Source organism: Bradyrhizobium sp. 1(2017), from assembly GCF_011602485.2.
In the GTDB taxonomy this organism is placed as follows: domain Bacteria; phylum Pseudomonadota; class Alphaproteobacteria; order Rhizobiales; family Xanthobacteraceae; genus Bradyrhizobium.
In genome coordinates, this window is the sequence record NZ_CP050022.2 from 7,314,816 (window position 1) to 7,428,150 (window position 113,335).

General features: G+C 64.8%; 101 protein-coding genes, 1 tRNA gene and 1 pseudogene (2 of these 103 only partly in view). 48 read left to right on the plus strand and 55 right to left on the minus strand.

Annotated features, from left to right (window positions below):
- Positions 1–1,407, minus strand: the 5' portion of a protein-coding gene (locus HAP40_RS34695; protein ID WP_166812820.1) for a type I restriction-modification system subunit M. Its footprint begins 1,263 nt before the window's first position; the window shows 1,407 of its 2,670 coding nt (coding positions 1–1,407); the start codon lies at positions 1,405–1,407; its stop codon lies beyond the left edge, outside the window.
- A gap of 641 nt (positions 1,408–2,048) precedes the next feature.
- Positions 2,049–2,125: transfer RNA gene (locus HAP40_RS34700), tRNA-Met, on the minus strand.
- A gap of 317 nt (positions 2,126–2,442) precedes the next feature.
- Between HAP40_RS34700 and HAP40_RS37440 the strand changes: the two are divergent.
- Positions 2,443–2,589, plus strand: a pseudogene (locus tag HAP40_RS37440) (coniferyl aldehyde dehydrogenase); the annotation flags it as partial.
- A 97-nt stretch (positions 2,590–2,686) separates the two neighbouring features.
- On the plus strand, positions 2,687–4,285 hold the full coding sequence (locus HAP40_RS34710; protein ID WP_166812818.1) for a GMC family oxidoreductase: 1,599 nt from the start codon (positions 2,687–2,689) through the stop codon (positions 4,283–4,285).
- Positions 4,286–4,492: 207 nt separating this feature from the next.
- On the opposite strand, the gene HAP40_RS34715 is transcribed toward HAP40_RS34710, so the two are convergent.
- A complete protein-coding gene (locus tag HAP40_RS34715; protein ID WP_166812816.1) occupies positions 4,493–5,254 on the minus strand; it encodes an SDR family oxidoreductase in 762 nt (253 codons plus the stop codon).
- 118 nt (positions 5,255–5,372) lie between these two features.
- Here HAP40_RS34715 and HAP40_RS34720 point away from each other — a divergent pair, with 118 nt between their 5' ends.
- Both HAP40_RS34720 and HAP40_RS34725 read left to right on the plus strand, forming a co-directional pair.
- Positions 5,373–5,885: a CvpA family protein gene (locus tag HAP40_RS34720; RefSeq protein WP_166812814.1), complete on the plus strand. Its 513-nt coding sequence runs from the start codon at positions 5,373–5,375 to the stop codon at positions 5,883–5,885.
- Between the two features lie 127 nt (positions 5,886–6,012).
- Positions 6,013–6,795 carry an SDR family oxidoreductase gene (locus HAP40_RS34725; protein ID WP_145630768.1) on the plus strand — a complete coding sequence of 261 codons (783 nt, stop codon included), beginning with the start codon at positions 6,013–6,015 and terminating at the stop codon, positions 6,793–6,795.
- Positions 6,796–6,909: 114 nt separating this feature from the next.
- Here HAP40_RS34725 and HAP40_RS34730 read toward each other — a convergent pair whose 3' ends face one another.
- Positions 6,910–7,386 (minus strand): DUF3775 domain-containing protein, encoded by a 477-nt coding sequence (locus HAP40_RS34730; RefSeq protein ID WP_166812812.1) that lies wholly within the window; start codon positions 7,384–7,386, stop codon positions 6,910–6,912.
- 126 nt (positions 7,387–7,512) lie between these two features.
- On the opposite strand from HAP40_RS34730, the gene HAP40_RS34735 reads away from it, so the two are divergent.
- From HAP40_RS34735 to HAP40_RS34770, 8 genes are all read left to right on the plus strand, one after another.
- A complete protein-coding gene (locus HAP40_RS34735; protein ID WP_166812810.1) occupies positions 7,513–8,361 on the plus strand; it encodes an MBL fold metallo-hydrolase in 849 nt (282 codons plus the stop codon).
- Positions 8,362–8,572: 211 nt separating this feature from the next.
- Complete coding sequence (locus HAP40_RS34740) at positions 8,573–9,415, plus strand: fumarylacetoacetate hydrolase family protein (protein WP_166812808.1); 843 nt, start codon at positions 8,573–8,575, stop codon at positions 9,413–9,415.
- 152 nt (positions 9,416–9,567) lie between these two features.
- The gene (locus tag HAP40_RS34745; protein WP_166812806.1) at positions 9,568–10,179 is read left to right on the plus strand and encodes a glutathione S-transferase family protein; all 612 of its coding nucleotides are present in this window, start codon (positions 9,568–9,570) and stop codon (positions 10,177–10,179) included.
- A gap of 15 nt (positions 10,180–10,194) precedes the next feature.
- The gene (locus HAP40_RS34750; RefSeq protein WP_166812804.1) at positions 10,195–11,064 is read left to right on the plus strand and encodes an MBL fold metallo-hydrolase; all 870 of its coding nucleotides are present in this window, start codon (positions 10,195–10,197) and stop codon (positions 11,062–11,064) included.
- 121 nt (positions 11,065–11,185) lie between these two features.
- Positions 11,186–12,334, plus strand: a complete 1,149-nt coding sequence (locus HAP40_RS34755) for an alpha/beta hydrolase (protein ID WP_166812802.1) — start codon at positions 11,186–11,188, stop codon at positions 12,332–12,334.
- Positions 12,335–12,399: 65 nt separating this feature from the next.
- Positions 12,400–13,371: an iron exporter MbfA gene (gene mbfA, locus HAP40_RS34760; RefSeq protein WP_166819233.1), complete on the plus strand. Its 972-nt coding sequence runs from the start codon at positions 12,400–12,402 to the stop codon at positions 13,369–13,371.
- 150 nt (positions 13,372–13,521) lie between these two features.
- Positions 13,522–14,994, plus strand: a complete 1,473-nt coding sequence (locus HAP40_RS34765) for an amidase (protein ID WP_166812800.1) — start codon at positions 13,522–13,524, stop codon at positions 14,992–14,994.
- A 165-nt stretch (positions 14,995–15,159) separates the two neighbouring features.
- Entirely contained in the window at positions 15,160–15,513 is a 354-nt protein-coding gene (locus HAP40_RS34770; RefSeq protein WP_166812799.1) for a nuclear transport factor 2 family protein, read from the plus strand.
- A 179-nt stretch (positions 15,514–15,692) separates the two neighbouring features.
- Here the strand turns inward: HAP40_RS34770 and HAP40_RS34775 are convergent, their stop codons facing one another.
- Complete coding sequence (locus HAP40_RS34775; protein ID WP_166812797.1) at positions 15,693–16,781, minus strand: Zn-dependent alcohol dehydrogenase; 1,089 nt, start codon at positions 16,779–16,781, stop codon at positions 15,693–15,695.
- Between the two features lie 44 nt (positions 16,782–16,825).
- Positions 16,826–18,610: an acyl-CoA dehydrogenase family protein gene (locus tag HAP40_RS34780; RefSeq protein ID WP_166812795.1), complete on the minus strand. Its 1,785-nt coding sequence runs from the start codon at positions 18,608–18,610 to the stop codon at positions 16,826–16,828.
- Between the two features lie 235 nt (positions 18,611–18,845).
- On the opposite strand from HAP40_RS34780, the gene HAP40_RS34785 reads away from it, so the two are divergent.
- Both HAP40_RS34785 and HAP40_RS34790 read left to right on the plus strand, forming a co-directional pair.
- Positions 18,846–19,547 (plus strand): SDR family oxidoreductase, encoded by a 702-nt coding sequence (locus tag HAP40_RS34785; protein WP_166812793.1) that lies wholly within the window; start codon positions 18,846–18,848, stop codon positions 19,545–19,547.
- A gap of 126 nt (positions 19,548–19,673) precedes the next feature.
- On the plus strand, positions 19,674–20,504 hold the full coding sequence (locus HAP40_RS34790) for an enoyl-CoA hydratase (RefSeq protein ID WP_166812791.1): 831 nt from the start codon (positions 19,674–19,676) through the stop codon (positions 20,502–20,504).
- Between the two features lie 52 nt (positions 20,505–20,556).
- On the opposite strand, the gene HAP40_RS34795 is transcribed toward HAP40_RS34790, so the two are convergent.
- Together HAP40_RS34795 and HAP40_RS34800 are read right to left on the minus strand one after the other, a co-directional pair.
- On the minus strand, positions 20,557–21,180 hold the full coding sequence (locus tag HAP40_RS34795) for a GNAT family N-acetyltransferase (protein WP_166812789.1): 624 nt from the start codon (positions 21,178–21,180) through the stop codon (positions 20,557–20,559).
- Positions 21,181–21,247: 67 nt separating this feature from the next.
- Complete coding sequence (locus tag HAP40_RS34800; protein WP_166812787.1) at positions 21,248–21,451, minus strand: DUF1127 domain-containing protein; 204 nt, start codon at positions 21,449–21,451, stop codon at positions 21,248–21,250.
- A 110-nt stretch (positions 21,452–21,561) separates the two neighbouring features.
- Between HAP40_RS34800 and HAP40_RS34805 the strand changes: the two genes are divergently transcribed.
- Positions 21,562–22,461, plus strand: a complete 900-nt coding sequence (locus HAP40_RS34805) for a transcriptional regulator GcvA (RefSeq protein WP_166812785.1) — start codon at positions 21,562–21,564, stop codon at positions 22,459–22,461.
- A gap of 144 nt (positions 22,462–22,605) precedes the next feature.
- Positions 22,606–23,937 (plus strand): MFS transporter, encoded by a 1,332-nt coding sequence (locus HAP40_RS34810; protein WP_166812783.1) that lies wholly within the window; start codon positions 22,606–22,608, stop codon positions 23,935–23,937.
- A gap of 135 nt (positions 23,938–24,072) precedes the next feature.
- On the opposite strand, the gene HAP40_RS34815 is transcribed toward HAP40_RS34810, so the two are convergent.
- From HAP40_RS34815 to HAP40_RS34825, 3 genes are read right to left on the minus strand one after another with little or no spacing between them, the layout of a single operon-like run.
- Positions 24,073–24,486, minus strand: a complete 414-nt coding sequence (locus HAP40_RS34815) for a Rieske (2Fe-2S) protein (protein WP_166812781.1) — start codon at positions 24,484–24,486, stop codon at positions 24,073–24,075.
- Positions 24,486–25,595 (minus strand): amidohydrolase family protein, encoded by a 1,110-nt coding sequence (locus HAP40_RS34820; RefSeq protein ID WP_166812779.1) that lies wholly within the window; start codon positions 25,593–25,595, stop codon positions 24,486–24,488. Before HAP40_RS34820 ends, HAP40_RS34815 begins: the two co-directional genes overlap by 1 nt.
- A 25-nt stretch (positions 25,596–25,620) precedes the next feature.
- Entirely contained in the window at positions 25,621–26,679 is a 1,059-nt protein-coding gene (locus HAP40_RS34825; RefSeq protein WP_166812777.1) for an amidohydrolase family protein, read from the minus strand.
- A 146-nt stretch (positions 26,680–26,825) separates the two neighbouring features.
- Between HAP40_RS34825 and HAP40_RS34830 the strand changes: the two genes are divergently transcribed.
- Complete coding sequence (locus tag HAP40_RS34830) at positions 26,826–27,308, plus strand: CinA family protein (protein ID WP_166812775.1); 483 nt, start codon at positions 26,826–26,828, stop codon at positions 27,306–27,308.
- An 85-nt stretch (positions 27,309–27,393) separates the two neighbouring features.
- Here HAP40_RS34830 and HAP40_RS34835 read toward each other — a convergent pair whose 3' ends face one another.
- The 13 genes from HAP40_RS34835 to HAP40_RS34895 all read right to left on the minus strand — a co-directional run bounded on the left by HAP40_RS34835 (position 27,394) and on the right by HAP40_RS34895 (position 41,396).
- Positions 27,394–27,669: a DUF1488 family protein gene (locus tag HAP40_RS34835; RefSeq protein WP_166812773.1), complete on the minus strand. Its 276-nt coding sequence runs from the start codon at positions 27,667–27,669 to the stop codon at positions 27,394–27,396.
- 128 nt (positions 27,670–27,797) lie between these two features.
- The gene (locus HAP40_RS34840; RefSeq protein WP_166812771.1) at positions 27,798–28,409 is read right to left on the minus strand and encodes a tetratricopeptide repeat protein; all 612 of its coding nucleotides are present in this window, start codon (positions 28,407–28,409) and stop codon (positions 27,798–27,800) included.
- A gap of 123 nt (positions 28,410–28,532) precedes the next feature.
- Positions 28,533–30,002 (minus strand): AMP nucleosidase, encoded by a 1,470-nt coding sequence (locus HAP40_RS34845; RefSeq protein WP_166812769.1) that lies wholly within the window; start codon positions 30,000–30,002, stop codon positions 28,533–28,535.
- Positions 30,003–30,163: 161 nt separating this feature from the next.
- Entirely contained in the window at positions 30,164–31,498 is a 1,335-nt protein-coding gene (locus tag HAP40_RS34850; protein WP_166812767.1) for an HlyD family type I secretion periplasmic adaptor subunit, read from the minus strand.
- Positions 31,495–33,243 (minus strand): type I secretion system permease/ATPase, encoded by a 1,749-nt coding sequence (locus HAP40_RS34855; RefSeq protein WP_166812765.1) that lies wholly within the window; start codon positions 33,241–33,243, stop codon positions 31,495–31,497. The genes HAP40_RS34850 and HAP40_RS34855 overlap by 4 nt, the downstream gene beginning before the upstream one ends.
- Positions 33,244–33,522: 279 nt before the next feature.
- A complete protein-coding gene (locus HAP40_RS34860; protein ID WP_008541453.1) occupies positions 33,523–33,792 on the minus strand; it encodes a GlsB/YeaQ/YmgE family stress response membrane protein in 270 nt (89 codons plus the stop codon).
- A 249-nt stretch (positions 33,793–34,041) separates the two neighbouring features.
- Positions 34,042–35,019 carry an ABC transporter ATP-binding protein gene (locus HAP40_RS34865; RefSeq protein ID WP_166812763.1) on the minus strand — a complete coding sequence of 326 codons (978 nt, stop codon included), beginning with the start codon at positions 35,017–35,019 and terminating at the stop codon, positions 34,042–34,044.
- The gene (locus tag HAP40_RS34870) at positions 35,016–36,431 is read right to left on the minus strand and encodes an amidase (RefSeq protein ID WP_166812761.1); all 1,416 of its coding nucleotides are present in this window, start codon (positions 36,429–36,431) and stop codon (positions 35,016–35,018) included. Before HAP40_RS34870 ends, HAP40_RS34865 begins: the two co-directional genes overlap by 4 nt.
- Entirely contained in the window at positions 36,428–36,625 is a 198-nt protein-coding gene (locus tag HAP40_RS34875) for a hypothetical protein (protein ID WP_166812759.1), read from the minus strand. Before HAP40_RS34875 ends, HAP40_RS34870 begins: the two co-directional genes overlap by 4 nt.
- Entirely contained in the window at positions 36,622–37,683 is a 1,062-nt protein-coding gene (locus HAP40_RS34880; RefSeq protein WP_166812757.1) for an ABC transporter ATP-binding protein, read from the minus strand. The genes HAP40_RS34875 and HAP40_RS34880 overlap by 4 nt, the downstream gene beginning before the upstream one ends.
- A 4-nt stretch (positions 37,684–37,687) precedes the next feature.
- Positions 37,688–38,590: an ABC transporter permease gene (locus HAP40_RS34885; RefSeq protein WP_166812755.1), complete on the minus strand. Its 903-nt coding sequence runs from the start codon at positions 38,588–38,590 to the stop codon at positions 37,688–37,690.
- Between the two features lie 2 nt (positions 38,591–38,592).
- Positions 38,593–39,546: an ABC transporter permease gene (locus HAP40_RS34890; RefSeq protein ID WP_166812753.1), complete on the minus strand. Its 954-nt coding sequence runs from the start codon at positions 39,544–39,546 to the stop codon at positions 38,593–38,595.
- Between the two features lie 191 nt (positions 39,547–39,737).
- Positions 39,738–41,396 carry an ABC transporter substrate-binding protein gene (locus HAP40_RS34895; RefSeq protein WP_166812751.1) on the minus strand — a complete coding sequence of 553 codons (1,659 nt, stop codon included), beginning with the start codon at positions 41,394–41,396 and terminating at the stop codon, positions 39,738–39,740.
- Positions 41,397–41,607: 211 nt separating this feature from the next.
- On the opposite strand from HAP40_RS34895, the gene HAP40_RS34900 reads away from it, so the two are divergent.
- Positions 41,608–43,203 carry an ABC transporter substrate-binding protein gene (locus HAP40_RS34900; protein WP_166812749.1) on the plus strand — a complete coding sequence of 532 codons (1,596 nt, stop codon included), beginning with the start codon at positions 41,608–41,610 and terminating at the stop codon, positions 43,201–43,203.
- Between the two features lie 341 nt (positions 43,204–43,544).
- Here HAP40_RS34900 and HAP40_RS34905 read toward each other — a convergent pair whose 3' ends face one another.
- Both HAP40_RS34905 and HAP40_RS34910 read right to left on the minus strand, forming a co-directional pair.
- A complete protein-coding gene (locus tag HAP40_RS34905; protein WP_166812747.1) occupies positions 43,545–45,776 on the minus strand; it encodes a CHASE2 domain-containing protein in 2,232 nt (743 codons plus the stop codon).
- 150 nt (positions 45,777–45,926) lie between these two features.
- A complete protein-coding gene (locus HAP40_RS34910) occupies positions 45,927–50,156 on the minus strand; it encodes a VCBS domain-containing protein (protein ID WP_246741220.1) in 4,230 nt (1,409 codons plus the stop codon).
- A gap of 743 nt (positions 50,157–50,899) precedes the next feature.
- Here HAP40_RS34910 and HAP40_RS34915 point away from each other — a divergent pair.
- On the plus strand, positions 50,900–51,628 hold the full coding sequence (locus HAP40_RS34915) for a transglutaminase-like cysteine peptidase (protein WP_166812743.1): 729 nt from the start codon (positions 50,900–50,902) through the stop codon (positions 51,626–51,628).
- A gap of 129 nt (positions 51,629–51,757) precedes the next feature.
- Positions 51,758–52,873: a lysozyme inhibitor LprI family protein gene (locus HAP40_RS34920; protein WP_166812741.1), complete on the plus strand. Its 1,116-nt coding sequence runs from the start codon at positions 51,758–51,760 to the stop codon at positions 52,871–52,873.
- A gap of 228 nt (positions 52,874–53,101) precedes the next feature.
- Here HAP40_RS34920 and HAP40_RS34925 read toward each other — a convergent pair whose 3' ends face one another.
- The 6 genes from HAP40_RS34925 to HAP40_RS34950 form a co-directional block, all read right to left on the minus strand.
- The gene (locus HAP40_RS34925; RefSeq protein ID WP_166812739.1) at positions 53,102–54,301 is read right to left on the minus strand and encodes an ABC transporter substrate-binding protein; all 1,200 of its coding nucleotides are present in this window, start codon (positions 54,299–54,301) and stop codon (positions 53,102–53,104) included.
- 95 nt (positions 54,302–54,396) lie between these two features.
- Positions 54,397–56,235 carry an AMP-dependent synthetase/ligase gene (locus HAP40_RS34930; RefSeq protein ID WP_166812737.1) on the minus strand — a complete coding sequence of 613 codons (1,839 nt, stop codon included), beginning with the start codon at positions 56,233–56,235 and terminating at the stop codon, positions 54,397–54,399.
- 94 nt (positions 56,236–56,329) lie between these two features.
- Positions 56,330–57,118: an ABC transporter ATP-binding protein gene (locus HAP40_RS34935; protein ID WP_166812735.1), complete on the minus strand. Its 789-nt coding sequence runs from the start codon at positions 57,116–57,118 to the stop codon at positions 56,330–56,332.
- A 4-nt stretch (positions 57,119–57,122) separates the two neighbouring features.
- Positions 57,123–57,881: an ABC transporter ATP-binding protein gene (locus HAP40_RS34940; RefSeq protein ID WP_124159372.1), complete on the minus strand. Its 759-nt coding sequence runs from the start codon at positions 57,879–57,881 to the stop codon at positions 57,123–57,125.
- Positions 57,878–59,029 (minus strand): branched-chain amino acid ABC transporter permease, encoded by a 1,152-nt coding sequence (locus HAP40_RS34945; protein ID WP_166812733.1) that lies wholly within the window; start codon positions 59,027–59,029, stop codon positions 57,878–57,880. Before HAP40_RS34945 ends, HAP40_RS34940 begins: the two co-directional genes overlap by 4 nt.
- Positions 59,030–59,034: 5 nt before the next feature.
- Positions 59,035–59,910, minus strand: a complete 876-nt coding sequence (locus HAP40_RS34950) for a branched-chain amino acid ABC transporter permease (protein WP_166812731.1) — start codon at positions 59,908–59,910, stop codon at positions 59,035–59,037.
- A 263-nt stretch (positions 59,911–60,173) separates the two neighbouring features.
- On the opposite strand from HAP40_RS34950, the gene HAP40_RS34955 reads away from it, so the two are divergent.
- From HAP40_RS34955 to HAP40_RS34975, 5 genes are all read left to right on the plus strand, one after another.
- Positions 60,174–60,923: an ABC transporter ATP-binding protein gene (locus tag HAP40_RS34955; RefSeq protein ID WP_166819232.1), complete on the plus strand. Its 750-nt coding sequence runs from the start codon at positions 60,174–60,176 to the stop codon at positions 60,921–60,923.
- Positions 60,920–62,446: a permease gene (locus HAP40_RS34960; RefSeq protein WP_166812729.1), complete on the plus strand. Its 1,527-nt coding sequence runs from the start codon at positions 60,920–60,922 to the stop codon at positions 62,444–62,446. Before HAP40_RS34955 ends, HAP40_RS34960 begins: the two co-directional genes overlap by 4 nt.
- Before the next feature lie 98 nt (positions 62,447–62,544).
- A complete protein-coding gene (locus tag HAP40_RS34965) occupies positions 62,545–63,357 on the plus strand; it encodes an MBL fold metallo-hydrolase (RefSeq protein WP_166812727.1) in 813 nt (270 codons plus the stop codon).
- 66 nt (positions 63,358–63,423) lie between these two features.
- Positions 63,424–63,945, plus strand: coding sequence for a hypothetical protein (locus HAP40_RS34970; protein WP_166812725.1), 522 nt, complete (start codon positions 63,424–63,426; stop codon positions 63,943–63,945).
- Positions 63,946–64,058: 113 nt separating this feature from the next.
- Positions 64,059–65,243, plus strand: a complete 1,185-nt coding sequence (locus HAP40_RS34975) for an amidohydrolase family protein (protein ID WP_246741219.1) — start codon at positions 64,059–64,061, stop codon at positions 65,241–65,243.
- Here the strand turns inward: HAP40_RS34975 and HAP40_RS34980 are convergent.
- Positions 65,194–65,649 carry a cupin domain-containing protein gene (locus tag HAP40_RS34980; protein WP_166812723.1) on the minus strand — a complete coding sequence of 152 codons (456 nt, stop codon included), beginning with the start codon at positions 65,647–65,649 and terminating at the stop codon, positions 65,194–65,196. The two genes, HAP40_RS34975 and HAP40_RS34980, sit on opposite strands and share 50 nt — an antisense overlap.
- 239 nt (positions 65,650–65,888) lie before the next feature.
- Between HAP40_RS34980 and HAP40_RS34985 the strand changes: the two genes are divergently transcribed.
- A complete protein-coding gene (locus HAP40_RS34985) occupies positions 65,889–66,443 on the plus strand; it encodes a hypothetical protein (RefSeq protein WP_166812721.1) in 555 nt (184 codons plus the stop codon).
- A 160-nt stretch (positions 66,444–66,603) separates the two neighbouring features.
- On the opposite strand, the gene HAP40_RS34990 is transcribed toward HAP40_RS34985, so the two are convergent.
- On the minus strand, positions 66,604–67,860 hold the full coding sequence (locus tag HAP40_RS34990) for an aminopeptidase (protein WP_166812719.1): 1,257 nt from the start codon (positions 67,858–67,860) through the stop codon (positions 66,604–66,606).
- A 113-nt stretch (positions 67,861–67,973) separates the two neighbouring features.
- Positions 67,974–69,335 (minus strand): 3-carboxy-cis,cis-muconate cycloisomerase, encoded by a 1,362-nt coding sequence (pcaB, locus tag HAP40_RS34995; RefSeq protein WP_166812717.1) that lies wholly within the window; start codon positions 69,333–69,335, stop codon positions 67,974–67,976.
- Positions 69,336–69,738: 403 nt separating this feature from the next.
- Here pcaB and HAP40_RS35000 point away from each other — a divergent pair, with 403 nt between their 5' ends.
- A complete protein-coding gene (locus HAP40_RS35000; RefSeq protein ID WP_166812715.1) occupies positions 69,739–71,298 on the plus strand; it encodes a winged helix-turn-helix domain-containing protein in 1,560 nt (519 codons plus the stop codon).
- Between the two features lie 32 nt (positions 71,299–71,330).
- On the opposite strand, the gene HAP40_RS35005 is transcribed toward HAP40_RS35000, so the two are convergent.
- Positions 71,331–71,753 (minus strand): GFA family protein, encoded by a 423-nt coding sequence (locus HAP40_RS35005; protein WP_166812713.1) that lies wholly within the window; start codon positions 71,751–71,753, stop codon positions 71,331–71,333.
- Between the two features lie 87 nt (positions 71,754–71,840).
- On the minus strand, positions 71,841–72,629 hold the full coding sequence (gene mddA, locus HAP40_RS35010) for a methanethiol S-methyltransferase (protein WP_166812711.1): 789 nt from the start codon (positions 72,627–72,629) through the stop codon (positions 71,841–71,843).
- A gap of 133 nt (positions 72,630–72,762) precedes the next feature.
- Between mddA and HAP40_RS35015 the strand changes: the two genes are divergently transcribed.
- The gene (locus HAP40_RS35015; RefSeq protein ID WP_166812709.1) at positions 72,763–74,325 is read left to right on the plus strand and encodes a winged helix-turn-helix domain-containing tetratricopeptide repeat protein; all 1,563 of its coding nucleotides are present in this window, start codon (positions 72,763–72,765) and stop codon (positions 74,323–74,325) included.
- 74 nt (positions 74,326–74,399) lie between these two features.
- Here HAP40_RS35015 and HAP40_RS35020 read toward each other — a convergent pair whose 3' ends face one another.
- The 3 genes from HAP40_RS35020 to HAP40_RS35030 form a co-directional block, all read right to left on the minus strand.
- Positions 74,400–75,644 carry an acyl-CoA dehydrogenase family protein gene (locus HAP40_RS35020; protein ID WP_166812707.1) on the minus strand — a complete coding sequence of 415 codons (1,245 nt, stop codon included), beginning with the start codon at positions 75,642–75,644 and terminating at the stop codon, positions 74,400–74,402.
- Positions 75,645–75,739: 95 nt separating this feature from the next.
- Positions 75,740–76,672, minus strand: a complete 933-nt coding sequence (locus tag HAP40_RS35025; RefSeq protein ID WP_166812705.1) for a helix-turn-helix domain-containing protein — start codon at positions 76,670–76,672, stop codon at positions 75,740–75,742.
- Positions 76,673–76,987: 315 nt separating this feature from the next.
- Positions 76,988–77,611: a TetR/AcrR family transcriptional regulator gene (locus HAP40_RS35030; protein WP_166812703.1), complete on the minus strand. Its 624-nt coding sequence runs from the start codon at positions 77,609–77,611 to the stop codon at positions 76,988–76,990.
- Positions 77,612–77,827: 216 nt separating this feature from the next.
- On the opposite strand from HAP40_RS35030, the gene HAP40_RS35035 reads away from it, so the two are divergent.
- The 4 genes from HAP40_RS35035 to HAP40_RS35050 all read left to right on the plus strand — a co-directional run bounded on the left by HAP40_RS35035 (position 77,828) and on the right by HAP40_RS35050 (position 83,071).
- Entirely contained in the window at positions 77,828–79,378 is a 1,551-nt protein-coding gene (locus tag HAP40_RS35035; protein WP_166812701.1) for an ABC transporter substrate-binding protein, read from the plus strand.
- 263 nt (positions 79,379–79,641) lie between these two features.
- Positions 79,642–80,613, plus strand: coding sequence for an ABC transporter permease (locus HAP40_RS35040; RefSeq protein WP_166812699.1), 972 nt, complete (start codon positions 79,642–79,644; stop codon positions 80,611–80,613).
- Positions 80,610–81,449 carry an ABC transporter permease gene (locus HAP40_RS35045; RefSeq protein WP_166812697.1) on the plus strand — a complete coding sequence of 280 codons (840 nt, stop codon included), beginning with the start codon at positions 80,610–80,612 and terminating at the stop codon, positions 81,447–81,449. Before HAP40_RS35040 ends, HAP40_RS35045 begins: the two co-directional genes overlap by 4 nt.
- A gap of 2 nt (positions 81,450–81,451) precedes the next feature.
- Entirely contained in the window at positions 81,452–83,071 is a 1,620-nt protein-coding gene (locus HAP40_RS35050) for an ABC transporter ATP-binding protein (RefSeq protein ID WP_166812695.1), read from the plus strand.
- Between the two features lie 19 nt (positions 83,072–83,090).
- Here HAP40_RS35050 and HAP40_RS37445 read toward each other — a convergent pair whose 3' ends face one another.
- Positions 83,091–83,369 carry a hypothetical protein gene (locus HAP40_RS37445; protein ID WP_246741218.1) on the minus strand — a complete coding sequence of 93 codons (279 nt, stop codon included), beginning with the start codon at positions 83,367–83,369 and terminating at the stop codon, positions 83,091–83,093.
- Positions 83,370–83,736: 367 nt separating this feature from the next.
- Between HAP40_RS37445 and HAP40_RS35055 the strand changes: the two genes are divergently transcribed.
- The 3 genes from HAP40_RS35055 to HAP40_RS35065 all read left to right on the plus strand — a co-directional run bounded on the left by HAP40_RS35055 (position 83,737) and on the right by HAP40_RS35065 (position 85,232).
- Positions 83,737–83,919 (plus strand): hypothetical protein, encoded by a 183-nt coding sequence (locus HAP40_RS35055; RefSeq protein WP_166810871.1) that lies wholly within the window; start codon positions 83,737–83,739, stop codon positions 83,917–83,919.
- Positions 83,916–84,125: a hypothetical protein gene (locus tag HAP40_RS35060; RefSeq protein ID WP_166812693.1), complete on the plus strand. Its 210-nt coding sequence runs from the start codon at positions 83,916–83,918 to the stop codon at positions 84,123–84,125. The genes HAP40_RS35055 and HAP40_RS35060 overlap by 4 nt, the downstream gene beginning before the upstream one ends.
- A 165-nt stretch (positions 84,126–84,290) precedes the next feature.
- A complete protein-coding gene (locus HAP40_RS35065) occupies positions 84,291–85,232 on the plus strand; it encodes an AEC family transporter (RefSeq protein ID WP_166812691.1) in 942 nt (313 codons plus the stop codon).
- 11 nt (positions 85,233–85,243) lie between these two features.
- Here HAP40_RS35065 and HAP40_RS35070 read toward each other — a convergent pair whose 3' ends face one another.
- Together HAP40_RS35070 and HAP40_RS35075 are read right to left on the minus strand one after the other, a co-directional pair.
- Positions 85,244–85,528, minus strand: coding sequence for a hypothetical protein (locus HAP40_RS35070; protein WP_166812689.1), 285 nt, complete (start codon positions 85,526–85,528; stop codon positions 85,244–85,246).
- Positions 85,529–85,654: 126 nt separating this feature from the next.
- Entirely contained in the window at positions 85,655–85,996 is a 342-nt protein-coding gene (locus tag HAP40_RS35075; RefSeq protein WP_166812687.1) for a hypothetical protein, read from the minus strand.
- A gap of 122 nt (positions 85,997–86,118) precedes the next feature.
- Between HAP40_RS35075 and HAP40_RS35080 the strand changes: the two genes are divergently transcribed.
- The 6 genes from HAP40_RS35080 to HAP40_RS35105 all read left to right on the plus strand — a co-directional run bounded on the left by HAP40_RS35080 (position 86,119) and on the right by HAP40_RS35105 (position 96,270).
- Positions 86,119–86,439 (plus strand): hypothetical protein, encoded by a 321-nt coding sequence (locus tag HAP40_RS35080; protein ID WP_166812685.1) that lies wholly within the window; start codon positions 86,119–86,121, stop codon positions 86,437–86,439.
- Positions 86,440–86,664: 225 nt separating this feature from the next.
- Complete coding sequence (locus HAP40_RS35085; protein ID WP_166812683.1) at positions 86,665–87,390, plus strand: outer membrane protein; 726 nt, start codon at positions 86,665–86,667, stop codon at positions 87,388–87,390.
- Positions 87,391–87,555: 165 nt separating this feature from the next.
- Entirely contained in the window at positions 87,556–89,697 is a 2,142-nt protein-coding gene (locus tag HAP40_RS35090) for a methyl-accepting chemotaxis protein (protein WP_166812681.1), read from the plus strand.
- A 215-nt stretch (positions 89,698–89,912) separates the two neighbouring features.
- Positions 89,913–90,974 (plus strand): MBL fold metallo-hydrolase, encoded by a 1,062-nt coding sequence (locus tag HAP40_RS35095; protein ID WP_166812679.1) that lies wholly within the window; start codon positions 89,913–89,915, stop codon positions 90,972–90,974.
- Between the two features lie 304 nt (positions 90,975–91,278).
- Complete coding sequence (hemA, locus tag HAP40_RS35100; protein WP_166812677.1) at positions 91,279–92,508, plus strand: 5-aminolevulinate synthase; 1,230 nt, start codon at positions 91,279–91,281, stop codon at positions 92,506–92,508.
- Positions 92,509–92,760: 252 nt separating this feature from the next.
- Complete coding sequence (locus HAP40_RS35105) at positions 92,761–96,270, plus strand: PAS domain-containing hybrid sensor histidine kinase/response regulator (RefSeq protein WP_166812675.1); 3,510 nt, start codon at positions 92,761–92,763, stop codon at positions 96,268–96,270.
- 11 nt (positions 96,271–96,281) lie between these two features.
- On the opposite strand, the gene HAP40_RS35110 is transcribed toward HAP40_RS35105, so the two are convergent.
- From HAP40_RS35110 to HAP40_RS35125, 4 genes are all read right to left on the minus strand, one after another.
- Entirely contained in the window at positions 96,282–97,106 is an 825-nt protein-coding gene (locus HAP40_RS35110) for an SDR family NAD(P)-dependent oxidoreductase (RefSeq protein WP_166812673.1), read from the minus strand.
- Positions 97,107–97,124: 18 nt separating this feature from the next.
- Entirely contained in the window at positions 97,125–97,688 is a 564-nt protein-coding gene (locus tag HAP40_RS35115) for a cytochrome P460 family protein (protein ID WP_208024852.1), read from the minus strand.
- A gap of 73 nt (positions 97,689–97,761) precedes the next feature.
- Entirely contained in the window at positions 97,762–98,790 is a 1,029-nt protein-coding gene (locus HAP40_RS35120; RefSeq protein ID WP_166812671.1) for an alpha/beta fold hydrolase, read from the minus strand.
- Positions 98,791–98,824: 34 nt separating this feature from the next.
- On the minus strand, positions 98,825–99,244 hold the full coding sequence (locus tag HAP40_RS35125; protein WP_166812669.1) for an organic hydroperoxide resistance protein: 420 nt from the start codon (positions 99,242–99,244) through the stop codon (positions 98,825–98,827).
- Between the two features lie 198 nt (positions 99,245–99,442).
- Here HAP40_RS35125 and HAP40_RS35130 point away from each other — a divergent pair, with 198 nt between their 5' ends.
- Positions 99,443–102,283, plus strand: coding sequence for an ATP-binding protein (locus HAP40_RS35130; RefSeq protein WP_166812667.1), 2,841 nt, complete (start codon positions 99,443–99,445; stop codon positions 102,281–102,283).
- A gap of 6 nt (positions 102,284–102,289) precedes the next feature.
- Here the strand turns inward: HAP40_RS35130 and HAP40_RS35135 are convergent, their stop codons facing one another.
- Entirely contained in the window at positions 102,290–102,961 is a 672-nt protein-coding gene (locus HAP40_RS35135) for a response regulator (protein ID WP_166812665.1), read from the minus strand.
- A gap of 333 nt (positions 102,962–103,294) precedes the next feature.
- On the opposite strand from HAP40_RS35135, the gene HAP40_RS35140 reads away from it, so the two are divergent.
- Positions 103,295–104,920 carry an MFS transporter gene (locus tag HAP40_RS35140; protein ID WP_208024851.1) on the plus strand — a complete coding sequence of 542 codons (1,626 nt, stop codon included), beginning with the start codon at positions 103,295–103,297 and terminating at the stop codon, positions 104,918–104,920.
- A 66-nt stretch (positions 104,921–104,986) separates the two neighbouring features.
- Here the strand turns inward: HAP40_RS35140 and HAP40_RS35145 are convergent, their stop codons facing one another.
- The 3 genes from HAP40_RS35145 to HAP40_RS35155 all read right to left on the minus strand — a co-directional run bounded on the left by HAP40_RS35145 (position 104,987) and on the right by HAP40_RS35155 (position 106,417).
- Positions 104,987–105,460 (minus strand): secondary thiamine-phosphate synthase enzyme YjbQ, encoded by a 474-nt coding sequence (locus tag HAP40_RS35145; RefSeq protein WP_166819230.1) that lies wholly within the window; start codon positions 105,458–105,460, stop codon positions 104,987–104,989.
- 151 nt (positions 105,461–105,611) lie between these two features.
- The gene (locus HAP40_RS35150) at positions 105,612–106,133 is read right to left on the minus strand and encodes a hypothetical protein (RefSeq protein ID WP_166812661.1); all 522 of its coding nucleotides are present in this window, start codon (positions 106,131–106,133) and stop codon (positions 105,612–105,614) included.
- Positions 106,134–106,174: 41 nt separating this feature from the next.
- On the minus strand, positions 106,175–106,417 hold the full coding sequence (locus HAP40_RS35155; protein WP_166812659.1) for a hypothetical protein: 243 nt from the start codon (positions 106,415–106,417) through the stop codon (positions 106,175–106,177).
- Between the two features lie 75 nt (positions 106,418–106,492).
- Here HAP40_RS35155 and HAP40_RS35160 point away from each other — a divergent pair, with 75 nt between their 5' ends.
- From HAP40_RS35160 to HAP40_RS35180, 5 genes are all read left to right on the plus strand, one after another.
- Positions 106,493–106,867 (plus strand): AtpZ/AtpI family protein, encoded by a 375-nt coding sequence (locus tag HAP40_RS35160; protein ID WP_166812657.1) that lies wholly within the window; start codon positions 106,493–106,495, stop codon positions 106,865–106,867.
- A gap of 113 nt (positions 106,868–106,980) precedes the next feature.
- Entirely contained in the window at positions 106,981–107,730 is a 750-nt protein-coding gene (locus HAP40_RS35165; RefSeq protein ID WP_166812655.1) for a F0F1 ATP synthase subunit A, read from the plus strand.
- Positions 107,731–107,783: 53 nt separating this feature from the next.
- On the plus strand, positions 107,784–108,014 hold the full coding sequence (locus HAP40_RS35170) for a F0F1 ATP synthase subunit C (RefSeq protein ID WP_007599451.1): 231 nt from the start codon (positions 107,784–107,786) through the stop codon (positions 108,012–108,014).
- Between the two features lie 65 nt (positions 108,015–108,079).
- On the plus strand, positions 108,080–108,646 hold the full coding sequence (locus HAP40_RS35175; protein ID WP_166812653.1) for a F0F1 ATP synthase subunit B: 567 nt from the start codon (positions 108,080–108,082) through the stop codon (positions 108,644–108,646).
- 5 nt (positions 108,647–108,651) lie between these two features.
- The gene (locus HAP40_RS35180) at positions 108,652–109,137 is read left to right on the plus strand and encodes an ATP F0F1 synthase subunit B (RefSeq protein WP_166812651.1); all 486 of its coding nucleotides are present in this window, start codon (positions 108,652–108,654) and stop codon (positions 109,135–109,137) included.
- 184 nt (positions 109,138–109,321) lie between these two features.
- On the opposite strand, the gene HAP40_RS35185 is transcribed toward HAP40_RS35180, so the two are convergent.
- The 4 genes from HAP40_RS35185 to thrC all read right to left on the minus strand — a co-directional run.
- Positions 109,322–109,972: a hypothetical protein gene (locus HAP40_RS35185; protein WP_166819229.1), complete on the minus strand. Its 651-nt coding sequence runs from the start codon at positions 109,970–109,972 to the stop codon at positions 109,322–109,324.
- A gap of 168 nt (positions 109,973–110,140) precedes the next feature.
- Entirely contained in the window at positions 110,141–110,728 is a 588-nt protein-coding gene (locus HAP40_RS35190) for a GNAT family N-acetyltransferase (RefSeq protein WP_166812649.1), read from the minus strand.
- Positions 110,729–110,765: 37 nt separating this feature from the next.
- The gene (locus HAP40_RS35195) at positions 110,766–112,055 is read right to left on the minus strand and encodes a M16 family metallopeptidase (protein WP_166812647.1); all 1,290 of its coding nucleotides are present in this window, start codon (positions 112,053–112,055) and stop codon (positions 110,766–110,768) included.
- Positions 112,052–113,335: the 3' portion of a threonine synthase gene (thrC, locus tag HAP40_RS35200; RefSeq protein WP_166812645.1), read on the minus strand. The gene runs 135 nt beyond the window's last position; the window shows 1,284 of its 1,419 coding nt (coding positions 136–1,419); its start codon lies off the right edge, out of view — the gene reads right to left on this strand; the stop codon is at positions 112,052–112,054. The genes HAP40_RS35195 and thrC overlap by 4 nt, the downstream gene beginning before the upstream one ends.

The window sequence follows — 113,335 nt, forward strand, 5'->3', positions numbered from 1 at the left end:
GTGAACATCGACGATCTCCTTCTTGTCCACGAGGCGGCTGTATTTTAATAGCTCAAGCTTGTTCGTGAAGACGTAGTCAATCTTCTCGATATCCTCGGGGCGAAGTTTATTCTGGTTCTTTCCTTCTGCGAATTCGCGGTCTGCATTGATGAAGAGCACCTTGCCGCGCAACGCATCTGGCTTACTTTTACTCATCACGAAAATGCAGGCGGGGATACCGGTGCCGTAAAAGAGGCCCGGCGGCAGGCTGATAATCGACTCGATGACATCGTCGTTGACGAAATTTTCGCGAATGAGCTTTTCCTTGCCGCCGCGGAAAAGAACGCCGTGGGGCATGATCGTGGCCATATGACCATTCGACTTAAGGCTGGCCAGCATATGCTGAACAAACATTAGATCGGCCTTCTTCCCCGTCTCCGGGCACCATTCGCGAAAGCGCGAGGTGAACTTCATCCCGGCGCGGCTGTAGTTCTGCGAAAACGGCGGATTGGCAAGGACCCGGTCAAATTTCCGAATTTGCCCATGATCCAAAATCTGCGGGTCCTCCAGTGTATCCCCGTTCTCGATCGTGAACCGGGTGATGTTGTGGAGGATCATGTTCATGATGCAGATCGACCAGACGGTGCCGTTCGAGTCCTGGCCGTAAAGGGCGAGGTCATTCGAGTTCTCGCCTTGCTCCTCGACATATTGGTGGCTCTGAATCAAGAAGCCGCCGGAGCCGACGGTGGGATCGTAGATTTCATTGCCGGCATGTGGCTTAACCAACTGCACAAGCAGGCGCACAACCTCGGCAGGCGTATAGAATTCGCCGCCTTTCTTCCCGGCGCTGTCCGCGAAGAATTTGATGAGATATTCGTAAGCAGCGCCAAGAAGATCTGGGAATTCAAAGTTGTCGTTGACCAGCACGAACTGTGGCTGGTTGAAGTGGTCGAGCAGGTCTTTCCACTTCTGGTCGGCGATTTTTGTCTTTCCCTTGACGGCGTTGAAGTCGATGTTGTTCTTCAAAACGCCATTGAGTGCGTCGTTCTCGTCTTCGACCGCGGCAATGGCTTTGTTGAGCATGTTGCCGATATCCTGCTTTAGGTCTTTCAGGGCAGGGACCTCATCGCCGTTTTCGTCCTCCCAGGACTCATGCCAGCGTGCGCGCACGGGGACGAAGAACGTCTCGCCGTAGGATGTTTTATCTTCGAGAAGCTCTTTAATGAGAGCTGGATCGCTTATGTGCGCGAAATCCTTCTTGCGAAGCTGCTCGCGCTTGCGGTCAAACTCGTCGGACAAACGCTTGATGAACAGCAGACCGAAGATGAATTCCTTGAACTCCGATGCATCCATCTTGCCGCGCAGAATGTCGGCGGCTTTGAACAGGAAGCTTTCAAGCTGCGAGAGTGTGATCTTTTCGCGGTTCATGTAATCTCGATGCGAGTAGCGTGAATCGGGGCGGCTTAGCTGCTCATACTACAATGGCAAACCAACCTTCGAGCAGATATTGCAAAATTCGCCGATTGGAGACCGTCCCTAGCTACTTCCTTTGTCTTCTGCGACACACCGGCAAGCTTCCTCGCAGAGTTTGCCAATTCGCTCCAGATCGGTCCCAGACACGCGTTTCGTCACCAGACACGCGTTTCGTCAAAAGGCACAGGCACGCGCGACTGGGCCGCAAGTCGTGCCGATTTGCACGATTGGTTCAGCGAGAGGGATCCAAACCGCCGCGCGACATAGCCGTTGATCTTCCGGAAAATGTCGTACTGGACCAATTTTACGGGTTCAAAGATTCCGAGAAAATTCGGTTCTCCAGACCTATCCGGCACTAGGTCGAATGGGCGAGCGGACGTCTCCGCTGGCAAAATTGCAGGAAAACGGCCGCATTTCTGGCTTCTCTTCAGATTGAAGTACGAGATCATTTCAGGGGATTGGCGGAGCGAGCAGGATTCGAACCGGCGGTACGACATCGGGATCACCGTGGCGACTCGGTGGCGATTCCAGCCAAATAAAAGGCCGCCCCGAAGAGCGGCCTTTTTGATTTTCAGCTGTCCTTACAGGACCTTACTTGGTTGCGGGGATAGGATTTGAACCTATGACCTTCAGGTTATGAGCCTGACGAGCTACCGGGCTGCTCCACCCCGCGTTAAACCGTTGCGCGCCTTCGTCGATATCCCCGGGGACGGTAAAGTAAGGCCGCGCTGTTCGCGAGGCTTGCTTCGGTCGTCCCAAAGGCTTTCCTTGGAAGGCAACCCCGGGGCAAAGCCCGTCGGGTGCGGGGCGTATGTATCAAGGCGGGCTGCCTTTGGAAAGGGCTGCCGGAACGTTTTTTTCGACTTCATGACAGGCGGCGGGGCGGATTTCGGGCCGTTTGACACGCACTTGCCAGAAGTTCCGCAAAGAGCCAGCTTGGCCGCAGCAAAACCAGGGCCCGACGCCCATTTTCAGGGGAGGAACGCCATGGGCGTCGATCACGGCGAATGGGGCTTCAAGACGTTCAGCAAGCTGAAGCCGGTGGTCTATCGCTCCAAGTTCAACCGCCTCACCGATCTCTATCCGCCCTATGGCGGCAAGATCGCGCGGCTGGAATGGCTGATGCGGTTCATGTCGCAGGGAGCGGTCGTTCGGGGGCGCGAAGCGAACCCGGAACCTCGAGATCCGGTTCGCGCTATGCGCGCCCTGGAATGACAATCAGGGGGAAGCAACATTGACCGACACATTCGATTTCGTAGTCGTCGGCGCGGGCTCGGGCGGCTGCACGGTTGCGGGACGGCTTTCCGAGGATGCGGGGACATCCGTCGCGCTGCTCGACGCCGGCGGCGCATGCGACAATTGGGTCGTGACCACGCCGGGCGCGCTGGTGCTGATGGTCGCCGGCAACGTCAACAACTGGGCCTTCAACACCGTGCCGCAGAAGGGGCTGAACGGCCGCATCGGCTATCAGCCGCGCGGCAAGGGTCTCGGCGGCTCCTCGGCGATCAACGCGATGGTCTATATCCGCGGCCACCGCGCCGATTACGACCATTGGGCCTCGCTCGGCAACCTCGGCTGGTCCTTTGCCGACGTGCTGCCCTATTTCAAGCGCGCCGAGAATAATGCCGATTTCGACGGCGCGTATCATGGCAAGGGCGGCCCGCTCGCGGTGAACAAGCTTCGCTCCGGCAATCCGGTTCAACAGATTTTCCTGCAGGCGGCGCAGGAAGGACAATTCCGCATCCGCGAGGATTTCAACGCCGAGGATCATGAGGGTCTCGGCATCTACCAGGTGACGCAGAAGAACGGCGAGCGCTTGAGCGCGGCGCGCGCCTATGTGCATCCGCACATCGGCAAGCGAGCAAATTTGCGCGTCGAGACGCAGGCGCATGCGACGCGCCTCCTGTTCGAGGGCCGGCGCGCGGTGGGCGTGGAGTATCGGCAGGGCAATGAGGTGAAACAGCTGCGCGCCCGGCGCGAGGTGATCCTGGCAGCCGGTGCATTCCAGTCGCCGCAGCTTCTGATGCTGTCGGGCATCGGCGATGCCGAAGCGCTCCGCAGGCACGGCATTGCAAGCGTGCATCATCTGCCGGGCGTCGGACAGAATCTGCAGGACCATCCCGACTTCATTTTCGGCTACATGTCCGACAGCCCCTATTTCGCCGGCATCTCGATCAAGGGCATGCCACGGCTGATCCGCGCCATCTTGCAATATCGGCGCGAGCGCCGCGGCCCCCTCACCTCCAATTTTGCCGAATGCGGCGGCTTCCTGAAGACGCGGCCCGATCTCGACATTCCCGACATCCAGCTGCATTTCGGCATGGCGATGGTCGACGACCACGGCCGCAAGCGCCACGGCGGAACCGGCTTTTCCTGCCACGTCTGCCTGCTCCGTCCGAAGAGCCGCGGCAGCGTCGCGCTCGCGAACAACGATGCTATGCTGGCGCCGCTGATCGATCCCAATTTCTTCGGCGAGGACGACGATCTCGAGGCCATGGTCGCCGGCTTCAAGACCACGAGGCGGCTGATGGAGACGCCTTCGCTGCGAGCGCTGCAGAAGAAGGACATGTTCACCGCCAACGTGCGCAGCGATGACGACATCCGCGCCGTGCTGCGCGAACGCGTCGACACCGTCTATCATCCCGTCGGCACCTGCAAGATGGGCACGGATGCGTTGGCCGTGGTCGATCCCGCGCTGAAGGTGCACGGCGTCGAGGCCTTGCGTGTCGTCGACGCCTCGATCATGCCGACCTTGATCGGCGGCAACACCAATGCGCCGACCATCATGATCGGGGAGAAGGCAGCGGACATGATCAGGGGGGAGATGCGGTAGTGTAAAGCTGCCGCGTCATTCTCCATTGTCGTCCCGGCGAAGGCCGGGACCCATACTCCCAAGAGAACGTTGCGGGGCGAGCCGGTCACCACGAGCCGTCGTCAAGCCGCTTCCTGCGGTGATGGGTCCCGGCCCCCCGTGCGCAATTGCGCACTAGGCCGGGACGACGCCGAGGGAAGATCGCTCTCAAACAACGACGAGCGGTGGCTAGTTCAGCAAGAACCCACCATCGACGGTGATGACGCTCCCCGTCATGTACCGCGACGCGTTCGAGGCCAGCAGCAGGATCGCACCGTCGAGATCGGATTCGGCGCCGACGCGGCGCTGGGGGATGCGCTTGGCCAGGCGCTCGCCTGCGGGCGTCGACCAGAAGGCGTGGTTCATCTCGGTGTCGATATAGCCGGGCGCGAGCGCGTTGATGCGGATGTTCTGGCCCGCAAGCTCCAGGGCCATCGCTTTCGTCGCCTGGAGGATGCCGGCCTTGGAGATCGCGTAAGGCGACACCGCCTTCAGCACGCCGGTGCCGAGCACGGAGGCGATGTTGACGATGTTGCCCGGCTGCTTGCGCGCGATCATGCGCCGGGCCACTTCCGTCGCGAGGAAATAGGCGCCCTTGAGGTTGGCACCGATCACGGCGTCCCAATCGGCCTCAGTCTGCTCGGTCGCGAGCTTCTCGATGGCGATGCCGGCATTGTTGATCAGCACGGTGACGGGCCCGAGCGCGGCTTCCGTGGCATCGACGGCCTTCGCGATCGAGGCGGTGTCGGTGACGTCGAGCGCGACGGCGGCAGCGCGGCCGCCCTTGCCGCGGATTTCCTCTTCCAGGCTCTTCAGCTTGTCGGTCTGGCGCGCGGCGAGCGCGACGGCTGCACCATGGGCCGCCAGCACCCGGGCAAATTGCCGCCCCAGCCCCTGGCTTGCGCCGGTGACGAGGATGGTTTCTTTACTGACGTCGAATAGGTCTGACATGACGCATTCCTTGCGCGATTTCCCTGAGCTTTGGAGTCATCAATACAGACGATTTTAGCGATCCGAAACCGGAATGACCGGTTCGGCGTTCATTCGTTCCGTCGCGGCAGGGCTCCCAATGAACAGCTTCGATCTCGCGGTCTATTCGGCACTGGCCATCGCGGTCGGCCTCGGCTTCAGGACCGGCCTGCTCCGCAGCGCCATGACCATCCTCGCCTATCTCCTTGCCGCGCCGATGGCGGTGGCACTGATGCCGCTGATCGTGCCGCAGATCGCGGCCAACCCGAATCCGCCGCTGCTGCAGAACTGGATCTGGTTCTTCGCCATCTTCGTGGTGGTCGGCATGCTGCTCGGACATATCGGCCGCGTCGCGCTGAACGACACCATCGGCGAGGCCGGCATCGGCGACCGGCTCGGCGGCGCCGCGCTCGGCGCGGTCAGGGTCGGCCTCGTCGCCACCACGCTGGTGCTGGTGTTCGACCAGATCGTGCCGGCCAACCGCCAGCCGCCGTTCCTCGCCGGCTCGCATCTGCGGCCGCTGTTCTCGACGGTGGGACAGATGGGGTTCAAATCGCTGCCGCCGGATGCCGCGGCCGCGATCGACCGCCTCAAGCAGGAGCGGCGCATCTGATCCGGCGCATTTGCATCGCCGCGCGGACGCGCATGCATTTTGACGCGGGCCCATCCCTTATCAGCGGCATCGATGTTGGCTACAGTAGCCGCATCCAAAACCTGCCTGACATTACGGGAGTGAAACAGTGGATCTTGGGATCAAAGGTCGCCGCGCCATCGTCTGCGCATCCAGCAAGGGCCTCGGGCGCGCCTGCGCCATTTCGCTGGCGGAGGCCGGCGTTCACGTCACGCTGACCGCGCGCGGCGCCGAAGCCCTGAAGAAAACGGCCGACGAGATCCGCAAAGCCTATCCCGATGTGACGGTGACCGAGATCGTCGGCGACATCACCACGCCGGCGGGCCGCGAGGCGGTGCTGAAGGCCTGCCCCGATCCCGACATCCTGATCAACAATGCCGGTGGCCCGCCGCCCGGGGATTTCCGCAACTGGACCCGCGACGACTGGATCAAGGCGATCGACGCCAACATGCTCACCCCGATCGAGCTGATCAAGTCGACGGTGGACGGCATGATGGCGCGCAAGTTCGGCCGCATCGTCAACATCACCTCGGCCGCGGTGAAGGCGCCGATCGACATCCTGGGCCTCTCCAACGGGGCGCGCGCCGGCCTCACCGGCTTCATCGCCGGCCTGTCGCGCAAGACGGTGATCAACAACGTCACCATCAACGGCCTGTTGCCCGGCCCGTTCGAGACCGATCGCCTGACCGGCACCGCGAAGGCCGAGGCCGACAAGCGCGGCGTCACGCCGGAGCAGATCCTGACTGAACGCGCCAAGCTCAACCCCGCCGGGCGCTTCGGCCAGCCCGATGAATTCGGCTATGCCTGCGCCTTCCTGTGCGGCGCCAAGGCCGGCTTCATCACGGGACAGAACATTCTGCTGGATGGCGGCGCGTTCCCCGGCACGCTGTAAGGCTGCTGGCCCGCATGTGCTGGAGGTGCCGTCATGGCCGGGCTTGTCCCGGCCACCCACGCATTGCGCACGTAGGATAAACGTGGATGCCCGGGACAAGCCCGGGCATGACGATCACCGCCGCTTGGTCGGCTCGTCTTCGTCCTGTTGACTGGGGCCGGACGAATCGGCCGTCGTGCGCTCGTCCGTCCAATCGATGCCGAATTCTTCGAGCCCGCCCGCGAGCAGATCGCCCAGCATGGGCTCGCCGAGCAGATAGTGCACGGTCTCGCGGCGCGGGCTGCCATATTCGCTCCTCGCCTCCACGGCACGGGCACGCAGGTCGTTCCAATCGTCGATCGTGCCGTCGCCGCGACCGAGCCATGTCAGTGTGACGAGATCGAGCTGCTCGTCCTCGTTCAACGCGATCATGAAGCTGCCGAGCTCGTGGACGACCGGATCGGAGCCGTCGTCCTCGAGGACGTCGAGCGCATCGTCATCGCTCGGGTTCGAGCCGGAATCCGGATCGGAGGCCGCTTCCTTGACGTCGAATTCGCGCGCCTTCTCGATGATGAAGGCGACCTTCTCTGCGGAAATCGCAAGCTCTGGCATGGCTTCCCCTTCGGCTACTTTCCGGTTCCCCGCGATAACGCCACATCAGCTCAGATGATCCATTGCGCTTGATGGCGGAAAATGCGCATGTTCCAACACAAGAGCAAGAACACGGGGAGACGCCGGATGCAGTGGAAGGTCGGCAAGGTCAAGATCACGAAATTCGTCGAAATGGAGACGGTCGGCTCGACCCGCTTCATCCTGCCGGCAGCGACAAATGACGCGATCCAGAAGCTGCCTTGGCTGATCCCGCATTTCGCCACAGAAGAAGGCCGGCTGAAGATGTCGATCCACTCACTGGTGGTGGAGACGCCTTCGCGCCGGATCGTGGTGGACACCGGCCTCGGCAACGACAAGCAGGGCCGAGGCGTCCCGACCTGGAACAATCGCAACACCCCGTTTCTGGAGACCATGATTGCAGCGGGTTGTCCGCCCGACAGCATCGACACCGTGTTGTGCACGCATCTTCACGTCGACCATGTCGGCTGGAATACGCGGCTGGTCGACGGCCAATGGGTGCCGACCTTCCCAAAGGCGCGCTACCTCTTCGGCAAGACCGAATATGAGCACTGGCGCGATTACACCGCCGAGCCGGACAAGGTCGTGGTGTTCAACGATTCCGTGAAGCCCGTCGTCGATGCCGGCCAGGCCGAGCTGATCCCGAGCGACCACCGGCTCGGCGAGGAAATCAGAATGATCGCGACCCCCGGCCACAGCCCGGGACATATGAGCGTCCTGATCTCGTCCGATGGCGAGCAGGCGCTTCTGACAGGCGACGTCGCGCATCATCCTTGTCAGATGGCGCATCTCGACTGGTGCTCGACCGTCGATACCGACCCCGCGCAATCGGTGGCAAGCCGGCGCGAGGTGTTCTCGCGTTTCGCCGACACGCCGACGCTGGTGATCGGCGGACACTATTCGGCCGGGCACATCAAGCGGGAGGGGGACGCGTTCAAGTTTGTGGCGCTGCAATGACGCTGTCGCAGGGTGGGTTAGCCCACCGCCGGCAGTTTTTACAGAAGCAGTAGAGGTGGGTTACGCCCGGACTGCGCTTCGCGCGGCCGCGTGCTAACCCACCCTACGAGGGAAGGGCTGCAATGCGCCGGTCCTTAGGCGGTTGAATTTCCTGCCGCCCTGTTCCATGAAGCTAGTCAACCGATCGGTCCATCCCAAGGGAGAAACGAGAATGAAGCTTGTTCGTTACGGCGAGAAGGGTGCGGAAAAGCCCGGCCTGATCGACAAATCCGGCCAGTTGCGCGACCTGTCGGCGCATGTGAAGGATCTCACCGGCGAAGCCTATTCGCCTGAGAGCCTCAAGAAGCTGGCAGGCCTTGACCCTGCCTCGCTGCCCACCGTGTCGGGCAAGCCGCGCTTCGGTGCGCCGGTCACCGGCATCTCGAAATTCGTCGCTATCGGCCTCAATTACAGTGACCACGCCAAGGAAACCGGCGCTGCGATCCCGACCGAGCCGATCATCTTCATGAAGGCGAACACCTCGCTGTCCGGCCCGAACGACGCGGTCGAGAAGCCGCGCGGCTCGACCAAGCTCGACTGGGAGGTCGAGATTGCCGCGATCATCGGCACCCGCGCCAAATATGTCTCGGAAGCCGATGCGCTGAACTACGTGGCCGGCTATTGCGTCTGCAACGACGTCTCCGAGCGCCACTTCCAGACCGAGCGCCTGGGCCAGTGGACCAAGGGCAAATCGCACGACACGTTCGGCCCGGTCGGGCCATGGCTCGCCACCAAGGACGAGATCAAGGACGTGCAGGATCTGTCGATGTGGCTCGACGTCAACGGCCAGCGCCGCCAGACCGGCTCGACCAAGACCATGATCTTCTCGATGGCCAAATGCGTCTCCTACGTCTCGCAGTTCATGACGCTGCTGCCGGGCGACATCATCACGACCGGCACCCCGCCGGGCGTCGGCCTCGGCATGAAGCCGCCGACCTTCCTCAATGTCGGCGACGTCGTCACGCTCGGCATCGAAGGCCTCGGCGAGCAGCGCCAGGAGATCATCGCGGCGTAGCGCGCGCGCAAGTCACACTCCGACGTCATGCCCGGGCTTGACCCGGGCATCCACGTCTTACGGTGCGGATTGCGGAACGACGTGGATGGCCGGGTCAAGCTCGGCCATGACGGATGAGAGAGCTGTCGTTAAGTCATCGTAGGATACCTTCAATGAAACTCACCTTTTCCCCCGCCTCGCCCTTTGCCCGCAAGGTGCGCATCGCCGCGATCGAGCTTGGGCTGATCGACAGGATCGAGCTGACCCCCGCGACCGTCGCGCCGGGCACGGCCAACGAGGACTATTCGCGCATCACGCCGCTGAAGAAGCTGCCGGTGCTGATCACCAATGACGGCGACGTCATTTTGGACTCCTACGTCATCGTCGAATATCTCAACGAGATGGCCGGCGGCAGCTTGATCCCGGGTTACGGCCCGCGGCGCTGGAAGGCCAAGACCAACCACTCGCTGATCAACGGCATGCTCGATTCCATGCTGCTTTGCCGCTACGAGAAGATGGTGCGCCCGCAAGGCCTGCAATGGCAGGCCTGGTCGGACGACCATTGGAACAGGGCCTGGACCGGCATGGCGCGCTTCGAGAACATTCCGGAGGTGCTGAACGGCCCGTTCGACATCTCCCAGATCGGTCTCGTCTGCGTGCTCGGCTATGCCGACTTCCGCTTCGCCGATTGCGGCTGGCGCAAGGCCTATCCGAAGCTCGACGCTTTCCACCAGAAGATGCTGGAGCGGCCCTCGGTGAAGATCTCGGTGCCGCCCGCCGCATAATTCACGGGAGTTCTCATGAGCCTCAAATATTCGGTCGGCGATCTCACCATCCACCGCATCATCGAGCAGGAAACCCCGTTCTTTCCGGCGCTGGAGTTCATCCCCGGCCTCACGGCAGAAGTGCTGGCCGAGAACCGGGCGTGGATGCGGCAGGCCAAGGCGCTGGACGATCAGGACGTGCTGCTGCTGTGCTTCCAGTCCTATGTGGTGAAGACGCCGCATCACACCATCCTGATCGACAGCTGCATCGGCAACGACAAGCCGCGGCCGCAGCGGCCGAAATGGCACATGAAGACCGACGACACCTATATGAGCGGGCTCGAGGCTGCCGGTGTCTCGGTGGACGACATCGACTTCGTGATGTGCACGCATCTGCATGTCGATCACGTCGGCTGGAACACGCGGCTGGAAAACGGCCGCTGGGTGCCGACCTTCCCCAAGGCCCGCTACGTCTTCGCCAAGCAGGAATTCGATTATTGGTCCGAGCAGAACGCGAAGGCGGAGGTGCCGCCCTTCGCCGACAGCGTGCTGCCGGTGGTCGAGGCGGGGCGCCATGAGCTCGTCGGCAATGATCATCAGATCGGCGATCACGTCCGCATCCTGCCGACGCCCGGCCACACGCCGGGCCATTCTGCGTTCACGTTCGGTCGCGGCAAGGACGACGCCGTGTTCTCCGGCGATCTCATCCACTCGCCGTTGCAGGCGCTCTACCCCGAGCTGTCGATGAAGTTCGACGTCGATCAGGCGACGGCGGCGACAACGCGCCGTAGCTTCCTGGAGCGCTATTGCGACACGGACACGCTGTGCTGCACCGCTCATTTCCCCTCGCCGTCGGTGGGCAAGATCAAGCGCAAGGGCAGCGGCTTCGTCTGCGCGGCGGTGTAACGAAGCTGCGTAGGGTGGGTTAGCGAAGCGTAACCCACCGCGTCGGCCTCTGCGGATGCCAAAGAGGTGGGTTACGCCTTCGGCGAACCCACCCTCCGATTCGACCCGGGTGGAGAAAGCAATGACGACGCTCCCTGAAATCCCCCTGCCCGCCGGCATTCGCTCGCGTTACGTCGAAGGCATCAACGGTCTGCGGATGCATGTGCTGGAGGCCGGCTTCGAAACCAAGGGCCGGCCCTGCATCCTCTTGCTGCACGGCTTTCCCGAGCTCGCCTTCTCCTGGCGCAAGGTGATGCCGGCGCTCAGTGCGGTGGGCTATCACGTCATCGCACCGGACCAGCGCGGCTATGGCCGCACGACGGGATGGACCGCGGACTACGACGGCGATCTCACGCCGTTTTCGCTCCTCAACCTCGTGCGCGATGCGCTCGCGCTGGTGTCGGCGTTCGGCTACAGGCAGGTCGATCTCGCCGGCCATGATTTCGGCAGCCCCGTCGCGGCCTGGTGCGCGCTGATTCGGCCCGACGTGTTCCGTTCGGTGACGCTGATGAGCGCCCCTTTCGGCGGCGCACCGGCTTTGCCGTTCAACACGGTCGATGCGCCGGGCAGGCCTGGGGCGGAAGACCCCGTGCACCGCGAGCTCGCCACGCTGCCGCGTCCGCGCAAGCATTATCAATGGTACTATTCGACACGTCAGGCCAATGCCGACATGCAGCACGCGCCGCAGGGCCTGCATGATTTCCTGCGCGCCTATTATCATCACAAGAGCGCGGACTGGACGGACAACAGGCCTTATCCGCTGACGTCCTGGTCGGCGAGTGAGCTGGCAAAGCTGCCGACTTACTACGTGATGGATCTGGATGAGACCATGGCCGAGACGGTGGCCAAGGAGATGCCCTCGCCCGCCGCGATCGCCGCCAATCAATGGCTGCCGGACAGCGACCTCGCCTATTACGCCGCCGAATACGGCCGCACCGGATTCCAGGGCGGACTGCAATGGTATCGCTACGGCACGACGGGCATGCTCAACAACGAGATGCAGCTGTTTGCGGGGCGAAGCATCGACGTGCCCTCCTGCTTCATCTCAGGCAAGCAGGATTGGGGCACCTATCAGCGCCCCGGCGTGTTCGAAGCGATGCAGGGACGCGGCTGCACGAAGATGCTCGGCTGCCATCTCGTCGACGGCGCCGGTCATTGGGTGCAGCAGGAACAGCCGGCCGAGGTGAGCCGGTTGCTGCTGGAGTTTCTCGCCAAGGCCCCTACCGGCTGATTTGACCGGGGAACATGGCGCCTTATATAGTTTAGAATAATTCTAAACTGATGATAAGGGCCGTCGTGAAGAACTTTGCCGATCTGACCGAGCGCGAGGTGCTTGCGGTCGCGATCTCCTCCGAGGAGGAGGACAGCCGCATCTACATGGCCTTCGCCGAGGATCTGCGGGAGCGTTATCCGGACACGGCCAAGATCTTCGAGGAGATGGCCGAGGAGGAACGCGGCCACCGTCACCGCCTGCTCCAGCTCTATGAGCAGCGTTTTGGTGCGCATCTGCCGCCGATTCGCCGCGAGGACGTCAAAGGCTTCCTGCGCCGGCGCCCGATCTGGCTGACCAAGAACCTGCCGCTCGACACGATCCGGAAGAAAGTCGAGACCATGGAGCTCGAGGCCGAGCGCTTCTATGCGCGGGCCGCCGAGCAGGCCGAGGATGTCGGTGTGCGCCGCCTGCTCGGCGACCTCGCCGAGGAAGAAAAGCATCACGAGACCCGCGCGATCGCGCTCACCGACGAGATCCTCAAGCCTGATGTGCGCGCCGAGGAAGACCGCACGCGACGGCGGATGTTCGTGCTGCAATATGTGCAGCCGGGCCTCGCCGGCCTGATGGACGGATCGGTCTCGACGCTGGCGCCGCTGTTCGCCGCCGCCTTCGCCACGCACCAGAACTGGCAGACCTTCCTCGTGGGCCTTGCCGCCTCGATCGGCGCCGGCATCAGCATGGGCTTTGCGGAAGCGCTGTCCGACGACGGCTCGCTGACCGGACGTGGCTCACCTTGGCTGCGCGGCCTCACCTGCGGCGCGATGACGACGCTCGGCGGGCTCGGCCACACCGCGCCTTATCTGGTGCCCGACAGCTGGGCCAATGCGTTCTGGATCGCGACCGCGATCGCCTGCGTCGTCGTGTTCTTCGAATTGTGGGCGATCGCCTTCATTCGCTCGCGCTACATGGACACGCCGTTCCTGCAGGCCGTGTTCCAGATCGTGCTCGGCGGCGCCATCGTGCTGGCGGTGGGAATCGTGATCGGAGCGGCGTAGCAACCTCACATTCGTTGTCACGCCCCGGACGTTGTTGCTCGACCTTCCCGATGAACCACCAGCGAGGCACATCAATCGCGATCAAACGGCCGTTGCGAGATTCCGGCAAACTGCGCATCATCCTCCGACAACAAGAACAGGGGACGTGCCGTGGCCGAGTCGCAATGGAGTTTCAAGAGCGCCGTCGAGCTGTCGGCCGCGTTGAGCACAAGGCAGGTCTCCGCGGTCGAGCTCACCCAGCATGCGATCGACCGCATCGAACGGCACGACGGCAAGATCAACGCGGTCTGCGTGCGCGATTTCGATCGCGCGCTCGGTGCAGCGCGCGAGGCCGACGCCGCATTGGCGCGCGGCGAGCGCAAGCCGCTGCTCGGCCTGCCCGTGACGATCAAGGAATCCTTCAATGTCGCCGGCCTGCCGACGACCTGGGGATTGGTCCCGCAAAAGGACTTCAAGCCTGTCGAAGACGCGCTGCCGGTGGCGCGCATCAAGCAGGCCGGTGGCGTGATTCTCGGCAAGACCAACGTCCCGCTCGGCCTCGGCGACTGGCAAAGCTACAACGACATCTACGGCACCACGAACAACCCCTATGATCTCGGCCGCACACCGGGGGGATCGTCCGGAGGATCCTCGGCAGCCCTTGCGGCAGGCTATTGCGCGCTCGCCACCGGCTCGGACATCGGCGGCTCCCTGCGCGTGCCGGCATTTCATTGCGGCATCTTCGCTCACAAGCCGACCATCAATCTTTGCGCGGCGCGGGGCGAGACGCCGCCGCCGTTTCCGGCCATTCCGCGCGAGGGTGACCTTGCGGTCATCGGTCCGATGGCACGCACGGCAGCGGATCTGTCCCTGCTGCTCGACGTCATGGCTGGACCCGATCCGCTCGAGGGCGGCGTCGCCTACAAGCTCGATCTGCCTGTCGCGCGACATCAGTCGCTACGGGATTTTCGTGTCCTGGTGATCGACAGCCATCCGCTGCTGCCGACCGACCGGGACGTGCGCGCCGCGATCGACAAGCTCGCAACCGATCTCTCGAAGGCGGGCGTCGCGGTCGCGCGCGAGAGCACGTTGCTCCCGGACTTCGCGGAGACGTCGCGGCTCTATATGCGCATGCTGCTGGGCTTCCTGAGCGCGTTCTTCCTGCCCGACGAGCTGGCGGATTGCCAGGCTCGCGCGAGCCAGTTGTCGCCGGACGACCGGAGCCTCGGCGCGGAGCGACTGCGCGGCACGATAGCGAGCCACCGCGCCTGGGTGCTCGACGCCGGCACACGCGCCGGCCTGCGCGCACAATGGCGCGCGCTGTTCAAGAGCTTCGACGCGGTGATCTGTCCGATCATGCCGACGCCGGCCTATCCGCATGATCATTTGCCGGAGCAGCGGCTGCGAACGATCGGCATCGACGGCAAGGACTACCCCTATTCCGACCAGCTCGCCTGGCCGGGCGTCGCGACGCTTCCCGGCCTGCCGGCAACGGCTGTTCCGCTCGGCCTGTCGAAGGACGGCCTGCCGGTCGGCGTGCAGATCGTCGGGCCATTTCTCGAGGACAGGACGCCGCTCAGGCTCGCCGAGCTGATCGAGCGCGAGTTCGGCGGGTTCCTGCCGCCGCCTCTGTTCAATGACTAGTCCTGCCCATCATTGCGGGAAGCCCTTGCGACGAAGCAATCCGGACTGCATCGGCGGAGACATCTCTGGATTGCTTCGCTACGCTCGCAATGACGGAGTTCAACAACATCGAGTTCCGGACTCGCGCTGCGCGCGCTCCGGAATGACAGAGAGGGAGGGAACACCATGAGCCATGACCTCGAACAGCTCACCGCGCTCAACCACGATTATGTCGCTTCCGTGCAGACCTGCGACGTCAAGCGCTTCGACCAGATCCTGGCGCCGGAGTTCTACTGCTCCAACCCCGACAAGACGCTGGTCGACCGCGCCGCCTTCCTGGCGCAGACGGCGCGGCCGATCGCGATCCGCAATTTGCACGCGCACGACGTCATCATCCGCATCATGGGCGACTTCGCCATCATCCACGCGGCGACGAGCTATACAACGGCAGACGGTCAGCAGGCCACGGGGCGCTATACCGATTGCTGGGCGAAGAAGAACGGCAAGTGGCTGGCCGTGTCGGCGCATGTGTCGCGGTGAGCGAGGTGACGCAGGAGGATGAGGCGTTGAGGCGGGCACATCGTCCGCACATTCTCCGCTGTCATGCCCCGGCTTGACCGGGGCTCCAGTACTCTGCGGCAGTCATTTGGGTCACATAACTTCCGCCGCGGAGTACTGGATCGCCCGGTCAAGCCGGGCGATGACACCGTCAGTGCGGCTCAACTATCGAACACAATCACGCTGCGCAGCGTCTTGCCGGCCTTCATGTTGGCAAAGCCCTCGTTGATCTCGCTCAGCTTCAGCTTGGCCGAGATCCAGTCCTCCAGGTGCAGCCGGCCGCGCAGGTAGAAGTCGACGAGGCGCGGCATGTCCACGCGGAAATGGTTGGAGCCCATCGAGGAGCCCTGGATCTTGCGCTCGCGCAGGAAGTCGAAGCCGTGCAGTTCGATCTTCTGACCGAACGGGATCATGCCCACGATGGTGGCCGTGCCGCCCGACGCGAGCATGCCGAAGGCCTGCTCCGCCGTCTCCTTGCGGCCGAGCACCTCGAAGGAGTGATGCACGCCGCCATTGGTGAGGTCGCGCACCTGCTTGACGACGTCACCTTCGGTGGGATTGATGATGTCGGTCGCCCCCAGCTTGGTCGCCAGCTGGAGCTTGGCCGGATTGGTGTCGATGGCGATGATGCGGCCGGCGCCGGCGATCTGTGCCCCGTTGATCGCGGCCATGCCGACGCCCCCGCAGCCGATCACCGCCACGGTCTCGCCGGCCGTCACCTTCGCCGTGTTCACCACCGCGCCGTAGCCGGTAATGACACCGCAACCGATCAGCGCGGCGAGATCGAGCGGCATTTCTTTCCGGATCTTCACGATGGCGTTCTCGTGCACCAGCATCTGCTCGGCGAAGGACGAGAGGTTGAGGAACTGATGCAGCTTCTCCGGCTTCGACCATTGCATCCGGTTCGAGGCGCCCGGCAGCATTTTGACGGTCGTGTCCGTGCAGAGCACGGTGCGTCCGGTGGTGCAGTTGTCGCAGGTGCCGCAGAAGACCGAGAGGCAGGTGACGACGTGATCGCCCGGCTTCACGTAAGTGACGTCGGAGCCGACCTGCTCGACAACGCCAGCCGATTCGTGACCGAGCACCGCAGGCAGCGGATGCGGATAGAGACCTTCCATGAAATGCAGATCGGAGTGGCAGAGGCCGGCGACCGCGGTGCGGATCAGGACCTCGCGCGGGCCCGGCTTCGGCAGGCTGACATCCTCGATGATGAGCGGCTGATTGACTTCATAGAGGACGGCGGCCTTCATCGAGCACTCCCTGGCGTGTTTTTTGTTTGATCGTGGAGTGCAGCCTACGCTGCCAGAACCAGTTCGCCAACCTCGCTCATGCTGGCTGAGCTATCGCCGAGCAACAGCGCGGCGATCTTCGCCTCCACGGCATTTTCCGTCAGCCGGAACGGGTCGCCCGGCAGGACGCGATGGTCGATGACGAGACGCGACAGCAGCAGCCGGCGCGCATCGCCGCGCATCTCGTGGATGCGGTGGCCTTCCCAGGCGAGCGCCACCGCGCTCGCGACGTGATAAAGCAGGCTGGTGGCGCGCCGCGCCTCCGCCTCGTTGTCGGCCTTGGACGCGACCGCGCGCGCGAAGCCGACGGCACGCTCGACGAGGCCGCGCAGATTGTCGCGCCAGGCCTGCGGCACGGAGGCGCTGTCGTCGAGCCGGGCATGCAGATCGGCCGCGAGCGCGGACTCGGCGCCGTGACGGCCGACCGCGCGCCTGAGCGCGTCGATCGCCACGATGTTGCCGGTGCCTTCCCAGACCGAGCCGAGATGGGCATCGCGCAGCAGACGGGCGGTGGCAAACTCCTCGATATAGCCGATGCCGCCGCGCATCTCGAGCGCATCGCCGCAGACCTTTCGCGCATCGCGCGTGGCGCGGAATTTCAGCGTCGGGGTGAGGATACGCAACAGCGCCGCCGCATCCTGGCTGCCGGCTTCGGCGCGGTCGAGCGCATCGGCGGTGAGAAAGCTCATCGACAGCGCCTGCTCGACCGGCAGCATGATCTTCAGCATCTGCCGCCGCCCAAGGGGCAGATCGATGATGCGCTGGCCGAACACCACACGGTTCTTCGCCACCGTCATCGCGTCGTGATAGGCCCGGCGCATCAGCGCGGTGGACTTGACGCCGTTGGAGAGTCGCGACGAGTTCACCATCTCGGCCATCTGCACGAAGCCACGGTCGAGCTTGCCGACCGCATAGGCGATCGCGCCTTCGAGCTTGATCTCGCCCGACGCCATCGAGCGCGTGCCGAGCTTGTCCTTGAGACGCACGATCCGGTAATGGTTCTGAGCACCATCGTCGAGGAAGCGCGGCATCAGGAACAGGCCGACGCCGCGCGTGCCGGGGCCGGCACCTTCAGGGCGCGCAAGCAGCATCACGACCTTGGCATCGGCATTCGAGCAGAACCATTTCTCGCCATAGAGGCGCCAATGGTCGCCCTCCTGGACCGCGCGCGTGGTCAGCGTGCCGACGTCGGAGCCGCCTTCCTTCTCGGTCATGAACTGGCCGCCCTGGGTCAGCTTGCTCATGTCGGTCTGGGTGAGGCCATCGAGATATCTGGCCTTCAGCGCCTCGCTGCCGAAATTCGCCAGCAGCTTGGCGCAACCGTCGGTGACGTTGATCGGGCAGCCCATGCCGAATTCGGTCTGGTTGAACAGGAAGGTGAAGGCGTGCTTGGCCACCACGGGATATTTGTCCGGCCAGCCCATGATGCCCTTGCGGATCGAGAGCGCGTGGATGCCGAACTCGCCGAATGCGGCCTTCTCCAGCTCACGATAGGCCGGATGGTATTCGATCGACTGCACGTCGCGGCCGAACTTGTCGCGCTGGTGCAGAATGGGCGTGTGTCGGTCGGCCAGCCGCGCGCATTCGTCGAGCACGCCGCCCGCGAGTTCGCCGAGGCGGTCGAGATGCGGCTCGATGTGACGGAACAGCGTGTCCGGCAGATGGATGCGCAACAGGTCCGTCAGCGCCGGATCGGCGCGGTAGAAATTCATGCCCGAGGTGTCGGGCGCCAGCAGGCCGGACGGCTCGGCCGCGATGTTTTCTGGCTGCGCTGGGACCGGCTTGTGCATGGTCGTCCTCTTCGTTTCCGCGCGGCGGCAATATCCTGGCGCTTGTTTTCGCGCTTGCCGGTTCGGGTGATGTCGATCATGCTCCAGCAGCGAATGCGGATAAAGCCGCAAATCGTCAGGGCCGCATGATCGCCGCGAGGGACCAATTCGCCCTGCGGAATTGTGACCGTCCCTGCTGGTTGTCCGCGCGGACCATGCATAGATCAACGGCTTCCCGTCTCCGAGAGATCACGCCATGGAACTCCCAAGATACAAGATCGCGCTCATCGTCGGCGCCGGCGAAGGATTGAGCGCATCGCTGGCGCGGCTGTTGGCCGCCCAGAACATTCGCGTCGCCCTTGCCGCGCGAAAGATCGAGAAGCTCGGCGCACTCTGCACCGCGACCGGCGCCAAAGCCTATGCCTGCAACGCAACGGAGCCCGAGGAGGTCGAGCGGCTGTTCGGCCTCGTCGAGCGCGAGATCGGCACGCCCGACCTCGTCGTCTACAATGCCAGCGGCCGTACGCGCGGGCCGATCGTCGATCTCGTCCCGGCCGATGTGGCGCAGGCGATCGCGGTCAGCGCCTATGGCGGCTTCCTGGTGGCGCAGCAGGCGGCCAAGCGCATGCTGCCGAACAAGCACGGCGCGATCCTGTTCACCGGCGCCTCCGCCAGCGTCAAGGGCTACGCACAATCGGCCTCGTTTGCGATGGGCAAGTTCGCGCTGCGGGGTCTGGCGCAGAGCATGGCGCGCGAATTGTCGCCGCAGGGCATCCATGTCGCGCATTTCGTCATCGACGGCGGCATTCGCAGTGCCGCCCGGACCGAACCTGCGGACAAGCCGGATTCGATGCTCGATCCCGATGCGATCGCACAAAGCTATTGGAACGTGTTGCAGCAGCCGCGCAGCGCCTGGAGCTGGGAGCTGGAGCTGCGGCCCTGGGTGGAGAATTTCTGAGGCGACAACATAACAACAACCGTCATTGCGAGGAGCGAAGCGACGAAGCAATCCAGACTCTATCCGCGGAGACAGACTGGATTGCTTCGCTTCGCTCGCAATGACGACAGCAAAACGGGGAGCGACATGACCACCGAAACCACCGTCGACACCGGCACAAGCGAACTCCTCTGCGTGATCCGCGACCGCGTCGCGATCATCACGCTGAACCGGCCGGAGGCGCGCAATTCGCTCTCGGATGCGCTGACGCCGGCGCTGCGCACGATGATCCGGAGCTGCGGCGAGAACCCTGATGTCGGCGTGCTATTGCTCACCGGCGCGGGCGAAGCCTTCTGCGCCGGCGGCAACGTCAAGGGCATGGGCGCGCATCGCGACAAGGCGAAGCTCGAAATGCCGCTGGCAGATCGCATTGCCGATCTCCAGGAGCGGCAGCGACTGCTGACCGGCGCGCTGGTGTCGGTGCGCAAGCCGACCATCGCCGCCCTGCCCGGCCCTGCGGTCGGCGCCGGCCTCGCCATCGCCATGGCCTGCGACATCCGCATCGCCGCACAATCGGCCTTCGTCGCCACCGGCTATGCCCGCATCGCGCTCAGCGGCGATTACGGCATTGCCTGGCTGCTCACCCGGCTCGTCGGCACCGCGCGGGCGCGCGAATTGATGTTCACCGGCGACCGCATCGATGCCACGCGGGCTGAGGCGATCGGCCTCGTCAACCGGGTGGTGGCGGACGACAGGCTGCAAACTGAAGCCTTTGCGCTGGCCAAATCGCTCGCCGAAGGCCCGCGCCTCGCGCTGCGCTACATGAAGGACAATCTCGACGAGGCCGTGCTGTTCGACTTCGAGACGGCGCGCGACCACGAGGCCGAACGGCTGATCCGCCTCACCACCACCGCCGATCACAAGGAGGCGGTGCAGGCCTTCATCGAGAAGCGCAAGGCGGTGTTCACGGGGAAGTAGGGCTGCAAAAAAATGCCCGGCGCTGGCTAGGCCAGGCCGGGCTGCAGTGATGTCAGGCCGAGGCTGAGGGGCTATCGGCCTGACGGGAAAGGGCGGCGAGACGCCAGCTCGCACAGGGAATGTCCTTTGGTGCGACCGTGATCTCCTTGTCGAAGCGCACCAGCTTCCAATCGTCGGGATGATTGACGAAAGCAAAGCCGGATTTGCGCGCAAGCGAGATCATGGTCTCGTTGGAGCGCAGCGTGTCGCCGAAGATGTGCTCGGCGCCGAGCGCGGCGGCGCGACATTCCAGGTTCTTCATGAGCGCGGTGGCGATGCCGTGGCCGTTCCAGCGGTCGTCGACCGACAGGCCAAACTCGACCGTCGCGGTCTCGGCATGGAGCGCATAGCGCATCTCGGCGACGATGGTCTCGAAGCCGTCGACCATCATGGTCGCAACGACAGTGAAGCGCTCGCGCTCACCGACCTCGAGGAAATCGCGCAGCAGTCCCTTTGGCAGCTCGCTGATCGCGCCGAAGAAGCGGTTGTAGCGGGAGCGGGTCGAGAGCGAGCGGAAATAGTGCTGGAGCTCGTCGGTGTCGCGCGGCGCGACGAAGCGGACGGTGACGGGCTCACCCTGCCGGGTGCTCAGCTTGTCCGAATATTGCGCGAGGTCTTCGAGGCGAAGCGTGCTCATGACACATGCCTTGGAAAAAGGGACCGCCGGCGCCCCCACAATCAGGCGGCGCCGGCCTGGCGGCCAATCAGGCCCGCCAGAAGGGTTTTTCGGCCTCATACGCGATGTCGGACCAGGACAGGCCGACATCCTGGAGATCCCGGGCGGTCCAGTTGGCAAGCTCGCGCCTGTTGCGGTAGCGCTCATGCCAGACATGGAGGGTGTCGCCGATCTGGTGGAGGAGACCGGGCGCATGATGATTTGTCATCGAATTCTGGGTCAAAATGGACATCTTCAGCTCCTTGAGCTAACTTGACCGCTAATATCTGCTTCCTGTTGCGGCGCGACAAACGACAATTTGTACCTTTTCGCATGAAATAACGTCATGTATCCTGCTGCCAGATGACTGCCAGATTGCCCTCATTGAACGGATTGCGGGCGTTCGAGGCCGCCGCGCGCCATCTCAGCTTCACGCTGGCGGCGAGCGAATTGAACGTGACCCAGACGGCGATCAGCCATCAGATCCGACGGCTGGAGGAGGAGCTCGGCATCCGCCTGTTCGTCCGGCAGAACCGCGCCCTGGCTCTGACCCCGCAAGCGCGTGACTATCTCCCCGGCGTCCGCGCCGCCTTCAACGACCTGCGCCTTGCCACCGACCGGCTGCTGCGCAAAGACGACGACAGGGTGCTGACGGTCTCGACGCTGGCCTCGCTCGCTGCAAAATGGCTGTTGCCGCGGCTGACCGATTTCCAGGAGCAGCATCCCGGCATCGATGTCCGCATCACCACCTCGACCAGCCTGGTGGACTTCCAGCGCGACGACGTCGACGCCGCGATCCGCTACGGCCGCGGCCAATGGCCGGGCCTGCGCGCCGACTGGCTGATGGCGGACGAGCTGTTTCCGGTGTGCAGCCCATCGCTGCTGGGCGGGGACAAGCCGCTGTGCCGGCCGGAGGATCTGAGAAACCATCCGCTGCTGCACACCTCCAACGCCAACAGCGACGATTGGCGGCTATGGCTGACGGCAGCCGGCCTGCCCTCGGACATCGCCAGGCAGCCGGGCATCACCTTCGACATGATCTTCATGACCATCCAGGCCGCGATCGACGGTATCGGGGTGGCCATGGGGCGGACGTCGTACGTCCAGGACGACATCGCCAAGGGCCGGCTGGTGGTGCCCTTCAAGATCGCGCTGCCGGCGGATGCCGGCTTCTACCTGGTCTCGCCAGAGGGCCGCCGCGAGTCGCCAAAATTGGTCGCATTCCGGGACTGGATGCTCGCTGCAACGCAAAATAAAACCTGAAGAATCATCAGCTTCCCCGGCAAAATCGATTGACTCGCCTCGCCCCGCGCGGGAAGGGGTATGGCAGATTGTCGCAGCATCAATCTGTCGCCTTGCCGGGAGCACGATTTCCGGCCGGCCGCGCCTTTCCAAGGGGAGAACGCCATGGCTGGATCAGCCGCATCGACCAATCCACCCGCGATCAAGTCGCGCATCGGCGCGATCCTTCGCGCGACGTCGGGCAATTTCCTCGAGCAGTTCGACTTCTTCCTGTTCGGCTTCTATGCCGCCGCGATCGGCAAGGCGTTCTTCCCCTCCACCAACGAGACGGCCTCGCTGCTCAACACATTCGGCGTGTTCTGGCTCGGCGCCTTGATGCGACCGGTGGGCGCAATCGTGCTCGGCGCCTATATCGACCGCATCGGCCGCCGCCAAGGCCTGATCGTCACGCTCGGCATCATGGCGTTCGGCACCGTCGTCATCGCGTTCTGCCCGAGCTACGCGACGATCGGCATCGCCGCGCCGATCATCGTGCTGCTCGGCCGGCTGCTGCAGGGCTTCTCGGCGGGCGTCGAGCTCGGCGGCGTGTCGGTGTACCTCGCGGAAATCGCAACGCCCGGCAATCGCGGCTTCTACACCTCGTTTCAATCGTCGAGCCAGCAGGTCGCGATCTTCGTCGCCTCGATCCTCGGCTTCATCCTCTCCGAGGTGATGCCGGCCGACACGGTGGCCGCCTGGGGCTGGCGCATTCCCTTCTTCGTAGGCTGCCTGATCATTCCCCTGATCTTCATCCTGCGGCGGACGCTGGAAGAGACGCCGGCCTTCCTCGCCATGCGGAAGCATCCGACGACGCGCGAGGTGTTCGCCTCCGCACTGAACAATTGGCGCATCGTCGTGCTCGGCATGATGATCGCGATCCTGACCACGACGACGTTCTATTTCGTCACCGTCTACACACCGACCTTCGGCAAGACCGTGCTGAAGCTGTCGACGCAGGACGCGCTGCTGGTGACGCTGCTGGTGGCGGTGAGCAACTTCATCTGGAATCCGGTCGGCGGCGCGCTGTCCGACCGGATCGGCCGCAAGCCGGTGCTGCTCACCATCGCCGGCCTCTCGCTCGTCACCGCCTATCCGGCATTGCATTGGCTGGTGGCGGCGCCGAGCTTCGGCAAGCTGCTCGCGGTCGAGATGATGTTCTCGTTCTATTTCGGCATGTACAGCGGCACCATGTTGGGTGCGCTGGTCGAGATCGTGCCGGCGCATGTGCGCACCACCTGCTTCTCGCTCGCCTTCGCGCTCGCCGCCGCACTGTTCGGCACCTTCACGCCATTCGCCTCGACCTGGCTGATCGAGCGCACCGGCGACAAGGCCTCGCCCGGCTTCTGGCTGATGTTCGCCGCCCTGCTCGGCATCATCGCGGCCTCGACGGTGTATCGCGGTGGCGGCAAGGCGGCGCCGGTTTATGATGCGGTGCCGGAGCCGGTCGCGGGGCATTAGGACGGTTCCGGGGCGCCTCGCAGAGGCGAGCTATGATGCGCAAGTGCGCATCAGAGAATCCATGTCTCCCGGCACTCCTGTCGCACGATGGATTCCGGGTTCAGCCCTACGGGCTGCCCCGGAATGACGGTGGGGCTAAAGCTCCACCACCACGTAGTCGCTCTCGACCTTCACCGGGATCGTCTCGGCGACATACGGTCCCTTCACCACGCTGGCGCCGGGCTCGACATGGGCCGGATAGGCCTTCACGCGGAAGCGGCGGGGGTCGCAATAGGACTGGCCGGTGCGGATGTCGAACTCCCAGCCGTGCCAGGGGCAGCGGATGATCTCGCCGATCTTGGTGTATTCGATCTCGCCCGGATCCTTGGATTGCGCGAGCCCGATCAGCGGCCCCTCGCACAGCGCCGCGCCCTGATGCGGGCAGCGGTTCATCAGGCCGAAATATTTACCCTTGATGTTGAAGACCGCGATCGGCCTCCCGTCAATCTCCAGGAATTTTCGCGTGCCCGGCGGAAGCTCGTCGACCGCGGCAATCACATGACGCGCCATCAAGCCAGCCCGTAAAGCTTCTTCGCATTGCCGAGGTAGAACGCCTCGCGATTGGACTCGCTGACGCCCGCCGGCAGCACGCGCGACGGCTCGTCGTAATCCCAATGCGGATAATCGGTCGCGAACAAGAGCCGGTCCCAGCCGATCCAGTTGATGACGTCGAACAGATCCTCGCGCCGCTCCGGGTCTTCCATCGGCTGCGTCGTCCACCACACCTGCTCGCGGATATATTCGGACGGCGGCCGCTTCACATGCGGCACCTCGCTGCGCAGGCGCTGCCAGGCCTTGTCCAGCCGCCATGCCAGCGACGGCGCCCAGCCGAAGCCGGCCTCGATCATCACCATCTTCAGTTTCGGGAAGCGCTCGAACACGCCTTCCAGCACGAGGCTCGCCAGCGCCGATTGCTGGCACTGCGAGTGACCCACCATCTCCTCGATGTAATAGGACGGCCAGCCCGAGGGCGTGATCGGATTGCCGCCGAAGCCGAAAGCGTGCACCCCGACGGGGAGGCCGGCCTCTTCCGCAGCCTGGTAGATCGGCCAGTAACGACGCTGGCCGAGTGGCTCGACATTGCGGCTGAGCAGCAGCACCTGGACGAAGTTCTTGTCGCCGGCGCGCTCGCGGATCTCGGCGGCGGCCGACAGCCCGTCCTCATTGCCGACGACGATGGACGCCTTCAGCCGCTTGTCCTTGCTGGTCCATTTGTCGATCTGCCAATCGTTGATCGCCGAGCACAAGGCGGCCGAGAGCTCGTGATTGCGGATGCCCTGCCCGGTGTTGAGCGGATTGAGCACCCCTAACTGCACGTTGTTGGGATCGAGCAGCTGCTTCTGCATGAAGGACAGCGAGGAGCCCTGCGGGCCGCCTTCCGGCGGATAGGCATCGCGGCGCGAGGCGTTGGGTTGGGCCTTCGGATAGGGAGGGCCTTCCATCATGCCCTGATAGGCATGGACGCCGTAGATTTCGAGATGATGCTGCCAGCGTTTGGCGAGGTAGGGATAGAGCTCGGTGCGGGTGGCGCGGGCCGGATGGATGTCGCAATCCGCGATCGCGGTTTTCGCAGTCAGTGGGGAAGCGGCTTCTTGGCTCTCGCGGAACTGGATATTCATCGCCTTGCCTCCTTTGGCAGCGGGCTCATGTCAGGCGGGGATAGGTTGCATGCGGATTGTCGATCATGATCTTGCGCACGAGATCGGGGGACAGACCTTCGGGCAGCGCGTCCTGGCCGTCGAACTGCCAGTGCGGATAGTCCGTGGAGAATAGGACTAATTCGTCGGACTGCATATGATCAAACAGGCGATTTAATGTCGACTCATCCGGCGGCGCATCAAAAGGCTGTAACGAGAAGCGGATGTTGCTGCGCACAATGTCTAGCGGCGCGCGATCAACCCAGGGCGTCTCCATCCGCACCCCGCGCCAGAACTTGTGCAGGCGCCAGAGATAAGGAGATATCCAGGAGACGCCGGATTCCAGCATCACCATTTTCAGCCGCGGAAACTTGGCGAACACACCCTCGACGATCAGGCTGGTGAGCTGGGTCTGGAACGCCTGTGCCTGACCGACATAATCCTCGATGTGATAGGAACCCCATCCCACTGCGGTGGGCGGATTGTGATAGGCGGAACCGGCGTGGACGCCGACCGGAAGTTCCAGGCGTTCCGCTGCCGCGTAGATCGGCCACAGCGCGCGCTTGCCGAGCGGCGTGTCGCCCATGACCAGCATCAGCACCTGCACGAAGCGCTTGTCCGGAGCGCAACGCTCGATCTCGGCGACGGCCTTCTCGACGCTCTGCGTGGGGATCACGATCGAGCCGCGCAGGCGGGGATCGCGGTCGAGCCATTCCTTGGCGAGCCAATCGTTCAAGGCGCGGCAGAAGGCCGCCTGCATGTCCTCGGAGAATACCATCTGCACGCCATAGAGCGGATTGCAGATGGCGAACTTCAGCTGAAAAGGAGCGAGCACATGGCGCTGCATGTCCTCGAGGCTTTCGCCGGGCTTGCCGTTTTCCGGGCGCCAATCGGGACGCGACACGATCGGCGATCTCTCGGGATAGGATTGCGAGATGAGATCGACCATGCCGCGCGTCGTCACCTGATCGCGCCAGTAATCGTTCAGATACGGTAACAGGCTGGTCAGATGCGGCACGGCGGGATGCACATCGCAATCCACCCCGCCAGCGATCAGGGACGCCATGACGTCTCCTTCACGTTTCCTCGTCTCATTTTGTTTGTCTTGCCCACCATTCAAGCAGGCCTGCCCGTCGCCCGCAACTCGGCCAAGCCTTCTGTCATATGCTAGGAAGGCTGGGCTCGGTTGCGACGGAATGAGAGGTCAAGGGGATGAAAGAGCTCATCGGCATTGCAGAACAGGTCGCGGCCCGCCTGATCGCGCGCAAACAGACCATTGCGGTGGCGGAATCCTCCACCGGCGGGCTGATCTCCGCCAGCCTGCTCGCCGTGCCCGGCGCGTCCGCCTATTTCCTTGGCGGCGCGGTCGTTTACACCCGCGATGCCAGACGCGCGCTGATGGATATTTCGGATGAAGGAATGAAGGGCTTTCGCTCCTCCTCGGAGCCCTATGCGCAGCTGCTTGCGGAACGGATGCGATCACGCTTCGGATGCGACTGGGGCCTGTCCGAGACCGGCGCAGCCGGCCCCACCGGCAACCGCTACGGCGACGCCGCAGGCCATAGCTGCATGGCTGTCGCAGGGCCGGCAGCAGAGGTGGTGACGCTGGAGACGGCGAGCGGCGACCGGTTCGGCAACATGCAGGTCTTTGCGGCGACGGCGCTGAAATTGCTGTTGAGGAAGCTGGAGGGGTGACACAGCTGCGCTGGCGTAAGATCGGCGACGGTGTGTCATCCCCGACGTCGTCCTGGCGAAGGCCAGGACGACGCATGTGGGACAGCTACCGTCCCAAATGCCGCATGAAGATCCGCACCACATAGCCCGGGAATCGCGGCGCTTCGTCGTAGAGGTCGGATGCGATCCGCTCAATGGTCTCGCGCAGCGACAGGAACTGCGCCTGGCGCGCGCTGCTTTCGGTGCCCTGCATGCCCGCAAGCTCGTCCATCGCGGCGTCGCTGATCTGGCACTGCACCACATCGCTGTCGTCCAGCATGGTGAAGCGGAAGGCCAGCCGTTCCAGATCATGGCCAATGATTTTGTCGCGCGTCAGCGGCATCCAATTGTCCCGTTCGCGCCCCCGAACGGGACAATGCTGAAAAACTGACGCCTTGTCACCATCCGCGCCAGGGACATGGCGGTCCTGCGGCGCTCGCGCGCACCCTTCAGGCGGGCCACGCTCCTACGTCAGTAGACCAGCGCCGCGCCGGACGGCTTGTCCAGCGCCGCGGCCAGCGATCGATACTCCTCGCAGTCCGTCCCGCAGATGGATGCGATCCGGCCGAGGTGATAGAGCGCTTGCTCGCGGTTTCCCCGCTCGAGCTGCCACAATCCATAATATTGCCAGGTCAGCACGTGGTTCGGATCCGCCCGCAAGGCGCGCTCGTACCAGACCTGCGACTGCTCGTAGTCACCGAGCTTGCGATAGGAGTAGCCGATGAGGTTGGCGACGTTCGGATGATCGTCATGGCCGAGCGATTTCAACTGCGCGATCGCGGACCCATAATCGTTGCGCTCGTAGATGGTGTCATAGGCCACGCGGTAGCCGGCCGCGAAAGCGGGATCACCGATGCTGGATTGATTGTTCGGCTTCTTCGCCTTCTGACCGGCCTTCGTTCCGGAACGCCTTGGATAGGCCGGCTGAGCAGTGCTGGGAGTTGAATAGGCGCTACCATAGGGGTCGCTGCCACCACCGCCTCCTCCGCCGCCGCCGCCACCTCCGCCCGCTGAGTACGCGGGGGAAGCTAGTAGCGCCGCAAACGTCCCCAGCGTGACGAGTCTGATCATCGCTGTGATCATGTCTGTCTCCTGTCCTGTTTCAAGCGGCCCCGGATGACGTAATTAACCCTGCCTTGGCAGCGATATTCCAGGATGCAGCGCTCCACGGAGACGTCAGCGCTCGTACGACAGTTCTGTTGTCCTTTACTGGAACGCGACTTCAGCGAAACTCCTCAGCTTGCGCGAATGCAGCCGTTCGGATTCCTGCTCCTTGAGTCGTTCCAGCGCCTTGAGGCCGATCTCGAGATGCTGGCCGACGCGGCGGCGATAGAATTCGCTGGCCATGCCCGCGAGCTTGATCTCGCCGTGCAGCGGCTTGTCGGAGACGCAGAGCAGCGTGCCGTAGGGAACGCGGAAGCGGTAGCCGTTGGCGGCGATCGCGGCCGATTCCATGTCGAGCGCGACCGCGCGCGATTGCGACATGCGGCGGATCACGTCTGGCCCCGAGATCTCCCAGTTGCGGTTGTCGACGCTGGCGACGGTCCCCGTGCGCATCAGGCGCTTGAGCTCGAAGCCTTCGAGCCCGGTGACATCCTCGACCGCCTCCTCGAGCGCGACCTGCATCTCGGCCAGCGCCGGGATCGGCACCCACAGCGGCAGTTCGCGGTCGAGCACATGATCCTCGCGCACATAGCCATGCGCGAGCACGTAGTCGCCGAGCCGTTGCGTGTTGCGCAGGCCCGCGCAATGGCCGAGCATCAGCCAGGCGTGCGGTCGCAACACGGCGACGTGGTCCGTGACGTTGCGTGCGTTCGACGGACCGGTGCCGATGTTGATCAGGGTGATGCCGCGATAGCCGGGCTCGACCAGATGGAAGGCCGGCATCTGCGGCGCACGCACGGGCGCAACACCCGTCATCACGCCGCCGGCGCGCGTGACGACGTTGCCGGGCGCGACGAAGGCTTCGAGGCCGGCGTCGCGGGACTGAAGCCGCTGCTGACAAAGCTGCGCAAAGGCGTCGACATAGAACTGGTAGTTGGTGAAGATCACGAAGTTCTGGAAATACTCGGGATCGGTGCCGGTGTAGTGATAGAGCCGGCGCAGCGAATAGTCGACGCGGGCGGCGCGGAACAGCGACAGCGGCTCGGGCGCGCCAGGTTGCAGCTCGAAGGTGCCGTCGGCGATCGCATCGTCCATCGTGGCGAGATCAGGCACGTCGAACGCATCGCGCAGCGATCGCGTCACGGACGAGTTTTCGCTGGTGGTGATGGCGGCCTCGATGTTGATGTCACGGCGATAGGCGAAGTGGATCGGGATCGGCTCGGCGGACTCGCCGATCTCGACCGGCACGCCGTGGTTCTGGATCAAGAGTCCGATCTGTTCGATGAGATAGCTGCGGAACAGATCGGGCCGCGTGACGCTGGTCTCGTGCACGCCGGGACCGGCGACGAATCCATAGGCAAGACGCGAATCCAGCCGTGCATGCGTCGCAGTGGTGAGGCGGACGAAGGGATAGTAGGCCCGCACCCGCGTCGTGATCGCTTCGCCGCCGACGTAAGCCTCGAACCGGTCGCGCAGGAATTTCGTGTTGCGCTCGTAGATCTCCTCGAGCCGCACGACGGCAAGGGACGCATCGGAGAAGGATTCGGTGGCGATGGAGGGAGGGGATTGCATGGTCGACCGCCGGGTTGCTGTTTGCAATCGCAGTATAGCAAACTGGCAGCAAAGTCGTCATTGCGAGCGCAGCGAAGCAATCCGGAAATTTGTCCGCAGAGGCAGGCTGGATTGCTTCGCTGCGCTCGCAATGACGAGGAAGGATGACGCGCTGTCGCGCGTCACTTCTCGCGGAACGCGCGCATCAGCTGGTCGTGCAGGGGCTTCATCAGGTAGGACAGCATGGTGCGGTCGCCGGTCTGCACGAAGGCTTCCACGGGCATGCCGGGGATCATCTTGACGTCGCCGAGGCGGGCGATCTCCTCCGGCGGCATCGAGACGCGGATGGTGTAGTAGCTCTGGCCGGTGCGCTGGTCGGTGGTGACGTCGGGCGACACGCGGCTGACGACGCCGTTGAGCTCGGGCGTGGTACGCTGGTTGAAGGCGGACAGGCGCAATAGCGTCTTCTGGCCGATCTGGAGCTTGTCGATGTCGACCGGGTTGACCTTGGCCTCGACCTGGAGGTCGTCGGCCTGCGGCACGATCAGCATCAACGCATCGCCTGCGGTGACGACGCCGCCCACGGTGTGCACCGTCGATTGCAGCACCATGCCGTCCTGCGGCGCGCGGATGTCGACGCGGCGAAGCTGGTCCTCGGCGGCGACCTTGCGCTCGATCAGCTCGCCGATCTTGTCGTTGGTCTCGCGCAGGTCCTTGGAGACCTCGCTGACCACATCCTTGTCGATCTGGATGATCTGGAGTTCGGTCTCGGTGATCTTGCCCTTGGCCTGGGCGCGCGATGCGATGTACTGCGCGCGCTCGCCGTTGAGGCGCGCCGAATCGCGTTCGAGCTGAGTGAGGCGCGAGATCTGCACCAGACGCTTGTCGTAGAGGTCGCGCACGCCGGTGAGCTCGTTCTGCACCAGCGAGATCTCCTGATCCTTGGCCTTCTCCTGGGCGCTGAGGCCGGAGATTTCCTCGTTGAGCTGCGTGATGCGTTCGCGCAGCTGCGCCTTCTGTCCGGTGCGGCCATTGACGCGGACATCGAACAGCTTGGTCTCGGCGGATAGCAGTGCCTTGACGTCGGGATCGTTGGCTCGCTCGATCAGGCCTTGCGGGAATTCGATGCTGTCGAGACCACGCTGCTCGGCCTGCAGTCGCGCCGCGCGGGCCTGCGCGGCATCGAGGTTCTTGGTGACGATCGCAAGGTTGGCCTTGGTGACGGTGTCGTCGAGCCGCACCACGACGTCGCCGGCCTTGACCACGTCGCCATCGCGGGCGCGCACCTCGCCGACCACGCCGCCGGTCGGATGCTGCACCTTCTTGACGTTGGATTCGACCACGATCTGGCCCGGCGCGATCAACGCGCCCGAGATCAGCACAGTGGACGCCCAGCCGCCGAGACCGACGACCAGGACCAGCACGATCCCGAGCCCGAGCATCAGGTGAAACTTGATCGAATCGCGCACGGTCTTCGTCGCAGAGGGCTTAGGGCCGCCGATCGCCAACGTGCTCATGGCTTGGGCACTCCACCTTCGCTGACGATCTTGATCGGGGCCGGCGGCGTCACGCGCGGCTGGAGCACCTGGGCGAGGACCTGCTCCTTCGGACCGAAGGCCTGCATGCGGCCGTCGCGCAGCACCAGGATCTGGTCGACCGCCTCGACGCCGATCGGCCGATGCGCCACCACGACGACGATGGCACCGCGCTCGCGTGCGGCGCGGATGGCGCGGGTCAGCGCCTCGTCACCTTCGGTGTCGAGATTGGAATTGGGCTCGTCGAGCACGATCAGGAACGGATTGCCGTAGAGTGCGCGCGCCAGCGCCACGCGCTGCGCCTGGCCTGCCGAGAGGGCGGCGCCCTGCTCGCCGACCTGGGTGTTGTAGCCCTCGCGCATCTTGATGATCATCTCGTGCACGCCGGCCTCCTTGGCCGCGGCGATGATGGCATCGGAGGTGGCCGCAGGATCGAACCGGCTGATGTTCTGCGCGATGGTGCCGCCGAACAACTCGACGTCCTGCGGCAGATAGCCGATGTGGCGGCCGAGCACGTCGCTCGACCATTGGTCGAGCGCGGCGCCGTCGATCCGCACCTTGCCGCGCACCGGCTGCCAGACACCGACCAGCGCGCGGATCAGCGACGACTTGCCGGAGCCGCTCGGTCCGATCACGCCGAGGCCGTTGCCGGCGGCGAGCGCGAAGGTGATGTCCTGCACGATGACGCGCTGGTCGCCGGGCGGCACCATGGCGACGCCTTCGACAGAGAGCCGGCTGGTGGGCGCCTGCAGCTGGGTCGGCATCGCCTGGGCCGGCATCTGCTCCAACAGGCGGGTCAGGCGCTGCCAGCTCTGGCGGGCCGCGACAAAGGATTTCCAGTGCGCGATGGCGAGATCGACCGGCGCCAGCGCGCGGGCGGAGAGGATCGATCCGGCGATGATGATGCCGGCGGTCGCCTCCTGGTGGATGACGAGATAGGCGCCGACCGCGAGCACGGCCGATTGCAGCATCATGCGCAGCACCTTGGCGACCGCGCCGAGACCGCCGGCGACGTCGCTCGCACGCTGATTGCCGGCGAGATATTTTTCGTTGGCCTCGCTCCAGCGCTGGTTCATCCGGCCGGCCATGCCCATGGACACCATGACCTCGGCGTTGCGGCGGCTGGCGGCAGCGAGATCGTTGCGCTGGGCGGCAAGTCCCATCGCCTCCTTCGCCGGCTGGCGGGACATGAATTCGGTGACCAGCGTCAGGCCGACCAGGATGATGGCGCCGACCAGCGCGGTGAGGCCGATCATGACATGGAAGGCGAAGCAGATGGCGAGATAGAGCGGCAGCCACGGCAAGTCGAAGAACGCGCTCGGGCCCATGCCGCCGAGGAAGGAACGGACATTGTCGAGGTCGCGCAGCGGCTGGAGACCCTCGTTGCGGCTGCCGACGAGGAGCGGCAGGCGCACGATGGTGTCGAACACGCGCTTGTTGAGGGCCTCGTCCAGCGCGGTGCCGATCCGTCCCAGGATCCGGTTGCGGATCATGTCGAGCACGCCCTGCGCCATGTAAAGGAAGCTGGCGAGGATGATGAGGCCGACCAGGGTCGGAACGCTGCGGCTCGGCAGCACCCGGTCGTAGACCTCCAGCATGAAGATCGACCCGGTCAGATAGAGCAGGTTGATCATGCAGCTCATCAAGCCGACGCCGACGAACGCCGTGCGACAAGCACGCAAGGCGTCACCGAGCTCCGAACGGCGGACGCCAGGGATGGCTGCCATCAGTCTGATCTCTTTCGGACACGGGGCGAAGCCCCTGTTCAGGTAAGGGACAAAGCCCCTGATTTCAAAGACGATTCAGGGGTACTCGCCTCGGATTAACATCTGTTTTCCGGCGGTCCAACGCAGCCGAAAATAATCCGGGCCCTGATGGTCCCACATCTACCCCCGATCGCCTTCCGCGCAAGTCCGGAATTTCACAGGGGTGCGGCTTTTTCTTGCAGGCTTTCAGCCTCTTCCGGGGAAATGGCGAGGCTGAAGGTTCCGGTCTGCCGATGCGGGCTAGAGTCTGCCCCCGCCACGCACCAGCCGCACCACCAGCAGCAAAATGACCGCGCCGATCGCGGAATAGACGATCTCGGAGACGAGCCCGGTGCCGAGACGGATGCCGAGCTTCGGGAACAGAAGGCTCGCCACCAGCGCGCCGGCGATGCCGATCACGATGTCGCCGATGATACCGAATCCAGCGCCCCGCACGATCTTCCCGGCGAGCCAGCCGGCGACCAGGCCGACGAACAGGATGACGAGCAGGCCTTCGTTGGAAATGTGCATCAGCCAAGTCCCTCTTCCTTGAACGCCCGCATGGAACGGGAACCGGGATGAATGAGGTGTGAATGCTGCGCGCGGCGTGCTGGTTGGCCTGCGCGGACAATATTGTCGAAAACAACCCCATGCACAGTAGCCAAGTCGATGTTGTCGCAGGGGAATTTTGACGTGAGGAGCACGCCCTGCTCCTCATTTGTCCCCGTCAAAACGGGCCGAGCGCGTCCAGCGGCAAATGGGGCGGCTGCGGGCGGACGATTACGACACTGCCGTGACGCGCTCCGCCAGCACGCACCTTGCCGCCCGGCCCGGCCCGACCTCCACATTCCCCGGCAGTTGCTCCAGGCAGCGTGGCTCGGTGAGCTTGCAGCGGGGGGCGAAGGAGCAGTTGTGGGGCTTCTCGGAGAGCGAGGGCGGTGTGCCCGGGATCGTCTCCAACCGCGCCCCGCGCTTGGCGCCATGGATGGTGGAGGCGAGCAGGCCCTTGGCATAGGGATGCACAGGCGAGCGGACGATGTCGCGCAGGCTCCCCTGCTCGACGATCTGGCCGGCATACATCACCGCGACGCGATCGCAGATCTCGATGGCGACCCCGATGTCGTGGGTGACGAAGATGACGGACATGCCGAATTCGCGCTGCAGCTCGCGCAGCAGCAACAGGATCTGGATCTGGACGGTGGCATCGAGCGCCGTGGTCGGCTCGTCCGCGAGCAAAATCTTCGGCCGGCAGGCGAGCGCAAGCGCGATCATCGCGCGCTGGCGCATGCCGCCGGACATTTCGTGCGGATAGGCATCGAGGCGACGTTTTGCCGAGGGAATGCGCACGACCTCGAGCATATCGAGCGCCCTCGCCCGCCCCTCCGCAAAACTCTTGCCCTCGTGGCGCACCACGCTTTCGGCGATCTGCGCGCCGATGGTGTAGACCGGATCGAGCGCGAGCGCGGGCTCCTGGAAGATCATCGACACGGTCTGGCCGCGGAACGACGACAGCTCCTCGTCGTTCATGGCCAGAACGTCGCGGCCCATGACGTTGACCGTGCCCGAGATCTGCGTGCGCTTCTTCGGCAGCAGCCGCATCAGCGCACGCAATGTCACGCTCTTGCCGGAGCCGGATTCGCCGAGCAGGCCCAGCACCTCACTGTTGCCGAGCGAGAGGCTGAGATCGTTCACGGCATAGACCGTGCGCTCGCCGGTGAAGCGGATGTTGAGGCCTGAGATCTCGACGAGTTTGGTCATGACGGCAGTTTCGGCAATCGATCGTGATAGTCGGTCACGCGCTGGAAGGCGGCGCCGATGGTGAGCAGGGTCGCTTCATCGAAAGAGCGGCCGATCAGCTGCATGCCGACCGGCAGGCCGGTTTTGGTGAAGCCCGAGGGCACCGTGAGCGATGGCAGGCCGAGGAAATTCACCGGGCGGGTGAACAGCGTCAGCCGCTGCACCATGGCCGGCGCGTTCGGTCCGCCGCCGACATCGCTCTCCTCGATCGTCGGCGCCGGCACGGGCGAGGCCGGCGCGATCACCGCATCGACGCGCGCGGTCGCTTCGTTGTGGGCGGCGAGCGCCGGCCCGCGCCAGCGCATCGCCTCGAGATAGGTGATGGCGGGAACGGCAAGCCCGTTCTGCAGCCGCATCAAAACCTGCGGGCCGTAATCCTGCGGACGCTCGATCATCCAGCGCTTGTGGAAGGCGGCGGCTTCCGCGGCGAGCACCAGCTGGCTCGCCGAGGACAATTGCCGCTGGTCCGGCAGCTCGACCTTGACGATATCGGCGCCCTCGCGCTTGAGCACCGCGATGGTCTCCTCCAGCACGCGCGCGACCTCGCCGTCGAGATCGTCGACATAGAAGGAACTCGGCACGCCGATCTTCAGGCCCTTGAGCGAGCCCTTGGTCGCGCCGACGTAGTCCGAGAGCGGCTCGTGGCTGCAGGTGGAATCGGCGGGGTCCGCACCGGCCATCAGCGCCAGCAGCAGCGCACAATCCTCGGCGGTGCGGGCGAGCGGGCCGACCGTGTCGAGCGATTGCGACAGCGGCATCGCGCCGGCCCGGCTGACGCGGCCGACGGTGGTCTTGAGGCCCGTGACGCCGCAGAAATGCGCGGGCATGCGGATCGAGCCGCCGGTATCGGAGCCGAGCGCCGCATAGGTCAGGCGCGCGGCAACCGCCGAGCCGGAGCCGGACGAGGATCCGCCGGTGATGTGGGCGACGTTCCAGGGATTGCGCACCGGCCCGTAATGGGCGTTGTGCCCGGTCGGGCCATAGGCGAATTCGGCGAGGTGCAGCGTGCCGAGGCGTAGCTGGCCGGCGTCCTTCAGCCGCTGCAAGGCGGTGGAGGTCACGGTCGGCACGAAGTCGCGGCGGATCAGCGAGCCGCAGGTCGAGACCTTGCCGGCATCGTAATACATGTCCTTGTGCGCCAGCGGCACGCCATGCAGCGGGCCACGGACATCGCCCTTGGCGAGTTCGGCATCGGCGGCCTCGGCCGCCTTCAGCGCCGCCTCCGCTTCAATCGACATGAAGGCGTTGAGATGCGGCTGCCATTGCGCGATGCGCTTCAGCAGCGCGCGCGTCACCTCATGCGAGGACAGCTGCCTTGCCGCGATCGCACGCGCGACCTCGGTGAGCGTCATCAGTGCGGGCTCGGTGCTCATTTCGACACCTTCTGCGTCTGCACGACCGGATAGAGCGCGGGCTCGAGGTCGAACGGCAGCGTGCCGGCAATGGCCTCGAACCCCTCGAAGGCAGGCCCGATGGCATTGGAGATGCGCGTCGCGATCTCGTCATCCACGGGAACACCCGCCACTTGCGCGATCGGCTTGATCTCTTTCGGTGTCGGTCTCGTCATGCGGTCTTCTCCCTGGGCGCACGGCTATGGCCTGAACCCGGTATCGCCATGTAGCACGCGGCCTCGTGGCCCATATTATCGAGCGCGGTGAGCTTTGGTGTCGCATTTGCGCAGAGCGGCTCCGCAAACGGACAACGGGTGTGGAAGCGGCAGCCCGGGGGCGGATCGATCGGATTGGGCGGATCGCCCGTGATTGGCGGCGTCTCGGTACGCCTGTCAGGATCGGACGACGGCATCGCCGCCAGCAGCGCGCGCGTATAGGGATGCGCCGGCTGGTCCCAGACCTGGTCGACCGGGCCGAGCTCGACGACCTCGCCGAGATACATCACCAGTACGCGGTCCGAGATGTAGCGAACGACATTGAGGTCGTGGCTGATGAACAGATAGGTCAGGCCGAACTCGCGCTTGAGATCGGCGAGCAGATTGAGCACCTGGGCCTCGACGGATTTGTCGAGCGCCGAGACGGCCTCATCCAGGATCACCAGCCGCGGCGACAGCGCCAGCGCACGCGCGATATTGACGCGCTGGCGCTGTCCACCGGAGATCTCGTGCGGATAGCGATTGGCGAAGTTTTCCGGGCGCAAGCCCACCTTGCCGAGCAGCTCGCGCGCGAGCGTGCGCGCTGGGCCGTCGGCCATGCCGTGGACCTTGGGACCGAAGGCGATCGATTCCTCGATCGTCAGGCGCGGATTGAGCGAGGCGTAGGAATCCTGGAACACCATCTGCATGCCGCGGCGGAGCTCGCGCAAGCTCAGCGACTGGCCGACGGTCATGCCGTCATAGATGATGTCGCCGTCGTCGCGCGGCATCAGGTGCATCAAGAGGCGCGCGGTGGTCGACTTGCCGCAACCGGACTCGCCGACAATGCCGACGGTCTCGCCCTTCGCGACAGTGAAGGAGACGTCGTCGACGGCGCGCACGGTGCGTTTTGCGGCGAACAGGCCGCCGCGCACGGGAAAATGCTTGGTCAGTCCGTTGACCTGAAGCAGCGGCTGCGCGACGCCGCCGCGGTCCTCGACTTGCTCCAGCATTTCGACGGACGTGCTGCTCTCGCTCATGGCCCTAATTCCTGATGTCCATGGCGCTGCGCAGGCCGTCCGAGAGCAGGTTGAAGCAGATCGAGACCGCGAAGATCATCGCGCCCGGCAATGCTGCGACCCAGGGATTGACATAGATCGCGGTGCGCAGCGTGTTGAGCATCAATCCCCATTCCGGCTCCGGCGGTTTTGTCCCGAGGCCGAGGAAGGAGAGACCGGCGGCCAGGATCATGGAGACGGAGATCAGGCTGGTGGCATAGACGAAGATCGCGCCCAGCACGTTGCCGAGGATGTGCACCCGCATGATGGTGAAGGCGCCGGCGCCCGAGGCGCGCGCGGCCTCGACGAAATCCATGTTGCGCACGCCCGTGGTGACGCTTTCGGCGACGCGCGTGATCTGCGGCACGAACACCACGGTCAACGACACGATGGAGTTGAGGATGCCGGCGCCGAGCGCGCCGGAGATCGCAATCGCCAGCAGCACCGACGGAAAGGCATAGAACACGTCGACCGTGCGCATGATCGCGGTGTTGAGCCTGCCGCCGACATAACCTGCAACGAGACCGAGCGAGGTGCCGATGCAGAAGGCGAGGATCACCGGCAGAATGCCGATGACCAGCGACAGCCGTCCGCCGTAGATCAGCCGCGCCAGCATGTCGCGGCCGAGTTCGTCGGTGCCGAGCGGATAGCCCGCCGTGCCGATGTGGCGCAGGCGGCGGATCATCGAGCCCTTGTAGGGGTCTTCGAGACCCAGCCACGGCGCGAGGATCGCGGACAGGAAGATCAGCAGCAGCACCAGCGCGCAGGCCATGCTGACCTTGTCGCGCGCGATGCGGCGGCCGACCGTCGCCCAATAGCCGCGTGCCTTGGTCGCGGGCGCGGCCTGGAGCGCGGCGTCGCTGGTGGCGGACAACGGAAGCTCGCTCATCGCTAGCCCCGCTTGATGCGCGGGTCGATCGCGGCTTGGGCGATGTCGACCAGCAGATTAAGGAAGACGAAGAACAGCGCCAGGATCAGGATCGTGCCCTGCAGCAGCGGCAGGTCGCGCTGGAAGATCGCCGAATTGAGCAGGAAGCCCGAACCTGGCCAGGAGAACACGGTCTCGATCAGGATCGAGCCGCCGAGCATGTAGCCGAGCTGAAGCCCCATCACCGCGAGCGCGGTGGGTGCGGCGTTCTTGATGACGTGGCGAAACACGCCGGTTTCGCGCAGGCCCTTGGCCCGCATCGCCTCGACGAAATCCTGGCTGAGGATGTCGCCGGTCAGCGCGCGTACCGTGCGGGTGACGATGCCCATCGGGATCACCGATGTCGTGATCGCCGGCAGCACCAGATATTTCAGGTGCGCCCAGTCCCAGGCCCAGGAATTGGAGCCGCTGGGCCCGGCGCCGACCGCAGGCAGCCAGTTCAGCTGCACCGAGAAGATGATGACGAGCAGCATGCCGAGCCAGTAATGCGGCACCGAGACCCCGGCGATGGCGAAGGAGGTCGCGACCTTGTCGATCCAGGTCTCGCGGAAATAGCCGGCGATCAGCCCGAGCAGGATGCCCATGGTGAAGCCGATGATCGCGGCGGCGATCGCCAGCGTGACGGTGTTGCCGACCGCGCGCATGACCTCGGCAAGCACGGGGCGCCCGGTGGCGATGGAATTGCCGAGATCGCCATGGAGGGCCCGGAGCAGCCACAGCCCGAACTGCACCGGCAGAGGCCTGTCGAAACCGTAGGCGGCGCGCAACTGCGCAGCGAGCTCCTGCGAGGCGTCGGCCGGCAGCACGGCGACGAGCGGATCGCCCGGCGTGATGTGCACAAGAAGGAAGCACACCAGCGCCACGCTGATGACGATTGGGACGACGTAGACGATGCGTCTGGCGATATAGGCAAGCACGTTTGGTTCTTTCTTCCTTCTCCCCTTGTGGGAGAAGGTGGCGCGCAAGCGCCGGATGAGAGGTTGTTTCCGCGACTACCGCATTTCAAACGAGAGAGCCTCTCCGCGGAGAGAGACCCCTCACCCGGCTTCGCTGTCGCGAAACCACCCCCTCCCACAAGGGGAGAGGGTGCACTGAGCAAGCCGATAGACTACTTCGCGATCGACACCGGCGAGAAGTCGATGAACCAGCTCTTCGGCTGCACGACGCCCGTCACCTTCGGGCTCATGGCGCGAGGGCCGACGTCGTGGGCGACGTAGAGGAAGGCGGCATCGTCGACGGAGGCCGCGTGCAGCTCGGCGAGCGCGGCATCGCGCGCGACGGGATCGAAGGTCTGGCGCGCCTTCTTTACGAGCTCGTCGAACTTGGGCTCGTTGATGAAGCCCCAATTGTTCGAGACCGGCGGCGCCATGCCCGACTGCAGGAAGCGCACCAGCGCGAAGAACGGGTCCATCGCCGCATAGGTGACGTTGGTCGCGTTCGAGCCGTTGGCGCTGGGGTCCTTGGCGCCGCGGCGCCAGTTGGTGAACAGCGTATTCCACTCGATGACGTCGAGCTTCACGTCGAAATAGCAGTCGGCCAGTGCCTGCTGGAGATATTCGTTCATCGCCAGCGGCTGCATCTGTCCCGAACCGGACGCCGAGGTCTGGGTCTTCACCGTCAGCTTCTTGTTCGGGCCGTATCCGGCCTCCTGCATCAGCTTTTGCGCAGCCGCCTTGTCGTACTTGATCTGGAAGCTCGGCTTGCCGCGCCAGGGATGGCCGGGCTCGAAGGTGCCGGTCGCGGGCACCATCAGGCCGGCAAGGAGCCCGTCCTTGAGGCCTTCGCGATCGATGCAGAGGTTGGCCGCCTTGCGCACGCGGATGTCGTTCCAGGGCGAGCCTTCGATACGCGAGAACTGCCACGGCCAGACGTGCGGCTGCTCGTTGGCGTAGAGCTTGAAGCCGCGCTGCTTGAGCTCGGGCAGCGCATCCGGCGCGGGCGCCTCGACCCAATCGACCTGCCCGGAGAGCAGCGCCGCGGTGCGCGCATTGGGCTCCGGCATCGGCAAGAGCACCATCTTGTCGACCTTGGGCACGCGATCCTTGTTCCAATAATTGGCGTTCTTGACGAGTTCGAGCCGTTCGCGCGGCGTGAAGCTCGCCATCTTCCACGGGCCGGTGCCCGAGGCGTCCTTGGCAAAGGCGGTCCAGGCAGCCTGCGACTTCGCCTTGGCGTCGGCGCCTTCGGCCTTGTCATAGAAGGCCTGCCACTTCGCCGGGCTCGCCATGAAGAGGTTGGTGAGGTTGATCGGCAGGAAGCTGTCGGGCTCCTTGGTGGTGAGCTCGACGGTCATGTCGTCGATCTTCCTGGCGGAGGCCAGCGTCGGCATGCGCGAAGCCGTGACGCCAACCTGGCTGGCGTCGAATTGCGGCGCGTCCTGCTTCAAGACCTTCTCGACGTTCCACACCACGGCGTCAGCATTGAACGGCGAGCCGTCATGGAAGGTGACGCCGGGGCGCAGCTTGAACACCCATTTGGTCTTGTCGGCATCGTCGACCTTCCACTCGGTGGCAAGGCCCGGGATCACCACGCTCGCCTTGTCGGCGGAGGACAGGTCCCAGCCGGTGAGCGCGTCATACATGGTGAGGCCGGTGAAACGGTTGCCTTCAAAGCCCTGATCGGGCTGGCCCAGCGTGCGCGGAATATCGGCAGCGGTCATGCCGATCCGCAGCACCGTTTGGGCGCTCACGACCCGCGGCCATGCAGCCGCCGTCGTTAGAGCAAGCGCCGCGATCAATGCCGCGCGTGTCGTCTTCTTCATAAGCATCGCCTCAATCCCTTTCCGGCTTCGATGACTATTTTTGATGCAATGGTATGCAATGGCTATGCCAATGAGAAACTTATTCTGCAATTTGTCACTGCGACGACAAGTCCTTGTGGCCCGCGCGTGGGTAAGCGCGTCGCGCTGCCTATTCTGGCATCAAGATTGCAAGCCCGGTTCCGAATTCCCTCGATGTCTTCCCTGGAGCTTTGGGACCATGCGTATTCGATTATCGACCTGTCTCGCCGTGCTTGCGCTGGCGGCCTCCGCAATCTCGGCGCGCGCCGAGAGCGTCGTGCGCTACGGCATCTCCATGGCCGACATCCCGCTGACGACGGGGCAGCCCGACCGCGGCGCCGGCGCCTATCAGTTCACGGCCTACACGATCTACGATCCCCTGGTCGCCTGGGAGATGGACGTCGCCGACCGCCCCGGCAAGCTGGTGCCGGGGCTTGCGACCGAATGGAAGGTCGACGATGCCGACAAGACCAAGTGGCGCTTTGCGCTTCGCAAGGGCGTGAAGTTTCACGACGGCAGCGAGTTCAACGCCGATGCGGTGATCTGGAATCTGGACAAGGTGCTCAACGACAAGGCGCCGCAATTCGACAAGCGGCAGAGCGCGCAGGTGAAGACCCGCCTGCCCTCCGTCGCCGGCTACGCCAAGATCGACGATTTCACCGTGGAGATCACCACCAAGACGGTCGATTCCTTCTTTCCCTATCAGATGCTGTGGTTCCTGGTGTCGAGCCCCGCGCAATACGACAAGCTCGGCAAGGACTGGGACAAGTTCGCCAGCCAGCCCTCGGGCACCGGCCCGTTCAAGCTGACGAAGCTGGTGCCGCGCGAGCTCGCCGAGCTCACCAAAAATCCTGACTACTGGAACAAGAAGCGCATCCCCAAGGCCGACAAGATCGTGCTGGTGCCGATGCCGGAAGCGCTGACCCGCACCAACGCGCTGCTCGCCGGGCAGGTCGATTTGATCGAGACGCCGGCGCCGGATGCCGTGCCGCAGCTGAAAGCAGCCGGCATGAAGCTCGTCGACAACGTCACGCCGCATGTCTGGAATTATCACCTCAGCATGCTGCCGGGCTCGCCCTGGACCGACATCCGCCTGCGCAAGGCGCTGAACCTCGCGATCGATCGCGACGCAGTCGTCGGCCTGATGAACGGGCTGGCAAAGCCCGCCAAGGGACAGGTCGATCCGTCGAGCCCGTGGTTCGGCAAGCCGAGCTTCGAATTGAAGTATGATCTCGCCACCGCGAAGAAGCTGGTCGAGGAAGCCGGCTACTCCAAGGCGAAGCCGCTCAAGGCCACCTTCATCATCGCGCAAGGCGGCACCGGCCAGATGCTGTCGCTGCCGATGAACGAATTTCTGCAGCAAAGCTTCAAGGAGATCGGCATCGAGATCGACTTCAAGGTGGTCGAGCTCGAGACGCTTTATACCCACTGGCGCAAGGGTGCGGCGGACGAGATGAATGCGGGCATCACCGCAAACAACATTGCCTATGTCACCTCCGACCCGCTCTACGCCATCGTCCGCTTCTTCCACTCGGGCCAGATCGCACCCGTGGGCGTGAACTGGGGCGGCTACAAGAACCCGAAGGTGGATGCGCTGATCGACGAGGCCAAGCAGACCTTCGATGCCGCCAAACAGGACGAGCTGCTGGCGCAGGCGCACGCGCTGATCGTCGACGACGCCGCGCTGGTCTGGGTCGTCCACGACACCAACCCGCACGCGCTGTCGCCGAAGATCAAGCAGTTCGTGCAGGCGCAGCACTGGTTCCAGGATCTGACGACGATCGGGCTGGAGTGAGGGCGCGGCAAACACAGCCGTAATAGGGCGGGCAAGCGCAAACGTGCCATCACCTCAAGCCGATGCGGAGAGATGTGGTGGGCACGGCGCTGACGCGCCTTTGCCCACCATACGGGAATTGATGTTTGGCGGCGCGGATGAGACGCACACCGCCGTGTCAAACTCGGCTGTCGTCCCGGGGCGCGACATAGTCGCGAGCCCGGGCCCCATAACCACAGGGAATGGTTTGGCGAAGACCAGGAGTTATCGATCTCGCGCTACGACTTCTCCCTGGGGTTATGGGTCCCCGCTTTCGCGGGGACGACAGCAGGTGTGAGGCGCCAGCGAAGCCCACCTCAGCCCTATTTCGTCAGCAGCGCATAGGCCCCGGTCCATCCCTCCGCCGGCGGGTTGAGCTGGAAATCCCTGATCCGGGCTTCATAGAGCCTGAACAGCTTTTCCAGCGTGTCCGCGTCCTCGCTGCGGCGGCCGCGCTCGATGGCGTCCAATGCGCCCTGCCAGTCGCGGCCGCGATAGCAGCCGAGCATCTCGATGGTGATGTTGCGCAGGCGCTGGAACGCGCCCGAATGCATCACGTCCTCGCGGCCGGCGATGGCGTAGATCACCTCCGGCTCGGTCTTGCCCTTGACCATGATGAAGTCCAGCTCGAGGATCGCGAACGTGTCCTTGGCGGCGAGCGCGGTCCGCGATCCCACGATGATCGGGAAGCCGTATTCCTTGGTCTGTCCTTCCAGGCGCGAAGCCAGGTTCACGCTGTCGCCGAGCACCGAGTAGTTCTTCTTCAGGTCGGAGCCCATGTTGCCGACCACGCCGATGCCGGTGTTGAGACCGATGCCGACATTGAGCGGAATGTAGACGTGACCGCCGTCGGCGGCTTCCTGCTCGCGCTCCCTGTTGACCGTGTCGATCTGCTCCAGCATCTGGATCGCGGCTTCGCAGGCATTGACCTCGTGCTTGTCATCGTCGAGCGGCGCGTTCCAGAACGCCATGATGGCGTCGCCCATGTACTTGTCGATGTAGCCCTTGCGCTCGATGATCACGTCGGTCAGCGGCGTCAGGAAGCGGTTCATCAGCGCGATCAGCCCCTGCGGATCGTGCTTGTAGCTCTCCGAGATCGTGGTGAAGCCGCGCACGTCGGAGAACATGATCGTCATCTCGCGCTCCTCGCCGCCGAGCACGAGCTTCTCCGGCGACTGCACGAGCTGCTCGACCAGCACCGGCGACATGTATTGCGCGAACTGCCCGCGGATCTGCACGCGCTGGCGCTGCTCCCGTACGAAGCTGGCGAATATCAGCGTCAGGTAGATCGCGGTGGTCGAGAGCAGCGGATAGGTGAAGTCGATGAGATAGCGGTGCTGCGCGTAGGAGAACCAGGACACGCCGACCAGGATGGCCGCGAAGGTCGCCCCCGCGAGCACCAGGCGCACCGGTCCGAAATTCGGCGTGAAGATGATGACGAGCAGGCCGATGACCAGCGCCGCGATCAGCTCGACGCCGAGCGCGTAGTTGGGCTGCGAGATCACCGCGCCGCTCAGCACGCTCTCGAGCACCTGGGCATGGATCTCGACCCCCGGCATGGCCCGGGATACAGGCGTGGTCTTGATGTCGTTGAGCCCGCCCGCGGACGTGCCGACCAGCACCAGCTTGCCGGCGAACTTGGCGGGCGGCACGCTGTTGTCGAGCACGTCGGCCGCGGAGACGTAGATCGAAGGATCGCGGCGGGCGTAGTGCACCCAGAACTGGCCGTTCCGGTCGGTCGGGATTTCCACGCCCTTGAGGCGGACGGCCTTGATGCCGGCCTTGTCGGTACGGACCAGCAACGTCGGCGTACCCGTTGCGACGCGCAGGATCTCGAGACTGAGCGAAGGCATGATGTTGCCTTGGGCGCGCATGATCATCGGCACACGGCGGATCAATCCGTCACGCTCGGTCCTGATCGAGAACAGGCCCCGACCGACCGCGGCCTTCTCGATGATCGGCACGTTGCGCAGCAAGCCGGGGAATTCGAACAGAAAACGCTCGGCGCCCTCCTCGCCGACGGTCGCCACGCCCGTGAACGGAAGCGATTTGTCGAGCTCGGACAAGATCTCCGGAAGGCCGGTCTCGCCCAGCACCACGCGCGAGCGCTTGATCGCCTCGGCGAGAATCTGGTCGTTGGTCGGCAGCTCGCGCAGCTTGGCACGGGTGGCATCGTCGAGATAGCGCATCTGGCTCGCGACCAGATCCGGATTGAGCCGGTCGGCCTCCGAGAACACCACGTCGAAGCCGATCGCCACCGCGCCATTGCTGGTGAGGTTCTCGATCAGATCGGCGATCCGCGTCCGTGGCCACGGCCACTGCCCGAGCTTGGCGAGGCTCTTGTCGTCGATGTCGACGATGACGACCGGCCGCGCCGCCTTGTGCCTGGGATCGATCAGCTGAAACATGTCGAACGTGCGCAGCCGCAATTCCTGGATCGGCAGCGGATCCCAGAGGCGTGCGCCGGCGAACAGGACCAGCAGCGCAAGGCACATCAGCCGCGCAAAGCCGAACTTGCGCGCAAACCACCGTCGCAGGATCTTGAGACGCTTCATGCCAGTAGGACTTCCTGCGCCGGACCATGCCGGGCGCACCGATCATGGAGCGTCGGCAATCGGTTGGCTATTCCTGAATGCCGAGGATTATGGATTTTTTGCCGCGGTCAAGGGTGCAAGCCGGCCACCGTGGGCCGTCACCTGCGTCCACTAGGTGACGTGAGTGCCGAAGATGAAATCGCTGGCTTGGAGATTCGCGACGGCGACACTCTTGAGCAGGATCGTCTCGTGGTTGTCCAGCGTGAGCAACGTGCCGCCATCCTGCGCGGTCGGGGCAAGATCGCTCAAGGAGCTGATGGCGCTGAACTGCCGCAGGTCGATCTTGTCGAGACCGATCTCGAAATCATCGACGGTGTGCTGGACCGTATCCTGCGACGATGCGGGCGCGAACACGAACTGGTCCTTGGCGCTGCCGCCGATCAGTGTGTCGCTCGACAAGGTCGCGAAGATGACGTCCTTGCCGTCGGTGCCTTGCAGGACGACGCCCGGGCCCTCGGCCCCCACGGCGAAGATGAAGCTGACGGTGTCGGAGCGGCCGGCCGAGTCGGCAACGGTCAGAGTGATCTGATCGGTGGCGGGCAGCGCCGCCTCGGGATCAGCGCCGGTCGGGTCGTAGGCGATGCCGGCGCCGGTCGCGAGACCGGCGTTGATCTGCTCGAGCGTTCCCGTCGTCGGATAAGCACCGACGCTGCTGACCGCCGGATGCGCGGTCGACAGCGTGACCGTGAAGGTGTCCGTCGCGGCGCCGGGATCGGTGTCGGTGACCACCAGATCGGCGATGATCTCGTTGCTGTTCTCGCGGATGTGCTCGATCTGGAAGCTCCCGGTGTCGATGACCGGACCGGCGGCGTCGTCGGCGCCGGTCACGTCCACCGTGAGCGTCGCCGTGCCGGTGGCGCCATGGGCGTCCGTGGTCTGGACCGTGAACGTGTCGGCATACGATCCTGCCGCCAGCGCGTTGATCGCAGCGTCATTCGGAACGTAGCTGTAGCTGCCGTCGGAACTGACCGTCAGCGTGCCGTACAGCCCCGCGACCGTCGCCGCTGCGTGGTGATCTGAATTGAGGACGGCGTAGGTCAACGTCGCCGTCTCGCCGCTGTCGGCGTCGGTCCCGGACAATTGGCCGGAGAGATCGGAGAAGGTGTCGGCCGCGGGGGTGTCCGTGAGCGGACCGATGTGGAGATCGGACAGGGTCGGCGCGTCGTTCGTGCCGTTGATCGTGACGGTGACGTCCTGGGAGACCTGCGCGCCGTGATCGTCGGTGAAGGTGACGGTGTAGACCTGGGTGATGGTCTGCCCCTGCGCCAGCGACTGCAGCACCGCGTTGTCGTTGTCGAGGCTGAAGTGCCAGCCCAGTGTCGCACCGTTGTCGATGTCGGTGTTGAACTCGGCGACCGCGGAATCAATCGTGAAGGTGCCCAGCGGCGTGTCGCCGTCGAAACCTGGCAGAGACGCGCTCGACGTCGCCGACTTGAACGCGGCGTGCGCGGTGTGGGTGTCGATCAGATCGAAATCCTGGATCGCCAGCGTGCCCTCGATCGAGAGCGTGGCGCCGGCATCCTCGGTCACGGCTCCGGTCGCGTCCGCCGCACCGCTGGTGATGGTCGGTGCGTCGTTGGCGCCGTTGATCGTGACGGTCACGTCCTGCGAGACTTGCGCACCGTGGTCGTCGGTGAAGGTGACGGTATAGACCTGAGTGATGGTCTGGCCCTTGGCCAGCGACTGCAGCACCGCGTCGTTGTTGTCCAGGCTGAAGTGCCAGCCGAGCGTCGCGCCGTTGTCGGTGTCGGTGTTGAACTCCGCGAGCGCGGGATCGATCGTGAAAGTGCCGAGCGGCGTATCGCCGTCGAAGCCGGGCAGATGCGCGTTCGTCGTCGCCGATTTGAACGCGGCCTGCGCGGTGTGGGTGTCGATCAGGTCGAGATCCTGGATCGCCAGCGTGCCCTCGATCGACAGCGTGGCTCCGGCATCCTCGGTGACGCAACCCTTCGCCGCATCTGCATCGCTCGTGATGGTCGGCGCGTCGTTCGTGCCGGCGATCGTGACCGTGACGTCCCGGGTGACCGTCCCACCGTGATGGTCGTCGACGGTCACGGTGTAGACCTGCGTGATGGTCTGGCCTTTGGCCAGCGACTGCAGCACCGGATCGTTATCGTTGAGCGTAAAGGTCCAGCCCACCGATCCTCGCGTGCTGACGCCGGGGCTCTCGCTCACCGCCGCCAGCGCGAAAGTGCCGATATGCGAGGTGCCATTGCCGAAGCCGGGCAGATGCGCGCTCGACGTCGTCGACTTCAGAACGAAGCTCGCGCTGTGCGTATCGGTGAGATCGGGGTCGTTGAAGGCGATGGTGCCGCCGGCTTGCAGGGTCGCCGCGGCGTCCTCTGTCACGGCGCCGGCCGGCGTGGTCGAGTCGTCGACGATCGTCGGCAGATCGTTGGTGCCCTCGACATTGACGTCCGCGCCGTTGATGGACAGCGTGAGCGGCGTGCTGACGACGCCGCCATGCCCGTCATCGACCTGCACCACGTAATTGAGGGTCAGCGTCTCGCCTTCGCCGAGGAAATCGAACAAATGGTCGGGAACGCTGTAGGTCCACGTGGCCGAACCATTGTTGCCGTTTCCGGCGGCCTGGACCACGGTGAGCGGCACCTCGACGGCGGCGATCGCGGCGCGTTGCTCCGGTGTCAGCGTCGCGGTGATATCGTTGCCTTCGGCGTCGACATATTTGAACGGCTGGGCGGACGAGAGCGCCGCGCTCACGATCGGCCGGTCGGTCAGATCGACGTCGGTGAAGGTCACCGTGCCGGTGATGATGTCCAGAGCCTCGTTACCGGTCCCGACCTGTTCGATGACGGAGCCACCTGACGTCGCGACCGTCGGCTTGTCGTTCGTTCCCGTGATCGTGATGGTGATCGGGATGGTCCTGGACTCGGGGCTCACCGCGAAATTGGTGTCGACGCGGACCATATAGGTCAGCGTCAACGTTTCGCCGGCCGCGAGGAAGTCGAAGACGTTGTCCGGGATCGTGTAGGTCCAGACTGCCGAGCCGTTGTTGTTGTTGCTGGGGTCGGGGACCACGCTGATCTGGATCTGCGTCGCCGCGATGTCCTGCTTCTGCAGTGCGGAGAGCGTGCCGGTGACGTCCTGCTGGCCGGAATCCTTGTAGGCGTAGTTCGGCGCTCCGGCGAGGCTTACCGACACCGTCGGGCGGTCGCCGAGGTTTTGATCGACGAAGGTGATCCGGCCGGAGACCGTGTCGTTAGCCGTATCGCCCGTCGTGTCCGCGCGCTCGGTCAGCGCGAACGCCGTCTTCACATTGCCGCCGAGATCGAGGCTTTGTACCAGCGGTTGGCCGGGAATGCGGGTGATGAGCGGTGGGGGATTGCCGGGGCTGTCCGGTCCCTGCGGATTGAGGTTGACGAATGTCGCGGTCACGATCGCGCCGGACGCCGACTTGAACACCACGTCCTGGCCCATCGGCGTGATCGTGTCGGTGAAGTTCGTGGTCAGCTTGGTGTTGGTGTTGTTGTCGGTGAACTTCAGCGTGAACACGTCCGTGATCAGCTTCTGCACGTCCGGCGACAGCAGCCCATTGGTGATCGAGACGTTGCCGCCGCTGATCTGGATCATCTGGCCGGCCTGGTTGACCGTCGCGATCGGCAGCAGCGTGATCTTGTCGAACAGGATGTAGGAGCCTGTCGTGCCGTTCGGCTCGACCAGCACCTGGAAGCTTGCCTGCGGCTGCGGATCGCCACCGCCGGGAGGAACGACGAAGTTGATCTGGGTCAGCACCGCCGTGCCGCGGATGCCCATGGTGGCAACCGGCGTGTCGATCTTCATGTCGCCGTGCTTGGCGGTCTCGCCGGCGACGAAGGTGATGGTGCCGGCGACCAGGCTCAGCAGCGAGGAGTTGCTCGACCCGTTGGGGTCGTAGACCATCTCGTTCAGCACCATCCGCGCATTGGAGGACAGGCCGAACACGGTGCCGTCGATGAAGGTGATGCCGAGCGTCGAATCGGTGCCGGTCGAGACCACGTCGCCCTTCTCGACATTGTCGCCGTTGTTCAGGATGACCGAGACACCGTTGCGGATCGCAGTCGCGCTGCCCACGAGCTTGGTGACGTGACCGATGACCTGAGCCGCAGCAGTGCCGGGCGCGGCCTGCGCAACCTGGACATGGCCGGTGAGTGCGTTGACGAGTTCGCCGGTGAGGTGGGCGCCGTCGGGCGAGGCGATCGCGGCACGTTTGTCGCCCCTGAAATAATCGTGAACGACGAACTCATGCCCCTCGTGGGACAGCACGAGATCGAGACCCGCGCGCTTGAACTCGCCGTTGAAGATCAGGTTGGGGTCGGGAACAATGACCGCGCCATCGGGCACGTGACCATGCCCCTTCGCAATAAACGGCTTGGCCGCAAGGAAATCGACATGGCCATCCGCGGGCGAGCGGGAACCCAAGCCGTCCAAGGAAATCGCGGCGTCAAATTTGCCAGCGTAATTCAACCGGGCACCGTAAAATGGTTAAAATCTAAGTAAGTATCGACCGCTTAAGCTTGCATAGCATTACCAAGTCCTTAGTGAAACCATCTATTGCTTGTGTGATTTCGGGTCACCGAGCGGCTGGCCGCGCTGCCGAACCCTGCGCTCATAGAAGAATCAGTGCTTTTCTGGAAGCAAGCCCCAGTATTATTCTGCTTGTTTGAAGTCATATTCAGCACCCCCAAGTATTCAATTGTATAGATCAAGCAGCAGATACTTTTGTCATCTTTCGTTCGTGGTGCCCCGCAACACACTGCGGCAAATACGGAGCGAAATCTGTGACCTAACTAACAGAACCCCTGAAAATAGCTGCCGTTAGCCATAGGTCGCGGAATCGGCGAGCGCACAACCAAGACCTGCAATTGGTTCCATTTCGCGGCAGGCGACCGTCACCCCTGGCCCCGATTCGTAAAGTTTTACGCAATTTGGCCGGACGCGTTTCAGCCTGTTCCCCGGTTTTGGGACCCCTGCCGGGCGCATTAAGCAGAACAAAACGGCCCATCTCGCACTATCTCCGCGAAAGCAACAAAGCCCGGTACGTCGAGATCGAGGGGGATTTCGCGAAGCTTGGGAAGGGATGTCAGATGGAGACTGCTGCTCGCCCGCGCGCCTGGCGCGCGATCCTTGCCATGTGCGGATTGATCCTGCTCGGATCGGCCGCCGAGCTTCGCGCCGGCACGCTGCTGTCGCCGGGCGCCGGCGTCTTCGTGCGTAAATCCGCCGAACCGTTCGGCGTGTTCGCCTTCGCCATCTCCGCCGGCAATCTGCGGCAGAAATGGCTCGCGCTGAAGGACAAGCTCGACGACGAGATGGTGCAGCTCGCGTTGTGCGATGGCGACCGTGACAATTGCGCATCGCCCGCGGCCCTGAAGCTGCTTGCCATTGTCGACCAGGCCCGCGGTCGCGACGGCCGCGCGCGCCTCGGCGAAGCCAACCGCGCCATCAACCTCGCCATCCGCGCCACCGACGACGGCACCGACGACGTCTGGAGCTCTCCGCTCGCGACCTTCAACCGCGGTGCCGGCGATTGCGAGGACTATGCCATTGCCAAGCTCGCTGCCCTCAGGCTCGCCGGCGTCGCCGCCGAAGACCTCCGCATCGTCGTGGTGCGCGACACCCGCGCCGGCGAAGCGCATGCGGTGGCCGCCGCACGGCTCGACGGCCACTGGCTGATGCTCGACAACCGCCGCATGGCGATGGTCGAGGACGACGCCGCGCGGATCTACCAGCCGCTGTTCGTTCTCTACCAATCGGCCGTTATGAAATATGTCGATGAACCGGTGCGGGTCTCGATGGCCGCCGAGGCGAACTGATCTGTTCTCGTAGCCCGGACGGGGCGGAGCGATATCCGGCCTACAGAGCTACGTTCACCATCACAAAGCCGTTTCGCCGCACGATCCGGACAGCTAGCATGGCCGCGGCCATGCGAGGGGGCGAGGGGAATGCGGTTCATCGTGCTGACTGTGCTTGCGCTGCTGGCATTGCCGGCCGCGCCTGGCTCCGCGCAATCCGACCGCCCCATCGCCGACAGGCTGCCGCTGTTCGCCAAGAACAACTGCCAGCAGATTCGCGACCCCGGCAATCAATTGTTCTGCGGTGATGCCGAGCTCGCCGCCGCTGCCGAGAAGCTGAGCATCGCGATCGAGGGGCGGCTCGCCCGCCTGCCCGATCGTCTGCCCGCGATCGAGGAGAATGCGATCTGGATCCGCCAGCGCAACCTCGGCTGCGGCATCGTCGGCCAGACCGCGATCCGCACCGACGATTTCGATCGGGTGAAGACCTGCCTGCTCAAGGTGACCGAGGACCGCGCCGCGATCGTGCGCGATCCGGATTTCGACTGTCTCGCGGCCAACACCGCGGCGGGTGCGCTGATCTGCGCGGACCCCGCGCTGGCGCTTGCCGAGACCGAGCTCAACGGTCAGGTCCTCGGCCTGATCGGCAAGCTGGACCCGACCGCCGCACGCTTTGCCTTCGCCGAATATGGCAGGTGGACGCGAGAGCGCGACCGCAAATGCAATCTCGTCGGCAAGGAGAACGTGCCACTCCCAGAACTCGAGCACGCCGAGGACTGTCTCGCCGAGCATCTGAAGCGCAGGACCGACGAGATTTTCGCGGCGAAGGGCGACCCCAAGAAGGTGTTCGGCCGGCAGGTCGCAGCCCGTTCGCCCGACACCGACGCGGTCGATTTCTGCGCCGCGCGAATCCACGCGGCCAATTCCTGCGGCAACTTCCTCCGCATCAACCGCGTCTACGCGCTCGACAGCCAGGTGACCGACCGGGAGGCGCAGGTCACGGGCGAGATCGAGATGGTCGTGCTGGCGCCCTTCGCCGTGTGCAGCAAGGTCGCCTCCACCTGCACCGGCACCTGCTGGGACGCCAGTACGGGTCGTCCGCAGCCGGGAGCCGGCAACAAGGAGCGCGCCGCAGAAGCCTTCAACGTCACGCGCCGCCTGCGGATCCAGCGGACCTTTGCCTTCGTGAAAGCCGCCGACGGCTGGCGCTGCCGCGAGGACGAGCTGGCCCCGGTGAATTCGGGCACCGCGGGCGGGGGATCGTAGGCGCTTCTTCTCCCTTGTGGGAGAAGGTGGCGCGCGCGAACGCGACGAGTGAGCGGTTCTTTCCACTCGCTAGACTATTCGTGAGGATAGAGACCCCTCACCCGTCTCGTCGCTACGCGATAGCCGATGCGAAGCATCGGCGTTCTGAGGACGGCGGCCGTAGGCCGCCTATGCACCCTCGCCCCACAAGGGAGAGGGTGCACTGAACTCGCCGCGAGAGAGTCCGCATCAGAACATCAGATTGTCCTTCACCAGCACCCAGCGGCCGCCCTTGACCTGCTGCACCTGGGTGATGGTGTTGGCGAGGTGGTCGGTCCTGGAGAACTTGGTCGGCGGCGAGTTGAAGATGTCGAGGAATTTGTCACCCGACTCGAGCGCATCCAGCATCTTCTGGCCGGTCAGGTCCTTGCCGGCCTTGTTGGCGTAGAACGCAAACGTCATCATCGCATTGTAGCCGATGATGGCCTGCGTGTTGGCGTCCGCATTGAACATCTTCTTGTAGTTGACGAGCCAATCCTTCACCTTGCCCTTGGCGGTGTCCTCATAGGGAATTTCGAAACCGCTGGCGGCATAGAGACCCTCGACCGCTTCCTTGCCCAGCGCCGGAACCTCCATCACGTTGGTGGGGGTGGCACCGAGGAAGGTGACGTCCCAGCCGAGCTTCTTGGCTTCCGTCATCGCCCCGATGGTCTCGCGGAGCACGGTGCCGAGCACGACGAGGTCGCATCCATCGGACTTCATCTTGGCGATCTGCGCGCTGAAATCGGAGGCACCCCGCTTGTAGCTCGTGATCGACGCCGGCTGCGCCTTCATGGCGGTGAGCTGCTGGTTGAAGCCGTCGAGCACGTTCTTACCGTACTCGTCGTCCTGATGCATGATGCACGGCTTCTTGAAGCCCTTCCACTCGATCATGTATTTCACCGCAGCCCGCGTGCTTTCGACATAGGGCAAGAGGTTGTTGAACTTCAGCCGTTCCTGCGGCTTGGCCGGATCGAACTTGAAGGTGAACTCGGCCGCCGTCAGCGGGAAGAGCTGCAGGACACCGGCATCGAAGAGGATGTCCTGCGCGGCGAGCACGGTCGGCGATCCCATCGGCCCGACCATGGCGAAGATCTTGTCGCGCTCGATCAGCTTTTGCGAAGCCAGCACGGCCTTCTTCGGATCGTAGCCGCTGTCCTCGACGACCAGCCGGATCTTGCGGCCGTTGACGCCGCCGGCCGCATTGATCTCCTCGGCCGCCATCTTCATGCCGTTCGCGACCGGAACACCCCACCCCTTGATCGGACCGGACAGATCCTGGTGAGTGCCGATGACGATCTCGGATGCCGAGATGCCCTCGTTGGTGACCTTGGTTTGCGCTGCGGCCGGCAGATGCGTGAGCACCACTGCGCTCACCGCAAGGCCGAACGCCCTGAACGATTTCGACATTGACGTCTCCTCTCCCTGGCCCGTGTTGCGCGAAGGGCGTGGCCATCGTTCCTTCGCTGTTTCCAGCATCGCCCGGCGCGCGGCCGGGCGCCTCCTCATGCCACCGCACGCTCGCGATACATCGCCTCGATCTCGGCGGCGTAGCGCTTGTTCACGAAGCCGCGCTTCAGCTTCATGGTCGGCGTCAGCTCCTCGTCCTCGGGCGTCAGCTGGCGCTCGATCAGGTAGAAGCGCTTGATGCTCTCGACGCGGGCGAAATTGCCGTTGACCTGCTCGATCTCGCGCCAGATCAGGTCCTGGATCTCGACCGCCCGGCACAGGCTTGCATAATTGGTGAAGGGGATGTCGTGGTCCTGCGCGAACTTCTCGACATTCTCCTGGTCGATCATCACGAGGCAGGTGAGGTAGGGCCGCTTGTCGCCGATCACGACGGCGTCCGAGATATAGGGCGAGAATTTGAGCTGGTTCTCGATCTCCGACGGCGTGACGTTCTTGCCGCCGGAGGTGATGATGATGTCCTTCATCCGGTCGGTGATCCGGACGAAGCCCTCATTGTCGATGGTGCCGACGTCGCCGGTGTGCAGCCAGCCGCGGGAATCGATGGTCTCGGCGGTCTTCTCGGGCTGGTTCAGGTAGCCCATGAACAGGAAGTCGCCCTTGATCAGGATCTCGCCGTCAGGCGACAGCGCGACCTCGCCCCAGGGCACGGCCGTGCCGACCGAGCCGAGCTTGATCCGTTCCGCCGGCATCATGGTGGCCACCCCGCAATTCTCGGTCTGGCCATAGACCTCGTGCATGTCGATGCCGAGCGCGAGATACCAGCGGATCAGCTCCGGCGCGATCGGCGCCGCGCCGGTGAAGGCGATGCGGCAGCGGTCGAGCCCGATCATGCGACGGATGTTGCGGAATGCGATGCGATAGGCCAGACGGTTGGCGATACGCAGCGACAGCGGCGGCGTCCTGCCCTCGAGCCGGCAATCGACCAAGCGGTAGCCGATGTCGATGGCGCGACGATAGACCCATTGCTGGAGCGGCGTCGCATCCTTCAGCGCAATGGTGACGGCGGAATAGAACTTCTCCCAGATGCGCGGTACCGCGAGGAAGACGGTCGGCTGCACCTCGCGCAGATTGTCCGGCACGGTCTCCGGGCTTTCGGCAAAACTCATCACCGAGCCGAGCGCGACCGAGATGTAGTAGCCGCCGATGCGTTCGGCGACGTGGCAGAGCGGCAGGAAGATCAGTCGCTCGTCGTTCTCCTGCGCCGGAATGAAGTCGTTGGCGTGCCGCATCTGATGCGTCACGCTGCGGTTGGCATGCATCGCGCCCTTGGGCGGCCCGGTCGTGCCCGAGGTATAGACGAGAATCGCGAGGTCGCCGGCGCTGCGGCTGTCAATCATCTCCTGCCACAGCGCCTCGCGGCCGACCATGTGGTTGCGGCCGAGCGCGCGGAATTCGTCGAGCGACATCACCATGTCGTCGGAGAAGCCGCTGAGGCCTTCCATGTCGAACACAATGATCTTCTGCAAGGTCGGACAGCGCGCGCGGCAGGCGAGCACCTTGTCGAGCTGCTCCTCGTCCTCGACGAAAACCACCTTGGTGCCGGAATCGTTGACGAGATATTCGACCTGGGACGATGCATCGGTCGGGTAGATGCCCGAGGCAACGCCGCCGGCACACAGGATGCCCATGTCGGCGTGGACCCACTCGGGAACGGCGTTGGCGACGATGGAGGCGACGTCGCCGGGCATGAAGCCGATCGCGCGAAGCGCATAGGCGACCTCCTTGGAGATCTCCAGCCATTCTCGCCAGCTCGTCGGCTGCCAGATGCCGAATTTCTTCTCGCGAATGGCCGGCCTGTCGCCCCGCGTCTCGGCGGCGCGCAGAAAGCTCTTCGCAATCGTGTCAGCGACCGTCAGCACCGCCGGTCGGGCCATGCGCCTCTCCTCCTTGTCGCCCTGCCTCCGCTGCCTGCCTTGCCGGCGGTCTGTTGTTGCGGGTGGGCCGTGTCATCTTACTGCCAGCCTGTCCTCACCGCCACGTCTTCTTCTTTTTCCAGCGCCGCTCGCCGCGCGCGCCCGCTTCCTTGGCGCCAAGGTAGAATTCCTGGATGTCCTGGGAATGCATCAAGCGGTCGCAGGTGTCGTTCATCACGATGCGGCCGATCTCCAGAACATAGCCGTAATGCGCGGTCTCCAGCGCCACCTTGGCGTTCTGCTCGACCAGCAGGATCGACATGCCCTGCTCCTCGTTGACGCGGCGGATGATGGTGAAGATCTCCTTCACCAGCAGCGGCGACAGGCCAAGCGAAGGCTCGTCGAGCAGCAGCAGCGTCGGCCGGTTCATCAGCGCGCGGCCGATCGCAAGCATCTGCTGCTCGCCGCCGGAGAGCTGGCCGGCCGGCTGGTTGATGCGCTCCTTCAGGCGCGGGAAATAGCCGTAGACGCGTTCGAGGTCCTCCGCGACGCCGTCGCGATCCTTGCGCGGATATGCGCCCATCATCAGGTTCTCGCGCACCGAGAGGAACGGGAACACTTCGCGCCCCTCCGGCACGTGACTGAGGCCGAGCCGCACGATCCTGTCGGCTTCCATGCGCTGGATCGGCCTGCCCATGAACTCGATCGCGCCCTTCTGCGGATCGAGGATGCCCGAGATGGTCTTGAGCACCGTCGTCTTGCCGGCGCCATTGGCCCCGAGCAGCGTGACGATGCGGCCGCGCGGCACCTCCAGCGAGATGCCGCGGATCGCCATGATCGGCCCATAATAGCTCTCGACGTTGGAGAGCTTCAGGATGGTCTCGGGTGTCGGGATCGCATCCATCGCCTCAGGCTCCCAGATACGCAGCGACGACGTCGGGATGCTGCTGCACCTCGGCCGGCGAGCCCATTGCGAGCACCCGGCCGTAGTTCAGCGCGATGACGCGGTCGGAGACGCGGTTGACCAGGGACATGTCGTGCTCGACCATCAGCACGGTGACGCCGAGCTCGTTCTTCAGGTCGCGGATCCAGAACGACATGTCGTCGGTCTCCTCGACGTTGAGGCCCGAGGACGGCTCGTCGAGCAGGATCAGCTTCGGCTCCGAGCACAGCGCGCGGGCGAGCTCGATCACCTTGCGCACGCCGTAGGGCAGGCCGGAGATGAGCTTGTCGCGATAGGGCTCGAGATCGAGGAATTCGATGACCTGCTCGACCCGGCGGCGATGCACCTTCTCGTTGGCGCGCACGCTCGGCAGGAACAGCAGCTCCTGCCAGAGCTGCGTGGTGGAATGACGGTGACGGCCGACCAGCAGGTTCGACAGCACGGTCGCGTTCTCGAACAGCTCGATGTTCTGGAAGGTGCGGGCGATGCCGAGCTTGGCGATGTCGTAGGGCGGCTCTTCGGTGATGTCCTGGTCCTCGAAGAAGATGCGGCCCGAGGTCGGCCGGTAGATCCGCGAGATCAGGTTGAAGATCGAGCTCTTGCCGGCGCCGTTGGGGCCGATGATCGAGAGGATCTCGCCCTTCTCGACCGCGAACGAGACTGCATCGACGGCCTTGAGGCCGCCGAAATGCAGCGACAGGTTCTCGGCGCGGAAATAGCTCATCGATTGCGCTCCGACTTCACGTAGATCTTCTGCCGTTTGAAGGTGGCGCGCTTGTAGAGCGGGAACAGCTGGAAGAAGAGCTTGATCTTCAACCAGCGGCCGTAGAGCCCAAGCGGCTCGAACAGCACGAACAGCACGATGATGATGCCGTAGATCGCGCCCTTCAGCCCGTTGAGCGAGGCGAAGGCCGCGACCTTGGACTGGATGTCGGCCGCGGTCGCCGTGCCTGCCCCGAACGTCGCCGCGATGCCGGCGATGATGCCCGGCATGTCGTCCTTCAGATAGGTCAGGAACGGATCGATCATCACGATGAAGATCGCGCCCAGCACCGCGCCGTGCAGGCTGAAGGTGCCGCCGATCAGGATCACGATGATGAACTCGATCGAGAGCTGGAGCGTGAACATCTCCGGCGAGATGAAGGATAGCTTGTGCGCGAACAGGACGCCGGCAAAGCCGGTGATCGCCGCCGAGATCGCGAACGACTTGACCTTGTAGAGTGCGACATTGACGCCCATGCTGCGCGCCGCCGTCTCGCTGTCGCGGATCGCGACGAAGGCGCGGCCCGTCGGCGACCGCAGCAGATTGAGCGTGCCGACGATGGTCAGCACCAGCACGGCAAGGCACAGATAATAGAAGGTCGGGCTGTCGCGCGGCACCGCGACGCCGAGCAGCGAGAGCGTCTTGACCCGCATGCCCTCGTTGCCGTGGGTCACGCTCTCCCAGCGCGCCAGGATCTCCTCGACGATCAAGGCAAAGGAGATGGTGGCGATGACGAGATAGATGCCTGTCAGGCGCAGGGCGGGGAAGCCGACCAACGCGCCGATGAAGCCGGTCAGGGCTCCGGCGGCGAGGAAGTAGACCGGGAACGGTACATTGTATTTCTGCAAGTAAGCGGCGGTGTAGGCCCCGATCGCGAGGAACGCGGCGTGCCCGAGCGAGGCCTGGCCGGTGAAGCCGGTCAGGATCAGCAGCGCAACGCCGACGATCGCGTAGATGCAGACGAAGACGAGCTGGCTCATCAGATAGCTGGACAGCACATGGGGCGCGATGAGCAGCAGAGCGAGCAGGATCCCGTAGGAGACGAGGTAGCCCGAATGCGGAAACAGCTTGATGTCGTCTTCATAGTCGGTCTTGAACAGGAAGCGCATGGCGTTCAGACCTTCTTGCGGACGTGGAGGCCGAACAGGCCTTCGGGCTTCAGGAGCAGCACGGTCAGCAGCACGAGGTAGGGCGCCACGTCCTTCCAGCCCTCCGGCAGGTAGAAGCCGGCCATGCTCTCGATCACGCCGATCAGCACGCCGCCGACGACCGCGCCCGGGATCGAGCCGAAGCCGCCGAGCACCGCGGCGGGAAATGCCTTCAGGCCGAGGACGAGGCCGACATTGGAATGGATGAAGGTGATCGGCGCCAGCAGCACGCCGGCGCAGGTCGCGACCGCCGCGCTGATCGCCCAGACGATCGACACCACGCGTTTGACCGGGATGCCCATGTAATAGGCCGCGAGCATGTTCTCGGAGCTGGCGCGCATTGCCGTGCCGAGCGTGGTCTTGTTGAAGAACAACCACAGCAGCGTGCACAGGATCATCGTCGCCGCGATCACCGAGAGCTTGTCGTAGGCGAGCACCAGCGAGCCCATGCGCAGCACGCCCTGGCTGAACGGCGTCTCGATCTTCAGATCGTCGGTGCCCCAGATCATGCCGGCGATCGAGCGCAGGAAATAACCGAGGCCGATGGTCGCCATGATGATGGAGAACTGGGGATAGCCGAGGATCGGCCGCACCACCACGCGCTCCGCCACCATGCCGAACAGCGCCATGGCCGCCACCGCACCGGCAAAGCCGAGCCAGTAGTTCAGGCCCATCATGCCGATGAAGGTGAAAGCGAAGAAGCCGCCGAGCATCATCAGATCGCCCTGGGCGAAATTGACGACCTCGGTGGCCTTGTAGACGAGCACGAAGCCAAGCGCGATCAGGCCGTAGACGCAGCCGAGCGCAACACCGCTGACCAGCTGCTGAACGAAATCCAGCATCGCCGCGTATCCTCCCGACGCAACCGGCGGTTCTTGACGACCGCCTTGCCGCATCTTGTGTCCAGTCGCTACGCAGTCATTTCGCTGCGTCAGCACCATTTGTCCCGGCGCCAATTCAGCCTGAACCGCAATGCGCTGTCAACAAACGGTGACTTGCCTTTCGTCGATCCCCGATGACGGAATTCGTCCACCGTAGATTCACGGTGCCGAAACATCTTCACGTCATGGTCGCGGACGATGCAAAACCGGAAGGTGGGGCCGTCATGAAGCCGGGCAACTCGGCGCTGGAAGTGCTGGGGTTAACGAAGCGTTTTGACCGTCTGGCGGTCGACGGCCTCGATCTCACCATCGATGCCGGCGAATTCTACGCGCTGGTCGGCCCCAACGGCGCCGGAAAGACCACCAGCTTGCGCATGGTTGCAGGCCTGTTGCGGCCCGATGCCGGCAGCGTCTCGATCTTCGGCATCGACGCGCTCCAGAATCCCGTTGCCGCCAAGCAGGTGATGGCGTGGGTGTCCGACGAGCCGATGATCTATGACAAGCTCACCCCGCTCGAATATCTCGAATTCGTCGCCGGCCTCTGGGGAATCGCGCCGTCGGCCTCGGAGCCGGTCGCGCAGGAGCTGCTCGGTTCGCTCGGCCTCGCGCCGCACCGGCACGAACGCTGCGAGGGCTTTTCCAAGGGCATGCGCCAGAAGGTGGCGCTGGCCGGCGCCCTCGTGCACGATCCTCGCCTCATCATCCTGGACGAGCCGCTGACGGGCCTCGATGCCGTCTCCGCGCGCCACGTGAAGGGCCTACTCACCGAGCGCGTCCGTGCCGGCTGCACGATCATCATGACCACGCATATTCTCGAGGTCGCCGAGCGCATGGCCGACCGCATCGGCGTGATCGCGTCGGGCCGTCTGGTCGCCGAAGGTACGCTCGACGAGCTGCGCCGGCAGAACGGCCATGCCGATACCAGCCTCGAGGATCTCTTCATCGCGCTGGTGACGCTCCCGGACGCCGCATGAGCTCGGCGACCGCACTGTCCTGGTTCGCCCGTCACGAGTTCCGGCTCGCCTGGCGCGAATGGTTCGCCATGATGACCGGCGGCCGGCGCAAGCGGGCGCGCGCCGCAATCGTCGGCTTGCTCGTCTTCGCCGCACTCCTGCACGTGCCGGCCTGGGCCGTGATCGGCCGTTTCGCCGACCTGCAACTGCCGCTCGACAAATCCTCGCTGGTCGTGATCTCTGCGACGATGTTCCTGGCCTGGACCCTGATGCTGTCGCAGGCGATCGAATCGGTGACGCGGGTGTTCTACGCCCGCGCCGATCTCGACCTCATCATGTCATCGCCGGCGAGGCTGGCCAATCTGTTCTCGGTGCGCATCGCCGCGATCGCGCTCACCGTCACGATGATGGCGCTCTTGTTCTCGACGCCCTTCATCGACGTGCTGGTGATCGGGGGCGGCGCGCGCTGGCTCAGCGCCTTCGGCGTCGTGGTCGCGATGGGGCTGTCGGCTGCGGCGATCTCGATCGCGATCACCATTCTTCTGTTCCGGCTGATCGGTCCGGCGCGGACGCGTCTCATCGCCCAGATCCTGGCCGCGATCATCGGCGCGGGCTTCGTGATCGCGCTCCAGGTCGCCGCCATCATGTCCTACGGCACGCTGTCGCGCTTCACTATCCTGACCTCAGGTCACCTCGCCGACTACGCGCCCGACGCAGACAGCATATGGTGGTGGCCGGCGCGGGCGGTCATGGGCGACAGCGAGGCGCTGCTGCTGCTTCTGGCGCTCGGGCTGGTGCTGCTCGGAAGCGTCATGGCGATGTTTTCGGGCCGCTTCGCCGACACCGCCATCGATGCGGCGGCCTCTGGCGCATCTGGCCGCGTTCGCGCGAAAGAGCGCCGCTTCCGCGGCGGATCGCGGCAACAGGCGCTGCGGCGCAAGGAATTCATGCTGCTGTGGCGCGATCCCTGGCTGATCTCGCAGACGCTGATGCAGCTTCTCTACCTGGTGCCGCCGGCACTGCTGCTCTGGCGCAATTTTGCCGACAGCGCCGCGGCGCTGACGCTGATTACTCCGGTCATCGTGATGGCAGCCGGCCAGCTCGCCGGCGGGCTTGCCTGGCTGACCATCTCGGGCGAGGACGCCCCCGACCTCGTCGCCACCGCGCCGCTGACGCCATCCAGCGTCACCCGCGCCAAGATCGAGGTGGTGCTGATCGCCATCGCCGCGATCTTCTGCCCGCTGATCGCGGCGCTGGCCTTCGCCGCACCATTCCAGGCGGCCATCAGCGCGGGCGCCGTCATGGTCAGCGCGGCCTCCGCCACCGCCATCCAGCTCTGGTTCCGGGTGCAGGCCCGGCGCAGCCAATTCCGCCGCCGCCAGACTTCCTCGCGGCTTGCGACCTTTGCCGAGGCCTTCTCCTCGATCGGCTGGGCGGCCACCGCCGCATTGCTGCTGGCCCTGCCCATCGCCGGCCTCGTCAGCGGCCTGATCACGGCCGGCCTCGTCGCAATGACCTGGAAGTTCAGCCCCAGGCGGGAATAGCCCGCAAGGTGCGACACTGACGCGCTGTTGATCGCAGCCCATTGGCCACGCGCTGCATGGCACGCTAGACTTGTCCCTGAAACATCGGGGACGCATGCATGTGGCGACTGGTTTCGATGGCTCTGGCGCTGTTCGGCGTATCCCTCGCACCTGCTCTCGCCCAGCAGCCACAACGCAGCGAATGTCTGGCGATGGCGAATGCGGCGCCCCGCGCGATGCCGGTCACGTTCCGACAGGCAGCAGCGGCGCCCGCGGTCGAGATCACCTATGCCGGCCATTCCACCTATTTCATCGATACGCCCGGCGGCCTGCGCATCGCCACCGACTATAGCGGCGCCTACCAGGTCGGCCGGCTCCCCGACGTCGTCACCATGAACCGGGCCCACAGCACCCACTACACCCTGTTCCCAGACAAGCGCATTCCCCATGTGCTGCACGGCTGGAGCGAAGACGGCAAGCCGGCCATCGTGTCGAGCCGCGTCGGCGACACCTTCATCCGCAACGTCACGACCGACATCCGCCGCTATTTCGGCGACGATGCCGGCAGCGACATGATCCGCGACGGCAACTCGATCTTCATCTTCGAGGTCGCCGGCCTCTGCATCGGGCATCTCGGCCATCTCCACCACAAGCTGGACGACAGCCATTTCGCGCAGATCGGACGGCTGGACATCGTGATGGTGCCGATCGACGGCACCTACACCATGACGCTGGGAGGCATCTCCGAGATCACCAAGCGGCTGCGCGCCTCCGTGGTGCTGCCGATGCATCGCTTCGCCACGCCGCTGGACGATTTCATGCGCCGGATCGGCCAAGACTTCGAGATCGACCGCCGCTCCGAGCGCTCGTTCCGGATGTCGCGGGATGCGCTGCCGTCGAAGCCGACGGTGATCATCCTCGACGGGGTCTGACGCGCAATTTTCTCCAAGTCCACCGAGGACCGTTCGTGTTGATGTCTCCCGCAAGAGGAGATCGACATGACGGATCTTGCGAGATTGTTGCATGCGGACGGACCAAACCCCGAGCACGCAGCGGCGCTCCAGCTTTACGGCCGCTTCGTCGGCGACTGGGATGCCGAGATCACCGCCCACGGACCCGACGGAACGAAGCACACCGCACCCGGCGAGATCCATTTCGGCTGGGTGCTGGAGGGCCGCGCCGTGCAGGACGTCTGGATCATCCCCCGACCCGTGGGCACGCCGGCCTTTCCGATCGCCGGCAATTGGTACGGCACGACATTGCGTGTCTATGACCCAACCATCGCCGCGTGGCGGATTTTCTGGTTCGACCCTGGCCGTAGCGTGTTTCGCCAGCAGATCGGCCGTCCGCAAGGCGATGACATCGTGCAGGAAGGCACGACCGAGGCAGGCGAGCTGACGCGCTGGAGCTTTGCGGAGATCACCGGCGATTCCTTCCATTGGCGCGGGGAGGTCAAGCCTGCCGCGGCGGCGGACTGGCGGCTGATGGTCGATGTGAGAGCAAAGCGGCGCAAAGGCTGACGACGCCGCCGCTGTGCTCGCAATGACGGGTGCGGTTGCATGGCGCGCGCTGCTGCCCGACGAGATGAGATGCTAGGCTCCCGACATAAACACGTAAAAGGGAGCGAAAGACGATGGCTGCGAGCGGGTTGCCCGCCAATACGAGCGGGTTGTTTGTCGAGCCGCGCGAGGACTGGCTCGCGCTGCACCGGGAAGAGATCATCGATGCGGCCCGGCCGGTCGTCGATCCCCATCACCATCTCTGGAATCGCGGGCACCGCTATCTGATCGAGGAGATGGCGGCTGATATCGCGACCGGCCACAACGTCATTGCGACCGTCTATGTCGATTGCCGCTCGATGTATCGCGCGCACGGGCCGGAGGCGTTCCGGCCCGTCGGCGAGGTCGAGTTCGCCAACGGCGTTGCCGCGATGAGCGCGAGCGGCGCTTACGGCAAGGCCGCGATCTGTGCCGGCATCGTCAGCCACGCCAATCTGTTGCTGGGCGACGCCGCGAAGCCCGTGCTCGAAGCGCAGATCGCGGCCGGCAACGGCCGCTTCCGCGGCATCAGGCATTCCTCGGCCTGGGACGAGGACCCCGTCGTCGCCGGCATGTACGCCAACAGGCCAAAGGGCCTGTTGCAGGATGCGACCTTCCGCAAGGGCTTTGCCTGCCTCGCGCCGCTGAACCTCAGCTTCGATGCCTGGCTGTTCCATCCGCAGATCGACGAGCTGACCGAACTGGCGCGCGCTTTCCCCGACACCAGGATCGTGCTCGACCATTGCGGCGGCCCGGCCGGCGTCGGCCGCTTTGCAGGCCGGCGCGAGGAGGTGTTTCCGCAATGGCGCGCCTCGATCCGCGAGATCGCGACATGCGAGAACGTGGTGGTGAAGCTCGGCGGGCTCGCCATGTGCCTGCTCGGATACGACTTTCATCTGCGCGAGCGGCCGCCGGCATCGGAGGAGCTTGCCGCGGCCTGGCGGCCTTATGTGGAGACCTGCATCGAGGCGTTCGGACCCAAGCGCGCGATGTTCGAGAGCAACTTCCCGCCGGACAAGGGCCAGTGCAGCTATCAGGTGATCTTCAACGCCTTCAAGCGCATCGCCTCGCCCCTGAGCGAGGCCGAGAAGACCGCGCTGTTCTCGCAGACCGCTATCGACGTCTACCGGCTCGAGCTGCCGTCGGGACGAGAAAAGGGGCCGGGACAATCCCGACCCCTCTTCCGTCGTGGCCGCTGGGAAGCGTCCTTGAAACGCTATTGTCTGAGTTCTAGCTGGCGCCCATCAGCGAGGCCGGACGGCGCTCGCCGCTGGAGGTGAACATCTTCTTGAGCTTGTTGACCACGCGGATCAGGAAGCCGATCATCACGGGATTGGTCTTGCGGCAGAAGGCGATCTTCTTGACGTGCCCTTCGACATGCCATTTGGCATGCGCGCCGTCGCGGAAGAAAATGACATCGCCGGGGCCGTAGCGCTTGGGCGGCATGCCGTCGCTTTCGAGCACGATGGATCCTTCCATGATCATGATCGTCTCGTCGATATCGTAGTACCAGTTGAAGCGCCCTTCGGTGCATTGCCAGATGATGGTCTGCGCGGTGCCGTCGGCGCTGGTAGACAGGACGCGCGAGCGCGAGACCGGGTTACCCTCGATGACCCAGGACGGCTCGATCGGCCGCAGCTCCAGATCCACATTGGAACTGCCGATTTCAATCATTGCGCGCGACATCTGTTTCCTCAGGGAATAAATAGGTTTGGCCGGGTCGAAGCCCGGATTGTTTCCAATGCTGCTCGTCACGCTAGTCACCGGCTTTTAATTCTTCCTTACGCGGGCCTCGAGAATCAGCCGCAAGTTGCAGGTGCGGTGCAGCTAACATCGCGATTCCGCTCCGAAATTCGCGCACATGAACCCTTCTTTTCCCGGGTGCGACAAAATGCGCGAAAATGACCATGGAAGGAGCCACGCCGATGCTACTGACGCCTGAGGTTCTCACAGCCAACAGCGAGGTCGTCGCCTGGCTCGGCAGCCTGGATGTCTCGTTCACGCCGGACGAGGAGCCCTGGTTCACGATCGACGGCGTCGAAAACCCCAGGCAGATCGGCAACGACGGCTGCGGCGGCGCGTTTGTGCTGCTGCCGTCGCAGCATGTGCTCTACGTGTCATCGGAGGAGCGCGCCGGCATTATCGCAGAGAGTTTCGAGGCGCTGGTCCAGCTCGTCGTCGCCCGGCCCTACTGGCTCGACATCCTCAAATTTTCCGCCGGTGGCGATCTCCAGGAGATGCGGCGCGCGGCGGATGGACTGGAAGCGACACGCGAGGACGAGGACGAGATCAACGAGGCCCGCGAGGAGATTCGCAGCGCGCTCGGCCTGTCCGAGCCGAACGATCCGGTCGGCGCACTCTACGAGGCGGTGGCAGGCTCCGGCGCCATCGTACGCGCCACCGACGGCTGCCCGTTCACGACGCTGTTCAACCGCTTCAGCATCGACAGGAAACCGATGCTGCGCAGTGCGGCGGCGTGACAGGGGCTTTCAAGAGACGAGATACGGGGCCTTCATGGTTCGAGACGCGCCGTAAGGCGGCGCTCCTCACCATGCGGGTCAAAAATCCTGCCGCGAAACGAGACCTCATCCTGAGGAGCCCGCCAGCAGCGGGCGCTCGAAGGATGGGCCGCGAGACGGGCTACTTCGCCCACTCGCCCTTGCGAAACACCGGCACCTTGCTGCCATCGGCGAGGATGCCGTCGATATCGGTCTCGGCCGAGCCGATCATCCAGTCGATATGGATCAGGCTCTGGTTGCCGCCCTGCGCGGCGATCTGCTGCGGTGTGAGCTGCGCGCCGTTGACGAAGCATTTCGAGTAGCACTGGCCGAGCGCGATGTGCGAGGCCGCGTTCTCGTCGAACAGCGTGTTGTAGAACAACAACCCGCTCTGCGAGATCGGCGAGGAATGCGGCACCAGCGCCACCTCGCCGAGGCGGCGCGCGCCCTCGTCGGTATCGAGCACCTTGTTCAGCACCTCTGCACCGCGCGAGGCCTTTGCGTCGACGATCTTGCCGTCCTCGAAGCGCACCGCGATGTTGTCGATCAGCGTGCCCTGATAGGACAGCGGCTTCGAGCTCACGACGTGGCCGTAGACGCGGCGGCAATGCGGCGTGGTGAAGACCTCTTCGGTGGGGATGTTGGCGTTGCAGCTGATGCCGTTCTTGGAGAGCGAGGCGCCGCCCTCCCATTCGTGGCCGTCGGCAAGGCCGATGGTGAGATCGGTGCCCGGCCCCGAATATTGCAGTGCGCGAAAACGCTGGCCGTTGAGCCAGTTGGTGCGCTCGCGCAGCACGGCATTGTGGCTCGCCCAATTGCCCATCGCATCCTCGCGGTCGACGCGGGACGCCGCGAAAATCGCATCGGCGAGCTTGCCGATCGCGACGTCCTCGGCATCGTCAGGGAAGACCTGCTTGGCCCAGGACGGGCTTGGATAGGCAATGATGTTCCAGTTGGTGTCGAAATTGACGATTTTTTCCAGCGCCGGCTGATAGGCCATGGAGTTGGCCTTGCTGGCGCGGGCCACCTTGGAAGGATCTTCGCCGGACAGCAGCATCGGATTGTCGCCGACGATGGCGAGCCGCGCGGTGTTGTCCGAGAATGCCTTGGCCATGCCCTCGTAGAGCCAGCCGGCAGCACGATCGAAACTGTCGTCGTGGCCGTGGCGGTAACGTGCCAGCGTCATCTCCTCGTCCGACAGGATCGGCGTCACGATGCCGGCGCCGGCCTTGTAGGCGTGCACGGCAATCCGCCGCACGAGCGGCAGCGCGATCGCAGGCGCCGTCAGAAGAAGATCCTGTCCCGGCCGCAAGCCCAGGCCCACCTTCACCGCCACCTCGGCCAGCCGGTCGAGTTTCGCCGGATCGATGGGAGTAGCGGAATTGCGGTGATCAGTCATGCGGGGCCCTCTGCCGGAAGTCTCTCATTCAATCTAAGTCTAGCATCGCGAGGCGCAAGTGCGCGAGCACCTTGCGGCACCGGGAAGATACGCAGTTTCGCGCAGATTGGTTTTCAACGCGTTGCCGATTTCAGCACCTTGTCGACCATGGCAAGCGCGAGGCCGAGGTAATTTTTCGGTGAGGTGAGCGCCTCGATTGTGGCACGGTCGATGCGACTCGCGACCCGGGAGTCGGAGGAGAGCGCATCTGCCAGGCTCAAGCCTTTGTCATTGGCGAGCCGGCAGGCGTCATAGACCACGTCATGCGCCTCCTGCCGCCCGATCTGCGGGGCGAGCCCCATCATGACCGCTTCGGCAACGATCAGGCCACGGCTGATGGCCAGATTGTCGTTCATCTTCGCCTCGTCCACGATGAGGCCCGCGAGCGCAAACTTCGCCTGGTGCAGCGCGCCGGCGGTCAGCACGAAGCTTTCGGGAATTGCCATCCATTCGGCGTGCCAGGGCCCGGTGGCACGCTCGAAATCCTGCACCATCGCATCCAGCATCAGGCCTGCATGCTGGCGCACCGCCTTGGACGCCGCGAGCATCAGTTCGGAGGAGATCGGATTGCGCTTCTGCGGCATTGTCGAGGAGGCGCCGCGGCCCTTGACGAACGGCTCGTAGACTTCCGCGAATTCGGTCGAGGCCATGATCATGATGTCGAGCGCGATCTTGCCGAGCGAACCGGTGACGAGCGCCAGGAAGTTCACGGCCTCGGCGAAGCCGTCGCGCGCGACGTGCCAGGTCGAGGCGGGAATGCCGAGCTTCAGTTCAGCGCACAGCGCCTCCTGGACCTCGAGCCCCTTGTCGCCGAGCGAGGCCAGCGTGCCGGCGGCGCCGGCGAACTGGCCGACCAGGACGCGGGGCTTCAATTGCACCAGACGCTCGGCATGGCGGTCGAACATCGCGAGCCAGATCGCGGTCTTGTAGCCGAACGTCACCGGCAGCGCCTGCTGAAGATGGGTGCGGCCTGCCATCGGCGTGTCGCGATAACGCTTGGACAGGTCGGCGAGGATGCGGCGAAGCTCGGCAATGTCGTTCTCGACGATCTCGAGCGCGGCCCGCAATTGCAGGACCACGGCGGTGTCCATGATGTCCTGCGTGGTGGCGCCCCAATGCACGTAGCGGCCGGCCTCGCCGCATTGCTTCACCATCTGATGCACCAGAGGGAGGATCGGATAGCCGACGATGTCGGTCTCCTGCCGCAACAGGTCGAAATCGAGCGCGGCGACATTCGTTCGCGCCGCGATCTGGTCCGCGGCGTCCTGCGGGATCACGCCGCATCTGGCCTCCGCCTTCGCCAGCGCCACCTCGATCTCGGCATAGCGCGCCACCAGCGCGATATCGGAGAACACCTCCCGCATCGCGGGCGTGCCGAAGGCATCGCGGAAAAGCATGGAGTCGAGCACGGTGGTCGAGGCGGGAAAAGCGGGCATGGGCGTTTCTTCGTGGTTGATGTGTCTTGTGTATGATGTGTCTTGGATGAAGGCAGCTTACGCAGGCCGCGCCGTTCGGCAATGGACAAAGGCACTCCCGCCGTCATTCCGGGATACGCGAAGCGCGAGCCCGGTATCCGTTGCGCGACACCCGATGCGGACAAGCGGAGTCCCGGTTCGCGCCAAGCGGCGCGACCGGAATGGCCCGAGACAGCCCAAGGCGCCGCAATCCGGCCCAAAGCCCCGAGTTTTCGGAGGTCGCCGGCCATCCGAAAACCGCATGACTGCCATCACGCGATTGTGGTGAACCGGATCGACCGTTCGACGGACTCACAGACTTCAAGTCGAAGTCCATTTTGATTTTTTCATTGCCAGACATACTCGTGAGCCCAGAGTTTTCGACGTGCAGTTTCTGTTCCGGGACCACCTTCTCGACACCGACCGGCGCGAGCTGAGCCGCGAACAGGTTCCCATTGCCGTGGAACCGCAGGTTTTCGACCTGGTCGTGCATCTCATGGAGAATCGCGACCGGGTGGTCAGCAAGGACGAGCTGATCGACAAGATCTGGCACGGCCGCAGCGTGTCCGAATCCACGCTGACCAGCCGGATCAACGCGGCGCGCAAGGCGGTCGGCGACAATGGCGCGAATCAGGCGCTGATCCGAACCATCGCGCGCAAGGGTTTTCGCTTCGTCGGCGACGTCGAGGCGAAGCGCGGTGCAGCGACGCCCGAACCCGGCCCCGCGGCGCAGGTGTCGCAGGCCGCACTCGCCCTGCCCGACCGGCCCGCGATCGCCGTGCTGCCCTTCACCAACATGAGCGGCGACCGCGAGCAGGATTATTTCTCGGACGGCATCAGCGAGGACATCATCACCGCGCTGTCGAAGCTGCGCTGGTTTTTCGTCGTCGCGCGCAACTCCTCCTTCGTCTACAAAGGCCGCGCCGTGCACCTCCACGAGGTCGCCCGTGAGCTCGGCGTACGCTACGTGGTCGAAGGCAGCGTGCGGCGCAGCGGCGAGCGGCTGCGCATCTCGGCCCAGCTCAACGACGTCTCCACCGGCAGCCATCTCTGGGCCGAGCGCTACGACCGCGACCTCGCCGACATCTTCGCCGTGCAGGACGAGATCACCGAGGCGATCGTGGCCGCGATCGAGCCGCAGCTCTATGCCGCCGAAAGTTTTCGCGCCCAGCGCAAGCCGCCGGGCAGCCTGGACGCCTGGGACCTCGTGATGCGCGCCTTGTCGCATCACTGGCGCAGTACGCGCGAGGACAATGCCGCCGCGCAAGGGCTGCTGGAAAAGGCCGTTGCGATCGATCCCGCCTACGGCAAGGCGCTCGGCCTGCTCGCAACCAGCCATATCTTCGGCGCGCATATGGGCTGGGCCGACATGCCCACGACCGTGCCGATCGCCGAACGCGCCGCACTGGCCGCCGTGGAAGCCGATCGCGAGGACGCCTGGGCCCATCACGGCCTCGCCTATACCTATCTGTTCCGTCGCCGCTTCGACGATGCGCTGGCGGAGTTCGAGCTGGCCTTGAGCCTCAATCCGAATTTCGCGATGGCGCATGCCTTCTACGGCGTGACGCTGTGCTATGCGGGACGATGGCAGGATGGCGATGCCGCCGCGCGCCATGCGTTGCGGCTGAGCCCGCGCGATCCGCTCGCGGCGATCTATTGCGGGGTTGCGGCCTATGCCCGATTCGTCGGCCGCGACTACGAAGGCGCCATGCAGATGGCGCGCGAGTCGCTGCGGCAACGCGGCGATTTCGTCGGAGCGCATCGTGTGCTGACGGCCGCCGCCGGCATGTCCGGAAACTCGGCTCTCGCGGCGTCCGCCCTGGAAGGCCTGCGTCGTGCCCAGCCCGGCATCTCGCTCGCCTGGATCACGCGCGAACTGCCGATGCTGCGAGAGCAGGACCGCGCGCACTATCTCGAGGGATTGCGGCGCGCGGGGATGAAATAGCTCGGCTTGCCCTCCTGGAGGGTAAGTGAGCCCTACTCCTGCATCATCTCGCCGCTGCCGCCGAGCTCGGCGGGAAAATCCTTCAGCTTGGGCAGGCCGTCGCGCATCGGCAGCACCGTCTCGGCGTAGTTGACGTGAACGCCGGGCGAAAACGCGAGCGTGGGGATGGTGGCGGCGAAGACGTCCACCAGACCGAACGGCGGATGGTTGGTCATGAGATGGCCGCCGCACGTCTTGCAGAATTTGCGCTGGCTGAGCGGCGTCTTGGCGAAGGTCTCGACGTTCTGGGCGCCTTCGGTGATGCGCACGGCTACCGGCTTCCACAGGCTGAAGGCGTTCACCGGCCCGCCCGACCACGACCGGCAGGAGCGGCAATGGCAGTAGCCCATCGCCTCCGGCGCGCCCGTGACCTCGACCGTGACCGCGCCACAGAAGCAGTTTCCGACATGTTTCATTGGCTTTTTCCGTTGATGCAGGATCGATATCGGACGGCGGGTGCCCGCGCGCCCTCCTTTCGGTGGACGCGCGGGGCAAGGCGAAGGCTATGCTGCTTTGCGCCAGGGAATAAGCATCGACACCCGCTGCTTGTATTGCCGGTACTCGTCGCCGAAGAGAGCGACGAGATCGCGTTCCTCCAGCGCGATGCCGACGAAGATGTAGAGCGTGGTCACGGCGGCGAAGAGCAGGTGCCCCGCGGTCATGACCGGTGCCGCCCAGAACGCCATGATGAAACCGAGATAGATCGGATGGCGAACGAATTTGTAGAGCAGCGGCGTCTTGAAGCGCGGCGCTTCCGCTTCCTTGCCGACCAGGTGATTGGTCACCTGGTGCAGGCCGAACAGCTCGAAATGATTGATCATGTAGGTCGAGGTGAACACCAGCACCCAGCCCGCAAAGGACAGCGTGACCACCGTCACGGCGAGATCCGGATTTTGGACCTCCCATACGACCGCCGGCAGCGGACGCCACTGCCAGAACAGGAGGAGCAATGACAGGCTCGCCAGTAGCACGTAGGTGCTGCGCTCGACGGGCTTGGGGACGAACTGCGTCCACCAGGTCTTGAAGCCCTGACGCGCCATCACGCTATGCTGGATCGCGAACAGCGCCATCAGGAGCAGATTGATGATGACGGCCTCAAACGGCGGCGTCGCGGTTCCAGTGTCGATGGTCTTCGGGACCACGATCCCCATGACGAAGCCGATGGCGTAGAGAATGGTGACGAAAAACACGAGATATGCCGCAATTCCGTACAGAAAGGCGATGAACTTGAAAATGCGAGAGCCCGTAATCTCCGGGGCGATGGAATGAACCTGGTGCTCAATCTGGGACATAAAAAGCTCCGTTGTGCCAAAACATCGACACTTCTTGGTAAGTGCACCCTGCACCTCCGACGGGCAGAAGACTTTCGCGGACAGTTTATTTTCGCCTGAGACGCCTTTGATTTTTGCTTGAGACGACGACAACGTGCGATTTCTCTTTGAAAACAACGTGCTGGACGGGGACCTGCGGGAGCTCACCTGCGACGGCGCAGCCGTGCCCCTGCAGCCGCAAGTGTTCGATCTTCTGCTCTATCTGGTCGCGCAGCGCGCCCGAGTGGTCAGCAAGGATGACCTGATCAGCCAGATCTGGAGCGATCGAATCGTCTCAGACTCCGCCCTGAACAGCCGGATCAACGCCGCCCGCAAGGCGATCGGTGACGACGGCGCGACCCAGCGGCTGATCAAGACCATTCCGCGCAAGGGCTTTCGTTTCGTCGGCGACGTCCGGGAAGAAAGCCGGGAGAGCCTGGCAGCTTCCCCTGTACGCGCTGAAACCGCCCCTGCCCGGCCGCGCACGGTGGCGGACCGCCCGGCCATCGCGGTGCTCGCCTTCGAGAACATGAGCGGCGATCCCGAGCAGGACTATTTCGGCGACGGCATCAGCGAGGACATCCTCACCGCGCTGTCGAAACAGCGCTGGTTCATGGTGATCGCCCGCAACTCGTCCTTCACCTACAAGGGACGCGCGGTCCACATCAGGCAGATCGCCGAGGAGCTCGGCGTCCGCTACGTCGTCGAAGGCAGCGTACGCAAGACGGACAACCGGGTGCGCATCACCGCACAGCTCAACGACGCGGCGTCCGGCAGCCATCTCTGGGCCGAACGCTACGATCGAGAGCTCGTCGACGTGTTCGCCCTGCAGGACGAGATCACCAACGCGATCGCCGCGGCAATCGAGCCGCAGATCCATGCAGCGGAGAATTTCCGCGCGAAGCGCAAGCCGCCCGCGAGCCTCGATGCATGGGACCTGCTGATGCGGGCGCTGTCGCATTACTGGCGCGTGACGCGGCAGGATCACGAGGCGGCCAGGGCGCTGCTGGAGCGCGCGATCGGGATCGATCCGAATTATGGTCAGGCGCTGTCGGTCCTGGCAGCGAATCACATGTTCGGCGTGCATCTCGGCTGGTCCGAGCTTGCCGCGGTGGCGCCGGCCGCGGAAGCCGCCGCGCTCGCGGCGGTGCGCTGCGACCACGAGGATGCCTGGGCGCATGCCGCGCTCGGCAGCGTCTGCTTCTCGACACGCAGGCTGGCCGACGCACTGTCCGAGTTCGAGCAGGCACTGGCGCTCAACCCGAACTTTTCCCTGGCGCAGGGCTATTACGCACTGGCGCTGTCCTATGCCGGACGCGCGAAGGACTCGTTCGAGGCGGCGCAGCGGGCGATCCGGCTCTCGCCGCGCGATCCCTCGCTGGCGATCTATCACGGCATCGCCGGCTATGCGCGCTTCACCGAGCGGCACTATGACGAGGCGATCGCGCTCGCGCGCGAGGCGATCCGCCACCGCGGCGACCTCACCGGCGCCTATCGCGTTCTCGCGGTCGCCGCCGGCATGACCGGCGACGGGACGCTGGCCGAGATGGCGCTGGGTGAGCTCCGCCGCACCCAGCCCGGCATCTCGCTCCACTGGATCGCGACGCAATTACCGTGGGCCAATGACGCCGACCGCGAGCACTATCTGGAGGGATTCCGGCGGGCGGGATTGAGGTAGAGAACTCCTTCTCCCGCAAACAGGGCGAGGGCCATCGCACGCGCAGAAGGCGGATGCAGATACGACGCGTCGTCTCAGGCTCCTCCGCACGCGGTCAGCGGATCGTAATCGGACCGCATCAGCATCGCGTGGAGCTGACGCCGGCGGATGCCCATATTGCCACCGTCGAAGATCGGCAACGCCAACGCGTCCTGCAACAAGCGGCCGAACGGCGCCGCGTGATCATAGCTGTCGATGCCGACCACGCGCATCAGGTCGGTGATGACCCGCACAGCGGCTTCGGAGCCGAAGATCTTGGCCTGGACCGCGAGCTCGTCGGCACCGGGCAATTGCGCATCGAGCGCATGGCAGGCTCGCCAGCTCAGGTAGCGCGCGGCCTCGATAGTGATCTTCGCGTCGGCGAGTGCATAGCCGACCGCCTGATGCTCGATGATCGCCTGTACCCCGCCCCGTTTCTCGGTGCGGGCAAAATGCAGCGCGAAGTCGAAGGCGGCCCGCATCAGGGCGACGCCGAAGATGCCGACCAGCGCCGCCGTGCCGGTGAAGGCGGCAGACGCCAGCATCAAGCCGCCCCCCTCCTGCCCGAGCAGATTGCCGTGCGGCGCGGTGACGGCCTGCAGGCTGAATTCCGGCACGAGATGAGCGCGGTGGCCGATCGAATCGATGGCGCGTTCGAACACGATGCCGGGCACCGGGCCTTCGACCGCAATGATGGAGACACCCTGCTCCGGTGGCGCGGCGGGATTGGTCCGGCACACCACGCACAGCACGTCGGCGCCGTTGCGGTCCCACCCGGTGGCGGACGACACCCATTTCTTGCGACCGTCGATGATCCAATTGGCGGAGTCGCGTCGAGCGGTGGTGCGCACGCCCTCGCCTGGCGGAGGTGCGGCAGCATTGGCGCTGCCGCCGGGCTCCGAGGAGCAGAAGCCCGCAAGCGGAGCGCCGCTCGTCTTCAGGAACGGTGCAAGCAGGCGGGCGCATTGCTCCGCCGTACCACCAAGCAGAATCGGCAGCAGACCGAGCACTGTGCCGAGCATGGTCAGCGTCACACTCGGATTCACGGCGTAGAATTCTTCCGCCAGGATCGCCATGTCGACAAGTCCGGCATTGTCGCCGCCCGCGGGCGCCGGAATGCATTTGCGCAGATAACCGGCAGCGACCATCGCCTCATAGGTCGGCTTCGTCGCGAGAAATCGCTCTTCCGGCGTCGCCAGCAACTCGGCCTTGCCGGCGCCGGTCAAGACCTCCGCCGCAAATTTTCGCGATTGAAGCTGCAACGCGCGCTGCGCAGGTGAAAGCGTGAAATCAATCGCCATCGAACATCTCCGTCGCTCCGGCAGGTCACCAGGGTGAGCCGAGCGAGGGCGGAAAATCTTGGCCGGCAGCGACCGAATTCTTGGCTGGAGGTGAACTACTCGCCCTTACCCATCGTCCGGCGAAATTCGCGCGGAGCGAGGCCGTGGCTGCGCTTGAAGAGGCGGTTGAAGTGCGAGATGTCGGAAAAGCCGGCCTCATACGCGATCGCAGAGATGGTCTTGTGACGATGCTGCGCGTCGAGCAGGTCGCGGGCGCAGATCAGGATCCGACGATCGCTGACATGCTCGCCGACGGAGCGGCCGGTCGCGACGAACAGCCGGTGCACATAGCGCTCCGAGCAGCGAAACTTCCGGGCAAGCAATTCGGCATCGAGACCGGGATCGTCGCTGTGGCGGTCGATATGATCGAGCATCATTGACAGCAGCACGGGCGCATTCACGCGCGCAACCGGCATTTCACCCAGCATCTCCGGTGCATGCGCGATCAGCTCGACCACATGCGTGCCGCTACTTGCCGCCACCGCGGGTGCGGCCAGGCAAAGCTCGGCATAGCCTGCGAGCGTTCGCGACAACGCGCGGCCATTTGCCGTCCTCGACAACGCAAGCCGCGGAGAATCCGCAAAGCTCTTTGGCAGGCGCCGCCGCGGCACGGCAAAGCAAAACAGGCGGAAGTCGCGGCCGTTGGCAATCTCGAACGGCTCGGTCGTATCGGCGACCGCGAGGTCGCCGGGCGCACAGACCTGCTCGTGTCCCCGCTGCGTCGTGCGGCCCAGGCCCTCGAGCTGGAGATTGACGAAGCAGAGATCGTCCGTGCTTCGCGCAATATGGGGCTGCAGCCGAAGAACGCAGTGCGCCGTGGCTTTCACCAGCGAAATCCGGACCGGCGCGGCGTCAGTACGCGCGATCGAACCTTCAAAGGGACGGTCGGCGATTTTACGCGGCTCGAGCCGAACAAAGGCCGCAGCGAGATCGTCGGCCCAACTGCCGAAGGGCTGATCGGCGCGAGAGGGCTTGGCTAACCATTCCATAGGTGCGCCCCGGAATGAGGAATTCGCACGTGCAAATTCGGATTGGACGACCAGACGCGACGGAAGGATAGCTTTTGGCAAACAACCGGTCAAATCTCGAAGGCGCGCAACATGCGACGGCCATCACGTCGTCATCGCAAGCGCCGCCGTCGGTGCACCCAAAACCACGCGAGTGGTTAGAGGAGCGATCCGCTACCTGGCTTTGGCCTGATCCTGCTTCGGCGCCGGCACCTGCGCGAGCGGAGAATGGCGACCTGGCGCATTTGGCCGCAGGCGCGGTTTTGGGCAGTCGGCGGCGGATTCGTTAACGGGAAATCAGGCGCGCTTGCGCGCCGCCGTGCCCTTCGGCGCAGCACCCGCGCGCGGCTTGGCCGGCTTTTCCAGCGCATTCCACTGGGTGTCGTCGAGCAGGCGCGCGAACAGGCGATCGCGTTCGGGCCTTGGCAGCGGTGACATGCCGAACAATGCGCCCAGCATCAACCCTCGCGCCGCGGCCCAGCGCAGCATCGCAAGATCCGGGTCCGCGGCCTCGGCCTTGATCGCCGCGATGGTCTTGAGGTCGCTGTCGCGCGGCAGCGCCATCAGGTCCGGGTTCTCGACCATCGCCGCCAGCAGCGCGAGCGCGGCCGAATTCGGCGCATTGGCGGCTTCCCTCACCGTCGCGATCTCGGTGGCAAGCTCGGGATTTTCGGACTCGGCTTGCGCCTTCGCACGATACGGCGTCGAGAACTCCTCGAAACGCACCATCTGCCGCTCGAGCAGTGCCTTCAGAACCGCCTCCTTGGTGCGGAACTGATGTATCACGCCGCCCTTGCTGAGGCCGCTCTCCCGCGCAATGGCATCGAGCGTCAACCGGCCCGGCCCGTCGCGCGCGATGATGACCAGCGCCGCATCGAGCGCGGCGTTGCGGGACCGTTCCGAGCGAGTGGCATTGTCCATGGCCGACTTGTCTCCATGGCAAGACAATGAAGCAAGTGAAAACAGGACGCGGTGTACATTTTTTGTGCGAACCCTGTCGAGACTTTCATCTTGCAGCGTCGAACGGGACTGTGTGAGCCTCGATGTCGGATGGGGACTGGGATGGGTTGGCCGTCGCTTTGCGCGCGAGGACGTTGCGAAGCGTTCACGGCTGGCCTCGCTTGAGAAAGACACGACATGCCGAAACGAGTGTTGCTTGGTCTCCTCCTGGCTTGCGGCCTCACGGCCCCGGCCCTGGCGCAAGAGCCGAAAACGGGGGGCGTGATCAATGCAGTGATCCAGCCCGAGCCGCCCGGCCTGATGCTTGCCATGGTCCAGAACGGTCCGACCCAGATGGTGTCGGGCAACATCTTCGAGGGGCTGCTGCGCTACAGCCCCAAGCTCGAGCCGCAACCGGAGCTCGCCGAGAGCTGGAGCGTCAGCGAGGATGCCAAGACCTACACCTTCAAGCTCAGGAAGGGCGTGACCTGGCACGACGGCAAGCCCTTCACCGCCGCGGACGTGCTGTTCTCGATGGAGATGCTGAAGCAGACCCACGCCCGCGCCCGCACCAACCTGGCACAGGTCGACAAGGTCGAGGCGCCGGACGACTACACGGTGGTGTTCACGCTGAAGCAGCCGTTCGGCCCGTTCCTCGGAATCTTCGAGGTCGGCTCGATGCCGATCGTACCAAAGCATCTGTATGAGGGTACCGACTTCAAGACCAACCCTTACAACAATGCACCTGTGGGCACCGGCCCCTTCATGTTCAAGGAATGGCAGAAGGGCTCGTTCATCCGCCTGGTCAAGAACCCGAACTATTACGAAAAGGGCAAGCCCTATATCGACGAGATCTACTGGCAGATTATTCCCGACGCCGCCGCGCGCTCGGTGGCGTACGAAACCGGCAAGGTCGACGTGCTGCCCGGCGGCTCGGTCGAGAACTTCGACGTGCCGCGACTGTCCAAGCTGAAGGACACCTGCGTCACCGGCGCCGGATGGGAGTTCTTCTCGCCGCTGGCCTGGCTGTGGCTGAACAACCGCCAAGGTCCGCTCGCCGACAAGCGGGTGCGTCAGGCGATCATGTACGCGATCGACCGCGACTTCGCCAAGGACGTGATCTGGAACGGACTCGGCAAGGTTGCGACCGGCCCTTCGTCCTCGGCCATCAAATACTACACCGACGACGTGAAGAAGTATCCGTACGATCCGGCCAAGGCCAAGGCGCTGCTGAAGGAAGCCGGCTACAAGGGCGAGAAGATCCGCCTGCTGCCGCTCGCCTATGGCGAGACCTGGCAGCGCTGGGGTGAAGCCGTGAAGCAGAACCTTCAGGATGTCGGCATGAACATCGAGACCATCGCCACCGACGTTGCCGGCGGCAATCAGAAGATCGGCGACTGGGACTACGATATCGCCTTCACCTATCTCTACCAGTATGGCGATCCCGCGCTCGGCGTCGGCCGCAACTACATCTCCAGCAATATCGCCAAGGGCCAGGTGTTCAATAATGTCGAGGGTTACTCCAACCCCGAGATCGACAAGCTCTTTGCCGACGGCGCGGTTGCCACCCCGGACTCCAAGCGCAAGGAAATCTACGAGAAGGCGCAGAAGATCCTGGTCGAGGACGTGCCGGTGGCCTGGATGCTCGAGCTGCAATTCCCGACCATCACCCGCTGCAAGGTCAAGAACCTGATCACCACGGGCATCGGGGTCAATGACGGCTTCAAGGATGCATGGCTCGACAAGTGAGGGGCGCTTCGCGTCGGATCTTTCGTGCGTAGCTTTCTTCGAATGATCGCTGTTCGAGCCACGGAAAAGGTGCACCTCTCCCGCTTGCGGGGGAGGTTGACGTGCGCCGGGCGATGCGAAGCACCGTCCCAACCGCGGCGGGTTCTCTCCACGCGGGGACGTTCTCCGCGGAAACACCCCCTCCCCTGCCCTCTCCCGTTAGCGGGAGAGGGAGTGCACCGTGATCGCGGTGACACGCACCTCAACCTCACTGCGTCATAGATATGCTCTCCTTCGTCGCTCAGCGTGTCGTGAAGGGCGTGATCGTCCTGCTCGCGATCGTCGTCCTCAATTTCTTCCTGATCCGGCTTGCACCAGGCGACCCCGCGGTCGTGATGGCAGGCGAGGCCGGAGCCAGTGACCAGGTCTTCGTCAGGCAGCTCCGGGAAAAGTTCGGCCTCGACAAGCCGCTGCCGGAGCAGCTCTTCATCTACGTCAAGGGCGTCGTGACCCTCGACCTCGGCTTCTCCTTCCGCCAGCAGGCGCCGGTCGCAAAGCTGATCGGCGAACGGCTGCCGGCAACGCTGCTGCTGACGCTGACGGCATTCGCGATCTCGCTCATGCTCGGCATTCTCTTCGGCAGCTTCGCCGCGCGCTTTGCCGGAACCTTCCTCGACACCGCCATCACCGTGTTCGCGCTGATCTTCTATGCCATGCCGATCTTCTGGGTGGCGCTGATGGGCATCCTGCTGTTCTCGGTCACCATGGATTGGCTGCCGAGCTTCGGCTACGAGACGGTCGGCGCCAATCTCACCGGCGTTGCCCACGCGGTCGACGTCGCAAAACACCTGATCATGCCGGCGATGACGCTCGGGCTGTTCTTCATGGCGACCTATACCCGCATGACGCGCGCCTCGATGCTGGAGGTGAAACGGCTCGACTTCGTCAAGACGGCGCGTGCCAAGGGCCTCTCGGATGCCGTGATCCAGCGCCGCCACGTGCTGCGCAATGCGCTGCTGCCGGTGGTGACGCTCGCCGGTGTGCACTCCGGCACGCTGATCGGCGGCGCCGTCATCACCGAGACCGTGTTCGCCTGGCCCGGCATCGGCCGCCTGATGTACGACGCCCTGCTCCAGCGCGACTACAATCTGCTGCTCGGCGTCTTCGTGATCTGCTCCGCCATGGTGCTGATCTTCAATCTCATCACCGACCTGGTCTACCGGCTGGTCGATCCGCGCATCGAATTTGCATCATGAAACAGTTCTGGAAATCGATGCTGAAGAGCCCGAGCGGCGTCATCGGGCTCGTCATCCTGATCCTCGCGATCTCGATCGCACTGTTCGGGCCGATGCTGTTCCCGAATTCGCCCTGGCGCATGGTGCAGCGGCCGTTCCTGCCGCCGTTCACGCTCTCGACCGTGCCGCTCGGCACCGACGCGCTCGGCCGCGACGTGTTCGCCGGCATGATTTTCGGCGCGCGCGTGTCGCTGCTGGTTGGCCTCGTCTCGACCCTGGTGGCGCTGGTCGTGGGCGTGCCGATCGGCGCGATGGCCGGCTATTTCGGGGGCAGGGTCGACGACGCCCTGATGCGCTTCACCGAGTTCTTCCAGACCATTCCGAGCTTCGCGCTCGCGATCGTGCTGGTCGCGATCCTGCAACCCTCGATCTATTCGATCGTGGCCTCGATCGCCGTGGTGAGCTGGCCGCCGGTCGCCCGCCTCGTGCGCGGCGAGGTGCTGTCGCTGCGCACACGCGAATACGTCCAGGCCGCCGTGGTCACCGGCCAGAGCAACACCTGGATCATCCTGCGCGAGATCCTGCCGAACGCACTGTCGCCGGTGATCGTGCTGGCCTCGCTGATGGTGGCGACCGCGATCCTGCTGGAATCCTCGCTGTCGTTCCTTGGCCTCGGCGATCCCAATCTGATCTCCTGGGGCTACATGGTCGGTGCCGGCCGCACCGTGATCCGCCAGGCCTGGTGGATCACGGTGTTTCCGGGCGTCGCCATCCTGATCTCGGTGCTGGGCCTCAATCTGATCGGCGAAGGCCTCAACGACGCGCTCAATCCGCGCCTGTCGCGGGAGGGACGCTGACGATGACCGCGCCGCCCGCCGTCTCCATCAAGAACCTGAGGATCGCGCTGCCAAAGGGCGCCGAGCGCCCGTTCGCCGTCGACGGCGTCTCGCTCGACTTGCGGCCCGGCAAGATCGTCTGCGTCGTCGGCGAGTCCGGCTCCGGCAAGTCGATGTGCGCGCATGCGCTGATGGGCCTGTTGCCGGATACGGTTTCGGTCAACTCCGGTGAGATACAGTTCGAGGGCCGCGACCTGATCAAGCTCGACGACGACGGCTGGCGCGACCTGCGGGGCCGCAGGCTCGCGATGATCTTTCAGGAGCCGATGACCGCGCTCAATCCCTTGATGCGGATCGGCGACCAGATGGCGGAGATGTTCGAGGCGCACGGCCTGCTGACGCCGAAGGAGCGGCGCGCAAAAGCACTCGCCCTGGCACGCGAGGTCGGCCTGCCCGATCCCGAAAGAATCGTGCGTGCCTATCCGCACCAGCTTTCCGGCGGCCAGCGCCAGCGTGCCATGATCGCGATGGCGCTCGCACTCGAGCCGGCCGTGTTGGTCGCAGACGAGCCGACGACTGCGCTCGACGTCACCACGCAGGCGCAAATCCTGAAACTGATCCGCAACCTCCAGCGCAACCGCAACATGGCGGTGATGTTCATCACCCATGATTTCGGCGTCGTCGCCGACATCGCGGACCAGGTCGTGGTGCTTCGGCACGGCAAGGTGGTCGAGGAAGGCCACGCGGCGACGGTATTCAACGAGCCGCAGCACGACTACACCAAGGCGCTGCTCGCCGCGGTGCCGTCGATGGACCCGCCGGCGCGCGCGCCGCTGGACGACCAGGCGCGGGCGGTCGAGGTGATCGGGCTCGACAAGACTTACGTCACCTCGGGCGGCTGGTTTCGCGAAGATCGCCGTGTCGATGCGGCGCGCGCGGTCAACTTCAACATCCTCAAGGGCGAGACGCTCGGCCTCGTCGGTGAGTCCGGCTCCGGCAAGTCGTCGGTGGCGCGCCTCGTGGTGCGGCTGATCGAGGCCGACCGCGGCACGGTGCGGATCGGCGAAACCGACCTCACCTCACTCTCGGGCAAGGCACTGCGCGCCGAGCGCCATCGCATCCAGATGATCTTTCAGGATCCGTTCGCCTCGCTCAATCCGCGCCGCAAGGTCGGCCACATCATCGCCGACGGCCCGGTCGCGGCCGGCACGGATCCGAAGGTCGCATTCGACCGCGCCCGCGATCTCCTCAAGATGGTCGGCTTGGATGCTGGCGCGCTCGAACGCTATCCGCACGAATTCTCCGGCGGTCAGCGCCAGCGCATCGGCATTGCGCGCGCGCTCGCGCTCGAGCCCGAGATCATCGTCGCCGACGAAGCCGTCTCGGCGCTCGACGTCTCGGTGCAGGCGCAGGTCCTGAAATTGCTCGAAGACCTCAAGGCGCGCCTCGGCCTCTCGATGCTGTTCATCACTCATGACTTGCGTGTCGCCGCGCAGATCTGCGACCGCATCGCGGTGATGCAGCGCGGCACCATCGTCGAGCTGAAGCCGACCGCGCAGCTCTTCGCCGCGCCTGAGCATGCCTATACGCGTGAGCTGCTGGTGGCGGTGCCGGGACGGAAGGAGCGCGCGCCGGCGGCGTGAGCCCGGCCGTTCGCGGCTCCTACTTGCGCGCCGGAGGATTGGTGTTGTTCCAGGTGGGGACTGAGTTGGTCACACCGACAGAGGGTTGGTTCGACGTTCCGATCGACGGCGCCGTCACGGTCCCGACAGTCTGGCCAGAGCTCCCATAAGTCGTGCCTTGCGTTGCCGGCGCTCCGGTGCGTCCGCTGCTCATGTTGTTTTGACTGCCTGTCGCCGAGGTCTGCGCGATTGCAGCGAATGGCGTGGCCGCAAATCCGATGGCGATAAGAGCAGCAATAGAGCGTCTCGTTCTTGTCATGGCTTGATCCTTTCGGGTGCGGTCCCTCAGTCGTATCGGCCGCTTGCTCGTCTGCACTGGGTCAATTTACAACTCCGCGCTCGCCAAAATGTGCCGCAACGCGAAGCCGCTAGAGGGCGTGATGCACTCACGTTGCCGCGACGAATGAATCCAGCTCATGCGTGAATTGCTTGCGACGATCCCCATGACGCGAGGCGTGCCCGGCGGCGACGTGAGGTCGGCGCCCCGGTATCTCGTTCCGCTCAGGAACAGAATAGTCACGGGCTTTTTATCCCGTGTGACCGCCTGCACCACTGAAAAGCAGCAGCCGGAACCCCACTTCCATTTGGAATGATTTCCATCATGTGATGATGGATTCAGCGAACCATTGGAGGCCGACATGGGCCAGGTTATTCAGTTTGTCTCGAAGTCCGAACGTGAGCGCATTCGCCTCATCCAGGAGGCGCGGGCGATCTACGACAGCATCTTTCCGCCGAATGATCTGACCGGCGAGCAGCACAAGGCGACAATCAGCCGCGCGGCCGGTGGTGACGTGGGAAATCTGGCGTGATCAAGATCATCGCAGTGCTCTGCAGCCTCTCCTCTCCCGGAAATTGTCACGAGCAGATCGTCACCACCTCGGACTTTGCCCAGGTGTCGATGCAGTCCTGCCTGATGGGCGCGCCGCAGCTCGCCGAATGGATGAACCAGCATCCGGCCGAGCGACTCGCGGGATGGCGCTGCGTGATCGGTCAACAGAACGGCCGGGGAATCTAGGCTCGTGCGCCCGCTTTCGGTGGGCGCTGCGTACCGCGCGGTCGCAATGGCCCTGACTGAAAGGGACCTCCGATCCCGCCGCGGCTCGAGCAAATCACACGGTGACGGCAATCCATTGCCGGAGTAGCCTGCCCTGTCGCCGCTTGGCAGTCAGGGGGAAGCCGGATGGAGGTCGCCAGCCTCGTTCTTCCCGTGTTTGCGATCATCGTCACCGGCTGGCTCGCCGGCGAGCTCGGCTATCTCTCCCGCTCGCTTGCCGATGCCCTGGTTCACTTTGCCTACAACGTGGCGATGCCGGCGCTGCTGATCGTCACGATCGCGCAGGAGCCGGCGCGCAATCTCTTGGAATGGCGCTTCCTGCTCGCATTCGGCGGCGGTTCACTGATCTGCTTCGCGCTGGTGTTCCTGGCGGTCCGATCGGGTGGCAAACACGATCTCGCCAGCAGCACCATCCATGGGATGGCGGCGGCGATGACCAACACCGGCTTCGTCGCGCTGCCGATCCTGCATGCGATCTACGGCCAGCCCGCCGTCCTTCCCGCCGCGGTCGCGACGGTGTTCGTGGCCGCCGTGATGTTTCCGATCACGGTCATCCTGCTGGAAAAGCGCGACGCGCGCGGACCGTCGGCGTCCTCTACCGGACTGGCGAAGCAGATCCTGCTCAACCCGATGGTGCTGTCGACGCTCATTGGTCTCGTTTGGGCGATGACCGGCTTACCGATTCCGGCGCCGGTCGCGACCTATCTGAACATGATCGCGGCCGCGCTCACGCCCTGCGCGCTATTCGCCATCGGCCTCGGTCTATCCGTCGAGGGCGTGCGATCAAATATGACGGCGTCGTTCGGGCTTGCGGCGGTGAAACTGGTGGTCATGCCCCTGATCGTCTACGGGCTCAGCGTGGTCCTGGGCCTCAACCCGCTCTACACCGTCGCGGCGGTCGTCTGCGCGGCCGTGCCGACGGCGAAGACCGTGTATGTCCTCGCACACGAGCACAAGGTCGAGGAGAAGCTGGTTGCGGCCACGGTCTCGATCACGACGATGCTGTCGGTCGGGACATTGCTGGTCGCGCTCTACTTGCTCTCCGGATTGGCGAGCGGCGCACACTGATCCGCATCGGTCTACCTGGTGGTGTTGCTCCAGGTGGGGACCGAGTTGGTCACGCCGACCGAGGGCCAATTGTAAGAGCCGATCGACGGCGCCGTGACCGTACCGACCGTCTGTCCGGACGAACCATAGGACGCCCTCGGCTGCGCGGCGGCCGCTCCGGCACCACCATAGGTCGGCGCCACCACACCGGTGCTGTAATGCCGGCTCGACCGGGCCTTCTTCGCTTCGGCTGCGAAGGGCGCGGCAAGCAGTCCGATCGTGATGAGTGCGGCAATGGCGGGTTTGATGCTTGTCATGGCGGTTCCCTTCATTGGCTGCGGGCCCGTTGTGCCAAGTGTACATTCAACGCAAAATTTCCATAGGCACCCGTTCATAACTTCGTGCCCGCCCAAATGTGCCTGGCCCCGGCAACGCCGCCGCGGTCATCGTCGCTTCGGGCGACACGCCTTGCGCCCATGTCGCTCCTTAACTTTCGCGACAGAGTGCATCAGCTCCTTGAAGGCGGCGATCGCCTGGTCGTCAGCGAGCGCGTGCTCGGGCCGCGACTCCAGATGCTCGACCACGGCCAGCAGCGCGTCCGCGATCTGTCCGATCTGCTTGCCGTAACCGGCGACATCCGACAGCACATCCTTCTCGACATCTGGCGCCGAGGATTGCCCCACCGTGATGTTGACGAGGCCGAACTGGCCGCCGGTGGGACTGAAGAACGACGGATAAATGGACTGGACGACATCCCCCGACAGGGGCAGCTTGAACACAGGCATGCGATTCCGCCTCGCTGACGTTCGACCGGCACGGACACACTATCACGATCATGCCCGCCTTCGGATGGACCCGAATCAGCGCTAGTGCATTGCCTTCACCGACTTCCCTGGACGCAAGCAGCATGACCGGCGCCGAACTGAAGCAACTCCGCAACGATCTCTCCGACGCGCTCGCGCGCAAGCTCACCGCGGCCGACATGGCCAGGCTGTGCGGATTGCCGGAGAAGGGCGGCGCCGACACCATCCGGCGCTGGGAGGTGAGCGGCCCGACGCCGGCGGCGACCAAGGTGCTGCGCGTGCTCGCAATGGCGAGCGAGCGCCATCCGATCCTGGAGAAGTTCGACATCTTCGATCGCCACGACGTGCGCGAGGAAGACCGGCCGGCGAAGCGCGCCGCCTTTCGCGCGCAGATGCGCGATGAGGCGCTGCGGCGTCTTGGTTAACAAAAGGCGCGCGCAAGTTACTCGAGATGCGCGACGTTAAGCCTTCCTTCACCACTTCTTAAGCCGCCATTAAGCACGAAAATCATTTACAGCCCAATAAGTTAGGTTGGGTGCCGTTGTGCCATGCATGTGACAGGATTTTCGTCAAAAGCGAGCTATCTGCAAAACCAACGCCGGCGCGGAAAGCGCGCCTGCCGGGGAATTTACGTGTTGGAGTTAAAGACGATGAAGAAGATTCTGTTTGCGACCGTTGCGCTGCTCGTGCTGGGCGCCGCTGCGCCGGCCGTCGGCGCCGATCTCGGTAACCGCGGCTATTACAAGGCGCCCGCGCCGGCCTACGCCGCGCCGATCTACGACTGGACGGGGTTCTATCTCGGCGCCCATCTCGGCGGCGCATTCTCCAGCGACAACAATTTCAGCGGCCTCTCCACCGGCAACAACGGCAACGGCCGCTTCCTCGGCGGCGTGCAGGTCGGCGCGGACTGGCAGCTCAACCCGAACTTCGTAGTCGGCGTCGAAGGCCAGTATTCCTGGCTCTCCGGCAGCGTCGGCGCGGTGTTCCCGGGCGGCGTCGCCTACACCAACGACCAGCGCGGTCTCGGCTCGATCACCGGCCGCGTCGGCTACACCTGGGGTCCGGGTCTCATTTACGTGAAGGGCGGTTACGCCTATTCGGACAACAACGAGAAGGTGACGGTTGGCGGCGTGCCGACCGGCTTCATCATCGACGGCGATCATCGCAACGGCTACACCGTCGGCGCCGGCCTCGAATACATGGTCGCGCCGAACTGGTCGGCCAAGGCCGAGTACCAGTATTACAATTTCGGCGATGCGCGCTTCGTGGCGGGCCCGCTGGCCGGCACCGGCAACTTCACCACCGACGACCACACCATCAAGGCGGGCGTCAACTACCGCTTCAACTGGGCAAGCCCGGCGGTCGCGCGCTACTGAGCGGTTAGTAAAAGCTTTAGCATGACGAGGGGCCGGCATCGTTGCCGGCCCCTCTTTTTCGCTGTGCGGAACGCGCGCAACCGATTGCACCAATTGCGATTTTTTAACCGGCCCGCCCGATACTCCCGGCCACAAAACAGAAGCAAGGGCGTGGGGGAATTTTCGATGGCAATCCGTGTCAGTTTCGGCCGCTTGCGGCCGCGTCTTAAAATGCCGAAATGGGGCGTGCGCGGCAGCCTGTTCGCAGCCTTCGCCGTGATCGCGGGCATGGGCCTCGTGATCGCGGCCGGCGCCGGCTTCGTATTCAACCATCTCGGCAACACCATGATGGACCTGAGCGGCCGCGACATTCCGCGCCTGTCTGCAAGCCTTCAGCTCGCCTCGCAAAGCGCAACGCTCGCGGCGCAGGGTCCGGGCCTCCTCGCATCACCGTCCGAAGAGGCGCTGAGCGAGCGCACCAAGAAGGTGCAGGAGATCCAGCAGCTCGCCATGGCCAAGCTCGGCGAGATCATCGAGCTCGGCGCCGACAAGCAGATTGCGACCGCGTTGCGCGACACCGCCAAGAGCATCGACGAGGCGACCCAGAGCCTGGTGTCGGCCGCGCGCGAGCGGCTCGAGACCGGGGCGCTGCACGACAAGCAATACGAGGCACTGCGCAAGGCGCAGCTCGCCTTCGTCGGTGCGGCCGGCCCTGCGATGCTGGATGCGCAGACGCGTCTGAACGCGATCCTCGGCGCGGCGGAAGTTTCCGCCGACGATGCCACCGAAGCCGCCCGCACCGTCTCCCAGGTCGCGACGATCTCCACCAACGGCAACCTGATGGCCGCCGACATGATGGCGGCGCTGTCGGCCAACAACAGCGACACGCTGGAAGCGATCGAGAAGGAGTTCAAGGCGACGCGCGACCGGGTCAAGTCGAACCTCGAGGACCTCCCGAACATGCCCTCGATGCAGGCGGTGCGCGAGGCCGTGCAAAAGCTGTTCGCCTTCGGCGAAGGCAAGACCGGCGTGTTCAAGATCCGCCAGAAGGAGCTCGACGCCATCGACTACGGCCAGACCATCCTGGACGAGACCCGCAAGCTCAATGTCGGCCTCGGCATGAGCGTGCAGCAGCTCGTCGACGGCGTCCAGAAGGAGACCAACGCCTCGACCTCCCGGGCGCGGCAGGAGATCTCGCTCGCGACATCAGTCATGCTGGCGCTGGGCGCGTTGATGCTGGTCGGCTCGGCCCTGTTCGTCTGGCTCTATGTCGGCCGCAACATCCTGCGCCGCATCCGCGAGCTTCAGCGCGCCATGCAGCTGCTTTCGGCCGGCGACCTCGACACCGAGATCGTCCGCTCCCGCCAGAATGACGAGATCGGCGTGATGAAGGAAACGCTGACCGTGTTCCGCGACAGCATGATCGAAGCCCGGGCACTCGCCGGCGAGCAGGACAAGGATCGCGTTGCGAAAGCCGAGCGGGCCGCGCGGATGGAAGCGAAGATCGCCGAGTTCGAGGGCACGGTGCGCAGCGCGCTCGACAATCTGGCGCAATCGGCCAATTCGATGCAATCGACCGCGCAAAGCATGTCGAACACTGCAGACCAGTCCAACGCGCTGGTGAACGCGGTCGCCTCCGCGGCGGAGGAAACCTCGGTCAACGTGCAGACCGTGTCCGCCGGCACCGAGCAATTGTCGTCCTCGATCGAGGAGATCAGCCGCCAAGTGGTCACGTCGGCGGAGATCGCCAAGAAGGCGGTCGACGAGGCCGGCGCCACCGACACCACGGTGCAGAGCCTCGCCGACAGCGCCAGCCGCATCAATGTCGTCGTCGATCTGATCCAGACCATCGCCTCGCAGACCAACCTGCTCGCCCTCAACGCCACCATCGAGGCGGCGCGCGCGGGCGAGGCCGGCCGCGGCTTCGCAGTGGTCGCCTCCGAGGTGAAGAGCCTCGCCAGCCAGACCGCGAAGGCGACGGAGGAGATCCGCACCCAGATCGCCAGCATGCAGGAGATCACGAGCTCGGCGGTCGGCGCCATCCAGGGCATCGGCCGGATCATCGGCGAGATCAACGACGTCACCACGACGATCGCGGCAGCCGTCGAGGAACAGGGCGCAGCCACCCGCGAGATCGCGCGCAACATTCAGCACGCCGCCGGCGGCACCAGCGAAGTCTCCAGCAACATCGTCGGCGTCTCCACGGCCTCGGCCGAAGCCGGCGCCGCGGCCAACGAAGTGCTGGGCGCCTCCGACGCGCTGCGCCGCGAGGCCGACATGCTGCGCGGAGAGATCGACGCGTTCCTCAACAACATGCGGGCGGCCTGATCGTCATTCCGGGACGCCTCGAAGAGGCGAACCCGGAATCTCGCGCAACAATCTCGGGATTCCGGCGGCGCGCTCAGGCGCGCCCCGGATGACGGCGTTCTTGGCAGGCTTCAACCGGCACACGGAAAAACGGCGGCCGGAATGACCGCTATGCGGCGACCGGCTGGCCTGCTTTTCGGCTAGCGCCCCGCGCGCAGCGGGGTTAAGCCGGTAGCATGAACTCGAAAACCGACACCGCGCAGTCCTCGGCCGAGGCCTTGCGCTATCCCTGGGACCAGCATCCCGGCCCCGACCAGGTGGTCGAGGTGCGGCCGGGCGTGCTGTGGGCGCGGCTGAAGCTGCCGTTCCGCCTCAACCATGTGAACATCTACCTGCTCGCCGATGGCGACGGCTACGCGATGATCGACGCCGGCTTCGGCAACGAAGAGACGATCGAGGCCTGGACCAAACTGTTCGACGGACCCCTGAAGGGCGTCAACATCACGCGCCTGATCGTCACCCATTCGCATCCTGATCATGTCGGGCTGGCGGGCTGGATCGTCGAACGGTTCAACTGCCCGCTGGTGATGTCGCAGGTCGAGTATCTGCAATCGGTCTATCACCAGAACCGCGGCACCGAGGAGCGGCGCGAGGCGCAGCGGCAGTTCTTCCGCCGTCATGGCATGGACGAGTCGCTCACGGAAAAGCTGCTCGGCCGCGGCCAGGATTACCTCAAGCGCGTCTCGGTGCTGCCGCCGTCCTACCGCCGCATCTCCCATGGCGACGACGTCGTGATCGGTTCGCGCCGCTTCAAGGTGATCACCGGCGGCGGCCATGCGCTCGACCAGGTGATGCTGTATTGCGCCGACGACAAGCTCTTCCTCTCCGCCGATCAGGTGCTGAGCAAGATCTCGCCCAATGTCAGCGTCTGGGCGGTCGAGCCCGATCAGAACTCGCTCGGCGAATATCTGGCTTCGCTCGCCAGCCTCACCACCACGCTCCCCTATGACGTGCTGGTGCTGCCCGGCCACGGTGTGCCGTTCTACGGGCTCAAGACCCGCATCAAGCAGCTCGCCGACCACCACGAGGAGCGCTGCCGCCTGATCGCTGAAGCCTGCCGCGAGGTGCCGCAGACCTCGCGCGCCCTGGTGCCCGTCGTGTTCAACAAGCACGTGCTGGACGAGCACCAGATGGGTTTTGCCGCCGGCGAGCTGGTCGCCCACGTCAACTACATGATCGTCGAGGGCCGGCTGACGGCACAGACGCAGGACGGCGTGCTGCAGTTCAGGACGACGTAATGTCCTCGCCTCGCGAAGAGCGGGGCGAGGCTGTGATGTCGGCGCGACCGGCTCGGCAATCATGGAGGGCGCCGCGCCATGGACAAAATGTCCACGGCAGGTCCTGCCTCCCCGGCAGTTCCGGCCCCGGCCGGCAGGCCCGTGCTAGGCGGTTGATCCACATCAACAATCGCCGCCGGACCGGCGTTATCAATTGGCACGCCCGCCTTGCCTCAAATGTGCGCAGGCGCATAGACATCGGAGCTGGAAAGGCTCTAAAAATTGAACGGCCGACTTGGGCCGGGTTCCGCTGCAGGTTTTGCCGATGGATTACAGCCAGTTCTTCAATTCCGCCCTCGACCGTCTCCACACCGAGCGGCGCTACCGCGTGTTCGCCGACCTCGAGCGCACGGCCGGCCGGTTTCCCCATGCAGTCTGGCACTCGCCCAAGGGCAAGCGCGACGTCGTGATCTGGTGCTCGAACGATTATCTCGGCATGGGCCAGCACCCGAAGGTGGTCGGCGCCATGGTCGAGACCGCCACCCGGGTCGGCACCGGCGCCGGCGGCACCCGCAACATCGCCGGCACACATCATCCGCTGGTCCAGCTCGAGGCCGAGCTCGCCGACCTCCACGGCAAGGAAGCCGCGCTGCTGTTCACCTCGGGCTATGTCTCGAACCAGACCGGCATCGCGACCATCGCGAAACTCATTCCGAACTGCCTGATCCTGTCGGACGAGCTCAACCACAATTCGATGATCGAGGGCATCCGCCAGTCCGGCTGCGAACGCGTCGTGTTCCGCCACAACGACCTTGCCGATCTCGAAGCGCAGTTGAAGGCTGCGGGCCCGAACCGGCCGAAGCTGATCGCTTGCGAGAGCCTTTATTCGATGGACGGCGACGTGGCGCCGCTCGCCAAGATCTGCGATCTCGCCGAGACCTACGGCGCGATGACCTATGTGGACGAGGTCCACGCCGTCGGCATGTACGGTCCGCGCGGCGGCGGCATTGCCGAGCGTGACGGCGTCATGCATCGCATCGACATCCTCGAAGGCACGCTCGCCAAGGCGTTCGGCTGCCTCGGCGGCTACATCGCCGGCAACGGCCAGATCATCGACGCCGTGCGCTCCTACGCGCCGGGCTTCATCTTCACCACCGCGCTGCCGCCGGCGATCTGCTCGGCCGCGACTGCCGCGATCAAGCACCTGAAGACCTCGAGCTGGGAGCGCGAGCGCCACCAGGACCGCGCCGCCCGCGTCAAGGCGATCCTCAACGCCGCCGGCCTGCCGGTGATGTCGAGCGAAACCCACATCGTGCCGCTGTTCGTCGGTGACCCCGAAAAGTGCAAGCAGGCCTCCGACCTGCTGCTCGAGGAGCACGGCATCTACATCCAGCCGATCAACTATCCGACCGTCGCCAAGGGCACCGAACGCCTGCGCATCACCCCGTCGCCCTATCACGACGACGGCCTGATCGATCAGCTGGCCGAGGCCCTGCTGCAAGTATGGGATCGCCTGGGCCTGCCGCTCCGTGAGAAGTCACTGGCGGCCGAGTAGGTTGCGGCCGTCCTGGCGAAGGCCAGGACCCTCGATGCGGCTGCCGGTGTGCCGTAACCGCGTCCTGTGGTTACGGGTCCTGGTTTTCGCAGGCTTCGACAGGACGACACCGGGGCTTCCACCTTAACGACAACCCCAGTTCCCGCCGTCACCCGGCATTTCGCTGTCGCCTCCCCTCGCTCAACGCGCTAGATTTGCTGGCCAAAATGAGGTCGGGCGCGGTTCGCGCGCCCAGGGAGAGACGCGCTCGCCATGCTGCACGACTGGGGCGTGATCGCCGCCGCCTTCGGCTACATCGGCTTTCTGTTCCTGGTGGCGAGCCATGGCGACCGCCGCTCGGCGGCCGGGCCGCGCCGCGCCTCCGGGCTGATCTACCCGCTGTCGCTGGCAATCTACTGCACCTCCTGGACCTTCTTCGGCTCGGTGGGCTTTGCCACCCGCACCTCGACCGACTTCCTGGCGATCTATGTCGGCCCGATCCTGATGATCGGGCTTGGCGCCGGCGTGCTCCGGCGCGTGATCCAGCTGGCCAAGGCCCACAACATCACCTCGATCGCCGATTTCATCGGCGCGCGCTACGGCAAGAGCCAGGCGGTGGCGGCGACCGTGGCGCTGATCGCCATCATCGGCTCGGTGCCTTACATCGCGCTCCAGCTCAAGGCGGTGGCCTCCTCGCTCGGAACGATCCTGAGCGAAGATCAGGCCTTCTCCCACATCCCGATCCTCGGCGACATGGCGCTGATGGTGACGCTGGCGATGGCGGCCTTCGCGGTGCTGTTCGGCACCCGCCAGACCGACGCCACCGAGCACCAGCACGGCCTGATGCTGGCGGTCGCGACCGAATCCATCATCAAGCTGGTCGCCTTCCTAGCCGCCGGCATCTTCGTCACCTTCTGGATGTTCTCGCCGAACGAATTGATCGAGCGCGCGATGAAGACGCCGGAGGCGGTGCGCGCCATCAACTATTCGCCGTCGATCGGCAACTTTCTCACCATGACGCTGCTGTCGCTGTGCGCGATCATGCTGCTGCCGCGCCAGTTTCACGTCAGCGTGGTGGAAAATTCCTCCGACGCCGAGGTCGGCCGCGCGCGCTGGCTGTTCCCGCTCTATCTCGTCGCCATCAATCTGTTCGTGATCCCGATCGCGCTGGCTGGTCTCGTCACCTTCCCGTTCGGCGCCGCCGACCCCGATATGTACGTGCTGGCCCTGCCGATGGAGGGCGGCGCGGATCTGCTCAGCGTCGCCATCTTCGTCGGCGGACTGTCGGCGGCAACCGCCATGGTGATCGTCGAATGCGTCGCGCTCTCCATCATGGTCTCGAACGACCTCGTGGTGCCCCTGGTGTTGCAACGACGGCCGGAAGGACGCACCGGCGGCGCCGATTTCAGCGATTTCCTGCTGCGCTCGCGGCGGCTTGCGATCTTCGCCATCATGGTGATGGCGTATTTCTACTACCGCGCGCTCGGCAACACCCAGCTCGCCGCGATCGGCCTGTTGTCCTTTGCCGCCATCGCCCAGCTTGCGCCGAGCTTCTTCGGCGGGCTTTTGTGGCGGCGGGCGACGGCACGCGGTGCCATCGGCGGCATGCTGGTCGGTTTCGCCGTGTGGCTCTACACGCTGTTCTTGCCGAGCTTCATGGACACCTCGACATCAGGCATCCTGTGGCTCCAGCACGGCCCGTTCGGAATCGAGGCGCTGCGGCCGCAGGCGCTGTTCGGCGCCGACCTGCCGCCGCTGATGCACGGCGTCATCTGGTCGCTGGCGCTCAACATCCTCACTTATGTGCTCCTCTCGCTGGCGCGCCGGCCGTCCTCCATCGAGCTGGTGCAGGCCGACCTGTTCGTCCCCAACACGCTCGCGCCGATCTCTCCGAGCTTCCGCCGCTGGCGCACCACCGTCACCGTGCAGGACATCCAGACCACGGTAGCGCAATATCTCGGGCCCGACCGCGCCCGCCATTCCTTCGAGGCCTTCTCGGCGCGGCGCAATGTCCGGCTCGAATCCGGCGCGCCCGCCGATTTCGAGCTGTTGCAGCACGCCGAGCACCTGATCGCGTCCTCGATCGGCGCGGCCTCCTCGCGGCTCGTGATGTCGCTGCTGCTGCGCAAGCGCACCGTCTCGGCGAAGGCCGCACTGAAGCTGCTCGACGATTCCCATGCGGCGCTGCATTTCAACCGCGAGATCCTTCAGACCGCGCTCAACCACGTGCGCCAGGGCATCGCGGTGTTCGATGCCGACCTGCAGCTGATCTGCTCCAACCGGCAGTTCGGCGATCTCCTCAACGTTCCCCCGCATTTCATCGCGTTCGGCACGCCGCTTCGCGAAATCCTGGAATTCATCGGCGTCGGCGATCCGGACGACCCGTTCGAGCGCGAGGCCATGCTGGAGCGGCGGCTGGCCGCCTACACCACCGACAGCGAGCCCTATCTCGAACGTCTGCCGGATCGCCACATGGTGATCGAGGTGCTCACCAACCACATGCCTGGCGGCGGCTTCGTCATCACCTTCACCGACGTCACGCCGACGTTCGAGGCGGCGGAAGCGCTGGAGCGTGCCAATGCGACGCTGGAAAAGCGCGTCCGCGACCGCACCGAGGAGCTGACGCGGCTGAACTCGGAGCTGGCGCTGGCCAAGAGCACGGCGGAGGACGCCAGCATCTCCAAGACGCGCTTCCTCGCCGCCGCCAGCCACGACATTCTGCAGCCGTTGAACGCGGCGCGGCTCTACGTCACCAGCCTCGTCGAGCGCCAGCACAACGGCGAGGAGACGCGGCTGGTCGAGAACATCGACGAGTCACTGCAGGCGATCGAGGAGATCCTCGGCGCGCTGCTCGATATCTCCAGGCTCGACGCCGGCGCGATGACGACATCGACCTCGAGCTTCAAGATGGCCGATCTGATGCGCTCGCTGGAGATCGAATTCGCGCCGATCGCCCGCGCCAAGGGCCTGGAGCTCACCTTCGTGCCCTGCTCGCTCCCGGTCGAGTCGGACCGCCTGCTGCTGCGACGCCTGCTCCAGAACCTGATCTCCAACGCGATCAAGTACACCCCGCGCGGACGCGTGCTGGTCGGCTGCCGCCGCCAGGGCCCGTCCCTGAAGATCTGCGTCTACGACACTGGCGTCGGCATCCCGCCGGTCAAGCGCGGCGAGATCTTCAAGGAGTTCCACCGCCTCGAGCAGGGCGCGCGAATCGCACGCGGCCTCGGCCTGGGGCTCTCGATCGTCGAGCGGCTGGCGCGCGTGCTCAAGCACGGCATCGCCATCGACGGCAATAGAAGCGGCGGCTCGGTGTTCTCCGTGACGGTGCCGACGGCGAAGGCGATCACCCACACCGCCGCCGTGACCAGCGCGACGCCGCTGGCGCGCACACCGATCTCGGGCGCGCTGATCGTCTGCATCGAAAACGATGCGGCGATCCTCGACGGCATGCGCACGCTGTTGAAGGCCTGGGACGCCGAGGTGATCGCAGTCGCCGATCCCGAAGGCGCGATCGCCGCGATCGAGACCGCCGGACGAAGCGTCACCGGCCTGCTCGTCGATTATCATCTCGACCGCGGCAACGGCATCGCCGCCATCCGCGACATCCGCCGCCGCTTCGGCGACGGCATTCCCGCGATCCTGATCACCGCCGACCGCAGCCCCGCCGTGCAATTGGCTGCGCGGGATGAGAAGGTCGCGGTGCTGAACAAGCCGCTGAAGCCGGCTTCGCTCCGCGCCCTGCTCGGCCAGTGGCGCACGCAGCAGATGGTGGCGGCGGAGTAGGACGCGCCCGGTCAATAGTCAGTCGAGACGCTGAGAGTACGCCACTTCTCCAGCTCTTCGAGACGGAGCCGATCCGTCGCCGCGATGGCATTCACGGCGTCGCTGCCGAACGCGATGCGCAGAGGCGGACGATCCATGCCCGCGAGCTTCAAGACGACGGCTGCGGCCTTGGCGGGGTCGCCGGGCTGGCGGCCATCGTAATCGCGCTGCATCCTGATTGCGGCGCCGACGACGGCGTCGTACTCCGGGCGTCCTTCGTCCGTCGCATGCGCGGCCTGGGCAAAGCCCGTCCTGAAGCCGCCGGGCTCCACGATTGTCACGTGCACGCCGATCAGCGCCATCTCGCGCGCCAGCGATTCCGAGAAGCCCTCGATTCCCCATTTCGCGGCCGAGTAGGCCGCGCGTGCGGGGGCACCGATCCGGCCGCCGACGGACGAGACCTGCACGATGTGCCCGTGGCGCTGCCGCCGCAGCACCGGGATCGCCGCCTTGGTGACGATGATGGTGCCGATCAGGTTGGCCTCGATCTGTCGCCGGAACGAGTCCAGGCTCGTGTCCTCGACCGATCCGAGGTCGCCGTAACCGGCATTGTTCACGACCACATCGACGCCGCCAAATGCTTCCACGGCAAGACCGACCGCCGCATGCGCTGCCGCCTCGTCGGTCACGTCGAGCGTTGCAAGCCGAAGCCTTTCGCCGAAACGCGCAAGCAGCGGGTCAAGCGGCTTTGGATCCCGGGCCGAAGCAAGCACACGATCACCCGCCGTGAGTGCGGCTTCCACGATGGCGCGGCCAAGACCGCGCGAGGCGCCGCTGACGAACCATATCTTCGACATCTCGATCTCCAGTTGGCCTTAAGGAGCCAGACGCGTGAAGACGTAGTCTCGGCTCTTCGCCCGCGCGTCGTGGCAGGCGAAGCAGGTGCGGTGCTGGGCCTCGTCCACCGGCTTGCCGTTGATGAAGCGGCCGAAACCCCAGCCGCCGGTGGCGGCATATTTCTTGGAATCCTTCACCATCACCTGGACCGTGGTGGCGGCCCCGGGGATCGTCGCGGACGCGAACTCAGGCGACTGCTTTCGCTTCCAGGCGCGCTTGACCAGAATGGTGCCGTCGGGGAACGGAAGCTTGCCGGCTTGATACGCATCGATTGCGGTCTGGTTGCCGATCACGGCGCGAAGCTCGTCGAGCGGCGCGGCCTCTTCGGCCGGTGCGATCAGTTCCCACTGCCTGTAGCCCGGCGGAATCGTGACGCCGAAGATCGGCGAGGCGTCGGCTGCGCTCTGCTCCGCCGGGCCCTCCGCGGAGGCGATCGTGACGAGATATGGCACGCAAGTCAGGAGCACGACGATCAGGATCACGGCAAGCACGATCATCGTGGCGTAACGGGATTTCTTTTTTTCGGGTTCGGCGGGCGTCATGACGTCTCATCAAGCTGGGTTCAACGGGGCGGTCCTCGGTCCAGCCTGGCTGGACCGAGGTGCTGACGGATGCTCAGGCGCCGTCGGCGTCGATGACGGCCTTGGCAAAGGCTTGCGGTGCTTCCTGCGGCAAATTGTGGCCGATGCCGCCGGTGATCAGGCGAAATTCGTATCGGCCCGAGAACTTCTTGGCATAGGCGCTCGGGTCGGGATGCGGCGCGCCGTTGGCATCGCCCTCCATCGTGATCGTCGGCACGTCGATGACGGGAGCCGCCGCGAGCTTCTTTTCGAGATGCTCGTATTTCGCCTCGCCCTGGGCGAGGCCGAGCCGCCAGCGGTAATTGTGGATCGTGATCGCGACATGATCCTTGTTGTCGAGCGCCGCCGCGCTTCGATTGAAGGTGGCGTCGTCGAACTTCCATTGCGGCGAGGCCAGCTTCCAGATCAGCTTGGCGAAATCATGCGTGTACTTCTCGTATCCGGCGCGGCCGCGCTCGGTCGCGAAATAGAACTGATACCACCATTGCAGTTCGGCCGACGGCGGCAGCGGCGCGTTGCCCGCGGCCTGGCTGGAGATCAGATAACCGCTGACCGAGACCAGGGCCCGGCAGCGGTCCGGCCATAGCGCGGCGATGATGTCGGCAGTGCGCGCACCCCAGTCGAAGCCGGCGACGACGGCCTTCTTGATGTCGAGCTTGTCCATCAGCGCGATGATGTCGGCGGCCATCGCAGCAGGCTCGCCGTTGCGCGGCGTCTCGCTCGCAAGGAACTGCGTCGTGCCATAACCGCGCAGGTAAGGGATGATCACGCGATAGCCGGCCTTTGCCAGGATCGGCGCGACATCGACGAAGGCGTGGATGTCGTAGGGCCAGCCATGCAGCAGGATCGCCACCGGACCGTTGGCCGGACCCACCTCGGCATATCCGACATTGAGGACGCCGGCCTCGATTTGCTTGATCGCGCCGAAGGACGCAGTCGATGCGGAGGAGCGCGGCGCTGATGTCTCGGCGCGGGCGATGTCGATCACGCCGAGACCGATGGCGACGGTTCCTGCAGCGACGCCAAAGAAATTGCGGCGATGCTGGTCGATGATCTGGTTCATGGTGTCAGTCCTTTGATGGTGGTGTGGGGGTGCGTCAGATCAGCGCGACCGTGACGTCGATGTTGCCGCGGACGGCCTTGGAGTAGGGACAGGTTTGATGTGCGTCATCGACGATGCCGCGCGCGATCTCGGGGGCGAGGCCCGGCAGGCTGACACTGAGGCGCGCCCGCAGCGAATAGGCGCCGTCGTCGAGCACGAGATCGATCTCCGCATCGATCGCGCTTTTCCTGGGAAGCTCGATCTTCCGCTTGCGCGCCGCGATCTCCATCGCGCCTTCGAAACATGCCGACCAGCCGGCCGCGAACAATTGCTCGGGATTGGTGCCAATGCCTGCGCCGCCCGGCGGCGACAGCTTGACGTCGAGACGACCATCGGAACTGCGCGAGATGCCGTCGTGTCGACCGCCGCTCGTGTGTGTCCTGGCTGTGTAAAGCAACTTTGCCGCTTGCGTCATGAAGGTCTCCTTGCCGTTGCGCAACTGACTAGCAGCGGCGGCCGCAGGACACCCGTTTGGAGTTGTGAGAAGTTGTGAGGCTTCACCTCGCGCGCCTCCCAGGCCTGCATCCACGGTCTGAGGCCGATGCAGGCGCGCGCCTTGCCGGATCGCACGCGTCTGGCTATCGGATCACTTTGAAAGGATCAGGATTTCGTGATGACTGAACCGGCCGGGTTCGCGGCGGGAACCCTAATGTTCGGACCATTCATCGTGACGCCGCATGAAAGGCTGGTGACGCGCGACGGCGTCGCGCTGGCGCTCGGCGCAAAAGCCTTCGACATTCTGATCGCGCTGACGTCGCGGCCGAACCAGGTCGTCAGCAAGTGGGATCTGATGGCGCTGGTATGGCCCGGCCTGACCGTTGAGGAAGCCAGCCTGCGCTTTCACATCGCAGCCCTTCGCAAGGCGCTCGGCGACGGCAAGGACGGCGCACGCTACATCACCACGCTGTCCGGACGCGGCTATTGCTTCGTGGCGCCGATCTCGCAGGCGGACATTTCGTCACAGCGGCGCGCCGCACCACGGATGGACCTGTCGCCGGTCAAGCTGCCGAACCGGCTGCAACGGATGGTCGGACGCGACGATGCGATCGCCGCGATCTCGGACAGGCTCATCACCTCGCGCTTCGTCACGATCGCCGGCCCCGGTGGCGTCGGCAAGACCGCCGTCGCGGTCGCGATCGCGCACGACCTGCTCGAGACCTTCGCCGATGCCGCACACTTCGTCGATCTTGCCGCGCTCAGCGATCCCGATCTGGTGATCACCTCGATCCTGCTGATGCTGGGCTTGCCGGCGCAGGCCGACGATCCCCTGCCCGCGCTGCTCGCGCATGTCAGGGACAAGAAGATGCTGCTGATCCTCGATAATTGCGAGCACGTCATCGCCGCCGTGGCGCCGCTGGCCGCGGAGATCTTCCAAGCCGCGCCGCAGGTCCACATCCTGGCCACGAGCCGCGAAGCCCTGCGCGTCGAGGGCGAGCAGGTCTATCGATTGGCGCCGCTCGCCGTTCCGCCTGATGGCTCCGGACTGACCGTCGCGGCGGCACGGACCTATCCCGCACTTCAACTCTTCCTCGAACGCGCCACGGCGAGCGGCGCGCAGATTGCGCTCGACGATGCCAATGCCGCGATCATCACCGGCATCTGCCGCAAGCTCGACGGCATGGCCCTGGCGATCGAGCTCGCCGCCGGCCGGGTCGAAGCCTATGGCCTGGAGCAGACGGCCATGCTGCTCGACGAGCGCCTCAACCTGCTCTGGCAGGGACAACGCACCGCTCCGCCGCGCCAGAAGACGCTGCAGGCGACGCTGGACTGGAGCTACGAGCTTCTGTCCGACACCGAGCGCCTGGTGCTGCGCCGGCTTGCAGTGTTCGCCGGGCACTTCACCATCGACGCGGCGCTCGAGGTCGTCCCGGACGAATGCGCCGATCGCTCCCATTTGTTCGACGCCATCGACAGCCTCGTCGCCAAGTCCATGGTCGCGCCGCGGCCGATCGGCGCCATGATGCGCTACCGCCTGCTCGACACCACGCGCGCCTATTTGCTCGAGACCGCGCCTGGTGACGCGGCGCTCGCAGCACGCCACGCCACCTACTACCGGCAATGGCTGGAGCAGGCGGGCTCGACCTGGGCCACGGTGCCGAGCGCAGACGAACGGGCCATCCACTTCTCCGCACTTCACAACGTCCGCGCCGCGCTGGACTGGTGCTTCGGCCCGGACGGCAATCTGGGTGTCGGCATTGCCCTCGTCGCCGCGGCGGCGCCGATCTTCCTCGCGATGTCGCTTCTGATCGAATGCCGGCGCTGGTCGGAGCGGGCGCTGCTTGCAATGGGCCCTACCTCGCAGGGCAGTGCCGAGGAGATGCACATCCAGGCTGCCCTCGGCCTCACCTTGATGTTCACGCGCGGCGGCAGCGAAGCGGCGCGCACCGCCCTGAGCCGGAGCCTTGCCCTCGCCGAGGCACGCGGCGACCAGACCAACCAACTCCAGCTGCTCGGCCGCATGCATATCTTCCACGAGCGGATGGGGGAGTTCGACGCCGCGCTCGGCTATGCCCAGCAGAGCCTCATCGTCGCCGAGGCGCTCGGCGATGCGGCCTCGATCGCGCTCGCCCATTCGCTTCTAGGCGTCTCGTTGCATCTGGCCGGCGAGCATCGCGACGCGCTGACGATGCTGGAGGCCGCCTGGCAGGGGCCGGGCACGGAACGGATCAGCACGGTCTACGGCTTCGATCATCGCAACCGGGCCGGCATTTCGCTTGCACGGGAGTATTGGTTGAACGGCCGGCCTACAGAGGCACGGCAGCTGGCGCAATTGACTGTCACCGAAGCCGGGCAGATGGATCATCCGATCACGCTCTGCATCGCGCTGATCTGGGCGGTGTCGATCGATCTCTGGAACGGCGACCTCGACGGAGCTGAAGAGAGCATCGACCGCTTCATCGCGCTCGCCCAGTCGCGTTCGATGGGTCCCTACCTCGCGGTCGGCCGAGGCGTCAAAGGCGAGTTGGCAATCCGGCGGGGAGACGCCGCCGGTGGCGTCGAGACCATCAAGTCCTGCCTGCGCGAGCTCCACGATTCCGGTTATGAGCTGCTCACCACCACCTTCAACATCGCGATGGTGCAGGGCCTGTTGGCACTCGGGCAGACCGAGCAGGGCGCGCGGCTGACCGACGAAGCCATCCGCCTCGTCGAGCAGAGCGGTGATCATCTCTACATGCCCGAGCTGCTGCGGATGAAAGGCAGAGTGCTGCTGTCGCTGTCAGAGCCCAAAGCAGACCAAGCAGAAGCCTACTTCGCGCAATCACTGGAGTTGAGTCGTCGCAAAGGCGCCAAAGCCTGGGAGCTGCGGGCCGCGATCGATCTCGCCGGGCTTTTCGCCGAGCGCGGGCAGCGCGAGGAAGCGAAACGATTGCTGCAATCGTCCCTCGAGGGCTTTGCCGAAGGCTCCGAAACGGCGGATATCGGGGCGGCCAGCGCGCTTCTGACGACGCTGTAGCGCCGCTCACCCCGTCGGCGTGCCCTGCTTCCACTGGCCGCCGGCGATCTTGGCGGCGGCAATCACGGCCTGGGTGCGGCTCTCGACGCCGAGCTTCTGCAGGATGGCCGAGACGTGCGCCTTGATGGTGGCCTCGGAGACGCCGAGCTCGTAGGCGATCTGCTTGTTGAGCAACCCTTCCGACAGCATCATCAGGACCCGCACCTGTTGCGGCGTCAGCGTCACCAGGCGGTCGCGCAGGCGAGTCGTGTCGGGGTCTGCCGCGACCGACAGATCGGTGTCGGCGGGAACCCAGACGTCGCCCTCCATCACCTTGAGGATGGCATCGCGCAGCGTCTCGACTCCGAAACGCTTCGGGATGAAGCCGGAGGCGCCGAAATCGAGCGAGCGGCGGATGGTGGCGCTGTCGTCGGACGCCGAGACGATCACGACCGGAATCGCCGGATATTGCGCCCGCAGATAGATCAGGCCGGAAAAGCCGGAGATCCCGGGCATCGAGAGGTCGAGCAGGACCAGATCGACGTCGGAGGTCTGTTCCAGCAGCTTGGTCAGATCCTCGAACGATCCGGCCTCGTCGATCCTGGCCGAGCTCAGGACGCCCGCCACCGCCTGCCGCAGCGCGTCGCGGAACAGGGGGTGGTCATCGGCAATGACGAGATGGGTGGAGGGAGCGTTCATCGTTCTCTTGCTGTCGTTCGCACCAAACCGGCGCACAAAGCAATTCTTCCCTGAGCAGCCGTGGCATGCAAGTGCACATTATCCCTTTGCTGCAAAGGGGTTAATCCGGAAGCACCCGCGGCTTGCCGCTGGTGTCCGATACCCCGGCCGTCAGGTGCGCGCCAGTGCGCAAGGCCGAAAGTCGTATTGGGGCGGGTTTCACGGCGATGTTACCTTGCGGCCAAGACCTGGGTTGATCCGGCATGTCCGGACATCTGGGGCGCGAGGGAAACGCATTTCGGGGAGCGATTCAACATGTCGACTATGGCTGTGTCTCAAACAGGCGCGCAAGGGATGACGAAGGACGAACGGTTCGTCATTCTCGCCTCCTCGCTCGGTACCGTCTTCGAATGGTACGACTTCTACCTCTACGGCTCGCTGGCCGGCATCATCGGCGCGCAGTTCTTCTCGGCCTATCCGCCGGCAACCCGCGACATCTTCGCGCTGCTGGCCTTTGCCGCGGGCTTCCTGGTACGCCCGTTCGGCGCGATCGTGTTCGGCCGCGTCGGCGACATCGTCGGCCGCAAATACACCTTCCTCGTCACCATCCTGATCATGGGCCTGTCGACCTTCATCGTCGGCCTGCTCCCCAACGCAGCCACCATCGGCATCGCTGCCCCGATCATCCTGATCGTGCTGCGCCTTGCCCAGGGCCTGGCGCTCGGCGGCGAATATGGCGGTGCGGCAACCTACGTCGCGGAGCATGCGCCGAACGGCAAGCGCGGCTTCTACACCTCCTTCATCCAAACCACGGCAACTCTCGGCCTGTTCCTGTCGCTGCTGGTGATTCTGTTCACCCGCACCGCGCTCGGCGAGGCCGAATTCGCGGCGTGGGGCTGGCGCATTCCGTTCCTGGTCTCGGTGCTGCTGCTCGGCATCTCGGTCTGGATCCGGCTCCGCCTCAATGAATCGCCGGTATTCCAGAAGATGAAGGAAGAGGGGAAGGGTTCGAAAGCGCCGCTGACGGAGGCCTTCGGCAACTGGCAGAACGGCAAGCTCGTGCTGCTCGCCCTGCTCGGCGGCGTGATGGGCCAGGGCGTGGTCTGGTACACCGGCCAGTTCTACGCGCTGTTCTTCCTGCAATCGATCCTGAAGGTGGACGGCTATACCGCCAACCTCCTGATCGCATGGTCGCTGCTGCTCGGCACCGGCTTCTTCATCGTGTTCGGCATGCTCTCCGACAAGATCGGCCGCAAGCCGATCATCCTCGGCGGCTGTCTGATCGCGGCCCTCACCTTCTTCCCGATCTTCAAGATGATCACCACCAACGCCAACCCGGCGCTGGAAAGGGCCATCGAGCAGACCAAGGTCGAAGTGGTGGCCGATCCCGCGGGCTGCGGCGACCTGTTCAACCCGGTCGGCACCCGCGTCTTCACCTCGCCTTGCGACACCGCACGTGCCTACCTGTCCCAGTCGTCGGTCAAGTATTCGACCACGCCTGGTCCGGCCGGCTCCGGCGTGAAGGTGATGGTCAACGGCAAGGAAGTGCCCTACGCCAACGCCAAGGACAGCAACCCGGCCGTCCTCGCGGCGGTGCAGGCGGCGGGCTATCCGAAGGCAGGTGATGCCGGCATCGTGAAGATGTCGCATCCGTTCGACGTCTTCCGTCCGCAGGTGGCGGCGATCATCGGACTGCTGTTCATCCTGGTGCTCTTCGTCACCATGGTGTACGGCCCGATCGCCGCGATGCTGGTCGAGCTGTTCCCGACCCGTATCCGCTACACCTCGATGTCGCTGCCCTACCACATCGGTAACGGCTGGTTCGGCGGCCTCCTGCCGGCGACCGCCTTCGCCATCGTGGCCTCGACTGGCGATATCTATGCCGGCCTCTGGTACCCGATCATCTTCGCCTCGATTACCGTCGTGATCGGCGCCCTGTTCCTGCCCGAGACCAAGGACGTCGACATCAAGGCGAACTGATCGACGGCATCGATCTCAACCGATACGAACCGGCCGCGGTCTCCGCGGCCGGTTTTGTTTTGCGGGTCACTGATCGCCGCCGATGAATTGCAGCACCACCTCTCGCCGGTGCGGCCGGCTGCGATGCTCGATCAGATAGATCGCCTGCCAGGTGCCCAACGCGAGCTTGCCGTTCAGGACCGGCACCTGAAGCGAGGTTTGCGTCAGCATCGTCTTGATGTGCCCGGGCATGTCATCCGGCCCTTCGCTGTCATGCGTCCATCCGGCGTTCTCCGGCGCGAGCCGGGACAGCGCCGTGGTGAGATCGACGAGCACGGAAGGATCGGCATTCTCCTGGATCGTCAGCGAGGCCGAGGTGTGGCGGATGAACAGCGTCAGCGCGCCGTCACGCGCGTGAGCTTCATCGAGGAATTTCGCAGCGTCGCCGGTGAGGTCGGTAAAGCCGCGGCCCGATGTCTGCACGGTCAGCAATGACGACGAGATGGTGGTGGCTTGCACTGACGATGGCGCCGAGCGCGTGACGGATTTGCCTGATGTCATGGACATCCCCTCGCTCGTCGTCCTGGCGAAAGCCAGGGCCCATTACCCCGAATGCGCGTGATGGGCATAGGTGGCAATGCGCACCGAGCAGAGCAGAGGGGCCGCGGCGTATGGGTCCTGGCTTTCGCCAGGACGACATCGACACATTCCATCAAATCTTCCCCGACACGTCCTTCTGCACCCGGTTGGCCATGTCGACCAGACGGCGCCAGGCCTTTTCCAGAAACGACATCACGCGGTCGACATCCTGGTCGCTCGGCAGCGGGATCTCGATCTTGCGCTCGCCCTCGGCGACCTTCGGCTCCGCCTTCTTGAGCGAATCGGATTTCGGCAGCGGCTCGTCGACCTTGCCCGACACGGTCGGCCCGGCCGCGAGCTGGCCCTGCAGCTTCTCGACTTCGGCCTGAAGGCGGCCGATCTCGGCATCGAGTGCGGACCGCTCGTCGGGCACCGCATAGCAGGCCCAGCCCGCGCCGTTCCTGGTGCAGGTCGACACCGTGCCGGTGCGGGTGTCGAGCCGGAGCACGCCCTCGGGGATGGTCGTCATGCTGTAACGGCCGTTTTCGCTGTCAGGCGCAGATTGGGCGACGACGAAGCCGCCGCTGATGACCATCAGCGCGGCGAAGGTCGCTGCCGCAAGCCACGATGCTGTGGATGACGTCAAAGCTCTCATCGCACTCTCCGCCGCGGCACGCAGGTGGCACTTTCGCAAGTCTACACCCCGTCGCGCCGATCCGCCGCCCAAAACGCACTATGCGGCACAACGACCGCGATGGTCCGTTTGATCCCGACAGCGCGGCGAAATGGCGGCTTCATCCGCCGATCCCGAGGAGAGCTGCTGCGGTGCGGCGTCACGCTGTGTGCAGCGTTGCCGTGCGCGCCAATATCATGAAATAAATCAGCTACATAAGGGAAAGCGACGCAATCGTGACTTGGCTTGACTTGATTATAGGCCATCAGTATGGTCCGCGCGGCTTTTGAGGGTGGCGGGCGTAATTTCCATTCAGCCGCGGCGTTTCGGGTCTTCGTTGCATGACACAGGGCACGGGACACGGCGAGAATGGAGATCGCGAAAAATCGCCCGAGGAAGCTGCGCTTTCCGAACGGCTCGGAAGTCTCGATCAGCGGTTGTCCGAATTTCGCGACCGCAGGATCAAGACCGAGCAACCCGCAGGTGAAGGTGGAGACGGAGCGGCCAGAGCCTCGGCGATGGCGCTTGGTTTCCGACTATCCTCGGAGTTGATCGCCGGCGTTCTTGTCGGAGCGGGGATTGGCTGGGGGTTCGACCGCTTGCTGTCGACGTCGCCTTTCGGGTTTATCGTGTTCACGCTGCTGGGCTTCGTCGCCGGCGTGGTGAATGTGGTGAGAACGGCAGGCGCGGGTCAAAACAGACGCGGTGGCTCGTAAGGCGATCCGCCAGGAGAGGAATGTGATCGTGCCGGCCTCGCCGGTACGGGCCGGCCCGGCCGGCAGACCGAGACCCGCCGGCATTGCCCGGCAGACCAAGAGATGCCGCGCTGATGAAAATCGACCCGATCCACCAGTTCAACATCGAGCCTCTCTTCACCCTGGGCCATATCGGCAATCATACGATCGCCTTCACCAATTCGTCGCTCTACATGCTGGTGGCGGTCGCGATCATCTCGCTCCTGATGCTCGCCAGCGGCACGCAGCTGATTCCCGGGCGGCTCCAGTCCGTCGCTGAAATCTCCTACGAATTCGTCGCCTCGACCATCCGTTCGACGGCCGGCGCGGAAGGCATGAAGTTCTTCCCGCTGATCTTCTCGCTGTTCATGTTCATCTGCGTCTCGAATCTGGTGGGTATCATCCCCTACACCTTCACGGTGTCGAGCCATCTGATCGTGACCGCGGCGCTCGCGCTCCTGGTCTTCTTCACCGTCCTGATCTACGGCGTCGCCAAGAACGGCCTGAAGTTCTTCAAGATTTTCGTTCCCCACGGCGTCCCTGTCTACATCCTGCCGCTGGTCATGTTCATCGAGATCCTGTCGTTCTTCCTGCGGCCGGTCTCCCACAGCGTCCGTCTCTTCGCCAACATGCTGGCCGGCCACATCGCCTTGAAGGTGTTCGCGGGCTTCGTCGCCATGCTCGGCTTCTCGCTCGGCGCCGTCGGCTGGATCGGCGGCGTGCTGCCGCTGGCGCTCACCGTCGCGCTGACGTCGCTCGAAATCCTGGTCGCGTTCCTTCAGGCCTATGTGTTCGCGATCCTGACCTGCATCTACCTCAACGACGCCATTCATCCGGGACACTGAGCGGTCCGGGGAATTTCCACCCACAACCCAATCTTTCTTCCAAGGAGTCTAAAATGGATCCGGCAGCAGCAAAACTTATCGGCGCGGGCATCGCGTGCATCGGCATGGGCGGTGCGGGCGTCGGCGTGGGCGTGATCTTTGGCAACTACCTGGCCGCAGCCGTCCGCAACCCGTCGGCCGCTCAGGGCCAGTTCGGCAACCTGATCTTCGGCTTCGCCGTGACCGAAGCGCTCGGCATCTTCTCGCTGCTGATCGCGCTGCTGCTGCTGTTCGTTCCGCTCTGAGAACGACCTTTTACGCGCCGTTCCAGTCCCTGGGACGGCGCGCGTGACTGCAACAGGAGAACTCCATGGCTGAGAGTCATGGCGGCGCAAAAGGTCCGGCGGCGGGCGCTCACACCGAGGCTGACGGTGGTCACCACGGTGGCGGTTTTCCGCCGTTCGAGAGCAGCAGCTTTGCTTCACAGCTGGTGTCGCTCGCGATCTTCTTCGTCCTGCTTTACGTGATCGTGTCCAAGCTCGCTCTGCCGCGCATCGGCGGTGCGATCGAGGCGCGGCAGAACAAAATCGAGGGCGACCTCGCCGAAGCGCAGAAGCTGAAGGACCAGTCCGACGCGGCGCTGAAGGCCTATGAAAGCGAGCTCGCTTCGGCGCGCACGCGGGCACAGGCGATCGGCAACGAATCCCGCGACAAGGCCAATGCGCAGGCGGACGCCGAGCGCAAGGCGTTGGAAGAACAGCTGGCGGCCAAGCTTGCCGGGGCGGAGAAGACGATCGCCTCGACCCGCGCCGCCGCCATGAGCAACGTCCGCGGTATCGCGGCCGATGCGGCAGGCCAGATCGTGCAGCAGCTCACCGGCGTCGTTCCCGATGCAGGGTCGGTCAATGCCGCGGTCGATGCGTCCTTGAAGGGTTAGTCGAGATGTTCTTCGAACCTGAATTTTGGGTCGCCGTCGCCTTCGTGATCCTGATGGTCGTGTTCGGCTATCTCGGGGTCTTCAAGACGGCGATGACCGCGCTCGATCATCGCGCCGCCCGCATCAAGGCCGAGCTCGACGACGCCGCGCGCCTCAAGCTGGAGGCGGCCAAGGTGCTCGCCGACTACAAGGCGCGCAGTGCCACCGCCGAGCGCGAGGCCGCCGACATCATCGCCAACGCCAAGGCCGAAGCCGAGCGCATCGCAGCCGACGCCAAGGCGAAGATGGAAGACTTCGTCGCCCGCCGGACCAAGACTGCGGAGAGCAAGATCGCGCTCGCCGAGGCCCAGGCGCTGGCCGATGTCCGCGCCGCAGCCGCAGAAGCCGCCGTGCAGGCCGCCTCGACGATCCTGTCGCAGTCGGTCAAGGGCCAGGTCGCCGACGATCTGCTCGCCAAGGGCATCAACGAGGTTCGGCAGAAGCTGAACTGAGGGATTCGCCTTCATCAAACAAAAAGCCGGCGCGATGAGCGCCGGCTTTTTTGTTGCCGACAAATCTGGTGTCGTCGCCCGCGAAAGCGGTTGATCCGGTATTCCAGAGCGCCTGAGCGATACGGAGAAGCCGCGGCGTGCCGGATACCGCGGACGAGCCGGGCATGACAGCTGAGCCAGCAGCCTACTTCTTCTTCCGCCCCTTCGGCTCGGGCGAGAGCGCCTGCGGGTCGAAGCCGACATAGAAGATGTAGTTATCGGCGGCCGCCGCCGAGGGGACGGGGTAAGCGAGATCCTCGGCGACGAAGGTGAAGGGCACGCTGCCGCCTTCCGACATCGCCACCGTGGTCCGGTAGGCCTTCGAGGCGATCACCTTCTCGCCGACGCCGCCCTGCACCACGGCCACGCGCAGGGGGATCTCGACCGTCGCAGGTGCGCCGGCGGGGCCAGCGATCACGCGCCCCTGGATACCGATCCGGGCGGTGATATCCCCACCATTGCGGGCGCATTCGCGCGCCATCTTGGTGATGGTGGCCTGGAAGCGGATCTCGTTGCCGACGGCCGGCTTGCCGCTGGCGCCAACCGCGTAGGTGGAGGCACCGGCACGCACGGTGACCTGCGGGCAATCGACATCGTCGTCGGCTGGCTGACCGGGTGCCGGCGCCGCCTTGGGCTGGTCCGGCTCGTCGGACTTGCCGCCGAACAGGCTCTTGAAGCGGTCGCTGAAGGACTGGGCCGCCACCGGCGAGACGGACGCAAGCGCCACCGACAACGTCAACGCGACCACTATCCCCCGCCGCAACGCATTCCCCGACGACCGAAGCTCCTTCACCATCGACACCCACACTCCATGACAGCATTCCGGCCGAGCGCAGGCCGGCCCGCGCGGTTATATCGCCAAAATCGGCGATCCCAAGGCAAGTTCCAAGGCAAGTTCCGCAGCAAGTCATAAGCCAGCAAGCGGGGCTGGACGATCAAGACTTTGGCCGCAGGAGACGGCAGCTCAGCCGCGGAAGTCTTCATGCAGCAGGCCGAACAGCAGGTGGTCCTGCCAGACCCCGTTGATGCAGAGATAGCGGCGCGCCAGCCCCTCGCGAGAAAAGCCGCACTTCTCCAGCACCCGGATCGACGGCGCATTGGTGGGGATACAGGCGGCTTCGACGCGGTGCAGGTTAAGCTCGCCGAACAGCGTGGGCAGCAGCACCCGCAGCGCAGCTGTCATGTAGCCGCGATGGGCGTAAGGCTGCCCGATCCAGTAGCCGATAGTGCCGGCCTGCACGATGCCGCGCCGGACATTGGCCAGCGTGATGCCGCCGACCATGGCGCCGTCGAGCTCGCGAAAGATCAGAAACGGATAGGAACGGTCCGCGGCGATGTCCTCGGAGTAGCGGCGCAGGCGGCGGCGGAAGCCGGACCGGGTGAGATCGTCCGACGGCCAGATCGGTTCCCAGGGGGTGAGGTAATCGCGGCTGCTTTCCCGCAAATGGGCCCATTGCAGGAAGTCCGACATCTGCGGAGCGCGCAGCAAAAGTCCATTGCCGCGCGGCGCGAGGGCGGCGGGTCCACTGGACGGCAGGCGAAAGAGGGCCATGGTGATGCTTCCCGGCGCGGCGCCCCTTGCGCGGCGGCTAATGCAGCCGCGCCTTGGCGCGCGCCCGGGTCAATCCTTCCGCAAAAGACACCGCCGTGTCCAGACCCCTGCCGCTGCCCAATGCGACTACCGCAGGGCGGCTGCGCAAAAGCAGCGCACGCGCCGCATCCCGGGTCGATTCGACGCTGACGGCATCGATCCGCGCCACCAGTTCCTGCACCGTCTGCGGCCGGCCATAGGCCAGCACATGCCGGGCGAGCTGCTCGGCACGGGACGAGCAGCTCTCCAGCGCCATCAGGAGGCCGGCCTTCATCTGCGCCTTGGCCCGCGCGATCTCGGCTTCGGCCAACGTCTCCACCGAATCATTCATGATGTCGACAACGACCTCCATCATCTCCGGCGCGTCGGCGGGATCGGTGCCGGTGTAGAGGCCGAAGAAGCCGGTGTCGGTGTAGGGCGCGTGAAACGAGTAGATGGAGTAGCAGAGGCCGCGCTTCTCGCGCACCTCCTGGAACAACCGCGACGACATCCCGCCGCCGAGAATGTTGGTGAAGACCTGGAGCGAGAACAGGGACGGATCGGTCTGCGGCACCCCTTCGAGGGCCAGCGTCAGGTGCGCCTGCTCGAGCTCGCGGTGGACCACCTTGGCGCCGCCCTTGCCGAACTGGGCGGATTGCGGCTTGGGTCCCGGCGTTGCCTCGAAGCTTGCAAAACGCTTCTCGACCTCGGCGACAACCTGCTTGTGATCGACCGCGCCGGCAGCGGCCACCACCATGTCGGGCCCGCGATAATGCGTCGACAGATAACCGCGAAGCATGTCGCGGTTGAAGCCGCGCAACGTCTTGGCGGTGCCGAGCAGCGAGCGGCCCATCGGCTGATCTGGATAGCAGAGCTCGTTGAGATGCTCGAACACGACGTCGTCGGGCGTGTCCTGCGCAGCCCCGATCTCCTGCACGATGACGTTCTTCTCGCGCTCCAGCTCGTCCGGCTCGAAGGCGGGATTGGCGAGAATGTCGGCGAGCACGTCGAGCGCGAGCGGCACGTCGGCCTTCAGCACCCGCGCGTAATAGGACGTGGTCTCGGTCGAGGTGCCGGCATTGAGATCGCCGCCGACCGCCTCGATCTCCTCGACGATCTCGCGCGAGGAACGCTTGGTCGTTCCCTTGAATGCCATGTGCTCGAGAAGATGCGAGATGCCGTGCTCGTTGGGCTTCTCGTCTCGCCCTCCGACGCCGGCCCATACACCGAGCGCCGCGGTCTCGAGATGGGGCATCTTGTCGGTGACGACGGTCAGACCGGAGGCAAGCTTGGAAATCTCGACGCTCATCCGGCAACTCCCTGCTTTGCGGCGCGGCTGACCGACAGCACGAACCGCTCGACCTCGGCCTGATCGTTCTTCATCACCTTCATGTGTTCGGATTTGGTCATCAATCCATCGAGCCAGGCGGGCAGTTGCGGCCGCTGGCCGCAGGCCGCCTCGACTGCGTCGGGGAATTTGGCCGGATGCGCCGTGGAGAGCACGATGTTCGGCACCGTGGTGTCGGTGGTATCGCGGTCGGCGACCGCAAGCGCGACGGCCGTATGGGGGTCGACCAGCTCGCCCGCCTCGCGCCAGGCGGCGCGGATCGCAGCCGCGGTTTCGGTCTCGTCGGCGCGACCGGCGTCGAACTCCTCGCGGATCGCGGCCAGGGTCGCGTCGGGCAGCACGAAGCGCCCGGACTGCTTCAGCGAATCCATCAGACGGCGCACGCCCGCCGCATCGCGCCGGCCGGCCTCGAACAGCAGCCGCTCGAAATTCGAGGAGATCTGGATGTCCATCGACGGCGACGCCGTGGCATGCACCTCGCGCACCTCGTAGATGCCGGTCTTGAGCGTGCGGGCGAGGATGTCGTTGACGTTGGCTGCGATGCGCAGGGTCCGGACCGGCAGTCCCATGCGCTTGGCGACGTAGCCGGCGAAGATGTCGCCGAAATTACCGGTCGGCACGACGAAATCCACCGCGCGCGCCGGCGCGCCGACGGCAGCGGCCGACGTGAAGTAATAAACGACCTGGGCAACGATACGCGCCCAGTTGATGGAGTTGACGCCTGACAGCGAGGTCGCATCGCGGAAGCGGTGATTGTTGAACATCCCCTTCACGAGCGCCTGGCAATCGTCGAAATTGCCTTCGATGGCGAGCGCATGCACGTTGGCCGCACCGGTCGTCGTCATCATCCGTTGCTGGACCTCGGAGATGCGCTTGTGCGGGAACAGCACGATGAGGTCGACATTTTCGAGTCCCGCGAAGGCCTCAACCGCGGCGCCGCCGGTGTCGCCCGAGGTCGCGACCACGATGGTGGTACGCTGGCCACGCTTGGCGAGCACATGGTCCATCAGCCGCGAGATCAGCTGCATCGCCACGTCCTTGAAGGCGAGCGTCGGGCCGTGGAACAGCTCCAGCACGAACTGGTGCGGCGACATCTGGCGCAGCGGCACCACCGCGGGATGGCGGAAGGTGGCATAGGCCTCGTTGGCCATCCGGCCGAGCTCGGCGTCCGAAATCTCCCCGCCGGCGAAGGGGCGAATCACATCGACCGCGACCTCCCAATAGGGACGGCCGAAGAAGCC

Excerpts from the sequence above, each read along its gene's own strand:
- HAP40_RS34715 (WP_166812816.1), bottom strand. The coding sequence starts at position 5,254 with ATGTCAGACCTATTCGACGTCAGTAAAGAAACCATCCTCGTCACCGGC.
- HAP40_RS34720 (WP_166812814.1), top strand. The coding sequence starts at position 5,373 with ATGAACAGCTTCGATCTCGCGGTCTATTCGGCACTGGCCATCGCGGTC.
- HAP40_RS34730 (WP_166812812.1), bottom strand. The coding sequence starts at position 7,386 with ATGCCAGAGCTTGCGATTTCCGCAGAGAAGGTCGCCTTCATCATCGAG.
- HAP40_RS34735 (WP_166812810.1), top strand. The coding sequence starts at position 7,513 with ATGCAGTGGAAGGTCGGCAAGGTCAAGATCACGAAATTCGTCGAAATG.
- HAP40_RS34740 (WP_166812808.1), top strand. The coding sequence starts at position 8,573 with ATGAAGCTTGTTCGTTACGGCGAGAAGGGTGCGGAAAAGCCCGGCCTG.
- HAP40_RS34745 (WP_166812806.1), top strand. The coding sequence starts at position 9,568 with ATGAAACTCACCTTTTCCCCCGCCTCGCCCTTTGCCCGCAAGGTGCGC.
- HAP40_RS34750 (WP_166812804.1), top strand. The coding sequence starts at position 10,195 with ATGAGCCTCAAATATTCGGTCGGCGATCTCACCATCCACCGCATCATC.
- HAP40_RS34755 (WP_166812802.1), top strand. The coding sequence starts at position 11,186 with ATGACGACGCTCCCTGAAATCCCCCTGCCCGCCGGCATTCGCTCGCGT.
- HAP40_RS34770 (WP_166812799.1), top strand. The coding sequence starts at position 15,160 with ATGAGCCATGACCTCGAACAGCTCACCGCGCTCAACCACGATTATGTC.
- HAP40_RS34775 (WP_166812797.1), bottom strand. The coding sequence starts at position 16,781 with ATGAAGGCCGCCGTCCTCTATGAAGTCAATCAGCCGCTCATCATCGAG.
- HAP40_RS34780 (WP_166812795.1), bottom strand. The coding sequence starts at position 18,610 with ATGCACAAGCCGGTCCCAGCGCAGCCAGAAAACATCGCGGCCGAGCCG.
- HAP40_RS34785 (WP_166812793.1), top strand. The coding sequence starts at position 18,846 with ATGGAACTCCCAAGATACAAGATCGCGCTCATCGTCGGCGCCGGCGAA.
- HAP40_RS34790 (WP_166812791.1), top strand. The coding sequence starts at position 19,674 with ATGACCACCGAAACCACCGTCGACACCGGCACAAGCGAACTCCTCTGC.
- HAP40_RS34795 (WP_166812789.1), bottom strand. The coding sequence starts at position 21,180 with ATGAGCACGCTTCGCCTCGAAGACCTCGCGCAATATTCGGACAAGCTG.
- HAP40_RS34800 (WP_166812787.1), bottom strand. The coding sequence starts at position 21,451 with ATGTCCATTTTGACCCAGAATTCGATGACAAATCATCATGCGCCCGGT.
- HAP40_RS34805 (WP_166812785.1), top strand. The coding sequence starts at position 21,562 with ATGACTGCCAGATTGCCCTCATTGAACGGATTGCGGGCGTTCGAGGCC.
- HAP40_RS34810 (WP_166812783.1), top strand. The coding sequence starts at position 22,606 with ATGGCTGGATCAGCCGCATCGACCAATCCACCCGCGATCAAGTCGCGC.
- HAP40_RS34815 (WP_166812781.1), bottom strand. The coding sequence starts at position 24,486 with ATGGCGCGTCATGTGATTGCCGCGGTCGACGAGCTTCCGCCGGGCACG.
- HAP40_RS34820 (WP_166812779.1), bottom strand. The coding sequence starts at position 25,595 with ATGAATATCCAGTTCCGCGAGAGCCAAGAAGCCGCTTCCCCACTGACT.
- HAP40_RS34825 (WP_166812777.1), bottom strand. The coding sequence starts at position 26,679 with ATGGCGTCCCTGATCGCTGGCGGGGTGGATTGCGATGTGCATCCCGCC.
- HAP40_RS34830 (WP_166812775.1), top strand. The coding sequence starts at position 26,826 with ATGAAAGAGCTCATCGGCATTGCAGAACAGGTCGCGGCCCGCCTGATC.
- HAP40_RS34835 (WP_166812773.1), bottom strand. The coding sequence starts at position 27,669 with ATGCCGCTGACGCGCGACAAAATCATTGGCCATGATCTGGAACGGCTG.
- HAP40_RS34840 (WP_166812771.1), bottom strand. The coding sequence starts at position 28,409 with ATGATCACAGCGATGATCAGACTCGTCACGCTGGGGACGTTTGCGGCG.
- HAP40_RS34845 (WP_166812769.1), bottom strand. The coding sequence starts at position 30,002 with ATGCAATCCCCTCCCTCCATCGCCACCGAATCCTTCTCCGATGCGTCC.
- HAP40_RS34850 (WP_166812767.1), bottom strand. The coding sequence starts at position 31,498 with ATGAGCACGTTGGCGATCGGCGGCCCTAAGCCCTCTGCGACGAAGACC.
- HAP40_RS34855 (WP_166812765.1), bottom strand. The coding sequence starts at position 33,243 with ATGGCAGCCATCCCTGGCGTCCGCCGTTCGGAGCTCGGTGACGCCTTG.
- HAP40_RS34860 (WP_008541453.1), bottom strand. The coding sequence starts at position 33,792 with ATGCACATTTCCAACGAAGGCCTGCTCGTCATCCTGTTCGTCGGCCTG.
- HAP40_RS34865 (WP_166812763.1), bottom strand. The coding sequence starts at position 35,019 with ATGACCAAACTCGTCGAGATCTCAGGCCTCAACATCCGCTTCACCGGC.
- HAP40_RS34870 (WP_166812761.1), bottom strand. The coding sequence starts at position 36,431 with ATGAGCACCGAGCCCGCACTGATGACGCTCACCGAGGTCGCGCGTGCG.
- HAP40_RS34875 (WP_166812759.1), bottom strand. The coding sequence starts at position 36,625 with ATGACGAGACCGACACCGAAAGAGATCAAGCCGATCGCGCAAGTGGCG.
- HAP40_RS34880 (WP_166812757.1), bottom strand. The coding sequence starts at position 37,683 with ATGAGCGAGAGCAGCACGTCCGTCGAAATGCTGGAGCAAGTCGAGGAC.
- HAP40_RS34885 (WP_166812755.1), bottom strand. The coding sequence starts at position 38,590 with ATGAGCGAGCTTCCGTTGTCCGCCACCAGCGACGCCGCGCTCCAGGCC.
- HAP40_RS34895 (WP_166812751.1), bottom strand. The coding sequence starts at position 41,396 with ATGCTTATGAAGAAGACGACACGCGCGGCATTGATCGCGGCGCTTGCT.
- HAP40_RS34900 (WP_166812749.1), top strand. The coding sequence starts at position 41,608 with ATGCGTATTCGATTATCGACCTGTCTCGCCGTGCTTGCGCTGGCGGCC.
- HAP40_RS34905 (WP_166812747.1), bottom strand. The coding sequence starts at position 45,776 with ATGAAGCGTCTCAAGATCCTGCGACGGTGGTTTGCGCGCAAGTTCGGC.
- HAP40_RS34915 (WP_166812743.1), top strand. The coding sequence starts at position 50,900 with ATGGAGACTGCTGCTCGCCCGCGCGCCTGGCGCGCGATCCTTGCCATG.
- HAP40_RS34920 (WP_166812741.1), top strand. The coding sequence starts at position 51,758 with ATGCGGTTCATCGTGCTGACTGTGCTTGCGCTGCTGGCATTGCCGGCC.
- HAP40_RS34925 (WP_166812739.1), bottom strand. The coding sequence starts at position 54,301 with ATGTCGAAATCGTTCAGGGCGTTCGGCCTTGCGGTGAGCGCAGTGGTG.
- HAP40_RS34930 (WP_166812737.1), bottom strand. The coding sequence starts at position 56,235 with ATGGCCCGACCGGCGGTGCTGACGGTCGCTGACACGATTGCGAAGAGC.
- HAP40_RS34935 (WP_166812735.1), bottom strand. The coding sequence starts at position 57,118 with ATGGATGCGATCCCGACACCCGAGACCATCCTGAAGCTCTCCAACGTC.
- HAP40_RS34940 (WP_124159372.1), bottom strand. The coding sequence starts at position 57,881 with ATGAGCTATTTCCGCGCCGAGAACCTGTCGCTGCATTTCGGCGGCCTC.
- HAP40_RS34945 (WP_166812733.1), bottom strand. The coding sequence starts at position 59,029 with ATGCGCTTCCTGTTCAAGACCGACTATGAAGACGACATCAAGCTGTTT.
- HAP40_RS34950 (WP_166812731.1), bottom strand. The coding sequence starts at position 59,910 with ATGCTGGATTTCGTTCAGCAGCTGGTCAGCGGTGTTGCGCTCGGCTGC.
- HAP40_RS34955 (WP_166819232.1), top strand. The coding sequence starts at position 60,174 with ATGAAGCCGGGCAACTCGGCGCTGGAAGTGCTGGGGTTAACGAAGCGT.
- HAP40_RS34960 (WP_166812729.1), top strand. The coding sequence starts at position 60,920 with ATGAGCTCGGCGACCGCACTGTCCTGGTTCGCCCGTCACGAGTTCCGG.
- HAP40_RS34965 (WP_166812727.1), top strand. The coding sequence starts at position 62,545 with ATGTGGCGACTGGTTTCGATGGCTCTGGCGCTGTTCGGCGTATCCCTC.
- HAP40_RS34970 (WP_166812725.1), top strand. The coding sequence starts at position 63,424 with ATGACGGATCTTGCGAGATTGTTGCATGCGGACGGACCAAACCCCGAG.
- HAP40_RS34975 (WP_246741219.1), top strand. The coding sequence starts at position 64,059 with ATGGCTGCGAGCGGGTTGCCCGCCAATACGAGCGGGTTGTTTGTCGAG.
- HAP40_RS34980 (WP_166812723.1), bottom strand. The coding sequence starts at position 65,649 with ATGTCGCGCGCAATGATTGAAATCGGCAGTTCCAATGTGGATCTGGAG.
- HAP40_RS34985 (WP_166812721.1), top strand. The coding sequence starts at position 65,889 with ATGCTACTGACGCCTGAGGTTCTCACAGCCAACAGCGAGGTCGTCGCC.
- HAP40_RS34990 (WP_166812719.1), bottom strand. The coding sequence starts at position 67,860 with ATGACTGATCACCGCAATTCCGCTACTCCCATCGATCCGGCGAAACTC.
- pcaB (WP_166812717.1), bottom strand. The coding sequence starts at position 69,335 with ATGCCCGCTTTTCCCGCCTCGACCACCGTGCTCGACTCCATGCTTTTC.
- HAP40_RS35005 (WP_166812713.1), bottom strand. The coding sequence starts at position 71,753 with ATGAAACATGTCGGAAACTGCTTCTGTGGCGCGGTCACGGTCGAGGTC.
- mddA (WP_166812711.1), bottom strand. The coding sequence starts at position 72,629 with ATGTCCCAGATTGAGCACCAGGTTCATTCCATCGCCCCGGAGATTACG.
- HAP40_RS35020 (WP_166812707.1), bottom strand. The coding sequence starts at position 75,644 with ATGGCGATTGATTTCACGCTTTCACCTGCGCAGCGCGCGTTGCAGCTT.
- HAP40_RS35025 (WP_166812705.1), bottom strand. The coding sequence starts at position 76,672 with ATGGAATGGTTAGCCAAGCCCTCTCGCGCCGATCAGCCCTTCGGCAGT.
- HAP40_RS35030 (WP_166812703.1), bottom strand. The coding sequence starts at position 77,611 with ATGGACAATGCCACTCGCTCGGAACGGTCCCGCAACGCCGCGCTCGAT.
- HAP40_RS35035 (WP_166812701.1), top strand. The coding sequence starts at position 77,828 with ATGCCGAAACGAGTGTTGCTTGGTCTCCTCCTGGCTTGCGGCCTCACG.
- HAP40_RS35040 (WP_166812699.1), top strand. The coding sequence starts at position 79,642 with ATGCTCTCCTTCGTCGCTCAGCGTGTCGTGAAGGGCGTGATCGTCCTG.
- HAP40_RS35045 (WP_166812697.1), top strand. The coding sequence starts at position 80,610 with ATGAAACAGTTCTGGAAATCGATGCTGAAGAGCCCGAGCGGCGTCATC.
- HAP40_RS35050 (WP_166812695.1), top strand. The coding sequence starts at position 81,452 with ATGACCGCGCCGCCCGCCGTCTCCATCAAGAACCTGAGGATCGCGCTG.
- HAP40_RS37445 (WP_246741218.1), bottom strand. The coding sequence starts at position 83,369 with ATGACAAGAACGAGACGCTCTATTGCTGCTCTTATCGCCATCGGATTT.
- HAP40_RS35065 (WP_166812691.1), top strand. The coding sequence starts at position 84,291 with ATGGAGGTCGCCAGCCTCGTTCTTCCCGTGTTTGCGATCATCGTCACC.
- HAP40_RS35070 (WP_166812689.1), bottom strand. The coding sequence starts at position 85,528 with ATGACAAGCATCAAACCCGCCATTGCCGCACTCATCACGATCGGACTG.
- HAP40_RS35075 (WP_166812687.1), bottom strand. The coding sequence starts at position 85,996 with ATGCCTGTGTTCAAGCTGCCCCTGTCGGGGGATGTCGTCCAGTCCATT.
- HAP40_RS35080 (WP_166812685.1), top strand. The coding sequence starts at position 86,119 with ATGACCGGCGCCGAACTGAAGCAACTCCGCAACGATCTCTCCGACGCG.
- HAP40_RS35085 (WP_166812683.1), top strand. The coding sequence starts at position 86,665 with ATGAAGAAGATTCTGTTTGCGACCGTTGCGCTGCTCGTGCTGGGCGCC.
- HAP40_RS35090 (WP_166812681.1), top strand. The coding sequence starts at position 87,556 with ATGGCAATCCGTGTCAGTTTCGGCCGCTTGCGGCCGCGTCTTAAAATG.
- HAP40_RS35095 (WP_166812679.1), top strand. The coding sequence starts at position 89,913 with ATGAACTCGAAAACCGACACCGCGCAGTCCTCGGCCGAGGCCTTGCGC.
- hemA (WP_166812677.1), top strand. The coding sequence starts at position 91,279 with ATGGATTACAGCCAGTTCTTCAATTCCGCCCTCGACCGTCTCCACACC.
- HAP40_RS35105 (WP_166812675.1), top strand. The coding sequence starts at position 92,761 with ATGCTGCACGACTGGGGCGTGATCGCCGCCGCCTTCGGCTACATCGGC.
- HAP40_RS35110 (WP_166812673.1), bottom strand. The coding sequence starts at position 97,106 with ATGTCGAAGATATGGTTCGTCAGCGGCGCCTCGCGCGGTCTTGGCCGC.
- HAP40_RS35115 (WP_208024852.1), bottom strand. The coding sequence starts at position 97,688 with ATGACGCCCGCCGAACCCGAAAAAAAGAAATCCCGTTACGCCACGATG.
- HAP40_RS35120 (WP_166812671.1), bottom strand. The coding sequence starts at position 98,790 with ATGAACCAGATCATCGACCAGCATCGCCGCAATTTCTTTGGCGTCGCT.
- HAP40_RS35125 (WP_166812669.1), bottom strand. The coding sequence starts at position 99,244 with ATGACGCAAGCGGCAAAGTTGCTTTACACAGCCAGGACACACACGAGC.
- HAP40_RS35130 (WP_166812667.1), top strand. The coding sequence starts at position 99,443 with ATGACTGAACCGGCCGGGTTCGCGGCGGGAACCCTAATGTTCGGACCA.
- HAP40_RS35135 (WP_166812665.1), bottom strand. The coding sequence starts at position 102,961 with ATGAACGCTCCCTCCACCCATCTCGTCATTGCCGATGACCACCCCCTG.
- HAP40_RS35140 (WP_208024851.1), top strand. The coding sequence starts at position 103,295 with ATGACGAAGGACGAACGGTTCGTCATTCTCGCCTCCTCGCTCGGTACC.
- HAP40_RS35145 (WP_166819230.1), bottom strand. The coding sequence starts at position 105,460 with ATGACATCAGGCAAATCCGTCACGCGCTCGGCGCCATCGTCAGTGCAA.
- HAP40_RS35150 (WP_166812661.1), bottom strand. The coding sequence starts at position 106,133 with ATGAGAGCTTTGACGTCATCCACAGCATCGTGGCTTGCGGCAGCGACC.
- HAP40_RS35155 (WP_166812659.1), bottom strand. The coding sequence starts at position 106,417 with ATGGCCTATAATCAAGTCAAGCCAAGTCACGATTGCGTCGCTTTCCCT.
- HAP40_RS35160 (WP_166812657.1), top strand. The coding sequence starts at position 106,493 with ATGACACAGGGCACGGGACACGGCGAGAATGGAGATCGCGAAAAATCG.
- HAP40_RS35165 (WP_166812655.1), top strand. The coding sequence starts at position 106,981 with ATGAAAATCGACCCGATCCACCAGTTCAACATCGAGCCTCTCTTCACC.
- HAP40_RS35170 (WP_007599451.1), top strand. The coding sequence starts at position 107,784 with ATGGATCCGGCAGCAGCAAAACTTATCGGCGCGGGCATCGCGTGCATC.
- HAP40_RS35175 (WP_166812653.1), top strand. The coding sequence starts at position 108,080 with ATGGCTGAGAGTCATGGCGGCGCAAAAGGTCCGGCGGCGGGCGCTCAC.
- HAP40_RS35180 (WP_166812651.1), top strand. The coding sequence starts at position 108,652 with ATGTTCTTCGAACCTGAATTTTGGGTCGCCGTCGCCTTCGTGATCCTG.
- HAP40_RS35185 (WP_166819229.1), bottom strand. The coding sequence starts at position 109,972 with ATGGTGAAGGAGCTTCGGTCGTCGGGGAATGCGTTGCGGCGGGGGATA.
- HAP40_RS35190 (WP_166812649.1), bottom strand. The coding sequence starts at position 110,728 with ATGGCCCTCTTTCGCCTGCCGTCCAGTGGACCCGCCGCCCTCGCGCCG.
- HAP40_RS35195 (WP_166812647.1), bottom strand. The coding sequence starts at position 112,055 with ATGAGCGTCGAGATTTCCAAGCTTGCCTCCGGTCTGACCGTCGTCACC.